This is a genomic window from Alistipes intestinihominis (genome assembly GCF_040095975.1).
Taxonomy (GTDB): domain Bacteria; phylum Bacteroidota; class Bacteroidia; order Bacteroidales; family Rikenellaceae; genus Alistipes; species Alistipes senegalensis.
Genome location: NZ_JBBMFL010000011.1, coordinates 1 through 114625, shown reverse-complemented (window position 1 = coordinate 114625; position 114625 = coordinate 1). Strand labels below are relative to the sequence as shown.

At 60.0% G+C, this 114625-nt stretch carries 102 protein-coding genes and 7 tRNA genes (1 of these 109 cut by a window edge); 64 read left to right on the top strand and 45 right to left on the bottom strand.

The annotated features are described in order from the left end of the window. Positions 1 to 548, bottom strand: partial view of a rubrerythrin family protein gene (locus tag WMO46_RS10350; RefSeq protein WP_129650699.1) — the 5' portion only. The gene continues 106 nt to the left of window position 1, outside the view; only the first 548 of its 654 coding nucleotides appear in the window; it begins with the start codon at positions 546 to 548; its stop codon lies off the left edge, out of view. Positions 549 to 723: 175 nt separating this feature from the next. Between WMO46_RS10350 and WMO46_RS10345 the strand changes: the two genes are divergently transcribed. Beyond that, positions 724 to 1179, top strand: a complete 456-nt coding sequence (locus WMO46_RS10345; protein WP_026076249.1) for a lipocalin-like domain-containing protein — start codon at positions 724 to 726, stop codon at positions 1177 to 1179. 71 nt (positions 1180 to 1250) lie between these two features. Here WMO46_RS10345 and WMO46_RS10340 read toward each other — a convergent pair whose 3' ends face one another. Then, on the bottom strand, positions 1251 to 2582 hold the full coding sequence (locus tag WMO46_RS10340) for a glucose-6-phosphate isomerase (RefSeq protein ID WP_129650697.1): 1332 nt from the start codon (positions 2580 to 2582) through the stop codon (positions 1251 to 1253). Between the two features lie 6 nt (positions 2583 to 2588). Further along, a complete protein-coding gene (locus tag WMO46_RS10335) occupies positions 2589 to 3596 on the bottom strand; it encodes an NAD(P)H-dependent glycerol-3-phosphate dehydrogenase (protein ID WP_129650696.1) in 1008 nt (335 codons plus the stop codon). Positions 3597 to 3781: 185 nt separating this feature from the next. Here WMO46_RS10335 and WMO46_RS10330 point away from each other — a divergent pair, with 185 nt between their 5' ends. From WMO46_RS10330 to WMO46_RS10300, 7 genes are all read left to right on the top strand, one after another. Continuing rightward, entirely contained in the window at positions 3782 to 4801 is a 1020-nt protein-coding gene (locus WMO46_RS10330; RefSeq protein ID WP_010266755.1) for a rod shape-determining protein, read from the top strand. A 201-nt stretch (positions 4802 to 5002) separates the two neighbouring features. Further along, entirely contained in the window at positions 5003 to 5854 is an 852-nt protein-coding gene (mreC, locus tag WMO46_RS10325) for a rod shape-determining protein MreC (protein WP_019149307.1), read from the top strand. A gap of 3 nt (positions 5855 to 5857) precedes the next feature. Next, complete coding sequence (locus tag WMO46_RS10320; protein WP_195497909.1) at positions 5858 to 6376, top strand: rod shape-determining protein MreD; 519 nt, start codon at positions 5858 to 5860, stop codon at positions 6374 to 6376. Further along, positions 6373 to 8199 carry a peptidoglycan D,D-transpeptidase FtsI family protein gene (locus tag WMO46_RS10315; protein WP_195497908.1) on the top strand — a complete coding sequence of 609 codons (1827 nt, stop codon included), beginning with the start codon at positions 6373 to 6375 and terminating at the stop codon, positions 8197 to 8199. The genes WMO46_RS10320 and WMO46_RS10315 overlap by 4 nt, the downstream gene beginning before the upstream one ends. Further along, entirely contained in the window at positions 8189 to 9631 is a 1443-nt protein-coding gene (rodA, locus tag WMO46_RS10310) for a rod shape-determining protein RodA (protein WP_278966526.1), read from the top strand. Before WMO46_RS10315 ends, rodA begins: the two co-directional genes overlap by 11 nt. A gap of 7 nt (positions 9632 to 9638) precedes the next feature. Beyond that, a complete protein-coding gene (locus tag WMO46_RS10305) occupies positions 9639 to 12215 on the top strand; it encodes a calcium-translocating P-type ATPase, PMCA-type (RefSeq protein ID WP_278966528.1) in 2577 nt (858 codons plus the stop codon). Positions 12216 to 12223: 8 nt separating this feature from the next. Then, a complete protein-coding gene (locus WMO46_RS10300; protein WP_349094301.1) occupies positions 12224 to 13423 on the top strand; it encodes a phosphatase PAP2 family protein in 1200 nt (399 codons plus the stop codon). 92 nt (positions 13424 to 13515) lie between these two features. Here WMO46_RS10300 and gdhA read toward each other — a convergent pair whose 3' ends face one another. Together gdhA and WMO46_RS10290 are read right to left on the bottom strand one after the other, a co-directional pair. Beyond that, on the bottom strand, positions 13516 to 14853 hold the full coding sequence (gene gdhA, locus WMO46_RS10295; RefSeq protein WP_278965952.1) for an NADP-specific glutamate dehydrogenase: 1338 nt from the start codon (positions 14851 to 14853) through the stop codon (positions 13516 to 13518). Between the two features lie 94 nt (positions 14854 to 14947). After that, the gene (locus WMO46_RS10290) at positions 14948 to 17932 is read right to left on the bottom strand and encodes a PEP/pyruvate-binding domain-containing protein (RefSeq protein WP_278965954.1); all 2985 of its coding nucleotides are present in this window, start codon (positions 17930 to 17932) and stop codon (positions 14948 to 14950) included. A gap of 89 nt (positions 17933 to 18021) precedes the next feature. On the opposite strand from WMO46_RS10290, the gene WMO46_RS10285 reads away from it, so the two are divergent. The 3 genes from WMO46_RS10285 to WMO46_RS10275 are packed head-to-tail and all read left to right on the top strand — an operon-like array spanning position 18022 to position 21349. Continuing rightward, on the top strand, positions 18022 to 19230 hold the full coding sequence (locus WMO46_RS10285; protein WP_302589193.1) for a hypothetical protein: 1209 nt from the start codon (positions 18022 to 18024) through the stop codon (positions 19228 to 19230). A gap of 20 nt (positions 19231 to 19250) precedes the next feature. Beyond that, on the top strand, positions 19251 to 20351 hold the full coding sequence (gene gcvT / locus WMO46_RS10280) for a glycine cleavage system aminomethyltransferase GcvT (protein WP_276715637.1): 1101 nt from the start codon (positions 19251 to 19253) through the stop codon (positions 20349 to 20351). Between the two features lie 29 nt (positions 20352 to 20380). Further along, the gene (locus WMO46_RS10275; RefSeq protein WP_129650688.1) at positions 20381 to 21349 is read left to right on the top strand and encodes a dihydroorotate dehydrogenase-like protein; all 969 of its coding nucleotides are present in this window, start codon (positions 20381 to 20383) and stop codon (positions 21347 to 21349) included. A 54-nt stretch (positions 21350 to 21403) separates the two neighbouring features. Here the strand turns inward: WMO46_RS10275 and WMO46_RS10270 are convergent, their stop codons facing one another. Further along, on the bottom strand, positions 21404 to 22039 hold the full coding sequence (locus WMO46_RS10270) for an HD domain-containing protein (protein ID WP_302589191.1): 636 nt from the start codon (positions 22037 to 22039) through the stop codon (positions 21404 to 21406). A gap of 361 nt (positions 22040 to 22400) precedes the next feature. Between WMO46_RS10270 and WMO46_RS10265 the strand changes: the two genes are divergently transcribed. From WMO46_RS10265 to WMO46_RS10255, 3 genes are read left to right on the top strand one after another with little or no spacing between them, the layout of a single operon-like run. Further along, a complete protein-coding gene (locus tag WMO46_RS10265) occupies positions 22401 to 23168 on the top strand; it encodes a threonine/serine exporter family protein (RefSeq protein ID WP_019149319.1) in 768 nt (255 codons plus the stop codon). Further along, a complete protein-coding gene (locus WMO46_RS10260) occupies positions 23165 to 23668 on the top strand; it encodes a threonine/serine exporter family protein (protein ID WP_019149320.1) in 504 nt (167 codons plus the stop codon). The genes WMO46_RS10265 and WMO46_RS10260 overlap by 4 nt, the downstream gene beginning before the upstream one ends. Further along, entirely contained in the window at positions 23665 to 24387 is a 723-nt protein-coding gene (locus WMO46_RS10255) for a DUF6064 family protein (protein WP_195497901.1), read from the top strand. The genes WMO46_RS10260 and WMO46_RS10255 overlap by 4 nt, the downstream gene beginning before the upstream one ends. Positions 24388 to 24448: 61 nt before the next feature. Here the strand turns inward: WMO46_RS10255 and rny are convergent, their stop codons facing one another. From rny to ftsY, 5 genes are all read right to left on the bottom strand, one after another. Beyond that, positions 24449 to 25996: a ribonuclease Y gene (gene rny, locus WMO46_RS10250; protein ID WP_026076250.1), complete on the bottom strand. Its 1548-nt coding sequence runs from the start codon at positions 25994 to 25996 to the stop codon at positions 24449 to 24451. Between the two features lie 308 nt (positions 25997 to 26304). After that, entirely contained in the window at positions 26305 to 26604 is a 300-nt protein-coding gene (locus WMO46_RS10245; RefSeq protein WP_019149323.1) for a cell division protein ZapA, read from the bottom strand. A 51-nt stretch (positions 26605 to 26655) separates the two neighbouring features. Further along, a complete protein-coding gene (locus WMO46_RS10240; protein WP_019149324.1) occupies positions 26656 to 26967 on the bottom strand; it encodes a hypothetical protein in 312 nt (103 codons plus the stop codon). Between the two features lie 239 nt (positions 26968 to 27206). Beyond that, positions 27207 to 28505 carry a 30S ribosomal protein S12 methylthiotransferase RimO gene (gene rimO, locus WMO46_RS10235; protein WP_019149325.1) on the bottom strand — a complete coding sequence of 433 codons (1299 nt, stop codon included), beginning with the start codon at positions 28503 to 28505 and terminating at the stop codon, positions 27207 to 27209. Next, positions 28492 to 29490 (bottom strand): signal recognition particle-docking protein FtsY, encoded by a 999-nt coding sequence (ftsY, locus tag WMO46_RS10230; RefSeq protein WP_019149326.1) that lies wholly within the window; start codon positions 29488 to 29490, stop codon positions 28492 to 28494. The genes rimO and ftsY overlap by 14 nt, the downstream gene beginning before the upstream one ends. Before the next feature lie 337 nt (positions 29491 to 29827). Here ftsY and WMO46_RS10225 point away from each other — a divergent pair, with 337 nt between their 5' ends. Then, complete coding sequence (locus WMO46_RS10225; protein WP_349094300.1) at positions 29828 to 30721, top strand: hypothetical protein; 894 nt, start codon at positions 29828 to 29830, stop codon at positions 30719 to 30721. A gap of 70 nt (positions 30722 to 30791) precedes the next feature. On the opposite strand, the gene WMO46_RS10220 is transcribed toward WMO46_RS10225, so the two are convergent. From WMO46_RS10220 to WMO46_RS10190, 7 genes are all read right to left on the bottom strand, one after another. Then, positions 30792 to 32027, bottom strand: coding sequence for a glycosyltransferase family 4 protein (locus WMO46_RS10220; RefSeq protein ID WP_019149329.1), 1236 nt, complete (start codon positions 32025 to 32027; stop codon positions 30792 to 30794). Positions 32028 to 32195: 168 nt separating this feature from the next. Continuing rightward, positions 32196 to 32354 carry a DUF4295 domain-containing protein gene (locus WMO46_RS10215; RefSeq protein ID WP_019149330.1) on the bottom strand — a complete coding sequence of 53 codons (159 nt, stop codon included), beginning with the start codon at positions 32352 to 32354 and terminating at the stop codon, positions 32196 to 32198. Between the two features lie 13 nt (positions 32355 to 32367). Next, complete coding sequence (gene rpmG / locus WMO46_RS10210) at positions 32368 to 32550, bottom strand: 50S ribosomal protein L33 (RefSeq protein ID WP_010266679.1); 183 nt, start codon at positions 32548 to 32550, stop codon at positions 32368 to 32370. Positions 32551 to 32566: 16 nt separating this feature from the next. Beyond that, complete coding sequence (gene rpmB, locus WMO46_RS10205; protein WP_019149332.1) at positions 32567 to 32800, bottom strand: 50S ribosomal protein L28; 234 nt, start codon at positions 32798 to 32800, stop codon at positions 32567 to 32569. Between the two features lie 124 nt (positions 32801 to 32924). Continuing rightward, positions 32925 to 34166: a competence/damage-inducible protein A gene (locus tag WMO46_RS10200; protein ID WP_129650678.1), complete on the bottom strand. Its 1242-nt coding sequence runs from the start codon at positions 34164 to 34166 to the stop codon at positions 32925 to 32927. 8 nt (positions 34167 to 34174) lie between these two features. Then, positions 34175 to 35356, bottom strand: a complete 1182-nt coding sequence (locus WMO46_RS10195; protein WP_349094299.1) for a quinone-dependent dihydroorotate dehydrogenase — start codon at positions 35354 to 35356, stop codon at positions 34175 to 34177. Positions 35357 to 35705: 349 nt separating this feature from the next. Beyond that, positions 35706 to 36701, bottom strand: a complete 996-nt coding sequence (locus WMO46_RS10190; protein ID WP_349094298.1) for a 4-phosphoerythronate dehydrogenase — start codon at positions 36699 to 36701, stop codon at positions 35706 to 35708. Positions 36702 to 36972: 271 nt separating this feature from the next. Between WMO46_RS10190 and WMO46_RS10185 the strand changes: the two genes are divergently transcribed. The 4 genes from WMO46_RS10185 (at position 36973) to WMO46_RS10170 (ending at position 41314) form a co-directional block, all read left to right on the top strand. Next, positions 36973 to 38025 carry an arginase family protein gene (locus tag WMO46_RS10185; RefSeq protein WP_278964896.1) on the top strand — a complete coding sequence of 351 codons (1053 nt, stop codon included), beginning with the start codon at positions 36973 to 36975 and terminating at the stop codon, positions 38023 to 38025. Between the two features lie 4 nt (positions 38026 to 38029). Further along, positions 38030 to 39412: a Na+/H+ antiporter NhaA gene (gene nhaA, locus WMO46_RS10180; protein ID WP_229091971.1), complete on the top strand. Its 1383-nt coding sequence runs from the start codon at positions 38030 to 38032 to the stop codon at positions 39410 to 39412. After that, entirely contained in the window at positions 39409 to 40110 is a 702-nt protein-coding gene (locus tag WMO46_RS10175; RefSeq protein WP_129650674.1) for an FKBP-type peptidyl-prolyl cis-trans isomerase, read from the top strand. Before nhaA ends, WMO46_RS10175 begins: the two co-directional genes overlap by 4 nt. Positions 40111 to 40201: 91 nt before the next feature. Then, positions 40202 to 41314, top strand: a complete 1113-nt coding sequence (locus tag WMO46_RS10170) for an FKBP-type peptidyl-prolyl cis-trans isomerase (protein WP_026076252.1) — start codon at positions 40202 to 40204, stop codon at positions 41312 to 41314. Positions 41315 to 41470: 156 nt separating this feature from the next. On the opposite strand, the gene WMO46_RS10165 is transcribed toward WMO46_RS10170, so the two are convergent. From WMO46_RS10165 to hisG, 13 genes are all read right to left on the bottom strand, one after another. Continuing rightward, a complete protein-coding gene (locus WMO46_RS10165) occupies positions 41471 to 41833 on the bottom strand; it encodes a DUF3127 domain-containing protein (protein ID WP_129650673.1) in 363 nt (120 codons plus the stop codon). Positions 41834 to 42289: 456 nt separating this feature from the next. Further along, positions 42290 to 42472, bottom strand: coding sequence for a Sec-independent protein translocase subunit TatA/TatB (locus WMO46_RS10160; protein WP_129650672.1), 183 nt, complete (start codon positions 42470 to 42472; stop codon positions 42290 to 42292). A gap of 109 nt (positions 42473 to 42581) precedes the next feature. Beyond that, complete coding sequence (locus WMO46_RS10155) at positions 42582 to 45959, bottom strand: 3-keto-disaccharide hydrolase (RefSeq protein ID WP_349094297.1); 3378 nt, start codon at positions 45957 to 45959, stop codon at positions 42582 to 42584. A gap of 26 nt (positions 45960 to 45985) precedes the next feature. Beyond that, positions 45986 to 47266 carry a Gfo/Idh/MocA family oxidoreductase gene (locus tag WMO46_RS10150; protein WP_278964900.1) on the bottom strand — a complete coding sequence of 427 codons (1281 nt, stop codon included), beginning with the start codon at positions 47264 to 47266 and terminating at the stop codon, positions 45986 to 45988. A 21-nt stretch (positions 47267 to 47287) separates the two neighbouring features. Then, complete coding sequence (locus WMO46_RS10145; RefSeq protein ID WP_196017945.1) at positions 47288 to 48592, bottom strand: 3-keto-disaccharide hydrolase; 1305 nt, start codon at positions 48590 to 48592, stop codon at positions 47288 to 47290. Positions 48593 to 48818: 226 nt separating this feature from the next. Further along, a complete protein-coding gene (gene hisIE / locus WMO46_RS10140) occupies positions 48819 to 49439 on the bottom strand; it encodes a bifunctional phosphoribosyl-AMP cyclohydrolase/phosphoribosyl-ATP diphosphatase HisIE (RefSeq protein WP_019149393.1) in 621 nt (206 codons plus the stop codon). Positions 49440 to 49446: 7 nt separating this feature from the next. Further along, entirely contained in the window at positions 49447 to 50199 is a 753-nt protein-coding gene (gene hisF, locus WMO46_RS10135) for an imidazole glycerol phosphate synthase subunit HisF (protein ID WP_129650668.1), read from the bottom strand. Then, on the bottom strand, positions 50181 to 50909 hold the full coding sequence (gene hisA, locus WMO46_RS10130; protein WP_129650667.1) for a 1-(5-phosphoribosyl)-5-[(5-phosphoribosylamino)methylideneamino]imidazole-4-carboxamide isomerase: 729 nt from the start codon (positions 50907 to 50909) through the stop codon (positions 50181 to 50183). Before hisA ends, hisF begins: the two co-directional genes overlap by 19 nt. A gap of 4 nt (positions 50910 to 50913) precedes the next feature. Continuing rightward, the gene (hisH, locus tag WMO46_RS10125; RefSeq protein ID WP_129650666.1) at positions 50914 to 51510 is read right to left on the bottom strand and encodes an imidazole glycerol phosphate synthase subunit HisH; all 597 of its coding nucleotides are present in this window, start codon (positions 51508 to 51510) and stop codon (positions 50914 to 50916) included. Beyond that, positions 51507 to 52634: a bifunctional histidinol-phosphatase/imidazoleglycerol-phosphate dehydratase HisB gene (gene hisB / locus WMO46_RS10120; RefSeq protein WP_019149397.1), complete on the bottom strand. Its 1128-nt coding sequence runs from the start codon at positions 52632 to 52634 to the stop codon at positions 51507 to 51509. The genes hisH and hisB overlap by 4 nt, the downstream gene beginning before the upstream one ends. Then, a complete protein-coding gene (gene hisC, locus WMO46_RS10115) occupies positions 52631 to 53665 on the bottom strand; it encodes a histidinol-phosphate transaminase (RefSeq protein WP_302589174.1) in 1035 nt (344 codons plus the stop codon). Before hisC ends, hisB begins: the two co-directional genes overlap by 4 nt. Beyond that, a complete protein-coding gene (gene hisD, locus WMO46_RS10110) occupies positions 53662 to 54957 on the bottom strand; it encodes a histidinol dehydrogenase (RefSeq protein ID WP_349094296.1) in 1296 nt (431 codons plus the stop codon). Before hisD ends, hisC begins: the two co-directional genes overlap by 4 nt. A gap of 15 nt (positions 54958 to 54972) precedes the next feature. Continuing rightward, positions 54973 to 55824, bottom strand: coding sequence for an ATP phosphoribosyltransferase (gene hisG, locus WMO46_RS10105; RefSeq protein WP_349094295.1), 852 nt, complete (start codon positions 55822 to 55824; stop codon positions 54973 to 54975). A gap of 351 nt (positions 55825 to 56175) precedes the next feature. On the opposite strand from hisG, the gene WMO46_RS10100 reads away from it, so the two are divergent. Together WMO46_RS10100 and WMO46_RS10095 are read left to right on the top strand one after the other, a co-directional pair. Continuing rightward, a complete protein-coding gene (locus tag WMO46_RS10100; RefSeq protein WP_349094294.1) occupies positions 56176 to 56733 on the top strand; it encodes a helix-turn-helix domain-containing protein in 558 nt (185 codons plus the stop codon). Positions 56734 to 56736: 3 nt separating this feature from the next. Continuing rightward, the gene (locus WMO46_RS10095; protein ID WP_129650662.1) at positions 56737 to 58392 is read left to right on the top strand and encodes an AMP-binding protein; all 1656 of its coding nucleotides are present in this window, start codon (positions 56737 to 56739) and stop codon (positions 58390 to 58392) included. 43 nt (positions 58393 to 58435) lie between these two features. Here WMO46_RS10095 and WMO46_RS10090 read toward each other — a convergent pair. After that, a tRNA-Ile gene (locus tag WMO46_RS10090) sits at positions 58436 to 58509 on the bottom strand. A 202-nt stretch (positions 58510 to 58711) separates the two neighbouring features. Between WMO46_RS10090 and WMO46_RS10085 the strand changes: the two genes are divergently transcribed. The 3 genes from WMO46_RS10085 (at position 58712) to WMO46_RS10075 (ending at position 61085) form a co-directional block, all read left to right on the top strand. Further along, positions 58712 to 58978: a type B 50S ribosomal protein L31 gene (locus WMO46_RS10085; protein ID WP_019149403.1), complete on the top strand. Its 267-nt coding sequence runs from the start codon at positions 58712 to 58714 to the stop codon at positions 58976 to 58978. Positions 58979 to 59170: 192 nt separating this feature from the next. Beyond that, on the top strand, positions 59171 to 60031 hold the full coding sequence (locus WMO46_RS10080) for a Cbp1 family collagen-binding glycoprotein adhesin (protein WP_278964525.1): 861 nt from the start codon (positions 59171 to 59173) through the stop codon (positions 60029 to 60031). Between the two features lie 139 nt (positions 60032 to 60170). Next, complete coding sequence (locus WMO46_RS10075; RefSeq protein ID WP_227901030.1) at positions 60171 to 61085, top strand: helix-turn-helix domain-containing protein; 915 nt, start codon at positions 60171 to 60173, stop codon at positions 61083 to 61085. 56 nt (positions 61086 to 61141) lie between these two features. Here the strand turns inward: WMO46_RS10075 and WMO46_RS10070 are convergent, their stop codons facing one another. Beyond that, positions 61142 to 61663 (bottom strand): GNAT family N-acetyltransferase, encoded by a 522-nt coding sequence (locus tag WMO46_RS10070; protein WP_129652197.1) that lies wholly within the window; start codon positions 61661 to 61663, stop codon positions 61142 to 61144. Between the two features lie 452 nt (positions 61664 to 62115). Here WMO46_RS10070 and WMO46_RS10065 point away from each other — a divergent pair, with 452 nt between their 5' ends. The 15 genes from WMO46_RS10065 (at position 62116) to rpoC (ending at position 76794) form a co-directional block, all read left to right on the top strand. Further along, positions 62116 to 62721 (top strand): hypothetical protein, encoded by a 606-nt coding sequence (locus WMO46_RS10065; RefSeq protein WP_278964523.1) that lies wholly within the window; start codon positions 62116 to 62118, stop codon positions 62719 to 62721. Continuing rightward, the gene (locus WMO46_RS10060) at positions 62705 to 63151 is read left to right on the top strand and encodes a hypothetical protein (RefSeq protein WP_278964522.1); all 447 of its coding nucleotides are present in this window, start codon (positions 62705 to 62707) and stop codon (positions 63149 to 63151) included. Before WMO46_RS10065 ends, WMO46_RS10060 begins: the two co-directional genes overlap by 17 nt. Positions 63152 to 63452: 301 nt before the next feature. Next, positions 63453 to 63526, top strand: a tRNA-Thr gene (locus WMO46_RS10055). A 271-nt stretch (positions 63527 to 63797) separates the two neighbouring features. Next, positions 63798 to 63880 (top strand) — tRNA-Tyr (locus tag WMO46_RS10050). A 94-nt stretch (positions 63881 to 63974) separates the two neighbouring features. After that, positions 63975 to 64047: transfer RNA gene (locus WMO46_RS10045), tRNA-Gly, on the top strand. Between the two features lie 134 nt (positions 64048 to 64181). Continuing rightward, on the top strand, positions 64182 to 65369 hold the full coding sequence (gene tuf / locus WMO46_RS10040) for an elongation factor Tu (RefSeq protein ID WP_019149407.1): 1188 nt from the start codon (positions 64182 to 64184) through the stop codon (positions 65367 to 65369). A gap of 41 nt (positions 65370 to 65410) precedes the next feature. Then, positions 65411 to 65484: transfer RNA gene (locus tag WMO46_RS10035), tRNA-Trp, on the top strand. 17 nt (positions 65485 to 65501) lie between these two features. Beyond that, positions 65502 to 65699, top strand: coding sequence for a preprotein translocase subunit SecE (gene secE / locus WMO46_RS10030; protein WP_026076267.1), 198 nt, complete (start codon positions 65502 to 65504; stop codon positions 65697 to 65699). 15 nt (positions 65700 to 65714) lie between these two features. Beyond that, complete coding sequence (nusG, locus tag WMO46_RS10025; RefSeq protein ID WP_010266552.1) at positions 65715 to 66275, top strand: transcription termination/antitermination protein NusG; 561 nt, start codon at positions 65715 to 65717, stop codon at positions 66273 to 66275. A gap of 16 nt (positions 66276 to 66291) precedes the next feature. Continuing rightward, positions 66292 to 66732, top strand: a complete 441-nt coding sequence (rplK, locus tag WMO46_RS10020) for a 50S ribosomal protein L11 (protein ID WP_026076268.1) — start codon at positions 66292 to 66294, stop codon at positions 66730 to 66732. Between the two features lie 11 nt (positions 66733 to 66743). Continuing rightward, positions 66744 to 67442: a 50S ribosomal protein L1 gene (rplA, locus tag WMO46_RS10015; protein ID WP_026076269.1), complete on the top strand. Its 699-nt coding sequence runs from the start codon at positions 66744 to 66746 to the stop codon at positions 67440 to 67442. Positions 67443 to 67459: 17 nt separating this feature from the next. Then, a complete protein-coding gene (gene rplJ, locus WMO46_RS10010) occupies positions 67460 to 67984 on the top strand; it encodes a 50S ribosomal protein L10 (RefSeq protein ID WP_019149410.1) in 525 nt (174 codons plus the stop codon). A 43-nt stretch (positions 67985 to 68027) separates the two neighbouring features. Further along, positions 68028 to 68405 (top strand): 50S ribosomal protein L7/L12, encoded by a 378-nt coding sequence (rplL, locus tag WMO46_RS10005; protein WP_019149411.1) that lies wholly within the window; start codon positions 68028 to 68030, stop codon positions 68403 to 68405. A gap of 232 nt (positions 68406 to 68637) precedes the next feature. Then, positions 68638 to 72498 carry a DNA-directed RNA polymerase subunit beta gene (gene rpoB / locus WMO46_RS10000; protein WP_083870882.1) on the top strand — a complete coding sequence of 1287 codons (3861 nt, stop codon included), beginning with the start codon at positions 68638 to 68640 and terminating at the stop codon, positions 72496 to 72498. 36 nt (positions 72499 to 72534) lie between these two features. Then, positions 72535 to 76794, top strand: a complete 4260-nt coding sequence (gene rpoC, locus WMO46_RS09995; RefSeq protein ID WP_019149413.1) for a DNA-directed RNA polymerase subunit beta' — start codon at positions 72535 to 72537, stop codon at positions 76792 to 76794. Positions 76795 to 76902: 108 nt separating this feature from the next. On the opposite strand, the gene WMO46_RS09990 is transcribed toward rpoC, so the two are convergent. Continuing rightward, a complete protein-coding gene (locus tag WMO46_RS09990; RefSeq protein ID WP_349094293.1) occupies positions 76903 to 77451 on the bottom strand; it encodes a porin family protein in 549 nt (182 codons plus the stop codon). Between the two features lie 87 nt (positions 77452 to 77538). On the opposite strand from WMO46_RS09990, the gene WMO46_RS09985 reads away from it, so the two are divergent. Then, positions 77539 to 78288: a helix-turn-helix transcriptional regulator gene (locus tag WMO46_RS09985; RefSeq protein WP_129650658.1), complete on the top strand. Its 750-nt coding sequence runs from the start codon at positions 77539 to 77541 to the stop codon at positions 78286 to 78288. A gap of 74 nt (positions 78289 to 78362) precedes the next feature. On the opposite strand, the gene WMO46_RS09980 is transcribed toward WMO46_RS09985, so the two are convergent. The 5 genes from WMO46_RS09980 to WMO46_RS09960 form a co-directional block, all read right to left on the bottom strand. Further along, on the bottom strand, positions 78363 to 79568 hold the full coding sequence (locus tag WMO46_RS09980; protein WP_129650657.1) for an L-serine ammonia-lyase, iron-sulfur-dependent, subunit alpha: 1206 nt from the start codon (positions 79566 to 79568) through the stop codon (positions 78363 to 78365). Between the two features lie 76 nt (positions 79569 to 79644). Further along, positions 79645 to 79716: transfer RNA gene (locus WMO46_RS09975), tRNA-Arg, on the bottom strand. 62 nt (positions 79717 to 79778) lie between these two features. After that, positions 79779 to 81260 carry an OmpP1/FadL family transporter gene (locus tag WMO46_RS09970; protein WP_349094292.1) on the bottom strand — a complete coding sequence of 494 codons (1482 nt, stop codon included), beginning with the start codon at positions 81258 to 81260 and terminating at the stop codon, positions 79779 to 79781. Positions 81261 to 81476: 216 nt separating this feature from the next. Beyond that, positions 81477 to 82673 (bottom strand): pyridoxal phosphate-dependent aminotransferase, encoded by a 1197-nt coding sequence (locus WMO46_RS09965; RefSeq protein ID WP_026076271.1) that lies wholly within the window; start codon positions 82671 to 82673, stop codon positions 81477 to 81479. 24 nt (positions 82674 to 82697) lie between these two features. Then, entirely contained in the window at positions 82698 to 82958 is a 261-nt protein-coding gene (locus tag WMO46_RS09960) for an HU family DNA-binding protein (protein ID WP_019149420.1), read from the bottom strand. 171 nt (positions 82959 to 83129) lie between these two features. On the opposite strand from WMO46_RS09960, the gene WMO46_RS09955 reads away from it, so the two are divergent. Next, positions 83130 to 83217 (top strand) — tRNA-Ser (locus WMO46_RS09955). A gap of 861 nt (positions 83218 to 84078) precedes the next feature. On the opposite strand, the gene WMO46_RS09950 is transcribed toward WMO46_RS09955, so the two are convergent. Beyond that, positions 84079 to 84774 (bottom strand): recombinase family protein, encoded by a 696-nt coding sequence (locus WMO46_RS09950; protein ID WP_349094291.1) that lies wholly within the window; start codon positions 84772 to 84774, stop codon positions 84079 to 84081. Between the two features lie 626 nt (positions 84775 to 85400). On the opposite strand from WMO46_RS09950, the gene WMO46_RS09945 reads away from it, so the two are divergent. The 16 genes from WMO46_RS09945 to WMO46_RS09870 all read left to right on the top strand — a co-directional run bounded on the left by WMO46_RS09945 (position 85401) and on the right by WMO46_RS09870 (position 102740). After that, positions 85401 to 86729, top strand: a complete 1329-nt coding sequence (locus WMO46_RS09945; protein ID WP_019149422.1) for a DUF3575 domain-containing protein — start codon at positions 85401 to 85403, stop codon at positions 86727 to 86729. Between the two features lie 27 nt (positions 86730 to 86756). Beyond that, positions 86757 to 87644, top strand: a complete 888-nt coding sequence (locus tag WMO46_RS09940; RefSeq protein ID WP_349094290.1) for a DUF5119 domain-containing protein — start codon at positions 86757 to 86759, stop codon at positions 87642 to 87644. 159 nt (positions 87645 to 87803) lie between these two features. After that, on the top strand, positions 87804 to 88703 hold the full coding sequence (locus WMO46_RS09935) for a fimbrillin family protein (RefSeq protein WP_227901031.1): 900 nt from the start codon (positions 87804 to 87806) through the stop codon (positions 88701 to 88703). Between the two features lie 73 nt (positions 88704 to 88776). Further along, positions 88777 to 89841 carry a fimbrillin family protein gene (locus tag WMO46_RS09930; RefSeq protein ID WP_349094289.1) on the top strand — a complete coding sequence of 355 codons (1065 nt, stop codon included), beginning with the start codon at positions 88777 to 88779 and terminating at the stop codon, positions 89839 to 89841. Between the two features lie 118 nt (positions 89842 to 89959). Next, complete coding sequence (locus WMO46_RS09925; RefSeq protein WP_302588412.1) at positions 89960 to 90988, top strand: fimbrillin family protein; 1029 nt, start codon at positions 89960 to 89962, stop codon at positions 90986 to 90988. Between the two features lie 82 nt (positions 90989 to 91070). Beyond that, on the top strand, positions 91071 to 92273 hold the full coding sequence (locus WMO46_RS09920) for a fimbrillin family protein (protein WP_349094288.1): 1203 nt from the start codon (positions 91071 to 91073) through the stop codon (positions 92271 to 92273). A gap of 93 nt (positions 92274 to 92366) precedes the next feature. Then, positions 92367 to 93512 carry a DUF4906 domain-containing protein gene (locus WMO46_RS09915; RefSeq protein WP_302588414.1) on the top strand — a complete coding sequence of 382 codons (1146 nt, stop codon included), beginning with the start codon at positions 92367 to 92369 and terminating at the stop codon, positions 93510 to 93512. A gap of 18 nt (positions 93513 to 93530) precedes the next feature. Further along, the gene (locus WMO46_RS09910; protein WP_349094287.1) at positions 93531 to 94574 is read left to right on the top strand and encodes a fimbrillin family protein; all 1044 of its coding nucleotides are present in this window, start codon (positions 93531 to 93533) and stop codon (positions 94572 to 94574) included. A 54-nt stretch (positions 94575 to 94628) separates the two neighbouring features. After that, positions 94629 to 96836, top strand: coding sequence for a hypothetical protein (locus tag WMO46_RS09905; protein WP_349094286.1), 2208 nt, complete (start codon positions 94629 to 94631; stop codon positions 96834 to 96836). Between the two features lie 212 nt (positions 96837 to 97048). Next, complete coding sequence (locus WMO46_RS09900) at positions 97049 to 97660, top strand: hypothetical protein (protein WP_302588417.1); 612 nt, start codon at positions 97049 to 97051, stop codon at positions 97658 to 97660. A 4-nt stretch (positions 97661 to 97664) separates the two neighbouring features. Further along, positions 97665 to 98495, top strand: coding sequence for a four helix bundle protein (locus WMO46_RS09895; protein ID WP_349094285.1), 831 nt, complete (start codon positions 97665 to 97667; stop codon positions 98493 to 98495). Positions 98496 to 98970: 475 nt separating this feature from the next. After that, positions 98971 to 100209: an RNA-directed DNA polymerase gene (locus WMO46_RS09890; protein ID WP_129650647.1), complete on the top strand. Its 1239-nt coding sequence runs from the start codon at positions 98971 to 98973 to the stop codon at positions 100207 to 100209. A gap of 29 nt (positions 100210 to 100238) precedes the next feature. Beyond that, positions 100239 to 100370: a hypothetical protein gene (locus WMO46_RS09885; RefSeq protein WP_019149433.1), complete on the top strand. Its 132-nt coding sequence runs from the start codon at positions 100239 to 100241 to the stop codon at positions 100368 to 100370. A gap of 21 nt (positions 100371 to 100391) precedes the next feature. Next, positions 100392 to 101012 (top strand): DUF975 family protein, encoded by a 621-nt coding sequence (locus WMO46_RS09880; protein ID WP_044118565.1) that lies wholly within the window; start codon positions 100392 to 100394, stop codon positions 101010 to 101012. Between the two features lie 99 nt (positions 101013 to 101111). Next, positions 101112 to 101567: a hypothetical protein gene (locus tag WMO46_RS09875; RefSeq protein ID WP_129650645.1), complete on the top strand. Its 456-nt coding sequence runs from the start codon at positions 101112 to 101114 to the stop codon at positions 101565 to 101567. 300 nt (positions 101568 to 101867) lie between these two features. Further along, entirely contained in the window at positions 101868 to 102740 is an 873-nt protein-coding gene (locus WMO46_RS09870) for an enoyl-ACP reductase FabI (RefSeq protein ID WP_129650644.1), read from the top strand. A 55-nt stretch (positions 102741 to 102795) separates the two neighbouring features. On the opposite strand, the gene WMO46_RS09865 is transcribed toward WMO46_RS09870, so the two are convergent. The 3 genes from WMO46_RS09865 to WMO46_RS09855 are packed head-to-tail and all read right to left on the bottom strand — an operon-like array spanning position 102796 to position 105741. Beyond that, entirely contained in the window at positions 102796 to 103938 is a 1143-nt protein-coding gene (locus WMO46_RS09865; protein ID WP_302588420.1) for a cytochrome d ubiquinol oxidase subunit II, read from the bottom strand. Between the two features lie 3 nt (positions 103939 to 103941). Next, on the bottom strand, positions 103942 to 105501 hold the full coding sequence (locus WMO46_RS09860; protein WP_195497461.1) for a cytochrome ubiquinol oxidase subunit I: 1560 nt from the start codon (positions 105499 to 105501) through the stop codon (positions 103942 to 103944). A 9-nt stretch (positions 105502 to 105510) separates the two neighbouring features. Continuing rightward, complete coding sequence (locus WMO46_RS09855; protein ID WP_302588421.1) at positions 105511 to 105741, bottom strand: DUF4492 domain-containing protein; 231 nt, start codon at positions 105739 to 105741, stop codon at positions 105511 to 105513. Positions 105742 to 105977: 236 nt separating this feature from the next. On the opposite strand from WMO46_RS09855, the gene WMO46_RS09850 reads away from it, so the two are divergent. Next, positions 105978 to 107417: a Na+/H+ antiporter NhaC family protein gene (locus tag WMO46_RS09850; RefSeq protein ID WP_129650641.1), complete on the top strand. Its 1440-nt coding sequence runs from the start codon at positions 105978 to 105980 to the stop codon at positions 107415 to 107417. Then, on the top strand, positions 107414 to 108064 hold the full coding sequence (locus tag WMO46_RS09845; protein WP_349094284.1) for an HAD family hydrolase: 651 nt from the start codon (positions 107414 to 107416) through the stop codon (positions 108062 to 108064). Before WMO46_RS09850 ends, WMO46_RS09845 begins: the two co-directional genes overlap by 4 nt. A 234-nt stretch (positions 108065 to 108298) precedes the next feature. Here the strand turns inward: WMO46_RS09845 and WMO46_RS09840 are convergent, their stop codons facing one another. Then, entirely contained in the window at positions 108299 to 109438 is a 1140-nt protein-coding gene (locus WMO46_RS09840) for a sigma-54-dependent transcriptional regulator (protein ID WP_026076276.1), read from the bottom strand. 255 nt (positions 109439 to 109693) lie between these two features. Here WMO46_RS09840 and WMO46_RS09835 point away from each other — a divergent pair, with 255 nt between their 5' ends. The 5 genes from WMO46_RS09835 (at position 109694) to WMO46_RS09815 (ending at position 113865) form a co-directional block, all read left to right on the top strand. Continuing rightward, the gene (locus tag WMO46_RS09835; RefSeq protein ID WP_026076277.1) at positions 109694 to 110392 is read left to right on the top strand and encodes a DUF4290 domain-containing protein; all 699 of its coding nucleotides are present in this window, start codon (positions 109694 to 109696) and stop codon (positions 110390 to 110392) included. 194 nt (positions 110393 to 110586) lie between these two features. Next, positions 110587 to 111729: a TlpA disulfide reductase family protein gene (locus tag WMO46_RS09830; RefSeq protein WP_349094283.1), complete on the top strand. Its 1143-nt coding sequence runs from the start codon at positions 110587 to 110589 to the stop codon at positions 111727 to 111729. Continuing rightward, positions 111729 to 112490, top strand: a complete 762-nt coding sequence (locus WMO46_RS09825; RefSeq protein ID WP_019149473.1) for a UDP-2,3-diacylglucosamine diphosphatase — start codon at positions 111729 to 111731, stop codon at positions 112488 to 112490. Before WMO46_RS09830 ends, WMO46_RS09825 begins: the two co-directional genes overlap by 1 nt. Then, on the top strand, positions 112487 to 113380 hold the full coding sequence (thyA, locus tag WMO46_RS09820) for a thymidylate synthase (RefSeq protein ID WP_349094282.1): 894 nt from the start codon (positions 112487 to 112489) through the stop codon (positions 113378 to 113380). Before WMO46_RS09825 ends, thyA begins: the two co-directional genes overlap by 4 nt. 5 nt (positions 113381 to 113385) lie before the next feature. After that, on the top strand, positions 113386 to 113865 hold the full coding sequence (locus WMO46_RS09815) for a dihydrofolate reductase (RefSeq protein ID WP_129650636.1): 480 nt from the start codon (positions 113386 to 113388) through the stop codon (positions 113863 to 113865). A 488-nt stretch (positions 113866 to 114353) separates the two neighbouring features. Here the strand turns inward: WMO46_RS09815 and WMO46_RS09810 are convergent. Continuing rightward, positions 114354 to 114625 (bottom strand): hypothetical protein (locus tag WMO46_RS09810; RefSeq protein ID WP_349094281.1); only part of this gene is annotated, 272 nt, incomplete at its 5' end.

The following is a 114625-nucleotide window of genomic DNA, read 5'->3' as shown; positions in this document are numbered from 1 at the left end:
CGGCAGCTGTCCGGCTCGTCGCTCCCGGCACTCCGGCAACGCTCCATCAGGACGGCGTTCCGCAGGTCCGCGGCGGATGCCCGGATCAGCATCCGCGCCGCATAGCGGTTGCCTTTCCGCAGGGCGCGGCCGATCTCCGTGCCGTGCCGTTCGCCGAGGTTCCGGCGTTCGTAACCGATGCTCCGTTCCAGATTGTCGTCGGTCGTGCCTCCGAAAAGCACGATCCGCACCGGAGGTGTGTAGCTGCCGCCCAGACGCAGGATGGCCTGTGCACAGTTATGCTCTTGCAACCGTTCGGAGAAGGCCATAGCCCGGAACAATCGTTCGGCATCGGGGCGGGATTCCCCGGCGGCGATCGCGGCGAAGTTGTCGTATTGCGCCGATTTGACGTGTTTGCGGCGGCAGCAGGCGTCGAGGTCCGCGAGCGTTTCGGCCCACGGCGGGGCTTGCGGCACCCGGGGCGTGCGCGCCGCCGCGCAGTACAGCCAGACGAGGATGCCCGCCGATGCCGCGAACAGCAGGAGTATCAGGACCAGACGCAGTTTCATCGTGTTGCAGGATCGGGGAATAGCCCGGACTGCGAGGTGCATTTTTTATGCCAACGGCGGGTGTTTTCATCCGCCGCCGGGGGATTTTTCACCCGTAGGTTTTGGATTTCGGATTTCAAACCCTATATTTGTGGACCGCCGCCGCGGCAAACCAGATGCGGCGCGGACGAAACGCATGAAACGAGGATTTAGAATCGGTATCGTTGCAGCGCTGGCCCTCCTGATGGCCGGCTGCGGCGGAAGCGATAAGAAGAAGGAGGAGGCGCCCCGTTACGACGGCTGGATGCTCACCCGCTGGAACGGCGGTACGGAGCTTTCCGGCAAGGTCTTTCTGCAACTCAACGAGGACATGACTTTCGCGCTTTACCAGTGCATCGACACGCCCGGTTACCGGAAACTGACCGGAACCTATGTCAAGGAGGGGCAAATTCTTTCGGGACACTATTCCGACGGTACGCCGTGGGAGAGCAGCTATGCGATCGAAAAGCAGACGGAGACCGAATTGCAATTGCGTTCGGAGACGGACGATGTCGTGTCGCTCTATACCGCCGTGGAGATTCCCGCCTATGCGAAGGACGGCGTTGTGGGCCGCAGCGCGCATGCTCCGGAAGCGGCGAAGCCGTTCCTCTGACGCGCCGCCGGGACAATGAAAAAGCGGATTCTCCATCGGAGAATCCGCTTTTTGCATGGCGCCGCAGCGTTTTACAGCCGGGCTTTGATAGCTTTCGAAGCCTCCTCGTAGCCGGGCTTGTCCAGCAGGGCGAACATGTTCTTCTTGTACGCCTCGACGCCGGGCTGGTCGAAGGGGTTCACGCCCAGAATGTAGCCGCTGATGCCGCAGGCTTTCTCGAAGAAGTAGAGCAGGCCGCCGATCGTCCGGGCCGAGATTTCGGGAATCTCGATGCGGATGTTCGGCACGCCGCCGTCGATGTGCGCCAGTTGCACGCCCAGTTCGGCCATGCGGTTGACCTCTGAAATGCGCTTTCCGGCCAGGAAGTTCAGTCCGTCGAGGTTTTCCTTGTCGGCTTCTATAACGACCTTGGCGGCGGGTTTGGCCACCGAGATGATCGTCTCGAAGAGCGTGCGTTCGCCCTCCTGAATGTACTGTCCCATCGAGTGCAGGTCGGCCGTCAGCGTGACGCTCGCCGGGAAGATGCCCTTGCCCTGCTTGCCTTCGCTCTCGCCGTAAAGCTGCTTCCACCACTCGTTGACATACTGCAACTTGGGTTCGTACGAACCCAGTATCTCGATCTTCTTGCCGCCCTCGTAGAGCAGGTTGCGCACGGCGGCGTAGACGGCCGAGGGATTCTCGTTGAAAGGCACGCCTTCGGCCGTGGCCTTCTCCATCTCCTGCGCGCCGTGGACGAGCGCCGCGATGTCCACGCCGGCGACGGCCAGCGGCAGCAGTCCCACGGGGGTCAGCACCGAGAAACGTCCGCCCACGTCGTCGGGAATGACGAACGTCGGATAGCCTTCCTGCGTGGCGAGCGTCTTCAACGCTCCGCGGGCCTTGTCGGTGATGGCCACGATGCGCTCGGCGGCCTCTTTCTTGCCGTAGCGTTTTTCGATCTCGGCCTTGATCAGGCGGAATGCGATGGCCGGTTCGGTCGTCGTGCCCGACTTGGAGATCACGATGGCGGCGATCGAGTGCTCTTTCACGGCGTCGAGCAGTTCGGCGGTGTAGTCCTCCGAGATGTTCTGCCCGGCGAAGAGTACGGTGGGATGCTTCTGCTCCTTGTGCAGGAGCTTGAACGGGTCGCTCATGGCTTCGAGCACGGCCTTGGCCCCGAGGTACGAACCGCCGATGCCGATGCAGATCACCACGTCGGCTTTGGCGCGCAGTTTCGCGGCTTCTTTTTCAATGGCGGCGATGTCGGCGTCCGAGATCGACGAGGGGAGCTTCACCCAGCCCAGAAAATCGTTTCCGGCGCCTTTGCCCGAGTGCAGCAGGGCGTTGGCGGCCTGAGCCTTGGCCTCGATGTCGGCCGTGATGGCGACACCCGCTTTGGCAATGTCTAATTTCAGCGTTTCCATATCTTGTCAGATTAATTTGGTTGTCAGTTCCTGCATGCTTCTGCGGGCCGAGGCGCCCTCGTAGAGCACCCGGTAGACCATCCCGGCGATGGGCATGTCGATCTTGTGGCGCAAGTTGACGTGGCGGATGCAGTCGGCGGCGAAGTAGCCTTCGGCGACCATCGTCATCTCGTTCAGGGCGCTCTTCACCGTGCAGCCGTGGCCGATCAGCAGCCCCAGCCGCCGGTTGCGGCTGTAAACCGAGTAGCAGGTCACCAGCAGGTCGCCCAGATAGGCCGAGACCTGCGTGTCGCGCTCGTCGGGGTAGCTCTCTTCGAGGAAGCGGGTCATCTCGCCCGCCGAGTTGGCGATCAGCACCGCCAGGAAGTTGTCGCCGTAGCCCAGTCCGACGGCCAGTCCGACGGCCAGGGCGTAGATGTTTTTCAGGATGGCGGCATATTCGATGCCGTAGAGGTCCGTGGAGTAGCTGAGGCGGATGTTTCCGCCGGCGAACTTTTCGCCGATGCGCCGTGCGTTTTCGGGATCGGTGCAGACTACCGTCAGGTAGGAGAGTTTCCCGCGCGACACCTCCTCGGCGTGCGAGGGCCCGGTGAAGAGCCCGATCTGCTTGTACGACAGCCCGTAATGGTCGTGGACGTACTCCACGACGGTCTGATAGTCGCCCGGAACGATGCCCTTGATGGCCGAAACGACGAATTTGTCGCCGAGCGGCACGGTCAGCGGGGCGAGGAAATCCTTGAGGTAGGCCGAGGGGGTGGCCAGTATCACGATGTCGGCGTCGCGCACGACGGCGTCGAGGTCGTCCGAAGGGGCTATGCAGTCGCGGTCGAATTCCAGATCGCTCAGGTAGCGGGGGTTGCGGCCTTCGGTGCGCAGCGATTCAAGTACCTCGGGGTTGCGGACGTACCATCCGACGCGCTGGCCGTTGGCGGCGAGCAGTCCGACGATGGCCGTCGCCCAGCTGCCGTAGCCGATGACCGCGCAGCGGGCGTCGGTTCCGATTTTGTATTCCATGCGGAGTCTCAGTTTTTCGGATACAAATGTAAATAAAAAAAATTAGAATAAAATACCGAAATTCTCGGTGCTTTTTGCTACCTTTGTCCAAATCTGCCGCCCTCCGGTGTGCGGAACGGGACGGAGTTGCTTATTTAGCTGACAGTTAGGTATTTTACGAAATAGAAGACTTTGGGTGTAGCGTTATGGGAATTTTTTCACTGACACAGGAGCTGGCCATCGACCTCGGTACGGCCAATACGCTGATAATTTATAACGGCAAGGTCGTCGTGGACGAACCGTCGATCGTCGCGCTGGACGTTCACACGGGAAAACTGGTCGCCATCGGCCAGCAGGCCCGGCAGATGCACGAAAAGACCAATCCGAACATCAAGACGATCCGTCCGCTGAAAGACGGCGTGATCGCCGACTTCAACGCCACGGAGCTGATGCTTCGCGGCATGATCAAGAAGGTCAAGACCTCGGGCAGCCTCTTCGCCCCGTCGCTGCGGATGGTGATCTGCATCCCTTCGGGTTCGACCAACGTCGAGATCCGCGCCGTGCGCGACTCGGCCGAGCACGCCGGGGGCCGCGAGGTCTACATGATCTACGAACCGATGGCCGCGGCGCTCGGCGCCGGGCTGGATGTCGAGGCGCCCGAAGGCAACATGGTCATCGACATCGGCGGCGGTACGTCGGAGATCGCCTGCATCTCGCTGGGCGGCATCGTCTGCTCGGAGTCGATCAACACGGCGGGCGACGTCTTCACCAACGACATCCAGAGCTACGTCCGCCAGCAGCACAACATCCGCATCGGCGAGCGCACGGCTGAGGCGATCAAGTGCTCGATCGGCGCCGCCGTCTCGGACCTGGAGCAGGAGCCCGAGGATTTCGTGGTGACGGGCCCCAACATGCTGACGGCCCTGCCGCAGACCGTGTCGCTGTCGTACAGCGAGATCGCCTATGCGCTGGAGAAGTCGCTCACGAAGATCGACGCGGCGCTGATGAAGGTGCTGGAGTCCATGCCGCCCGAGCTGTACGCCGACATCGTGAAGAACGGCATTTATCTGGCCGGCGGCGGCGCGCTGATCAAGGGGCTCGACCGGCGTCTGAACGAAAAGACCGGCATCCCGTTCCACATCGCCGAAGACCCGCTGCGGGCCATCGCGCGCGGAACGGGCATCGCGTTGAAGAATATCAACCGGTTCTCCTTCTTGATGAAATAGCTTTCGTTTTATGGGGCATATTTCACATCTTCTCATCGGCCGGGGACAATATGTCCGTATGCTCCTGCCCCGTCCGATTTCGGTCGATGCAAAATCTGCTCCCCTAAAGCCGAAACCTGCAATTGCCGGGTAGAAAGTTGATGGATTTTGAATAAAACGATTGCGGGCCTTGGTCCGCAATCTTAAATTAAGGAAGAAACTTTGCGCAAACTGTTCGAGTTCATCCGCAGCGTTTACGTCGTGGTGCTGTTCGTGGTGCTGGAGGCCGTGGCCGTCAGCTGCTACGCCCGTTCCTCTTACTACACCCAGGCGCGGCTGCTCTCACGCTCCAACCAGGTGGTCGGCGGCGTACACGGATTCTTCGCGGGCATCGGGCACTATTTCACGCTGGGGCGTGAAAACCGGATGCTGCTCGCGCGCGTCGCGCAGCTCGAAGAGCGGCTGGCCCAATACGAAGAGGCCGAGACCGCCGAGCGGCTGGACAGCTATATGCAGGATATCGGCGAGTCGAAATACCGCTTCGCCACCGCCTCGGTCGTGGCCAACACGGTCAACCGGGCCCGGAACCTCATCACGCTCAACCGCGGACACCGCGACGGGATCGTGGAGGAGATGGCCGTGCTGTCGCCCGACGGCGCGATGGCGGGTTACGTCGTCGCCTGCTCGGAGCGTTATTCGGTGGCGATGTCGGTGCTCAACACCTCGTTCCGCGCCAGTGGCAAACTCGCGGACTCCGAGTATTACGGTTCGATCTACTGGGACGGCCTCGACCCGGATGTCGTGGTCCTCGGCGAGCTGTCGAAATACGCCGACCCGCAGCCCGGGCAGGAGGTCGTGACGACGGGATTCTCGCAGTATTTCCCGGCCGACGTGCTGATCGGATGGGTCGAGAGCGCGTCGCTCAACGAGACCCGCACGGCCTATACGGCCCGGGTGCGGCTCGCGGCCGGAATGTCGCGTCTGGGCGATGTGGTGCTGGTCGGCAACCGCGATCTCTTCGAGATCCGCGACCTCCAGCAGAGCGAGCAAGTCGAACAATACACCCGATTCTGACAAATGTATCGCACACTTCCATATTTCGGACTTTTCGCGGCGGCGGTCCTGCTGCAAGTTTTCCTGTTCGACAACCTCTCGATCAGCGTTTACTTCAATCCGCTGGTCTATATCGTCTTCATCGCCCTGCTGCCGCTCGAGACGCTGCCCGTGGCGGTGCTCGGCGCCGGCCTCGCGCTGGGCGTCACGATGGATTGCGTCATGGGCGCCGCCGGGATCAATACCATCGCCACGCTGCTGATCGCCTTTCTGCGCCCGACGCTGATCGGGATGCTCTACGGCCGCGAGAACGCCCGCGAGGGAGGCGTTCCCTCCTCGGCACGCTTCGGCGAGCGGATTTTCGTCGGTTATCTCGTGGCGCTGACGCTCATTCACCACGCTGTGTTCTTTTCGCTGGAGGCCCTTTCGTGGATTCATCTGCCGCACACGCTGCTGCGCATCGCCGTCAGTTCGGCGGTGTCGGTGGGCTTCATCTGGATCATCGCCCGCATCTTCACGGCCAAACTTCCGCTGCGCGTATGAGAGATTCGGAGGGATTCGGACGGATGAGGACCTTGCAGGTCGTCGTGCTGTTGGTTTTCGCGCTGATCATCGGACGGCTGGCCTACATCCAGCTGATCGACTCGCGCTACGGCGACCTCGCCCGGGCCAACGTGCTGCGGCATGTGGTGCAATACCCGCCGCGGGGCGAGGTCTTCGACCGCAACGGCGAATACCTGGTCCAGAGCCGCGAGTGCTACGACCTGATGGTCATTTCCAGCGAGATCGACAAGCGGGGCTTCGACACGGCCCGCCTGTGCGAGGTGCTGAACCTCCCGCGGGTGAAGCTCGAACGGGAGCTGGCCAACGCGCGGATGCGGCCGCGGGCGCCGCGCCTCGTGATGAGCTACATCTCCAAGGAGGACAAACTGCGCTTCGACGAGTGTAATTTCCGGGGATTCTACGCCGTCTACCGCACCGTGCGGCAGTATCCCCGCGAGGTGGGCGGCAACTTGCTGGGGTATGTCAGCGAGGTGAACGCCGACTACCTGAAACGCCATCCGGACTACAAGATCGGCGATTACGTGGGAATGGGCGGCGTGGAGTCGGCCTACGAGCCGGAGCTTCGGGGCCGCAAGGGCGTCAAGATCCAGGAGATCGACACCCACGGGGCCATCAAGGGCTCCTACATGAACGGCCGCTACGACTCGCTGCCCGATCCGGGCCGCTACCTCGTGAGCACCATCGACGCGCGCCTGCAACTGTTGGGCGAGGAGCTGATGCGCGGCAAGGTGGGGGCCGCGGTGGCCATCGAGCCTTCGACGGGCGAAATTCTGATGATGGTCTCCTCGCCGACCTACGATCCCGACCAACTGGTGGGGCGCGACCGCGGCAACAACTATATGGAGATGCTCCGCAACAAGCGTCAGCCGCTGTTCAACCGGGCGGTGCGGGCGGCTTATCCGCCGGGATCGACCTTCAAGCTGGTGCAGGGGCTGATCGGTTTGCAGGAAGGGGTGCTGCGCCCTTCGGACCTCCACTCCTGCCACATGGGCTATCAGGCCGGGCGTCTGAAAATGGCCTGCCACTCCCACGCCTCGCCGCTGGACCTGCGCTTCGCGGTGGCCACCTCGTGCAACGCCTACTTCTGCTACGTCTTCCGCGACATCCTCGACAATCCCAGATACGAGAGCGTGAAGGAGGGGTACGACGTTTGGAAATCCTATGTCGAGAGCTTCGGGTTCGGCCGCAAGCTGGGTTCGGACTTCCTCGACGAGCGCAACGGCTACGTTCCCGACCGGGCTTTCTACGACCGCCAGTACCGGGGTTCGTGGAACTCGCTCACGGTGCTGTCGCTCTCGATCGGGCAGGACGCGCTGGGCTGCACACCGTTGCAGCTGGCCAACCTCGCGGCCATCGTCGCCAACCGCGGCTACTACTACATTCCGCACATCGTGAAGAAGATCGAGGGGCGCGATTCGCTCGACGCCCGGTTCTACGAACGCCACTATACGAAGGTCGATCCGAAGCACTTCGAACCGATCGTCGAGGGCATGTGGCGGGGCGTGAACGTCGGGGGCACCTCGACGCTCGCGCGGCTCGACGGATGGGATGTCTGCGGCAAGACCGGCACGGCCGAGAATCCGCGCGGCCGCGACCATTCGACTTTCCTGTCGTTCGCCCCGAAGGATAACCCGAAGATCGCCATCTCGGTCTACGTCGAGAACGGTGGCTTCGGTGCCTCCGCGGCCCTGCCGATCGCCAGCCTGCTGGAGGAGTATTACCTGACGGACACGATCCGCCGGCCGGCCATGCTCGAATATGTCAAGAACCTGAACATCTATTACCCGGCCTATGACAAGTAACCGGCATAGCGGCATCTTCTACGGAGTGGACCTCTGGACCGTCCTGCTGTACGTGCTGATCGTGCTGGCGGGGTGGCTCTCGATCACTTCGGCGTCGTTCGACGAAGGATCGGCCGAACTCTTCTCGTTTTCGCACTTCTATATGAAGCAGCTGCTGTGGATCGGCATGGCGTGGATCACGGCGCTCGTCGTGCTGCTGCTCGACGAACGCTTCTACCACATGTTCGCCTACCCGGCCTACCTGATGGGTATCGTGTTGCTGTTGGCCGCGCTGCTGTTCGGCCGCGAGGTCAACGGCGCCAAGGCGTGGTTCGAGTTCGGCTCGTTCCGCGTGCAGCCCGCGGAGTTCGTCAAGATCGCCACGGCCCTGGCCCTGGCCCGCGTGATGAGCGAATACTCTTTCTCGATCAACCGCGCCGGGGACCTGTTCCGCGTGGGCATGGTGATCTGCATCCCGCTGTTCATCATCATCCTGCAAAACGATACCGGCTCGGGTATCGTGCTGGGGTCGTTCCTCTTCGTGCTCTACCGCGAGGGGCTGAACAAGTGGCTCTGCATCCCGGTCCTGCTGATCGCCGCGCTGTTCATCTTCTCGTTCCTGCTTTCGCCGATGACCCTGCTCGTCACGCTGATTCTGGTCTGCACCTTCTCGGAGGCGATGATGAACGGAATGTGGCGTTCGCGGATCGTCTTTCTGGCGGCGCTGGCGCTGGCGGCGATCCTGCTCTGCCTGACGGCGGCGCTCGTCGCTCCGGGGAGGCTGGACATCTACCACTCGCTGCTGATCGTGACGCTTCTCTCGCTGGTCTTCGTGGCGGTCTACGCCTACCGGTCGAACCTGCGCAACATCTACATCACGCTGGGGCTGTTCATCGGCTCGATGATCTTCCTGCCCACCACCGACTACATCTTCAATTCGATCCTCAAACAGCACCAGCGGGACCGCATTCTGAGTTTCCTGGGCATCATCAGCGATCCGCTGGGCTCCGACTACAACGTCAACCAGGCCAAGATCGCCATCGGTTCGGGCAACTTCTGGGGCAAGGGCTTCCTGGAGGGCACCCAGATCAAATACGGATTCGTGCCCGAGCGGCACACCGACTTCATCTTCTGCACCGTGGGCGAGGAGTGGGGTTTTCTGGGCGCGGTCGTGCTGCTGTCGCTGCTGTGCATCCTCATCCTGCGCCTGATGCGCATGGGCGAGCGGCAGCAGGAGCCTTTCGGCCGCATCTATTGCTACTGCGTGGCGGCGATCCTGCTGTTCCACGTGCTGGTCAACGTGGGCATGACTATCGGACTGATGCCCGTCATGGGCATTCCGCTGCCCTTCATGAGCTACGGAGGTTCGTCGCTCATCGCCTTTACGATCCTGTTGTTCATCGCCGTGCGGCTCGACGCCTCGACGCGGCAGTTTTCCCTGACCAAATTTTGACAATGCCATGATATCCTTCGATCCCCGGGGACTCTCCCCGCAGGAAGTCGCCGAAAGCCGGCGCCGGCACGGCGACAACGTTATCACCCCGCCGAAAGATGATTCGGTGTGGCGGCTGCTGCTCGAAAAATTCCGCGATCCGATCATCCGCATCCTGCTGCTGGCGGCGGTGCTGTCGCTGGCCATCGGATTCATCCATAAGGATTTCACCGAATCCGTGGGCATCATCTGCGCCATCATCCTCGCCACGTGCGTCGGCTTTTGGTTCGAGTGGGACGCCCAGCGTCGCTTCCGGCGGCTGAACCAGGTCAACGACGATATCCCCGTCAAGGTGATGCGCGAGGGCACGATCCGCGAAATTCCGCGCCGCGATGTCGTTGCGGGCGACGTGGTCTACATCGAGGGCGGTGAGACGATCCCCGCCGACGGCGAACTGGTCGAGGCCGTGTCGCTGAAGATCAACGAATCGACCCTCACGGGCGAACCCGAGGTGGACAAGACCGTCAATGAGGCCGATTTCGATCCCGAGGCGACCTATCCGTCGAACGCCGTGCTGCGGGGCACGACCGTGGCGGACGGCTACGGCGTGATGGTCGTCACGGCCGTGGGCGACGCGACGGAGGCCGGGCGGGTGACGGAGCAGGCCACCGTGCAGAGCGAGGAACAGACGCCGCTCGACCGTCAGCTGACGCGCCTTTCGCGTCTGATCGGACGTTTGGGCATCCTGCTTTCGGCGCTGATCTTCTGCGTGATGCTCGCAAAGGCGATCTTCGTGGGCGGACTGCTCGACGGCGACTGGCTGACGATCTCCCAGCATGTGTTGCAGATCTTTATGGTCTCGGTGGCGATCATCGTCATGGCCGTTCCCGAGGGGCTTCCGATGTCGATCACGCTGTCGTTGGCGATGTCCATGCGGCGGATGCTGAAAACCAACAACCTCGTGCGCAAGATGCACGCCTGCGAGACGATGGGCGCCGTGACGGTCATCTGCACCGACAAGACCGGCACGCTCACCCAGAACCGCATGCACGTGCAGGAGCTGGTGCGCTACGACGCGCTTCCCGAGCGGGATTTCGCCGAGATCGTGGCGCTGAACACCACGGCGTTCCTCGATGCCGAGGGGCACATCATCGGCAACCCCACGGAAGGGGCCCTGCTCGAATGGCTGCGCAGCCGCGGTGCCGATTACGAGCCCCTGCGGGCCGGAGCGAAGATCGTCGATCGGCTGACCTTCTCGACCGAGCGCAAATACATGGCGACGATCGTCGAGAGCGGCGTTTCGGGCCGTCGCATCCTCTGTGTGAAGGGCGCGCCGGAGATCGTGCGCACGATGTGCCTTCCGGATGGCAAGGACGCGCAGGTCGCCGAACAGCTGCTCGGCTTCCAGAGCCGCGCCATGCGCACGCTGGCCGTGGCGTGGGCCGAGACTGCTTCGGACGACTGTCTGGAGGCTGTCGGGGCCGGCGGGCTGCATTTCGCGGCCGTCGCGGCCATCTCCGACCCGGTCCGCGAGGACGTTCCCGCGGCTGTCGGACGCTGCCTCGGGGCCGGCATCGGCATCAAGATCGTCACGGGCGACACGCCGGCCACGGCGCGTGAGATCGCCCGTCAGATCGGGCTGTGGAACGACGCCGAGGACGGCGACCGCAACCACATCACCGGTACGGATTTCGCCGCCCTGAGCGACGAGGAGTTGTTGGAGCGTGTGCAGGAGCTGAAGATCATGTCCCGCGCCCGGCCGCTCGACAAGCAGCGTCTCGTGCGGCTGTTGCAGCAGCGGGGCGAGGTGGTGGCCGTCACGGGCGACGGTACGAACGACGCCCCGGCGCTGAATTTCGCCAACGTGGGCCTCTCGATGGGCTCGGGAACCTCCGTGGCGAAGGACGCTTCGGACATCACGCTGCTCGACGACTCGTTCGCCTCGATCGCCACGGCCGTGATGTGGGGCCGCTCGCTCTACCGCAACATCCAGCGATTTGTGTTGTTCCAGCTGACGATCAACTTCGCGGCCATCGTCATCTGCTTCGTCGGCGCCGTGTTCGGCACCGAAATGCCGCTGACGGTGGTGCAGATCCTCTGGGTCAACATCATCATGGATACCTTCGCGGCGATGGCGATGGCTTCGCTGCCGCCCAGCGCCGAGGTGATGCGCGACAAGCCGCGCCCGAGGGACGAATTCATCATCACGCGTGCTATGGCCCGCACCATCTTCACCTGCGGAATGGTCATGGTCGCGGTCCTGTTGGGGATGCTCTTCTGGTGGACGGTCTCCGAGGGCGGGCTCTCCGTGGAGCAGCTGACGCTGTTCTTCTCGACCTTTGTCTTTCTGCAATTCTGGAACATGTTCAACGCCAAGGGCTTCGAGACGCGCCATTCGGTGTTCACCTGCCTGAAGGGGTGCCGCGAATTCTTCCTGATCCTCGCGGCCATCGGCATCGGACAGGTGCTGATCGTGGAGTTCGGCGGCGAGGTGTTCCGCACCGTGCCGCTCACGGGCCGCGAGTGGGCCTCCGTCATCGGTTTCACCTCGCTGCTGGCCGTCGGCGGCGAGGCGGTCCGCGCCATTCGCCGAAAAAGACAGTAAAGATAGTTATGTTCAAACGCTTCGCTGCTGTCTGCCTCTTCTCGTTCGCGGGTCTGGGAGCATGGGCGCAGTTGCCGGACAGTGTCGATCTGAGCGCGGGCGGGGAGTTCCGCCGGCGCATCGACCGCCACACTTCGACGAAAGCCTACCGCATGCTCTTCATCGGCACGCCGCTCATCGTGGGCGGTGTGGTCATGCAGGCTTATGATTCCGATTTCCGGCGGCTGCGCAACGGGTACAGCCGTTCGTTCCACCACGACTACGACGATTATCTCCAGTACGCTCCGGCCGGGGTGATGGTCGGCATGAAGGCTTTCGGCGTCAAGGGGCGCAGTTCGTGGGGCCGGATGCTGGTTTCCGACGCCTTTTCGGCGGGGCTGATGGCCATCGGCGTCAATTCGCTGAAATACTCCTGCCGGGTGATGCGTCCCGACGGCTCGTCGCGCAACTCCTTTCCCTCGGGACATACGGCCACGGCCTTCATGACCGCCACGATGCTCCACAAGGAGTACGGCCACCGCAGCCCGTGGTACAGCATCGGCGGCTATACCGTGGCTACGGTCACGGGCGTCACGCGCCAGCTGAACAACCGCCACTGGATGAGCGACATCATGGTCGGCGCCGGGATCGGCATCCTGGCCACGGAGCTGGGCTATTTCCTCGCCGACCTGATTTTCAAGGACAAAGGGCTGCTCGTCTCGGAAACCTATTCGGTCTACGACCGCTACCGCCGCCCGTCGTTTCTGGGCTTCGGCCTCGGACTGACGACCGTGCCGGGGACCTACGATCCGTATCCCGGCATGCGGGTGCAGCTGCTTGCGGGACCCTCCGTGCAGATTCAGGGAGCCTGGTTCGCTTCGCCCTACTGGGGCTTCGGCGGCCGCATGTCGTGCGCCAACCTGCGGGTGAAGGTCAACGGCGTTGCGCAGAACGACGATCTGGAGTGCGCCTCGGTCTATGCGGGGCCCTATTTCTCCTATCCTTTTTCGATGCGGTGGCTGGTCGGCGCGAAACTGCTTGCCGGCTGCGAGATTTACAAATCCTGCGATACGGACATCCGACGCTTGGAGGGGCGCAGCGGCTTTTCGTTCGGAACGGGCCTCTCCACGACTTATCTCGCCTCTCAGAATCTCGGGGTGCGCTTCTCGGCCGACTACGACGTTCCCCCCCCCTTACGGGTGCTTCTCGGCAGCGAATCCACCGCCTGACCTTCGGCATCGGCATCAGCGCAGCCTTCTGAAACGAAGCGCGGACCCCGCCGGGGCCCCCGCTTTTCGTCGTCGCCGGAGCGTGCCGGAACTTACAGGATGCCCTGCTCGACCATCGACTTGGCGACCTTCATGAATCCGGCGATGTTGGCGCCCTTCATGTAGTTGAGGTAGCCGTCCTTCTCCGTGCCGTACTCCACGCAGGCGTGGTGGATCGACGACATGATCTGGTGCAGCTTGGCATCGACCTCTTCGGCCGTCCAGTTGAGTTTCTGCGAATTCTGCGACATTTCGAGACCCGACGTGGCCACGCCGCCGGCGTTCACGGCCTTGCCCGGTCCGTAGGGGATCTTCGCCGCGATGAAGGCGTCGATGGCTTCCGGACGGCAGCCCATGTTCGAAACCTCGGCCACGATCTTCACGCCGTTGGCCAGCAGTTTTTTGGCGTCCTCGCCGTCCAGCTCGTTCTGCGTGGCGCACGGCATGGCGATGTCCACCTTGACCTCCCACGGTTTCTTGCCGGCGAAGAACTTCGATCCCGGGAACTTCTTGGCGTAAGGCTCCACCACGTCGTTGTTCGACGCGCGCAGTTCCAGCATATAGGCGATCTTCTCGGCGTCGAGACCGTCGGGATCGTAGATATAGCCGTCGGGACCCGAAATGGTCACCACCTTGGCTCCCAGTTCCGTCGCTTTCGTCGCGGCGCCCCAGGCCACGTTGCCGAAGCCCGAGATGGCGATGGTCTGGCCCTTGATCTCCATGCCGGCCTTTTCGAGCATCTGGCGCAGGAAATAGACGGCTCCGAAGCCCGTCGCCTCGGGACGGATCAGCGATCCGCCGTAGGTCATGCCCTTGCCCGTCAGCACGCCGGTGTTCTCCCGGGCCAGCTTGCGGTACATGCCGTAGAGGAATCCGATTTCACGGCCGCCGACACCGATGTCGCCTGCCGGAACGTCCGTCTCGGGACCGATGTGGCGCCACAGTTCGGTCATGAAAGCCTGGCAGAAACGCATCACCTCGCGGTCCGACTTGCCCTTGGGGTTGAAGTCCGAACCGCCCTTCGCACCGCCCATCGGCAGCGTGGTGAGGGCGTTCTTGAAGATCTGCTCGAAGCCGAGGAACTTCAGGATCGAGAGGTTCACCGAGGGGTGGAACCGCAGGCCGCCTTTGTAGGGGCCGATGGCGTTGTTGAACTGCACGCGGTAACCGGTGTTGACCTGCACTTCGCCCTTGTCGTCCACCCAGACCACCTTGAAGGTGAAGATGCGGTCGGGTTCCACGATGCGTTCCGCGATGCGGTTGGCTTCGAATTCCGGATGCTGGTTGTAACTCTCCTCGACGGTCATGAGGACCTCGCGCACGGCTTGCAGGTATTCGCTTTCGCCGGGATGCCTGCGCTCGAGTTCGGTCATTAATTTGTTGACGTTCATATGCTGAAAATTTTAGTTGGTTGGTTCTATCTATCACAAATATAAAAATATTTCTTATAGATTGTAACCTTTTCCGGAAAATTTCGGGTAAATATTAATCTTCGGCCGTCGCTTCGCGGATCATGCCCTTGTTCGAACGCCCGTCGGCGCAGACCCACAGCGGCTTTTCGAAACGCACCTGCCGCAGGTAGGTTCCCTCGAAGAGCGCCTGCCGGGCGTCGAGCTCCTCTTCGCGGAAGATGCCGTCGCCGCGGAAGGGATTGATCGTCAGGTATCCCACGCCCAGCGAGGTGACGTTCTGGAAGAAGTGCGTGCCCTGCGAGGGCTCGACATCGAATTTCTCGATGCCGCACTCGACGATCACCTTCGCCTCGGAGATGTGGTTCCACTTGACCGGCACGCCGAGGAACGGGTCCGAGGAGCCCCAGCGTCCGGGACCCACGAGGATATACGAGCGTCCCTCGTCGCGCATGCGGTTGTTGAACGTCAGCAGTTCGTCGGCGATCTTCTCGGTTGCGAGCGAGTCGAAAGCCTCGGACTTGACGTAGATGATGTCGGCGATGTCCGCCATCATGCCGATGCCGAGAGCCTGTTCGCCGTAGATCAGCGCCCGGGAGGTCTCTTCCGTCTCCCAGTCGATGGCGCGGTTGTCCTGGTTGTCGATGATCGGGCGGATTTGCAGCAGGTTGAAGATCTGCTGCTGTCCCGGGGCAACGTCCATGTTGACGGCGAATTCCACCTCCACGGGGCAGCGCATCTCCTCGGCGCCCATGCGGAGGATGTCCGAGACGATTTTCGCCAGCGGGAAGGTGTTGTATTTGAGTATGTTGTTGAAGGTGATGACCTTGCGCCCGGAGTCGAAGGGGCTGTCGGAGATGCGTTCGTTCTCGCGGTCCCAGACCGAGCAGACGTATTTCGAATTGCGGAACCGGCCGATCTCCGTGAGGCTCAGGCGGTGCAGGTTCACCGCGTCGTCGATCGACGTGCGGAACTCCTCGGGGCGCAGGCTCAGGGCCAGCACCTCGTTCTGCGTGTCGCGCAGCGCCAGTTCGGGGGTCGAGGTCTGGAGCACCTTTTGCGGATAGCTGGGCGAGAAGCGCAGCGTGCGTCCTCCGTCCACGACCAGCTTGCCGAGCCCCATCGCCACGTTGCAGACGCCGTCCGCGGGCTGTTCGTCGCCGATGGGGTAGTAGTTGATCGACCGCGCCACGCCCGAGCAGGTGGGGAAGAAGAGCCCCTCCTGCTCCGTGCCGCACACCTCCTGGATGATGACGGCCATCTTCTCCTCCGAGATGAGGTTCTGCGAGGTCTGGATGTAGGCCCTCGACGCCGCGAAATAGACCGATGCATAGACGCTCTTGACGGCTTTGAGCAGCAGGCGGAGCATCTGGTCCTCGTTATCGACGTAGGGGATCATGTAGGTCGAGTAGATGCCGGCGAAAGGCTGGTAGTGGGAGTCTTCGAGCTTCGACGACGAGCGGATGGCCAGCGGCGTGCGGACCGTGCGGATGTAGCTCTTCAGGGCGTCGCGCAGCCGGGACGGGAGTGCCGAGCTGACGAACTCCGAAAGGATCTCCTCGTCGGAGAAATCCTGCGAGATGATGTATTTCAGTCCGTTGTGGCGGATGAAGTCGTCGAAGTACTCCGTGGCGATCACCACCGACCGCGGGATCATGATGCGCACGTTCTCGTACTTGTCGTACTGGCGGTGCTTCATAAGCATCGAGTTCATGAAAGCCAGTCCGCGGGCCTTGCCGCCCAGCGAACCTTCGCCGATGCGGGCGAAGGCCACGGCGTCGGAGTAGGTCTCGGCGTCGAAACGCGCCACGACGCCCTGCCCCAGCAGGGTGCGGTAGTCGCGGATCAGGTTCACCAGCGCGTTGCGGTGATCCTCGACCGACGCGAAGTGGCTCTTGTTGTACTGGCGGATCGACGCCGCGAGCGGGAACAGGCCCCGCGAGTAGAGCCATTTCGAGAGGTGGTTTTGCGAAGTGTGGTATTCGAACGCCTTGTCGGGGATCGTGGCGATCATCTGCTGCATCTGCGTGAGGTCCTTGGCGCGGCCGATTTCGGCGCCCGTGTCGGGGTCCTTGAAAACGAAGTCCCCGAAGGCGAACTCCTTGGCGATGTATTCGCTCAGCTGCGAAAGGAGCGTCTTGGAGTTCTTGGCGATGAACCCTGCGCCCAACTCCGCGGCCTGCTTGCCGAAGGCCACCTGCGACGACTGCAACAGCACGGGCATCAGCGGGTTGTCCTGCTTGATGCGGCGGCAGAGGTCGATTCCGGCGTCGAGCTTCTCGCTCTCGGGCGGGTCGTTGCGGCGGAGGACGAACCCCACGTCGGAGATCACGCCCAGCAGGTTCTTTTTGTAGCGTTCGTACAGCTCCACGGCTTCCTCGTAGCAGCGGGCCAGCAGGATTTTGGGACGCGCGCGCTTGCGAAGCACCTGCTGCTGTTCGTTGAAGGCGTCTTTCAGAAACTCGGTGTTTTGCAGCAGAAGCAGTTTATAGAGTTCGGGCAGATAGGTCGAATAGAAGCGGATGGAGTCCTCGACCAGCAGGATGGCCTGCACGCCGCCCTCGAGGATGTCCTCGTCGGCGTTCATCTTGTCCTCGACGAGCTTGATGATACCGATGATGAGGTCCGTGTTGCCGTGCCACGAGAAGATGTAGTCCAGTCCCGAACGGTCCTGCTCCTCGATGCGGCGGTAGATGTCCTTCGAAAAGGAGGTCAGCAGCGCGACGGGGGTGTTGGGGTGGCGCTCCTTGACGATCCGGGCGAACGCGAACACGTCGGGTTCGCCGACGTTGTACATCGTGAGGATGAAATCGAACGTATCGTCCCCGGCCAGCGCCTCCAGCGCCTCGGCCGTCGAACTGACGCGCGTCAGCGACGGCGGGTTCGACATGTTGAGGTCGATGTACTCCTGGTTGATCTGCGATTCGATGTGCCCGTCCTCTTCGAGGATGTAGCCGTCGTAGCTGCAACACACGAGCAGGATTTTGTGGATGCGGTATTTCATGAACCGGTAGGGGACCTTGCTCCCGTCGGGCATATATTGTTCCAGGCTTTTGTTCATTCGGAATGCTAAATTTGATCTACCAACAAAAATAAGGAAAAATTTGTTACCTTTGAAATCGGAAACGCTGAAATTAGAGAGACAGAGCGATGAACAAGGATAAGTATACCTTACAGGAGGTCACGACGCCCGCCGCGGAGCGCGAGTGGCTCGACCTTCCCAAAAAGATCTATAAGGGAAACCGCAACTGGGTTTGCCCGCTGGATGTCGATGTCCGCGAGGTCTTCGACCCGGCGAAGAACGAACTTTTCGCCGACGGCGAGGCCGTCCGCTGGGTGGTCCGTGACCGGCAGGGCGCGGTCGTGGGGCGCATCGCGGCGTTCTACAACCGCGAGAAGGCCGCCCTCGAAGAGCAGCCCACGGGCGGCTGCGGGTTTTTCGAGGCGATCGACGACCAGCAGGTCGCCGACATGATGTTCGACGCCGCGCGCATGTGGCTCGCCAGCCGCGGCATGGAGGCCATGGACGGACCGATCAACTTCGGACAGCGGCGTGACTGGTGGGGGCTGCTGGTCGAGGGCTACGAATTCCAGCCCCTTTACAAGAACCCCTACAACCCGCCCTATTACAAGGAGCTGTTCGAGAACTACGGTTTCCGGAACTATTTCAACCAACACAGCTTCATCTGGCGGGTGAACGATTCGGAGGCCAACAAGCAGATTTTCGCCCGTGCCGAGCGGCTCTACACCGTGCCGGGCTACCGGGTCGAGAATATCGACATGAAGAATCTGGAAGATGCCGCCGAGAGCTTCCGTCTCATCTACAACAAGGCGTGGGCCCTCTTCTCGGGCGTGAAGCCGATGACGCAGGAAGAGGCGCTGGAGATGGTCCGCGAGATGAAGCCGATCATCGACTCCAACATCATTTTCTTCGCCTATTTCAACGACGAGCCCATCGGGTTCTTCATCACCGTTCCCGACCTGAACCGCCTGATCGGCAAGTTCAACGGCAAGTTCGGCCTTCGGCAGAAACTGCGCCTGATGTGGGACCTCAAGGTGCGCAAGTCGTGCGACCGCATCTTCGGCGTCATCTTTGGCATCACCCCGGAGTTCCACGGCAAGGGCGTCGAGTCGGCCATCATGGTCAAGTACTGGCAGTTCCTCGAACGGACGAAGAATCCCTACAAGTCGATGGAGCTGGCGTGGATCGGCGACTTCAACCCCGTGATGAACCGCATGATCGAGACCTACGTCTGCGCCACGCGCCACAAGGTGCACACCACCTACCGCTACCTGTTCGACCGCACGAAGGAGTTCCACCGCTGTCCGCGCCTGGGCGTGAAGCGTCGTTATGAATGAAATAATCGTATGATTGCAATATGAAATCCACCGTATTTACCAAGTATCACATCGCCGCGGGCGCCAAGATGGCCGAATTCGCGGGATACAACATGCCCATCGAATTCACGGGCATCAATGACGAACACATGACCGTCCGCAACGGCGCCGGCGTCTTCGACGTGAGCCACATGGGCGAAATCTGGGTCAAGGGCCCCAAGGCGCTCGGCCTGTTGCAGCGCATCACGACCAACGACGTTGCGAAACTTTACGACGGCAAGGTGCAGTACTCCTGCATGCCCAACGGCCGCGGGGGCATCGTCGATGACATCCTCGTCTACCGCGTCGATGCCGAGACCTACATGCTCTGCGTCAACGCCGCCAACATCGACAAGGACTGGGCGCACATCTGCGCCGAGGGCAAGGCTTTCGGCATGGAGGCCGGTCACGGCAAGGAGCTCTACAACGCTTCGGACGAGATCTGCCAGCTGGCCGTGCAGGGACCCCTGGCCATGAAGATCGTGCAGAAGATGTGCGCGGAGCCGGTCGAGGAGATGGAGTACTACACCTTCAAGAAGATGCCTGTCGCCGGATGCGACGCCATCCTTTCGATCACGGGCTACACCGGTTCGGGCGGCTGCGAGATCTACGTCGCCAACGAGGACGGGGACAAACTCTGGAAGGCGCTCTGGGAGGCCGGCGAGGAGTTCGGGCTGAAGAACATCGGTCTCGGCGCCCGGGATACGCTGCGTCTGGAGAAGGGCTTCTGCCTCTACGGCAACGACATCGACGACACCACCTCGCCGATCGAGGCCGGATTGGGCTGGATCACCAAGTTCGCCGACGGCAAGGAGTTCATCGACCGCGCCGTGATGGAGAAGCAGAAGGCCGAGGGCGTGACCCGCAAGCTCGTGGGACTGAAGATGATCGAGCGCGGCATTCCGCGCCACGGCTATCCGATCGCTTCGCCCGAGGGCGCCGGGATCGGACACGTCACCTCCGGCACGATGTCGCCCTGCCTGAAAGTCGGCGTGGCGCTGGGTTACGTCGAGGCCGCCTATGCCAAGCCGGGCACGGAGATCGCCGTGGTCATCCGCGAGAAACCCGTGAAGGCCGAGGTGGTGAAGATTCCGTTCGTTTAATGTTTAACAGACAGATACCTTAATTCCCTATGAAAGCGAAATATCTCGGGCTGGAACTCGCAAGCCCCGTCGTGGTCAGCAGTTCCCCCTATACGGCAAACATGCACAATGTCGAGCAGTGCGTCCGCAACGGCGCCGGCGCCGTGGTGCTGAAATCCATCTTCGAGGAGCAGATTTACCGTCAGGCCGCCTCGCTGGACAAGATGGAGGGTTACGGCGACGCGGGCGAGTATCTCGAACGCTATCTGGGCGACGCCTACAAGGCCGAACTGCTGCAACTCGTCACCGATGCCGCCAAGACGGGCATTCCCGTCATCGGAAGCATCAACTGCGTGGGTACGGGCGACGCGTGGATCGAGTACGCTTCGTCCATGCAGGCGGCCGGGGCTTCGGCGCTGGAGCTGAACATCTTCCTTTTGCCGACCGACCGGCAGGCTTCGGCGCAGCAGATCGAACAGCACTATGCCGACATCGTGCGCAAGGTCGCCGCTGCGGTGACGATCCCCGTGTCGGTGAAGCTCCCGATGCGCCTGACGAACGTGCTGTCGCTCGGCGACGCTCTGCTGGGCCGCGGCGCCCGGGGTCTGGTGCTCTACAACCGCTTCTTCGAGCCCGACATCGACATCGAGAAGATGTGCTTCGTGAACGGCGATCCGTTCAGCGAGCCGACCGAGCTGCGCAACGTGCTCCGCAGCACGGCGTTGTGCGCCCATGCGCTGCCGCAGCTGGACATCGCCGTTTCGACGGGTGTGCACGACGGTGCCGCCGCCGTCAAGGCCCTGTTGTGCGGCGCCGCTGCGGTGCAGGTCTGCACGGCCATCCACCGTCACGGCTACGAGGTGATCGGCACGATCAACCGCTTCATCGACGAATGGGCCGCCCGCCAGGGCTTCGATTCGCTCGGGGAGTTCTGCGGCCGTATGGACTACGGCTCCTCGGAGGGCGAGTTCTACCAGCGGGTGCAGTACATGAAGTATTTCCCCCACGGCGAGGAGTAACCGCCTTCGGAAACGAAAAGCCCCGGACGCTTCGAAAAGCTCCGGGGTTTTCCGTTATTCGGCGGCCGTTTCCGCGTCGAATGTTTCGTCGAAGAGCCTCCGCAGCCGCTGCGGGTCGCGGATGATTGCCCGGAGCTCTTCGAGCCGCCGGGAATTGTCCGATTCGGCGATCCAGAGCCGCAGGTAGCCGCCCTCGGCATATTTCTTTTGCAGGTGGGCCAGACAGCGTGCGTAATGCCCCTCGCGGTCCAGCGCGGGGTAGTTCGCCAGTCCGTACTGCACCGTGCGGCGGACGATCGTCGCGGGGTCGATCACCCGGTCGGCTTCGGCCACGATGCGGCCGTAGATCGTGCGGGGCGGATGGTCCGACGATGCACGGTGGTCCTCCACGGCTTCGCGCATTATCCCGATCTGCTCTTCGGTGAACCGGCGGCGGAGTTCCGCATCCTCCGCGAGAATGCGTCCGGCGTCGATGTGGTGGCGTTCGCGTCCGTTCGCCAGCCCTGTGTCGTGGTAGGCGGCGACGGTGTAGACCATATCTGTGTCTACGTCGTAGCGGGCGGCCAGCGCGAGGCTCTGCGCAATGACCGTGCGCACGTGGTCCGTGCCGTGGGCGCGGTCGAAATGTTCGTAACGGGGGATGATCTCGGCCTCGATGTAGGCCACGAGCGATGGATCGGGTCGTTTCATACGGCGAAGATACATAAAAATTTGTTACCTTGAGTGTAGAGGGTTTTGCCGAATCCCGCGCAATTCGGTTTTGGACCCGTCCGGCCTTTTATGTATCTTTGTCTTCGCCTTAGATACTCTCGCTCGGCAAAATGCAAGTAAACTTGCTTTTGCTCTCGCTTATCTGTACTTTGGCTTCGGCGCCGTAACGGCGCTTTTAGGGTGTCGGGACCTTTTGCCGGGCCGCCCGCAATCCGGCTTTGGAACCATTCGTTCTTATTCCATCGCAGAATCTTTCAGATACTCTCGCTCGGCAAAATGCAAGTAAACTTGCTTTTGCCCTCGCTTATCCGTATCTTTGTCCCCGGTTAAAGTTCGGGTTATGAAAACAGCGGCGGAACTCAAGGAGATAGCGCAGTTCATCGCCGAGTATGCCACCCGGCTGATGGGGTCGGGCGTCCACACATCCCGTGTGGTGCGCAACTCCAAACGGCTGGGCGAGGCGCTCGGAGTGCGGGTGATCGTTTCGGCGTTCCAGCGGGTCGTGACCTTTTCGGTCTGCGACGACGAAAGCGGCGAGATATACAGCGAGGTGGCCGACATCCCGCCCTTGCCGATCAGCTTCGAACTGAACGCCGAGCTGAGCGCCCTGAGCTGGGAGGCTTTCGACCGCCGCCTGCCGCTTGCGGAGATCCGGGCCCGCTATGCCGACATCATCGCCCGGCCGCGCCTCGATCCCATCTTCACGCTTATCCTCGTGGGCTTTGCCAACGCCTCGTTCTGCCGGCTGTTCGGCGGCGACTGGTTCGCCGTGAGCATCGTCTTCACGGCCACGCTGCTGGGATTCTTCCTCCGCCAGCGGATGCAGGCCCGGGGATTCAACCACTATGTCATTTTCATCGCCTCGTCGTTCGCGGCCTCGATGTACGCCTCGGTGGCGCTGATGTTCGACACCACCTCCGAGGTGGCCCTCGCCACGAGCGTTCTCTTCCTCATTCCCGGCGTGCCGCTCATCAACGGCGTGATCGACATCGTCGAGGGGCACGTGCTGAACGGCATCGCCCGCCTTGCGTCGGCCCTGATGCTGATAATCTGCATCGCCATCGGGCTGTCGTGCACGCTGATGATCGTTAAAAACGGATTGCTATGATGCTGCCCGAAATTCTCTCCGACGGATTCTTCGCCGCCGTTGCGGCCATCGGCTTCGGGGCCATTTCCGATCCCCCGATGCGGGCCTTTCCGGTCATCGCGCTGCTGGCCGCCGTGGGCCATGCCCTGCGCTTCGTGCTGATGCAGGGCGGGGTGGACATCGCCACGGCGTCGCTCTGCGCGTCGGTCGTGATCGGCGTGGGCAGCCTCCTGCTGGGCGGCCGCATCCGCTGTCCGATGACCGTGCTGTTCATTCCGGCGCTGCTCCCGATGATCCCGGGCATGTATGCCTACAAGACGGTCTTCGCAACGATCATGTTCATGCAGCACCTGGGCGATGCGGCGGCCAGCGCCCAGTATTTGCAGGAGATCCTGCGCAATGGCTTCGTGACTTTCTGTGTGATCTTCATGCTGGCGGCAGGTGCCGCGGCTCCGATTTTCCTGTTTAACAAGCGCGCCCATTCGCTGACGCGCGACAAAAAACACATCTCCGAACAATGAATGTTTTCTGGCAGACGATCGCCGGCTATAATGCCGCTACATGGCCCTTGCAGGCATTGCTGGTCGTCGCGGGCATCGTGCTCACGGCGTTGCTGTACCGCCGGCCTTCGCCGCGCGTGAAGGTGGCGATGAAAGTTTATCTCGCCCTGCTCAACGGCTGGATCGCCGTGGCCTATTACCTCTGGGCCTGCGCCGAGCGTCCTTACAGCGGGGTGATGGCGCTGTTCTGGGGCGTGATGGCCGCCGTGTGGATTTACGATATTGCGGTGAATTACACCACGTTCGAGCGGACCCGCAAGCACGACCGCATTGCGTTCGTCTTCTACCTCATGCCGTTCGTCTACCCGCTCTTCTCGCTGCTGCGGGGATTGGAGTTCCCGATGGTCACCTCGCCCGTCATGCCCTGCTCGGTGGCGGTCTTCACCATCGGGCTGCTGCTCGCTTTCTCGAAACGGGTGAATCTGTTCGTGATTCTTTTCCTCTGCCATTGGGCGTTGGTGGGCTTTTCGAAGATCTATTTCTTCGGCATCCCCGAGGATTTGCTGTTGGCCAGCGCGTCGGTTCCGGCTCTGTACCTCTTTTTCAAGGAGTATATCGACCTCAATTTCCACCGCGACACCAAGCCCGACCTTCGGGTGATGAATTTCCTGCTGGCGGCCATGTGCACCGCCCTCGGGGTCTTCTTCTCCGTGACTATCTGGCAGCAGTTTATCGGTTAGAGGGCTGAAAAAATCCCTCTCGGGTTGTCCGGAGGGATTTTTTGTCGTAGTGCGTTGTCTCCTACTTGGCGTAGGCTACGGCGCGCGTTTCGCGGATGACGGTGATCTTCACCTGACCCGGATACGTCATTTCGTCCTGGATCTTCTTGGCGATGTCGTGCGACAGTCCCTCCGACTCCTGGTCCGAGAGCTTGTCGGCTCCGACGATCACACGCAGCTCGCGTCCGGCCTGAATGGCGTAGGTCTTCACCACGCCGGGATACGACAGGGCGATGTCCTCCATCTCTTTCAGACGCTTGATGTAGCTCTCGACCACCTCGCGGCGTGCGCCGGGGCGTGCGCCCGAAATGGCGTCGCAGACCTGGATGATCGGGGCGATGAGCGAAGTCATCTCCACCTCGTCGTGGTGGGCGCCGATGGCGTTGCAGACCTCGGGTTTCTCCTTGAACTTCTCGGCGAGCTTCATGCCGATGATTGCGTGCGGCAGTTCCGGTTCGTCGTCGGGCACCTTGCCGATGTCGTGCAGCAGACCTGCGCGGCGGGCGATCTTGGGATTGAGGCCCAGTTCGGCGGCCATGATGCCTGCGAGGTTGGCCGTCTCCCGGGCGTGCTGCAACAGGTTCTGACCGTAGGACGAGCGGTATTTCATCTTGCCGATCATGCGGATCAGCTCGGGGTGCAGTCCGTGGATGCCCAGGTCGATCGTCGTGCGCTTGCCCACCTCGACGATCTCCTCCTCGATCTGTTTCTGGACTTTGGCCACCACCTCCTCGATACGGGCGGGGTGGATGCGGCCGTCGGTGACGAGCTGGTGCAGGGCCAGACGCGCGATCTCGCGGCGCACGGGATCGAATCCCGAAAGGATGATCGCCTCGGGGGTGTCATCGACGATGATCTCGATGCCCGTCGCGGCCTCCAGGGCGCGGATGTTGCGGCCCTCGCGGCCGATGATGCGGCCCTTGACCTCGTCGCTCTCGATGTTGAAGACCGTCACGGCGTTTTCGATGGCCGTCTCGGTCGCCACGCGCTGGATCGACGCCACGATGATGCGCTTGGCCTCTTTCGTGGCCGTCATCTTCGCCTCTTCGATCGTCTCGTTGATGTAGGCGGCGGCTTCGGTCTTGGCCTCGGCCTTCATGTTCTCGATCAGGATGTTCTTGGCATCCTCCGAGCTCATGCCCGAGATCTGTTCCAGACGCACGTTCTGTTCGCGCTGCATCTGGTCCATCTCCTCCTTCTTGTGTTCGAGGATTTGCAGCTGGTTCTGCATCTGCTCCTTCAGCCGGTCGTTGTCGCGGAGCTTGTTCTCCAGTTCGCGCTGCTGGTTCTGGAGGTTCTGCTCGATCTGCTTGGCGCGCTGTTCGCTCTGGGCGATCTTCTGGTTGCGTTCGTTGACCTGGCGGTCGTATTCGCTCTTGAGTTGTATGAACTTCTCTTTTGCCTGGAGGATGCGCTCCTTCTTGATCATCTCTCCTTCGGCCTCGGCCTCCTTCACGGCGGCTTCGCGGCGCTTGCGGATCGACGTTTTGACCACGAGGTTGGTGACAACCGCGTAGACCGCAACGGCGACCACGGCAGAGATGCAGGCAGTCAAAATGATGGTATACATTGACTTTTACGTGTTTTTGGTTGTTATTATTAGGGTTTCTTGTGTAGTCATAAAAAAACCGCATAGGATTCCTTAGTCTCGTTTGACGAATCTGCCGATCAGTCATGTGTGGGGGCTCCGACAATCGCAATCTTCCAACGGTACGCCGTAACGTACTCCCCCGAAGGGTAGTAAGGCCTGATTTTGAAGCGCCCTGAGTTGCCCCAATTTAATAAATGTTCAGTTTCGCAAAGCTTTAAGGAATCTATGCGGGTAGATTCTTGTATGTAAAAGAACGTTTTTCGCCGATGCGTACCGCCTTCGGGGGGTCACCCTTTCAGGTCGTTGAGATACGTATCTATTTCCGTGCCGATTTTTTCCAGCTGCCGGAGATCTTCGCTGTCCACCTCGCGGCTCTGGCGCATTCCGACGTTCGCAATGGCGAACTGCAACGCGGTTATCGACAGGTAGTCCTGGTCGTTCCAGTCCTTGATGTTCCGTTGTTTTATTTGTGCGAGGTAGTTGTTCACCTCCCGTTCGGCCAGCCGGTACACCTCTTCTTTTTCGCGTTCGATATTGAGCTGATAGCTTTTTCCCGCTATTTTGAGGGTTATCGACTGTTTTGCCATTTTTTCTCTCCTTTCGTTTCGTTCTCTGTCTCCTCCTCTTCCGGGGCTGCCTTATCGGGCCTCCGGCGCTGCCGGTTGCTGCCCCAGCAGCGCGATGCACTTGTCCACCTCCCGCATAAGACGGTTGACGCGCGCCCGCGCTTTTTCCCGGTTCCGGCTCTCTCCCGCAAGACCTTCGGTCAGCTGCATGCGCGCCAGCTCGCCGTCCAGCTCCCGGACACGCTCTTCCAGCGTACGTTTCTCCGCGCGGAGCGTCTCCCGCTGTGCCGTCAGTTCCGCACAAAGTTCCGACAGCCGTCTGTGGTCGTCGATGAGCTGCTTTACGCGGGCTTCGAGATTCGTTATCACGCTTTTGTCGGCCATGTCTTCGGATCGAGTTCCGGTTTACTTTATCGAAGGTAGGAAAAAAGCGGACGATTCCAAAACGGGACTGTGTACGATCCGCAAAACTCTCCGACCTGCTAAAAGTGTCGTTACGACATCAAAGGTAGGAAAAAAACCGGACGATTCCAAAACGGAATGCATGCGGTCCGGCAAAATTTTCCGGCCTGAAGTGTCGTTACGACACCAAAGGTAGGAAAAAAACGGGGAAAAGCCAAAAATTATTTTGTGCGTACTTCGCCGTAGAGATCGTAATCGGCTGCCGACGTGACCTCCGCTTCGTAGAAGTGTCCGCGCAGGAGCCGTCTCCCGCCGACGGGTATCAGAATCTCCTGATCCACCTCCGGGGAGTCGTATTGCGTGCGTCCGACGTAGAAATCGCCCTGGCGCGAGTCGATTATGACCCGTTCGGTGCGTCCCACGCGGCGGCGGTTGTTTTCGAGCGAAATCTCGTTTTGCAGGGCCATGATGCGCTCCACGCGCTCCTGTTTCACGGCCTCCGGCACGTCGTCGCGGAGCTGCTCGGCCGAATAGGTCCCCTCCTCCTCGGAGTAGGCGAAGACCCCGAGCCGCTCGAAACGCACCTCGCGCACGAACTCCAGAAGCTCTTCGAAATCGGCTTCCGTCTCGCCCGGATAACCTACGAGCAGCGTCGTGCGCAGCGCGAGGTCCGGAATGGCCGTGCGCAGACGGCGGATCAGCTCCATCGCCTCGGCCTTGGTGTGACGGCGGTGCATGGCCGCGAGCTGGGCGTCGGAGATGTGCTGGAACGGAATGTCGAGGTATTTGCAGATTTTGGGTTCCGCGGCCATCACTTCGATCACCTCGTCGGGGAAAGCGGCGGGGTAGGCGTAGTGGAGGCGTATCCACGCGATGCCGTCGATGCGGCACAGGCGGCGCAGCAGCTCGGCCAGCATCCGCCGTCCGTAGAGGTCGATGCCGTAATAGGTCGTGTCCTGCGCGATGACCATCAGTTCCCGGACTCCCTGTGCGGCGAGTTTGCGGGCCTCCTCCTCCAGCTCCTCCATCGGGACGGAGACGTGGCCGCCGCGGATGAGCGGAATGGCGCAGTAGCCGCATTTCCAGTTGCAGCCCTCCGAGATTTTCAGGTAGGCGTAGTGCTTCGGGGTGGTCAGGCGGCGTTCGGTGGCCAGCGCGGGGTCTTCCGAGGCCCCCAGGGCGCGGACGATGCCGTCCCACGTGCGGGCGCCGAAGTATTCGTCCACCTCGGGAATCTCGGCCCGCAGTTCGTCGGCGTAGCGTTCCGAGAGGCATCCCACGACGAACAGCCGTTCGATCTTCCCGGCCTGCTTGGCCGCCGCCGCGCGCAGAATCATGTCGATCGACTCCTGCTTGGCGTCGCCGATGAATCCGCAGGTGTTGATCACCACCACTTTGGCATCGGTGCGGTCGCTGTCGAAGAGGACTTCGTACCCGGCGGCCGCGAGCCGCGCCATCAGGTGCTCCGAATCGACGGTGTTCTTTGAACAGCCGAGCGTGATGACGTTAATTTTTTTCATCTCCGAACAGCGCGTTGACGAACTCCCGGCGGTCGAAGATGCGCAGCTGGTCGATGCCTTCGCCGATGCCGATGTAGCGGACCGGAATGTGGAACTGGTCGCTGATGCCGATCACCACGCCGCCCTTGGCCGTGCCGTCCAGCTTGGTGATGGTGAGCGAGGTGACCTGCGTGGCCTGCGTGAACTGCTTCGCCTGCTCAAAGGCGTTCTGGCCCGTCGAGCCGTCGAGCACGAGCATCACTTCGTGCGGAGCTCCGGGGATGACCTTCGCCATGACGTTGCGGATTTTCGTCAGCTCGTTCATCAGGTTGACCTTGTTGTGCAGACGCCCGGCGGTGTCGATCAGCACCACGTCGGCGCCGTTGGACTTGGCCGAGGTGAGCGTGTCGAAAGCCACCGACGCGGGGTCGGAGCCCATCTGCTGACGGATCATCGTCGCCCCGGCGCGGTCGGCCCACACTTGCAGCTGGTCGATGGCCGCGGCGCGGAACGTGTCCGCCGCGCCGATCCAAACCTTGCGGCCCGCCTTGGTGAGCTGCGCGGCGAGTTTGCCGATGGTGGTGGTCTTGCCGGCGCCGTTGACGCCCACGACCATCACCACGTAGGGCTGGCCCTCGGCGGCGTCGAGCCCGAAGTGCTCCGACGAGCCGTGCGCATCCTCCATCAGGGCGGTGATCTCCTCGCGCAGGATCGACTGCAACTCCGAGGCGTTCATGTACTTGTCCCGGGCGACGCGCTCCTCGATGCGGCGGATGATCTTCACGGTGGTCTCCACGCCCACGTCCGACGAAATGAGCACCTCCTCGAGGTCGTCCAGCACGTCGGCATCGACCGTCGAGCGGCCCGCCACGGCGCGCGCCAGTTTCGAGAAGAGTCCCGTCTTGGTCTTTTCCAGCCCGGCGCTGAGCTCCTGCTGCTGTTTGCGCGCCTGCTCCTCGGAGGGCGGCGTATCCTGTTTCTTTTTGAAAATATCGAAAAATGCCATGTCCTTGCGGTTAATTTCTGCAAAGATATGAATAAGCGAGGGCAATGTCAAATTTTTATTTGAACATTGCCGAGCGGGAGTATTTAAGGCGCAGCCGAAGATATGAAAAAGTCGGAAAGTTTCGCAGATCGCTGCGGTCCGGCAGAATTTTCCGCTTGTCTGAAAGTGCCGTTACGGCACCGACACCAAAGGTAAACAAGAATGTTTGAAAAAAAACGTTATATTTGCGGAGGATGAACCTCCGCTTGGATAGGCGGCGCCTCGGCATGGTCAAATAAATTTGCCTCTGCTCTCGGCTTGCACTATCATTGTCCAACATATGTTATATATTATAATGATGAAAAGAACCATTTTGTTGCTGTTCGCGGCGTTGTGCGGCGCTTTGACCGCCGCCGCGCAGGACCTGATCGTGAAGACCGACGCCACGAAGATCGAAGCCAAGGTGATCGAAATCACCCCCGAGGCGGTGCGCTACAAACGTTTTTCGAATCCCGACGGTCCGACCTACGTGCTGCCCGTCAAGGAGATACACTATATTCAGTACGCCAACGGCGAAAAGGAGTATTACACTAAGACCATCCCTGCGACGCCGCTGACCCCGGCCACTCCGGCGCAATCCGCTTCGGCCGAAACCCCGGCTGCCGGACCTGCGACGCAGACGCCTGCCGGACGTTACGTGCTCAAACAGTACGAGATCGGCGAGCTGTATGACCAGAACGGCATCCGGGGCGTCATCTGCCAGCTTTCGGACGACGGCATGCACGGGCTGGTGATGTCGCTCGACGAGATCTACCTCCATTGGAGCGAGTTCCGCAAACCCGACCTGCGTGTGGTCGGCGCCGACAGCCGGACCGACGGGGCGGAGAACATGGAGAAAGTGGCGCAGTACATCGCCGCCAACAACCTCACGTGGGATGATTTCCCGGCTTTCAAGTGGTGTCGGGACAAGGGCGAGGGGTGGTACCTGCCTGCCATCGACGAGATGCTGACCGTCGGCCACAACTACAACGGCGGAACGCGTGTGCAGAACAACCGCCAGGCGCGCAACAAGTTCAACGACGCGCTCAAGGATGCCGGCGGCAAGCGCATGGACCGGCTGGTCTACTATTTCTCCTCGACCGAGATGGACGAGAAGAGCGCCTATACGACCCACATGGGCATCGAACCTCCCTACGTGATCGAGATTCCGAAATACAACAAGTTCCTCGTGCGCGCCGTGCATAAGTTCTGACGCCGGGGGCCGGACGGAAAATCGGTGCACTCCTTTCGGGGTGCACCGATTCGTATTTCTGCGGGTCGCGTCAGAGGCTTTCGATCAGCGTCCGCAGCTTGGGGATGATTACGCTCCAGTCGTAATGTTCGCGCACGTACGCAGGGCCTTTTTCGCTCATCGTGCGGCGCAGTTCGGGATCGGAGATCAGGCGGTGGAGTTTGTTGCGGAAATCCCGGCTGCTGTCGTACCAGAACGCCGCTCCGCTCGACTTGCAGTGGTCTTTCATCACGCGGCTCCGGCCGTTGACCAGCAGCGGCACGCGGTTCTGCATGGCTTCGAGCATCAGCAGCGAGAGGCTCTCCATGCGCGACGGATTGACCATCACCGTGGCGTGACGGATGATGGCGCTCTTTTCTTCGTCGGAAACGTATCCCGTGAAGATGATGTCGGGAGAGTCGGAACGCTCGATGTCGAGTTCCGTGCCGCCCACCATCACCAGTTTGATTTCGCCGCCGTGTTCCTTCTTGTAGCGCAGGAAGTCGGGGATCACCCGGGTCGTCTTCGACGGCGTGATGCGCCCGAGATAGAGCACATATTGGTCGGGCAGTCCGTATTTGGCCTTGACCCCCCCCCAATCCGCTTCCGGAGCCTCTTCGATGCCGCACCCTACCAGGCTGTTCGGGGCCAGCGAGGCACCGAACGCCCGGCGGCAGAGCTGCCGCTCGGCCGCGGTGTTGAAGGCGATGTGCCTTACGCGGGTGAACATCGGGGCGTTGATGCTGTAATAGAGCGGTTTGTCGGGGTGAACCAGGGGAATGAGGATCGTCTTTTCGGGGGCGATCGTCGAGCCCAGCACCGGCTGGCTGAAATAGAAATTCATGAAAAGGAAAGCCGCATATTCATCCTTGTGCCGTTCGATGAACTCCAACATCTGAGGCGTATGGTCCTCCTGCGACTCGTAGTAGCGTTTTTCGGCTTCGAGGCTCATGGTCCATTCGGGATGCAGCGAGGAGATCACGCCCAGCAGCCCCATTTTGGCCAGTTGCAGGCGGATGCGGCGGGCCGTCTTGCACTTCTTGCGGTAGAGTCCGTGGTGCTCTCCGTCGATGGGTGCGGGTTTGAACCGGCGGACCGTGACGCCGTTGACGGTGCTGACCCCTTCGGGGTAGTCGCTGGCGGGGTCCCGGAAGATTCGGGTCGTTGTGGTAAGCACTTCCACGTCGTAATAGGGTCGCAATCGTTCAGCCAGCATGCGGCAGTGGACTTCTGCGCCGCCGTTGACTTCGACTCCGTAGCGAATGATGATGAATGCTATTTTCTTCATGAAACACGTCGTAATCTCCCGGACGGAACCGACCGGATCGGGCCGTCTGGAAATTTTTCGGATAAAAGTAGCAAAAATATTTCAATCACGGTGTTTTCGGCCCCTGAAAACACAAAGGGCATCCCGAAAGATGCCCTTTGTATTTAAGAGTCGAGCTCTTAAAATACGCTATTTCTTCTCCTCGAAGAACTCTTTGATCTGGTCGTTGGGGACGATGCCTTCCTTGAACATGTAGGCTCCGGTCTTCTCCGACTTGACCATCTTGATGCACTTGGTGAACTGCTTACCCGTGCCGGTTTTCAGTGTTGCGACTACTTTCTTTGCCATAAAGCTCTCTTAACTATTTGATTTCACGGTGAACGGTGACGCGCTTGAGGAACGGATTGTACTTTTTGCGCTCCAGACGGTCGGGGGTGTTTTTCTTGTTCTTGGTGGTGATGTAACGGGACATTCCCGCAACGCCGCTCTCTCTTTGTTCGGTGCACTCGAGGATGACCTGAACTCTGTTGCCTTTCTTTGCCATTGGTTACTCGTTGTTTTTAGTACACGCTTTTGGGTGCGGCAGCTTCGCGCAGGGCGACTGCAAGACCCTTCTTGTTGATTGTTTTCATACCGGCGGCCGTTACCTTCAGGGTAATCCAGCGGCCCTCCTGCTCCGACCAGAAACGCTTGGTTTTCAGATTGGGACTGAATTTGCGCTTGGTCTTGTGGTGCGAGTGCGAAACGTTGTTGCCCACGATCGCTACCTTGCCTGTGATTTCGCAAACTTTCATTATTCGATAGATTTTTGGTTAAAACCCGATTAGGGGAGTGCAAATATACAACCTTTTCGTCAAATACCAATAATCCCCGGCTTTTTTTATTCGGTGCGGGGCGTGAGGATTTCGTCCGGAGCCTCTATTTTCCGTTGAGGCAGTCGCGCAGCAGGCCGACGGCAAAGGCGCTGGCGCGGTCGATGATCTGCCCGCGGTCGGTTCCGCATTGTTTGAGCAGGGCGACCGTGCGCTCGGGCGAGCTGACGGCGATCCAGACCGTGCCGACGGGTTTTTCGGCCGAGCCGCCCGTGGGCCCGGCGATGCCGGTGGTGGCGACGGCGTAGTCGGCGTCTGCCGCGCGGCGGGCTCCTTCGGCCATCTGACGGGCCACCTGTTCGCTCACGGCGCCGTAGCGTTCGATGTCCGCGGGATTCACGCCCAGCAGTTTCACTTTGGATTCGTTGCTGTACGACACCACGCCGCAGCGGAAATAGGCCGATGCGCCGGGTATGGCCGTGAAGCGCGCCGCGATGGCGCCTCCCGTGCAGCTTTCGGCCGTGGCGAGGGTCAGTCCGCGTTCGGTGAGGATCTTGTGCACCAGCTCCTGCATCGTGGCGGTCTCGAATCCGATGATGTTGTGGGGGATGAGCTTGCGCAGGGCTTCGAACTGACGTTCGATCTCGCGGGCGACGCTCTCGCCTTCGACCTCGTAGGCCGACAGGCGCAGCCGCACGGCTCCCGGATTGGGCAGATAGGCCAGTTTCAGGTAGGGCGGCAGGGCGTTCTCCCACGCCTCGATCCGCTTGGCCAGCATCGACTCGGGAAGCCCGGCGGTGATCATCGTGCGGTGGACGATCTGGCGCAGCGCGAAACGGGCTTTCAGCCGCGGCATCACCTCGTCCTCCATCAGGTGCTCCATCTCGAACGGTACGCCCGGGAGCGACACCGCGACGTGTCCGTCGCGTTCGAACCACATGCCCGGGGCCGTGCCGTGGGCGTTGAACAGCACCGTGCAGCACGCGGGGACCATCGCCTGCGAGCGGTTCAGTTCGTTGAACTCGATGCCCCGTTCGGCGAGCATCTTTTCTACGTGGCCGGCGACCCGCTGATCGTAGCGCATCTCGCTGCGGAACATCTCCGCGAGGGTCTTCTTGGTGATGTCGTCCTTCGTGGGGCCGAGTCCGCCGGTGATGACGGTGATCTCCGAAGCGGACATGGCGCGTCCGACGGCTTCGACGATCTGCGTGCGGTCGTCGCCGATCGAGAGCTTCTCGCGGACCACGATGCCCGCGGCGTTGAGGTGTTTGGCGATGGAGACCGAATTGGTGTCCACGATCTGGCCGATGAGGATTTCGTCGCCGATGGTGATGATGGTTGCCTTCATGGGTGGAGTTATTTTTGCCCGGAGCCGGGATGACGCTCCTCCTCCGGCTTGCCGTCGGATGTCTCCCCGGCGGTTTCGGCGGGCTCCGGACCGGATATTTCGGGATTTTCCCCGTTTTTCATCGACTCCTCGGCGGCGCGCATGGCGGCCAGCTCTTCGGCCTCGTCGATCAGCGCGCGGCATACGTTCCGGACCAGTCCGGGACCTTCGTAGATATATCCCGTGTAGAGCTGCACGAGGTCGGCCCCGGCGTTGAGCATCGCCCGCACGTCGTCGGCCGACATCAGTCCGCCCACGCCGATGATGGGGTAGGTGCCGCCCGAGCGGGTGTGGATGCGGCGCACGATCTCCACGGCGCGGCGGGTGAGGGGCGCTCCGCTGAGGCGGCCGCTGCCGATCTTTTCGAGCGTCGTGCGGCTGGTCCGCAGCCCCTCGCGGCCGTGCGAGCCGTTGGTGGCCACGATGCCGTCGAGCGGCGTCTCCATCAGTACGTCGGTGATCCGGTCGATCACCTCGTCCGTCATGTCGGGCGAGATTTTGAGCATGACCGGCCGGTACTGGTTCTGCCCGCGGCGGAAGTCGAACAGCGGGTTGAGTATCTGAAGAATGTGTTCGCGCGTGTGCGTCGCCCCTTCGCGGCAGGAGTTGTCGCAGCTGATGTTCACGGTGAAGTAGTCCGCATACTGGTAAAGGTTGCGGAAGAGTTTCAGGTAGTCGGCCGGGGCGTTCTCGGCCGGGGTCGAGGTGTTCTTGCCGATGTTGCACCCCACGATCACCCCGCCGTGCGGATGCCGCAGGTGGCGGATGGCGGTTTCGAGGCCGCGGTTCGAAAGTCCGATGCGGTTGATGATGGCGTTGTCCTTCGGGAGCCGGAAGACCCTCGGGCGGGGATTTCCCGCCTGGGGGCGGGGCGTGACGGTGCCCACCTCGACGAATCCGAATCCCAGGGCGGCCAGTTCGCGGTAGGCTTCGCCGTTGCGGTCGAATCCCGCGGCGATTCCCACCGGATTGGCGAACCGCATGCCGAAGACCTCGCGTTCGAGCGCCGGATGTTCCACGGCGTAGCATTTGCGCAGGAGCCAGCGGCCCCCGGGGATCAGCCCGAAGATGCGCAGCATCAGCAGGACGATGTGGTGGGCCCGCTCGATGTTGAGCGAGAAGAGCAGGGGTTTTATGATCCTTCGGTACATGACGCGGCAAAGGTACTAAAAAGTCGGATGGGTGCAAAACCGAAATGTGTGCGGTTCGGCAGAACCTTCCGACGGGATAAACGGGTCGTTACGACCCCAAAGGTAGTAAAAATTGACTAACGATGTACGACTTCGGCCGTTATGTGGCGGAGCGCGGAACCGGACCGGAATCCCTGTGACTTCCCGTCGCCCCTGAAACCCGCCTCTTAGGCGGAGCGCAGAACCGGACTGGAATCCCGATGGTTTTCCTCCGCCCTTGAAACCCGCCTCTTAGGCGGGGCGCGGAACTGGATCGGATTTCCGGTGGCTTTCCTCCGCTCTTAAAACCCGCCTCTTAGGCGGGCGGGGGTCAGAAGTATTCGCGGCGGTAGGCGTAGCGGTCGCGCAGGGATTCGAAGTCGCCGGGGTGTTCTTTGAGCCGGCGGCTTTCGGCTCCGATGTCGTAGACGCCGCCGATGGTGTCGCAAAGTTCCTGCCACGCGATCGGCCGGGGAACGGACGGCGCCGCTTCGGGCGGATACCACCCTTCGAGCGGCAGTCCGAAACAGTGCGCCAGCGCCGCTACGGACATCGCTGTGGCGTTGGCCTTGCCCTGCTCCGAATAACCCGCGATGTGGGGCGTTGCGAGCAGGGCTTTTCCCAGCAGTTCCGGATTGAGGTCCGGTTCGTGCTCCCAAACGTCGAGGGCCCATTCGAGACCGCTCCGGAGCAGGGCTGCGCCGTCAACCACCTCCCCGCGCGAGGAGTTCATCACGACGGCGCCGGGTTTCATGCGCCGGAACAGCTCCTCGCCGGCCATGCGGCGCGTCGTGTCGTCGAGCGGGGTGTGGAACGTGAGGATGTCGGCCTGGCGGGCCACCTCCTCCAGCGGCAGGAATCCGCACCGTTCCCGCTCCTCGCGCGGCGGGTCGCAGCAGAGAACGCGGAATCCCCACGCTTCGGCATAAGTTTTGACAAGCGACCCGACGTGTCCCACGCCCACGACGCCCAGCGTCCGCTCTGCGGGCTGCCAGCCTTGTGTGCGGGAGAGGTGGACGAGCGCGGCGGCGACCCATTGCAGGACGCCCCGGGCGTTGCATCCGGCGGCTGTCGTGACCGTGATTCCGTGCGCTGCGCACCACGCCGTGTCGATGTGGTCGAATCCGATGGTCGCCGTGGCGACGAGGCGCACCCGCGAACCGGCGAGCAGCGCCGCGTCGCACCGCGTGCGGGTACGGGTCAGGAGCGCGTCGGCGTCGCGGACATCGGCGGCCGAAATGGCCTTTCCGGGGAGATAACGCACCTCGGCGAAAGGTTCCAGAACCCCTTTCAGGAAGGGAATGGCGCTGTCGGCTATGATTTTCATGGTATGGACGTTTTTTTCTTTCGTTCCTTTACGGGAAACAAATATAGACAAAAATTGAATTTTTCGCACCTCCGGTGTCGCCGCGACGCTTTTTTGTCCGCCGGAAGGTTTTGCCGGGGCGCTCAGTCCGATTTTGAATCCATTCGATTTTTTTCTATCTTTGGTGTCGTAACGACACTTTTAGGGGTTGGATGGTTTTGCAAAGCCGTATGCGATTCGGGTTTGGAATCACCGGGTTTTTTGCTACCTTTGTAGATTCTTAAATTTCATTATGGAACAGAAACCCTTCGATCCGGATGGCGTCGGCGTGGACAACGGAACCTATTTCGGGCTTCCGTTCGAGCCCGAAACGGCGGAACTGGTGCTGATTTCGGCGCCGTGGGACGTGACGGTCTCCTACGGAGCCGGAACGGCCTATGCTCCCGACGCCGTCATCGAAGCCTCGACGCAGCTGGATTTTTACGACCCGCTGGCCCCCGGGGCCTGGCGCCGCGGCATCGCCACGGCCGACGTGGATTATTCGCTGCTGGAGTCTTCGCAGCGCCTGCGTGTCGATGCCTCGCGGGTGATCGACCATCTCGAAGGGGGCGGGTGCCTCGAAGACGACTATGTCGTGCGCAAGGTCCGCCGCGTGAACGAGGGCTGTGCGGCCATGAACGCCAACATCGGGGCGCAGGCCGTGCGCTGGCTCGACGCGGGCAAGATCGTGGGGCTCGTGGGCGGCGACCATTCGACGCCCTACGGGCTGATCCGCGCTCTGGGGGCCCGTCACGAGGCGTTCGGCATCCTGCATATCGACGCCCACTGCGACCTGCGCGACGCTTACGAGGGTTTTGAATTTTCCCATGCGTCGATCATGTTCAACGTCCTGCGCGACGTGCCGCAGGTCAGCCGGATCGCTCAGGTCGCCGTGCGCGATTTCAGCGAGGCGGAGGCTGCGATGGCCGCTTCGTCGGAGCGTATCGCCACGTTCGACGACCTCTCGCTGGCCGCTGGGGAGTTCCGCGGCGAGACGTGGGACGCTCAGTGCCGCCGCATCGTCGGGACGCTGCCCGCCGAGGTCTACGTGAGCTTCGACATCGACGGACTCTCTTTCGACAACTGCCCCCATACGGGTACGCCCGTCTGCGGGGGGCTCTCTTTCAACCGGGCCGTCTACCTGATCGACACGCTGGTCCGCTCGGGCCGCCGCATCATCGGATTCGATGTGGTGGAGGTGTGCCCCGCGGCCGACGACCGGATCGACGCCATCACCGGGGCCCGTATCCTGTGGAAACTCTGCGGGCAGGCGCTCAAATCGAACGAAAAATCAAACAACGAATAAGCAAATGCGACTGTTTTCGATGTATCGCTGGGTGCGCCAGCGACATATGATGGGGCTTCGCGGCCGTAATTTTCTGGAGGCTCCGTGGGCCGGCGGCGTAGTGCTGCTCGCGTGCGTGATCCTCGCCATGCTGCTGGCCAACCTGCCCGGCACCAAGGTTTACTATCATCATCTGCTCGAAACCGACCTCTCGCTGATGGTCCGCTCTCCGGACGGACTGATCGACTGGATCTTCCCCCGGGGCATGACCGTCGAGAAGTTCATCAACGACGGGCTGATGGTGATCTTCTTCTTCGCCGTGGGGCTCGAAATCAAGCGCGAGATCGTCTGCGGACAGCTTTCGTCCGTGCGGCGGGCGATTCTTCCGGTGCTGGCCGCCGCGGGGGGCATGCTGGCTCCGGCCATCGTCTTCACGCTCTTCAACCACGGTACGGCCGCCGCCAACGGCTGGGGAATCCCCACGGCCACGGACATCGCCTTCGCCATCGGCATCCTCTCGATGCTGGGTGACCGCGTTCCCGTGTCGCTCAAAATCTTCCTCACGGCGCTGGCCGTCGCCGACGACCTGGGGGCCATTCTGGTCATCGCGCTCTTCTACGGCGGGACGGTTCAGATCGGCTGCCTGCTGGTGGCGCTGGCCATCATGCTCGGGGTCTACTTCATGAAGCAGATGGGCGAGAAGCGGATGTTCTCTTACCTGGTGCCGGCCTTCGTGGTGTGGGGACTGTTCTACTATTCGGGGGTGCACTCGACCATCTCGGGAGTGGCGATGGCCCTGCTGATCCCGATGGAACCCCGTTACAGCAAGGAGTACTTCGCCCATAAGATGCGCTGGCTCAAAGGGCTGATGCTTTCGGCCGCCACCCACGAGGATTTCCCCAACGAGGAGCAGCGCTTCTACCTGCGGCGCATGCACGACCTGTCGGCCAACTCCGTGGGCATGAGCTACCGGCTGGAACACGCCCTGGCGCCTTACGTGACCTTCCTCGTCATGCCCATTTTCGCGCTGGCCAACGCCGGCGTCGAGATCACCTCGTTCGAATACCTCAATATCTTCCACCATTCGCCCGAAATCGGTTCGATCGGCATGGGCGTCTTCTTCGGTCTGCTCGTCGGCAAGCCGCTGGGCATATTCCTCGCTTCGTGGGGCGCCGTGAAGTCCGGCCTCGCAGAGCTGCCCGAGGGGGCGACGTGGCGCATGCTGCTGGCCGTGGGCTGTCTGGGCGGCATCGGGTTCACGATGTCGCTGTTCGTCGATTCGCTGGCCTTCACCGATGCCGATCTGATCGACCGCGGCAAGATCGCCATCCTGATGGGCTCGCTCGCGGCGGCGATCGTGGGATGCCTGCTGATTCTGGCTTTTTCGAAAAAAAGTACGAGACAATGAAAAAAATCCTGCTGATCCTCCCCGCCGCCGCTTTGCTGGCCGGGGCCTGCTCGAAGAAGTCGGGCGGGGGCGTGAAACTCAGAAACGACACCGATTCGGTGGCCTATGTCATCGGCATGAACGTCGGCATGAACCTGCTGCGGATGGATTCGACGATTAACGTGAACGCCGTCTGCGAGGGCATCCGCGACGCCGTAAACCGGTCGGCGAAACTTTCGGCGGCCGATGCCGAGACGTTCTACCTGCGCTATGTGAACTATGCGCTGCCCGAGAAGGCCCGGGCCTACGAGGAGCAGTTCCTTGCCGATATAGCCAAGTCGAACCGCTCCTATGCCCGCACCTCGTCGGGCGTGACCTATACGGTGACGGCAGTCGGCGATCAGGAGCAGGTCCCCGTGTCGGACCGCGACAGCGTGGCCCTGCGGTGGGTGATCCGCACGGCCGACGGCAGCCGCATCGCCTCCTCCTATGAGAAGGGCGACACGGTGCGCTCGCTGCTGCGCGACCTGCGGAAGGGCGTGCAGGAGAGCGTGAAGCTGATCGGCAAGGGCGGGAAGATCAACGCCTGGATGCCTTCGTCGGCGGCCTACGGCGCCGAGGGCGACAAGGAGCTGGGCGTGGCCCCCAATGCGACGCTTTACTATGAAATCGAGCTCGTCGATGTCGATAAATACGCGAATCGGTCGCGGCGAAGATAATTTACGCCGATAAAGATGAGCGTTATACAATATTTTTATATCTTTGCGCGTACGAATAAAAGCAAACTCAAAACATAGTTAAAAAACAACAATGAAAAAAATCTTTTTTGCTGCGGCACTCGCGGGTGCTGCGATGCTCGCCTCTTGCGGAGGAAACAAGAGCGGCGTGCAGATGGGCAGCCTTTCGGATTTCGACTCGCTGTCGTATTCGCTCGGTGCCAACATCGGTTACGGCATGAGCTATGAAATGAAGGATATCCCGTTCGATTTCAAACTCGTGGACAAGGGTATCAAGGAAGGCGCCATGGGCAAGGCTTCGCAGGAGCACGACAAGTCGCTGGACATGCTGCGCGAGTATTTCATGTCGAAGCGCGGCGAGCGTGCGCAGGCTATCGCTGAGAAGCGTGCCGCTGCCGACAGTGTCCGTCTGGCCGGCGGCGATTCGACCAAGGTCGAGTATCCCGCAGCCGATCCCGAGATGTTCGAGAGCGAAGAGGAGCGCGCTGAGATTTCCTACGCATTCGGTAACGATATCGGTTACAACGTAGCTCAGAGCGGCATGCCCATCCAGCTGGTTTGGATCAGCGAGGCCATGCAGAACGTCCGCGACAACAACGCCAAAATGACGGAGGACGAGGTGAACCAGTACTTGCAGTACTACTTCATGGTGAAGCGTCCGGCCGAGAACGCCGAGGCTTCGAAGGCATGGCTGGAGAAGATGGAGAAGAAATCGGGCGTGAAGAAGACCGAGTCGGGCCTGCTCTATAAGGTTACCGCTGCCGGCGACGCCGCTGCGATGCCGAAGGACCCGCGCGACGTGGTGAAGGTTCACTACACGGGCCGCACCCGCGATGGCAAGGTGTTCGACACCTCGAAGTTCGCCAACCGCTCGAAGGAGCAGCAGGAGATGATCAAGAAACAGCGTCCCGACGATTTCGACAAGGACGAGCCCGTCGAGTTCCCGCTCAACCGTGTGATTCCCGGCTGGACCGAGGGTCTGCAACTGGTGGGCAAGGGCGGCAAGATCACGCTCTGGATTCCCGCCGACCTGGCTTACGGTGCGCGCGGCGCAGGCCGTGACATCGGTCCCAACGAGGCTTTGGAGTTCGAGGTCGAGTTGATTGACGTGACTCCTTACGAGGAGCCCGCTCCGGCGGATTCGACTGCAACGGCCGAGAAGCCCGAGGTCGCTCCCGCAGAGTAACCGGAAAGGCCGAATACGAAAAATCCCGGAACCGCAAGGTCCGGGATTTTTCTATGGATATAAAAGAGGCTTCTTAAGTCTTAGTCTTGGTAGCGCAGAACTGGATATGATCGTTATGAGCTTCCACCGCGCCTAAAAGAGGCTTCTAAGCCTCCCTTAGAAGGGGAGGTCGTCAACCTGTGCGGGTGAGGATGCGTAGGACGGCTCCTCGACGATGGGCGGCATGTCGGGCATCGGAGCGCTTGCCGTCTCCTGCTTGGGTTGCAGACGCCATGCGCGGATGTCGGTGTACCAGCGGCCGTTGTACTCCCGCGACTCGATGTTGACCGAGACGTTGTAGGCCGCCCCCTCTTTCAGCCGGGCTACGTCTTCGGGCTTGTTGAAGAACGTCACGCAGATCTTGCGGGTGAACGAACCCTCGTTCATCTCGAAAACCACGTCCTGACGCTGCCATTCGCCGCGCGCCGACGTTCCTTTCGTCACGGGCATTATTTTGTAAACGGTTCCTTCGAATTCCATACTGTATAAATGATATAGTTGTTTGTTTTCCGCAAAGGTAGTGATTTTTTCGGGATTTCGAGAGCCTACGAAGCGCTTTTGTTTTGCAAACTGTGCGGTTATCGTACCTCCGGCGAGACAGTCTTTCCGAAGAGTCGGCTGCGCTCGGCCTCGAAACAGATGCGGTGACTTTCGACCGAATCGGCGATGGCCGTGCGGAACCGGTGCTCCCGTCGGTTGAGCGTTTCGACGAAATCCTCGATCAGCCGGAGGTCGGCTCCGGTGTGGAAGGGCTTTCCGAGAAGTCCCGAAAAGTCGTATGCCTGCTCTTCGCCGCCTCGGAATTTGCGGACGCGGAGCGTTCGTCGTCGTCGATCTCGCCGTACGACATTCGGATGTGGGTTTCGCGCTGGTCGCCCAGCGTGAAGGCGTCTATCGAGAGGGAGATCGTGATGTCGTTTTCGCAGCAGCCGGATTTTATTTGTCCTGCTTTTTCGCGGATTGTTTCCCGTTGTTCTCGTCGTCGGCGTTTCTGAACTCTTTGATGCCGCGGCCCATTCCGCGCATCAGTTCGGGAATTTTCTTTCCTCCGAACAGCAGGAGCACGATCAGCAGGATGATGACGATCTCCATGTAGCCGATAAAGCAGGGTATGATCATATTTTAGTCTTTTGGTTCCTCGAAATATAGCGTAATTTATGGATTCCTGCCGCCGGGCCGGGAAAACCCGCCGGTTGGCGGCGGGTTTTCTTTCGGTCGGGCGGTCGTGCTACTTCGTCTTGACGGGGGCGGGCAGATCCCTGACCTTGCTGCATGGCAGTTCCTTGATTCGTATGTTGCGGAACTTGATGCCGGGGCCGTGTCCGAGCAGTCCGATGTGTCCCGAGGCGTTGAACAACCCCGGGTGGTTGCGGTGATCGACCGTGTAGGGGTTCTTCTTGCCGCCGTCGGGCGCCACGTTGTGCCCCTGGCAGGCTTCGCGGATGTCGCCGTCGAGGATCACCTCGCCGTTGACCGTCACCGTGATCCGGTCGCCCACGGCGCGGATCTCCTCGACGTTCCAGGTGCCCAGCGGCGGGAATTTCACCCGTTTGGCCGGGATGATGCCGTAGACCGATCCGTGCTGCTGGTATTCGCGCAGATTCTTGTAGATCGGGGCGTCGTGGTCAAGAATTTGGATCTCCATGCCGTGATAGGCGGCGTCCACGCCCATCGGGGTGCGGATGCCGATGCCGTTGTTGACCCCTTCCTGCACAAACTGGAACTCGAAGCGCAGGATGAAGTCGGCGTACTCCTTCTTGGTGTAAAGGTTTCCGCTGCCGCCGTACTGCGCCGTGACGTAGATCGTGCCGTCGAGGGGAACGTAGTTGGTGGTGTTTCCGGTCCATTTGTGCATCGAGGTTCCGTCGAAGAGCACTTCGAAGCCTTCTGCGGCCTCCTCGGGCGAGAGCTCGAAACGCGGCGTCGGGGGCAGCTCGCGGACGTACATTTCGCGGAAGCTGACGGGAGCCGTGCCTCCGACGAGCAGGATTTGACCCTCGGTGTAGGCGGGGATTTCACGGTTGCAGGTGTTTTCGAGAATGACGTTGTTGCATGTCGTGATGCCGTTCAGCACCACCGTCACGCGGTCGTTCACCACCCGGACCTCCATCGTGTTCCACTCTCCGGGGCGGTTGGCGGCCGCGGGAGCCGTGTTTTCGTGGAGCATGTTGCCCGTCAGCGCTCCGGCGTTCCGGCCTCCGAGGGCGATTTGCGGGATCGAGCGGATGCCGAGACTCGCCTCGCCGTCGGTTTTCCATTCGACGATCAGACTGAAATTTTCGTACTCCTTCGCCGACCCGAGCGTCGGGGCTCCCGTCGCTCCCGTGAGCACGCCGTCTGCGGCGTTCCATGTTCCGGCTGCCGCTGCGTCGGCTTCCTGCTGCGCCTTGGTCAGCGCTTTGGGTTTCATCGCCCGGCGGGCGTCGGGATCGCCGGCCACGGCTTTCCACGCTTCCGGGGCGAGTGATGCCGGAACGAACCCTTCGGCGGGAAGTTTCGCCAGCAGACCTTTGATCTCATCGACGGCGTAACCCGCATCGGCGTCGGATTTGGCCAGTTCGGCGTAGACCTCCTGCGCCTTTTTCAGAGCCGAGGCGACGATCTCTCCGCCCATGTCGGGGTTCTTCGCCGCCGCGGTCTTCACCGCCAGCGCCGCCGTTTCGGCCGTCGCGGGGTTATCCAGATATTTCATGGCGAGCACCAGCACCGGGAATTCCGGGGTTTTGGCGAGCGCCTTGAGCAGCTTGTTCTGCACCTTGGCCGAGGGGTTCAGTTCGAGGGCACGGCGGTAGAGCTGGTATTTGCGGACGCTCGTGTCGGCGGATGCCGTCACGAACTCCGTGTATCGGGCCAGCGCCGCGTCGGTCCACGCGGGATTCCGGCGGGCGAGGTCGTACAATACATCCACCATTGCGGGATTTTCGACCGTCAGCAGGGCCGCGAAGGCGGCTTCGCGGTCGTCGGCGGCCAGCAGGGCGTCGATCGCCTCTTTGCTGGCGGCCTGCGCCAGCAGGGGGTAATAGCGGGCTTTCGTGGGAGCGGAGGCGATCCGGGCCATCGTCTTTTCGTATTGGGCGGCGGGCGTCTCCCGGGCCAGCGCATTTTTCAAGCCGGCTTGCAGGGCTTTCACGTCGGCCTCCTGCGCCTTGTCCAGCAGGTCGCACAGACGTTCGAAATCTTTCGGTGAGGCGACGCCTGCCAATGCGTCGTATGCGGCGGCCCGCACGGCGGCATCGGGGGATTCCAGCAGGGCGAAGACCTTGTCTGCGGCGGTCGTTATGCGGCGCATCGCCACGAGTTTCAGGGCGTTGGCCTGCGTCCGCGGCGTGCCGTCGAGGGCGGCTGCGAAAGCGGCGTTGGGCTTGCCGTTGAAGGCTGCGAGAGCGGCCGACGCCTCCCGGGCGTGCGGTCCGTCGAGCTCGGCGACGAGGGCGTCGAGGGCTTCTTGCCCGCCGATCCGGCCGGCGGCACGGATGGCCGCGCGGGCGAGTTCCGGATCGGACGACGCGATGGCGGCGATGACCGTCCCGGCCTGCGAGGCGGCGTGGCGGCTGCCGAACCAGCTGATAACGTCGGTTTTCGCCGCGTCGTTTTTCAGCGACGGCAGTTTTCGGGCGATCGCGGTGTAGAGGTCGTCGTCGGCGAACTCCGCGGCGCAGTCGAGCGCAGCGCAGCGGTAGTTCCGGTCGGGGTCTTTCAGGGCGCCAAGCACCTCTTGCGTCCGTTTTTTGGCATCCGCACGCAGGGCGATTTCCAATCCTGCGATCCGTATGTTCTGCGGCATGCCGGCTTTCCGCAGAGCTTTGGCCGCAGCGAGAGCCTTGGCGCTCCCCTCGGCGGCGAGGCGTGCGAGCAGACTTACGTAGGCGCCTGCGGCATCGCTTTCCGTGAACGTGTATCCGGCGGCCTTGGCTGCCGCGGCGAGGGTTGCGAGCGATGCTTCGCCGCCGCATCTCGCCAGCGCGTTGTAAACGGCCTCCTTCGTCGCGTCGTCGGCCGCGGGGTCTGCGGCCCATTTCAGCAGCGCGGGTTCGGCGGCCGCAAGGCGTTTTTCCGCGGCGGCATAGGCCAGCAGGGCTTGCGGGGCCGGGCTTTGCTCGATCAGAGCGAGTATCGCTCCGTCGGTTCCGGGCGTGGAGATCAGTCCGCGCACGGCGTAGTCCGCGAGGTATTTGTCAGCGGCGTATTTCACGAATACGGGGGCTTCGGCGGCCGTCGCGCAGAGTTGCAGTTGCGAGAGCAGGAATGCCTGATTGGGCTTGTCTGTACAGGCTTCCACGGCCGCGACGAGTCCTGCGCGGACCTCGCGGGCGAGTTCCTCGCGGCCTGCGGCGGTCGCGTAGCTCACCACGCCGTTGATGGCGTACTCCACGGCGGCGTTCTTGCCCTCGGCGGCGGGGACGAGCATTCCGGCCATCATCCGGATTCCTTCGGCTCCGGTCGCGGCCAGCTCCTGCATGACGGCGTCGAACGCCTTGGGGTTCTGCGCCGGAAGCTGGTTCAGTCCGTCCGCCACGATTGTCGCGGCGGTGCGCTGGCGTGCATCCTGCGCCCCGGCGGCGAACGGCACGAGGGTCAGCAGGAGTATTGCAAGTATCTTTTTCATCGTTATCTCAGGTTTGCAGGGTTGGGTCAGATTTTCCACGGCGTGCGCATCGGCTGGTCGATCAGCCGGTTGGCGGCATCGTCGCCGACGAACAGCTGCTTGTCGGGATCGAAATGCAGCGTGCGGTTGAGCCTCAGTGCGCAGGCCCCGAGGTTCACGAGCGTCGAACTGCGGTGTCCCTTGATCTCGTCGAGGGCGAAGCGCTCGCGGGTGCGGACGCACCGGAGGAAATCGGTGTTCTGCGGCTCGGGGTCGGGCATCTCGGAGATCTTCTCCATGACGTTCGGGATCGTGCACTCGAATCCCTGGTAGACCTTGCCCAGCGGCCCTTCGATGTAGGGCACCTTGCCTTTGCTCTCGAAGCCTTCGCCCTCGAGGACGATCTGGCAGCCGTCCGCATAGGTGTAGACGATCCGGTGCCAGATGCCCACGGCGTCGGGATGCTGCTGCGGAGCATCGACCTCGACCTTCACGGGCGAGGTGTCGTCCTTGCCCAGCAGGTACTGCACGGGGTCCATGTAATGCTGTCCCATGTCCGTCAGGCCGCCGCCGTCGTAGTCCCAGTAGCCGCGGAACGTGGCGTGCACGCGGTGTTTGTTGTAGGGCTTCCAGGGCGCCGGTCCGAGCCACATGTCGTAATCCAGTTCCGCCGGAACGGGCTGCGGCGTGAGGTTCTCCTTTCCCACCCAGAAGAATTTCCAGGCGAAACCCGTGGCTCCGGAGATGGTCACCTTGAGGGGCCATCCCAGCAGGCCGCTGTCTACGAGCTTTTTCAGCGGTTCGACCGTCGTTCCCAGCCCGTAGAAGGTGTCCTTGAAGCGGAACCAGGTGTTCAGCCGGAAGATGCGGCCGTTCCGTTTGACGGCCTCCACCACGCGCTTGCCCTCGCCGATGGTGCGCGTCATCGGCTTCTCGCACCAGATGTCCTTGCCCGCCTTGGCCGCTTCGACGGCCATCAGCCCGTGCCAGTGGGGCGGGGTGGCGATGTGCACGATGTCTACGTTGGGGTCGGTGATCAGGTCGCGGTAGTCGTGATAGGCTTCGAGCTTTTGGCCGAACTTCTTGCGGCCCAGCGCCACGGCGCTGTCGAGGTGGTTCCGGTCAACGTCGCAGACCGCCACCAGCCGGCAGGCGTCGTTCGACGTGAAGTGGTAGCTGCTCTTGCCGATGCCGCCCACGCCGATGATGCCTTTGGTGAGCTGGTCGTTCGGGGCGACGAATTTCGGGCCTCCGAGCACGCTGCGCGGCACGACGGTCAGCAGCGTCATGCTGCCCAGCGTTTTGAGGAAATCTCTGCGGGAACTCATTTTCTTCAGGTTGTTTTGGATTTATAAGGTCGTGAGCCGGAGGTTGCGCCAGAGGACTTTGATGCCTCCGCCGTCGTGGATTTGCAGGGCGATGCGTCCCTGTGCGGCGCCGATCTTCGCATCGGTGATGTCGGCCATCGCCTCGCCGTTGAGCCACGTTTGCACGCGGTCGCCTTGTACCCGCAGGCGCAGCGTGTTCCACTCGCCCTCCTTGAGCGCCGACTCCTTCTCGTCGGGAATCTGCACCAGCCATCCGCGGCCGTAGGATTCGTAGATGCCCGCCGTGTCGTGCCCCTTGGGAGCCACCTCGCACTGCCAGCCGTGGACCTTCACGGGCGGCTCGACGAACGAACGGAAGAAGACGCCCGAATTGCCGTTCGCCAGCTGTTTGAACTCCACCGTGAGGTCGAAATCGTCGTAATACTCCCGCGTGGCGAGGTAGCCGTACTGCTTGTCGGGGCCGCTCTCGCAGACGAGGTTGCCCTCTTTGTCCACGTACCATTTCTCGGTGCCGTAAGCCTCCCAGCCCGTGAGGTCCCTGCCGTTGAAAAGTTCGACCTCCCGGCCGGCCTTGCGCGGCAGCTCCTTGATCTTCAGATTGCGGAACGAGGCGGGGTAGCCGTGGTCTTGCAGACAGATGACGCCTCGCTGTGCCAGGCCGTATTCGGGAGCCGTCTCCCATTTGCCGCTGTTCTTGCGTGCGAACCAGTCGTCGGTCCAGGCGTCGAATTCGAGGATTTTACGACCGTTGAGCCAATGCTCGACATGGCCGTTGTCGCAGACGATGCGCGACGTGTTCCACTCGCCCTGCGGATTGACGACGAGCGAATCGGGGTTCGGGAGGTGCATGGCGTAGTCCACGCCCAGCCGTTGCCACGGTTCGAGTTTCGTCGGGGCGTTCTGCGCCTCCCAGCCGTCGTTGTCGATCAGCTGATATTCGGGTCCGGTGACGTAGGGAACCGCGAAATAGGGGTTTTCGACCACATGGTAGAGCATGCCGCTGTTGCCGCCCGGGGAGAGTTTCCAGTCCCAGTCGAGAATGAAGTTTTCATACTGTTTTTTGGTGACGATGTATCCCGAAAGGTCGCTGCCGTCGCCCGCGGCCTGAATGCAGCCGTCCACGACATGCCACGGCTGCGTGAGCGAATCGCCGTTGAAGTCTTTCCATTGGTCGAGCGTCTTGCCGTCGAAGAGCAGTTGCCAGCCGTCGGCGATTTCGGCTTCGGTGAGGGTGTTGTGACGGGGCCCGCACGAGCAGAGGCAGGCCGCGATGATCCCTGATCCGGCCAGCGTGCGGAGCAGATTTCGGAATGAGTTTCGTTTCATAAGGTGTAGGTTTAGGCAGTTTTTGGGGTTATTGTCAATCTTAACCGGGTAAGTTAAACTTTCACTTTTTTCGGGGTCTGTTTCACAAATGTAACTTTTTTTGTGGGGTTTGCAGCCTGAAATGACGAAAAAATATCGGATCGGGTCGAAAAAAGCGCCGCAGCGTGCTTTTTCAGCACGCTGCGGCGTTGCGCTCTGCGGTCCGGATTTCCGGACCGGTCGGGGATCAGGAGTGGCGGCGTGCCAGCTCCTTTTCGAGATCGGCGATCGAACAACCCGTGGCTTCGAGCAACACGAGCAGGTGGTAGATGAGGTCCGAAGCTTCGTAGATCATCGCCTCGCGGTTTTGGGCCACGGCCTCGATGACGGTTTCCACGGCCTCTTCGCCGACCTTCTGCGCGATCTTGTTCACGCCCCGGTTGAAGAGCTTCGAGGTGTAGGAACCTTCGGGCATCTCGGCGTGGCGCCCCTGGATGACGCTTTGCAGGTAGCGGATGAAGCCCTCGGTCTCGGGAACGGCCTCCCCGAAGCAGGTTTTCGAACCCGTGTGGCAGGTCGGGCCGTGGGGGATGACGCGCACGAGCAGCGTGTCGTTGTCGCAGTCGGCGGCGACGGATACGATGTCGAGCCAATTGCCGCTGGTCTCGCCCTTGGTCCAGAGGCACTGGCGCGAGCGGCTGTAAAAGGTGACGCGCCCTTCGGCGAGGCTCTTGTTGTAAGCCTCTTCGTTCATGTAGCCCAGCATGAGCACTTGCAGGGTCCGGGCGTCTTGGATGACGGCGGGGACGAGCCCGCCGGGGAGTTTCGCGGCGTCGAGCGCCGAGAACGGTTTTGCTTCGATTTTCATAGCGGTTTTATAATCTGACGTTTATGTTGCGTTCGTTCAAAGCCCGTTTCAGCACGGGGATCGGAATTTCGTTGTAGTGGAAGATACTGGCGGCCAATGCCGCGTCGGCGCGGCCGAGGGTCAGCACGTCGGCGATGTGGTCCACCGTGCCGGCGCCGCCCGAGGCGATGATCGGGACGGGCAGTTCGGCCAGCCGCGCGAAGGTGTCGCACGGATAGCCGTTCTTCGTGCCGTCGTGGTCCATCGAGGTGAAGAGGATCTCGCCCGCACCGCGGTCGGCGGCCTCGCGGGCCCATGCGAAGAGTTCGCGGTCGGTGGGGCGTTTGCCGCCGTGGGTCGTTACGACCCAGCGGCCCTCGACCGTCCGGGCGTCGATCGCCGCCACGACGAACTGCGAACCGTATTTGGCCGCGATGGCGTCGATCAGCGCGGGATCGGCCACGGCGGCGCTGTTGAGCGTGACCTTGTCGGCCCCGGCGTCGAGGAGCCGCCCGGCATCATCGACCGACGAGATGCCGCCCCCGACGGTGAAGGGGATGTCGATGCGCGCGGCGATGCGCGAAACCAGCTCGGTGAAGGTCCGACGGCCCTCCTCCGAGGCGCTGATGTCGAGGTAGACCAGTTCGTCGGCCCCCTCGGCGGCGTATTTCGCGCCGAGTTCCACGGGGTCGCCGACCTGTTTGAGCCCCACGAAGTTGATCCCCTTGACGGTCTGGCCGTCGCGGATGTCGAGGCAGGGGATTATGCGTTTCGCAAGCATCGTTCGAGTTCTTTGAGGGTGATGCGCCCTTCGTAGAGGGCTTTGCCGACGATGACGCTCCGCAGGCCCTGCCGGTCGAGCTCCCCGATGTCGTCCATGCCCGAGATACCGCCGCTGACGGTGATCTCCACGGCCGGGAAGCGGCTTTGCAACTCGGCGTAGAAGGCCGCCGAGGGGCCGCACAGCATGCCGTCGCGCGAAATGTCGGTGCAGATGACCTGCGCAAGCCCCTGCGGAAGGAAGCGCCCGATCAGTTCGGGAGCCGTGAGCGCCGAACTTTCCAGCCAGCCCTGGATGGCCACCGCGCCGTCGCGGATGTCGGCCCCGAGGATCAGTCGTTCGGGCCCGAACTCCGTGAGCCATTCGGCGAAGCGTTCGGGTTCGCGGACGGCGAGGCTGCCGCAGATGGCGCGGCCGGCTCCGGCGTCGAAGACGCTGCGCAGCGCCTCGCGGCTCTTGATGCCGCCGCCGTACTGCACTTCGAGCCCCGTCCGCGTCGCCACGCGCTCCAGCACCGCGAGGTTGCGGGGTTCGGAGGCTTTGGCGCCGTCGAGATCGACCATGTGCAGGCGGCGGATGCCCGCCTCCTCGAAGCGCAGGGCCGCTTCGAGCGGGTCGCGGTAGTAGGTTTTCCGGCTGGCGTAGTCGCCCTGCGTCAGGCGCACGCACTGGCCGTCGATGATGTCCGTTGCCGGTATGATTTCGATCATGGTGTCAGAGGTTTAGGAAATTCTGTAAGATCAGCGCGCCCGCCCGCCCGCTCTTTTCGGGGTGGAACTGCGTGCCGAAGAAGTTGCCGCGGCCGAGCGCCGCGCTGAACGGAACTCCGTAGCGGGTCGTGGCGACGGTCGCCGCGCACGGTTCCGCCGCGAAGGAGTGGACGTAATACACATAGGTGTCTTCGGCCATGCCGTCGAACAGCGGGGTGCGGAGCTCCGAGATCGTGTCCCAGCCCACGTGGGGGACTTTGAGCCGCTCGCCCGCGGCGGTGAGCGTCGGAAGCCGCCGGACCCGCGTCGGGAAGATGCCCATGCAGCGGGCGTCGCCCTCCTCGCTCGACAGGCACATCAGCTGCATGCCGATGCAGATGCCCAGCACGGGTTGCGTGAGCGTGGGGATCACGGTGTCGAGACCCCGTTCGCGGAGTTTCGCCATCGCGGACGAAGCCTCCCCGACCCCCGGCAGGATCACCCGGTCGGCGCGGCGCAGCAGCGCGGGGTCGGCCGTGAGGATGAATTCGGCCCCGGCGCGGTGCAGGGCGTCGGCAACCGACCGCAGGTTGCCCGTATCGTAATCGACTACCGCTATCATAGGACTCCTTTGCTGCTGGGAATGTCGTATCCGAAGCCCTGCCGGCCGACGGCCATGCGCAGGGCGCGGGCGAAGGCTTTGAAGATGGCTTCGGCCTTGTGGTGGTCGTTGTCGCCGCGGGCCGAGATCTGGAGGTTGCACCGTGCGGCGCACGCGAGCGAGTGGAAGAAGTGGCGGAACATCTCCGTCGGAACGTCGCCGACCCGCTCGCGGCGGAATTCGGCGTCCCATTCGAAGTCGATGCGGCCCCCGAAGTCGAGGAGCACCAGCGCCCGGCAGTCGTCCATCGGCAGGGCGAAGCCGTAGCGGGCGATTCCGGCCTTCGTGCCCAGCGCGCGGTCGATGGCCTCGCCCAGAGTGATGGCCACATCCTCCATCGTGTGGTGTTCGTCGATGTCGAGGTCGCCCCGGGCATCCACGGCCAGCGATACGCCGCCGTGGTGGGCGATCTGCGCGAGCATGTGGTCGAGGAAGCGCAGGCCCGTGGAGATCTCGCCGTTGAAGTCGCCGCGGCCGTCGAGGTCGAGGCGGACGGTGATCTGCGTTTCGCGGGTCTCGCGCCGGACCTCCACCCGGCGTTCGCCGCGGCGGATGAACTCGGCGATCTCGGCCCACGAGTCGGTGACCAGCGCGCAGGCGTCGGCGGCCCCGGCTTCGTCGAGCATCCGGAGCCCCTCGGCGGCGGGCGCCAGCAGGATGCCCCGGGCCCCGAGGTTGCGGGCCAGCAGGATGTCGGTCACACGGTCGCCGATGACGTAACTCGCCGCGAGGTCGTATTCGCCGCCCGTGTAGCGGCCGAACATCCCGGTTCCGGGCTTGCGCGTGGGGGCGTTGTCGTGCGGGAAGGTGCGGTCGATCAGCTGGTCGTCGAACGCGACGCCCTCGCCCCGTAGCGTCGAGAGCATCTTTTCGTGCGCCGGCCAGAAGGTCTCCTCGGGAAAGGACGCGGTGCCCAGTCCGTCCTGGTTGGTGGCCAGCACGAGGTCGAACCCGAGGCCCGTGAGGGCTTTCAGCGCGGAGATGGCTCCGGGCACGAAGGCGAGTTTTTCGAGGCTGTCGATCTGTTCGTCCGCGGGTTCGGCGATGACGGTGCCGTCGCGGTCGATGAAGAGGGCTTTTTTCATAGGGTGAAATTTTTGACGGTTTCCAGCATCCGGACATTCTCCTCGGGCGTCCCGACGGTGATGCGCAGGCACCCTTCGCACCCCGGGATGCGCGAGCGGTTGCGGACGATGACTCCCGCGGCGATCAGTGCGTCGTAAAGGCGGTCGGGATCGGGGGTGCGGACCAGCACGAAATTGGCCTCCGAGGGGTAGACCCGCTCGATGGCGGGGCATGCCGCGAGGGCCCGGGCGATGGCGTCGCGCTCGGCGCGGAGCTGCGCCACCTGCCCTGCGATGTCGAATGAGAGCCGTTCGGCGACGGCGGCCTGCGCCAGGCAGTTGATGTTGTAGGGATATTTCACGCGGGCGAAGAGCTCTGCGACGGGGGCCGACGCGAAGGCCAGCCCGAGGCGCAGCCCCGCCATGCCCCACGCTTTGGAGAGGGTTTGCAGGACGATGAGGTTCTCGAACTCGTCGAGCCGCGCGAGGAATCCCGGACCGGAGGCGAAGTCGATGTAGGCTTCGTCGAGCACGACCATGCCGTCGAAACGGCGGATGAGCCGTTCGATGTCGGCCGCCGGGAAGGCGTTGCCCGTGGGGTTGTTCGGCGAACAGAGCCACAGCAGTTTGGTGCGTTCGTCGGCCGCGGCCAGCAGCGCTTCGACCGGGAGCGAGAACTCTTCGCCGAGGGGCACCTCGCGCATCTCGATGTCGTTGATGTCGGCGGCGACGCGGTACATGCCGTAGGTCGGGGCGATCGAAACGGCGTTGTCTGTGCCCGGGCGGCAGAAGATGCGGTAGGCGAGGTCGATGGCCTCGTCGCTGCCGTTGCCGATGAAGACCTGCTCTTCGCGCACGCCTTTCAGCGCGGCGATGCGCCGTTTCAGCTCCTTCTGGTGCGGGTCGGGGTAGCGGTTGACGCCGTTTTCGTAGGGGTTTTCGTTGGCGTCGAGCCACGTCGTGATCTCCCCGCCGGCGTATTCGTCGCGGGCCGTGGAGTAGGGTTTCAGCGCCCGGATGTTGGGGCGCACGAGTTGTTCGAGGGTCTTCATGGGCGCTCTTTTTTCAGACGGACGCGGACTGCGGCGGCGTGCGCCCCGAGCCCTTCGGCCTCGGCCATGGCGACGATCGCCGGGGAGAGGGCCGAAAGCCCGTCGCGGGTGAGTTCCTGATAGGTGATCTTGCGCAGGAACGAATCGGTGTTCACGCCGCTGTAAGCCCGCGCCCAGCCGCCCGTGGGCAGCGTGTGGTTGGTGCCCGAGGCGTAGTCGCCGGCGCTCTCGGGCGACCACGGCCCGATGAAGACGCTGCCGGCGGCGGTGATCTGCGCCGCGGCCTCCCAGGCGTCGCGCATCGAGACGATCAGGTGCTCGGGAGCGTAGGCGTTGGCGAAGGCGATCATCTTCTCGCGGCTGTCGAGCACCACGATGCGGCTCTGGCGGAGCGCTTCGCGGATGGTGTCGCCGCGCTGAAGCTGTTGCAACTGCTCTTCGACGGCGCGCCGGGTGTCGCGGGCGAAACGTTCCGAGGCGCAGACCAACACCGCCTGGCTGTCGCCTCCGTGTTCGGCCTGCGAGAGGAGGTCGGCGGCGGCGAAGTCGGGCGACGCTTCGTCGTCGGCCAGCACGAGCACCTCCGAGGGGCCCGCCGGGAGATCGACGGCCACGTCGTTGGCGCCGACCAACTGTTTGGCTTTGGTGACGTAGCGGTTGCCGGGACCGAAAATCTTGTCCACGCGCGGGATGCTTTCGGTACCGTAGGCCAGGGCCGCCACGGCCTGCGCGCCGCCCACGGCGTAGACGCGGTCCACGCCGCAGAGGTCGGCGGCATAGAGGATTTCGGGGGCTATGGTGCCGTCGGGACGCGCGGGGGTGCAGAGCACGACCTCCGGGCATCCGGCGACGCGGGCCGGAACGGCCAGCATCAGCACCGTGGAGAATAGCGGGGCCTTGCCGCCGGGGATGTAGAGCCCCACGCGGCGGATGGGCAGCGCGCGCTGGACGCACCGCACGCCCGGCATCGGTTCGACGCTGACCTCGGGGGGCAGCTGGGCGCGGTGGAAGGCTTCGATATTGGCCTTGGCGGTGTCGAGGGCCTCCTTCAGCGCTTCGGGAATGAGCGCTGCGGCCGCGCGGCGGACATCGGCGGGGACTTCGAACGTTTCGCAGTCGCGCCCCTCGATGCGGCGGGTGATGTCGCGCAGGGCCCGGTCGCCGCCGGTGCGCACCTCGTCGAGAATCGAGGCCACCTGACGGGTGATCTCCTCCTCCCGGCGCGTGCAGCGTTCGGTGAGGGCCGCCCACTCGGAGCGTTCGGGGTTGGGGTAGATGTTGAGGATTTCCATATCGGGTTCGGATTTTCAGCGGATCATGTTTTCGAGGGCCAGGATCAGGATGCCTTCGGCTCCGATCTCTTTGAGACGTTCGATGCGCTCCCAGAGCTGCTCCTGGGCGATCACGGCGTGGATCGAGCACCATCCCTCCTGCGCCAGCGGCAGCACCGTCGGGCTGCGCATGCCGGGGAGAATGCGGATGGCGTCGTCGAGCCGCTCCTTCGGGAGGTTCATCAGCACGTATTTCATTCCGCGGCTGTCGAGGATCGAGTTGAAACGGAACGTCAGCTGCTTCATCTCGCGGCGTTTGTCGCTGTCGAGTCCGGGGCAGGCGATGAGCACCGCCTCGGAGAAGAAGACCTTTTCGACCTCCGTGAGCCCGTTCGAGATGAGCGTGCCGCCCGAGGAAACGATGTCGAAGATGGCGTCGGCCATGCCCACGGCCGGGGCGATCTCCACGGAACCCTCGATGGTGTGGATTTCGGCCTGGATGCCGCGCTCGACGAAGTAGCGGGCGAGGATGTTGGGGTAGGAGGTGGCGACGCGCTTGCCGCAGAAGAAGTCGGGACCTTCGTAGGTTGTCGTCTTGGGCACGGCCAGCGAGATGCGGCAGCCCCCGAACCCGAGGTCCATGACCTGTTCGACGGTGAAGCCCTTCTCGGCGACCTCGTTCAGCCCCACGATGCCCACATCGGCGACGCCCATGGCCACGGCCTGCGGGATGTCGTCGTCGCGCAGGTAGAGGACTTCCAGCGGGAATCCCTCGGCGCGGGAGATGAGTTTGCGTTTGCTCTCGGCAACGCGGATGCCTGCTTCGGAAAGCAGTTCGATGCTCTGTTCGTTCAGTCGGCCCTTGGCCTGGATGGCTATTCTCAGCATATTCGGTGTGTGTTGATTGTTTTCGTTTCGGACACCCACCTGCGGCCCGGCATATGAAAAAGCCCACCCGCAGGGGGTGAGCTTCATATAATTGCGTTGTTTCACATATACATGATCGACCTACCCCTCGGTAAAGCGGTGATGGTGATGATGGATATGGTTGAAAGTCGTCATTGTCGTTCTCTTCGGATGCAAATATAGCGATTCCATTCGGAAAAACCAAAATTCGGACCGTTTTTTTGACAGGCAGCCGCCGTACCTAAATATATATTGAAAATTTTCAGTATATTTACCGCGGACTTGCCGCTGTGGTTAGGGCGGCTCGGATTTACCCAAACAAACGATACGACCATGTGTGACGATCCTATTCAATTGATCGCAACCCGTCTGCGCGGGCTGCGCGAAGTGCTCGAACTGTCGGAGCAGGAGGTGGCCGAAAGCTGCCATCTGACCCTCGAACAATACCGGGCCATGGAGAGCGGGCGGACCGACTTTTCGGTCAACGTGCTGCAAACCATATCCCGCCATTACGGGATCAGCCTCGACGCGCTGATGTTCGGCGAGGAGCCCCGGATGAACTCCTATTTCATCACCCGCGCCGGAAAGGGCGTGGCGGTGGAGCGCCGCGAGGCGTACCGCTACGAGGCGCTGGCCTCGGGATTCCGCGGCCGGAAGATCGACCCCTTCATCGTGACGGTGGAGCCGGCTCCGGCCGACGCCCCGATGCACCTGAACTCCCACGACGGGCAGGAGATGAACTACGTGCTGGAGGGGCGCCTGCTGATCAGCCTGAACGGCCGGGAGTTCGAGCTCGAACCGGGCGACAGCCTCTATTTCGACTCGGCGCAGCCCCACGGAATGAAAGCCCTCGACGGAAAAACGGTCCGTTTCCTGGCCATAATCATGTAAACTATGGTAGAACGATTTTTAACGCAGACCTCCTTTGCGTCGCAGGAGGATTTCCGCAGGAACCTGCATATCCGCGTTCCCGAAAATTTCAATTTCGCCTACGACGTTGTTGACGCCTATGCCGCGGAGCAGCCCGACAAAAAGGCCCTGCTGTGGACCAACGACCAGGGCGAGGAGATTCAGTTCACCTTCGCCGACCTCAAACGCGAGAGCGACCGCACGGCCTCGTGGTTCCGGAGCCTCGGCATCGGCAAGGGCGACGCGGTGATGCTGATTCTCAAACGCCGCTACGAATTCTGGTTCTCGATCCTCGCGCTGCACAAGCTGGGGGCGGTGGTGATTCCCGCGACCCACCTGCTGACCAAGAAGGACATCGTTTACCGCTGCAACATGGCCCGGATCAAGGCGATCGTGGCGGCGGGCGAGACGGTCATCACCGACCATATCGCGGCGGCCATGCCCGAAAGCCCCACTGCGGAGGTGCTGATAAGCGTGGGCCCCGAGGTTCCCGCGGGCTTTCTCGACTTTCACGAGGGCATTGCCGGGGCTGAACCCTTCGTGCGTCCGGAGCGGGCGAACGCCAACGACGACATCATGATGATGTATTTCACGTCGGGAACGACGGGCGAGCCGAAGATGGTGGCCCACGATTTCACCTATCCGCTGGGTCACATCACCACGGGCCTGCTGTGGCACAACCTCCACGAAGGGAGCCTGCATCTGACGATCGCCGACACGGGGTGGGCCAAGGCCGCGTGGGGCAAACTCTACGGGCAATGGCTGGCCGGGGCCAATATCTTCGTCTACGACCACGAGAAGTTCACGCCCGCGGAGATTCTGCACAAGATCGAACAGTACCGCATCACGTCGCTGTGCGCGCCTCCGACGATCTACCGCTTCCTCATCCGCGAGGACCTCACGAAATACGACCTCTCGTCGCTGGAGTACTGCACGACGGCCGGCGAGGCGCTGAACGGCGCCGTGTACGACACGTTCCAGCGTCTGACGGGCATCCGTCTGATGGAGGGCTTCGGCCAGACCGAAACCACGCTGACGCTGGCGACCTTTCCGTGGATGGAACCCAAGCCCGGGAGCATGGGCATGCCCAATCCCCAGTACAGGATCGACCTCGTGACCTCCGACGGCCGTTCGGCCGAGGACGGCGAGCAGGGGCAGATCGTGATCCGCACCGACGGAGGCAAGCCGCTGGGGCTTTTCAAGGAGTATTATCTCAACGAGGAGCTGACGCACGAGGCGTGGCACGACGGGATCTACTACACGGGCGACATGGCGTGGCGCGACGAGGACGGATATTACTGGTTCGTGGGACGCGCCGACGACGTGATCAAGAGTTCGGGTTACCGCATCGGGCCTTTCGAGGTCGAAAGTGCGCTGATGACCCATCCTGCGGTGGTGGAGTGCGCCATCACGGGCGTTCCCGACGAGATTCGCGGGCAGGTGGTCAAGGCGACGATCATCCTTGCGGAGAAATACCGCGCGCAGGCCGGGGAGGCGCTCGTCAAGGAGTTGCAGGACCACGTGAAGCGCATCACGGCACCTTATAAATATCCGCGCGTGATCGAGTTCGTGGAGTCGCTGCCCAAGACCATCAGCGGCAAGATACGCCGCACGGAGATCCGCTCGGCGGACGGGAAATAACGGAAAAAGGGGCTGTCTGATATTTCAGACAGCCCCTTTTCAGTGGGCCCAGAGGGGCATGATCCCACGACCTTCGGATTATGAGTCCGCTGCTCTGACCGACTGAGCTATGGGCCCGGTCCTGCGCCTGCGGAGGCGCTTGCGTGGCGCAAAGATAAAAAAAAATCAGCAAATCCCAGTGCTGTCGGAAAAAAACTCTTTACCGTGAACCTTGTTTTTGGGGCTTCCGGAAAAATAATTTTTAATTTTTAATTTTTAATTCTCAATTTTTTTCTACCTTTGCCGCGACAAAATCATTCATTAAAACAAAAACAGCGAAATGAAAAAGGGTATTCATCCGGAAAATTATCGTTTGGTGGCGTTCAAGGACATGTCCAACGACCACGTGTTTTTGTGTCGGTCCGCCGTTTCGACAAAAGAGACCATCGAAGTGAACGGCGAAACCTATCCCGTGTATAAGATGGAAATTTCCAACACGTCGCACCCGTTCTACACCGGTAAGATGAAGTTGGTTGACACCGCAGGTCGCGTCGATAAGTTTATGAGCCGCTACGCAAAACGCTACGATAAGAAGAACGCAAAGTAATCGCGCTGTGCGTTTCGATCCCGAAACGGGCCGTAACCGGAGGTTGCGGCCCGTTGTTTTTTACACGACGGCGCGGCTTCGGGATTTTTTTGCGTCCGGCGGCGAAATAGTTGAACGACATACTGTTTTTATATCTATATTTGCGGTGCAGGCAAACAGGATTTCAATCTGATCGTAATTATGAAAAACTGCATGAAACAGATCGTATTCGCCGCGGCGCTGGGCGTCGCAGCAGCCCTTGCGTCGTGCGTCGGACGGCAGGTCGTCGTCGAGGCCGAGAGCCAGCGCGATTCGCTGGCGACGGTCGTCAGCGCCAAGGATTCGCTCATCAACGCCGTGTTCGCGGACATCAACGCCATTTCGGAGAACCTCGCGCTGATCAAGTCGCGCGAGAATCTCATCACCGTGGCCGGCGAGGCTGAGGGAGGACGCCGCCCCGTGGAGGAGATCAACAACGACATCGCGGCCATCGACCGTCTGTTGCGGGAGAATAAAGACAAAATCGCTTCGTTGCAGCGTTCGGCAGCCTTGCTGCGCAAGTCCAACCTGCGTATCGAGAGCCTGGAAAAGATGATCGCCGACATGAACGCGCAGCTCGGGGAAAAGTCGGCCGAGGTGGACCGGCTGCGTGAAAGGCTGGCGCAAATGGGCGTCGAAGTCGAGAGCCTGTCTCAGGAAGTGGCCGTCCGCAGCGCCGAAGTCGAGAACCTCAGCGGCGAGAAGATCGAGTTGCAGAACCAGCTCAACACGGTCTATTACATCGTGGGGCCCGAGAAGGAGTTGCGCGACGCACAGATCATCAACAAGCAGGGATTCATCGGCCGGACGCTGACGGTGGGCAGGACTGGCAATCTGGACAGTTTCACGGCGGCCGATTCGCGCCTGCTGTCGGAGATTCCCGTCGGACAGAAAAGGGCTTCGGTCGTCACGTCGCATCCCGAGGATTCGTATCAGCTGGTGACAGCCGGCGACAAGGTCGTCGAGAAATTGGTCATTACCGATCCCGTGCGCTTCTGGGAAACGTCTAAAGTGCTTATAATAAGCTATAAGTAAGAACCCCGAAGCCTGTTTGCAACATCCTGTAAAGTCCCTGCCGACGACGGCGGGGACTTTTTTTGCCTTTCGCCGCGACTCGGAGATTGGCTTTCCGATTTTTTTTGTATTTTTGTTCCGAATCTCACATTGGTACTTTATGGATTATCAACCCCAACCGCAGTTCGTAGAGTCGTCGTTGAAAGAGAATTGCACTGCGGATTGTAGTAGTTGTCCCACATTTCCTGCACCGTTTCGCCGCATCGGCGACTCGACCTATTGCAGGTTTTCGCAGCTGACCTTTGCGGCGGGAAAAGGTGTCGTCTTCCCGGCGGACCGTATGGTGCGTATCCTTTTCATCCTGTCGGGATCGCTCAAACTCGAACACGGTACCGATACGGTCCGGCTGGTTACCTCGAAACAATGCGTGTGCCTGGCCCGCAACGAACGTTTTCTGGCTACGGCGCAGGATGACGATACCCATGTGGTCGTGCTGTCGCTCATCCACCGGATCGAGTTCTGCGAGCAGGATATTTTCGACAAGGTGATGCCCTACGATTCGGTCATCCCGACCGAGATCGTCCCGACGCTTTCGATGCATTCCTCCATCGAACATCTTCTGGGCTCCATCTTTACGATCCAGCAGATGTCTAACTGCGTCCGGTTCCACCGGATGAAGGCCACGGAACTCTTCATGATGATCAAGGTGCTCTATACGCCGACCGAGCACGCCTATTTCTTCCAGTCGATGATTCAGCCGCAGGACAATTTCCGCGTCTTCGTCTGCAACAACTACGACAAGGCGCAGGGCGTGGCCGAGCTGGCTTCGCTGGCGGGCATGAGCCTTTCGGTCTTCAAGCGCCGCTTCGCTGAGCATTTCAACGACAGCGTCTACCATTGGATGATGCGTCAGAAAGCCCTCAAAGTCTTCTCCGACATCCGTGACGGCGAGGACAGCACCAAGGCGCTGATGAGCAAATACGGATTCCGCCACTACACGCAGTTCAGCCGTTTCTGCAAGAATTACTTGCAGGCGACGCCCGCCCAGCTGATCGCTTCGATCAAAAAGAAATAGAACCCGGCTGTGCCGGATTGGAGGAGGCTTCCCGGGGAGGGTGGCCTCCTGTGTTTTTACCGCTCCGACACGTAGACGTTCAGGTCGATCCACTCTCCGTCGGAGAGCTCCTCGCCCCGCGGTTCCACATGGCTGAGCCGGAACCCGAGCCGCCGGGGAATGGCGTTGCTCGGCAGGTTGCCCGCGCCGCAGCGGATCTCGACACGCCGCATGCCCATCTGCGCGAAGGCCGTTTCGCAGAGCGTCCGCACGGCCGCCGTCATGATTCCTTTGCCCTGCTGCTCCTCGCGGAGCCAGTAGCCGATCTCGACGCTGCGTTTGCCGGCGTCGGCCGATTTGAAGCCGATCAGTCCGGCAAAGGCCCCGCCGTCGCGGATCGTGTAGACCGGATTGGCCGTGTCGGCGAGCATTCCGGCCACCACGGCTTCGCTCTGTTCGACGCAGTGGGTTTCGGCGACGAACGGCAGCCAGCGGCCGAGGTACGGGCGTTGGGTGTCGATCGAGCGGAATATATCCGCGGCATCCTCCGCGCGGAGCCTCCTGAGTGCGTAGGGGCCGAAAAGGGGAATCGTATCCATGCTGTAATTCATATGAGCGGATTTTGTCGTTGGAGATCAAAGATATAAAAAAATGGCGGTATAAAAATCCTGCCGGGAAAAATGGACCGATCGTCTTGCAGCGGCTGAATCGTTGAGAATCAGGCAGAGTGCAAATGCCATTCAGGACGTTGCCTAATCGGCACGGAAAGACATATCTCGGTTTTTTCGTTCAGTTCAAGCACTTTGCGACTGGCGGTACGAGGCTTTATGACGGAAATGTGATAACTTTGTGGGTATAAGGACAGAAAATTTGAATTTATGAAAAGATGGCAGAAAATAGCCGGCATGATTCTGTTTGCGCTTATTGCGATATATGAGTTTTTGACGTGGGCGAATGCTTATATCCACCTGAAATATGTAGTAGAACCAACCGAAAATGACTTTCTGGTAGACGAAAGCTATATGTGTGTCAATACGTTATCTTTGGGCATGTGGCTGAATTTGGGGATAGCCGTATTCTTGTTTATATGCCTTTGGCGGAAAGGGGGTGGACGATGAAAAGCAGAGCTATTTGCATGGGGATAATAATTTTGGTGGCGATTGTCGTGTTTTGCGTTACTCCATATTCTTATTGGAATGCGGATAAAATGCTTTCCGGCGCTTTATACTGTAATTTGGCAGTTGTAATGATTAGTATATTAATCCTTTATTTGTTCAATAGAAATGATGTGAAAGCCGTCGCCAAAACTATCTTTATTTCCCTTTCTACTTATCTTCAAATACTTGTCGGATTCTTTTTGTATCAATATGGCCTCATTTATTGTCTGCTTTTATTGGTCATGCAGATCTTATTAGGGTTGGCGATAATGAAATCTGCGCTGAATTATAAAAGTATAGTGGTCATATCTTCTAATCTTTTAGCATCAACGATATGGGCGCATAGAATTTATGGATTTATGTATTATTCCAATATCAGTAGCGATCTGGAAACTATTGGAGTGTCCAGTTTAATTACTGCTATTGGTGCTGTTATGGCCTCTGTGATTTCGATATTCTGTATTTCCAGCTATAAACAAAGCGATGAAACTGACCGATGAACGATTTTGGATATGGGAGATTGCGCTGACGTTATCTCTTTCGGCGTTGCCATTGATGCTGTATGGCGATAACATCGGTATAGTGACGCTGATAATTGTTTCGTATGCAATCGCCGGTGCTATCGGGCTGATGTTTTCATCAAAAACAAGGTGCGTCTTGACTTGGTTCTTGATGTTTGTAATATCTGTTGGAGCATATATTATTGACATTATTTTGATTGCTGCTTTCAGTCTGATCGAGATGGAGCCATACCCGTTTATCATGGGGCAGATCTGTTTTTTGCCGATATATCTTTTTGTAAACGGATTGGTGTGTATCGTTGGTGGGATTATCATGAGACTTACAAAAAAACGGAACAGAAGGCAGGCGATGGAGAATGAATGGAAAGTGGAAATTGGCAAGGACAAGGATTTGGCGGATAAAGTATGAAAAAACAGGCGGAATTTCTAATATAAAATAGGTGCGACGGGCCCGGGAATGGGCTGTCCGGGAGGAATGCGGGCGCCGCCCGGACCGGCGGATGACATAGTTGGACGAGAAAGACGATATTTTTTGCGGAAGCTGTTGCGTTATCCAAAACTTTTCCTATCTTTGCACCCGATTTCGCCCGTGAACCAACGGCGTCGGGGCGCGGTTCTTTGAGATGAGTTAAAAAGTGGAAAATTTATCACGAATAATTTGCGCGGTAAATTTTTTATGCCTACTTTTGCAATCCAAAACGGTGAATACTGCCGATGTAGCTCAGTTGGCCAGAGCAGCTGATTTGTAATCAGCTGGTCGTGGGTTCGAATCCCTCCATCGGCTCGGAAAGCCGACGCGAGGAGGAGCTAAAAAGACCCTGCCGAAGGCAGCAGTCGAAAAAGAGTTTGACGGTCAAACTTGTTTGAAACGACAAACTGTTTTGAGGCTGGGAGTTCCGAAGGAACGAGGGCTTTTTACGACGACGAGCGGCGGCAGGACGAAAGCCTCCCCGAAAGGGAAAGACGAGCGGCGCGAAACGCAAGTGGAGCGGAGCGAAGTCAATCCCGGGTAAAAAGGAAAAAGGCCGTGCCAATTCCTCACGGGAGAAAAGCAAGGGAAGTTACCAGAGTGGCCAAATGGGGCAGACTGTAAATCTGCTGGCGTACGCCTTCGGTGGTTCGAATCCATCACTTCCCACTAAAAAAACAGAGTGCCGGTTGGAGTTGCTGGGTCCCGGATGCCGTCGGAAGACGGCGCGAGGGAAAGGATGACTCTGATACGGTATGTTTTTGCGGAAGTAGCTCAGTTGATAGAGCATCAGCCTTCCAAGCTGAGGGTCGCGAGTTTGAGCCTCGTCTTCCGCTCTACATGCGCAGCAGCGTGTGATGCGAACGCCTCCGTCGGATGGACGGGGAGTTTGCGTCGCCCGCTTGTTCTGCGAAATGAATTTTATTAAAACTTGGGACAATTTTTAACAATACTTTAATACTTAAATACTATGGCAAAAGAAAAATTCGACCGGTCGAAACCGCACGTAAACATCGGTACCATCGGTCACGTAGACCACGGTAAGACCACTCTTACCGCAGCTATCACGACTGTTCTGGCTAAGAACGGCCTCTCGGAGCTCCGTTCGTTCGACTCGATCGACAACGCCCCCGAGGAGAAAGAGCGTGGTATCACGATCAACACCTCGCACGTTGAGTACCAGACTGCTACCCGCCACTACGCTCACGTAGACTGCCCGGGACACGCCGACTATGTGAAGAACATGGTAACGGGTGCCGCTCAGATGGACGGTGCCATCCTGGTAGTTGCCGCTACGGACGGCCCGATGCCCCAGACCAACGAGCACGTGCTGCTCGCCCGTCAGGTGAACGTGCCGCGCATCGTTGTTTTCCTGAACAAGTGCGACATGGTGGACGACCCCGAAATGCTCGACCTGGTCGAGATGGAGGTTCGCGACCTGCTTTCGAAATACGACTATGACGGTGACAACGCTCCCGTTATCCGCGGTTCCGCACTCGGCGGCCTGAACGGCGAGCCGAAGTGGGAGGAGAAGATCATGGAGCTGATGAACGCCGTAGACGAGTACATTCCCATTCCGCAGCGTGAGAACGAGAAGCCGTTCCTGATGCCTGTCGAGGACGTGTTCTCGATCACCGGCCGCGGTACCGTCGTAACGGGCCGTATCGAAACCGGTGTCATCCACGTCGGCGATCCCGTCGAGATCGTAGGTCTCGAGGAGAAGACCCTGACTTCGACCTGTACGGGTGTCGAGATGTTCCGCAAGCTGCTCGACGAGGGCGAGGCCGGCGACAACGTAGGTCTGCTCCTCCGCGGTATCGACAAGAAGGAGGTAAAGCGTGGTATGGTAGTCGCCAAACCCGGCTCGATCACCCCGCACACCGAGTTCGAGGCTGAGGTCTACATCCTGAAGAAAGAGGAGGGTGGCCGTCACACGCCGTTCCACAACAACTATCGTCCCCAGTTCTATCTGCGTACGATGGACGTAACGGGTGAGGTTCACCTGCCCGCAGGCGTGGATATGGTCATGCCGGGCGACCACGTGACCATCACCGTGAAGCTGATCTACCCCGTTGCTCTCAACGAAGGTCTGCGTTTCGCAATCCGCGAGGGTGGCCGTACGGTAGGTGCAGGTCAGATCCTGAAGGTTCTCAAATAATTGACCCGATAGAGAAGCGGTCCCGTGCCGCTTCTCATTTTAGGAGCATAGTTCAAGGGTAGAATAGCGGTCTCCAAAACCGTTGATGGGAGTTCGAATCTCTCTGCTCCTGCCAAAATAAAGGAAGAAGATATGTTGAATTACATCAAAGAATCCTATAACGAGCTTGTAAACAAGGTGACGTGGCCTACGTTCCCGCAACTTCAAAGCTCGACGGTGGTCGTGATGGTGGCTTCGGCCATCTTCGCCATTGTCGTACTGGCGATGGACCTGACGTTCGAGAACATGATGGCCGCCATCTACAAGACCCTGGGTAATCTTGGCCGTTAATTTCTGCTGAATCCAATGAGCGAGATTAAGAAACAGTGGTATGTAGTCCGTGCCATCGGCGGCAAGGAGGCGAAAGTGAAGGAGTATATCGAAGCAGAAATCCGTCACAACCACCTCGAAGACTACATCTCCCAGGTGCTGATCCCTACGGAAAAAGTCTATACCATCCGCAACGGTAAGAAAGTTTCGAAAGAGAAGGTTTCTTATCCGGGCTATGTGTTGGTGGAGGCCGCTTTCGTGGGCCAGATTCCGATTATAATTCGCAATACTCCCAATGTGCTGGGTTTCTTAGGCGACACCAAAGAGGACAGCCGCAAGATGAACGCCACGCCCCTGCGTCCGCAGGAGGTCGCGCGCATCCTGGGCCGTGTCGATGAGATGAACGCCATGGAGGAGGAAAACGAAATACCATTCTTTGTCGGCGAGACCGTAAAGGTTACGGACGGTCCTTTCTCGAGCTTCCAAGGTACTATCGAGGCAGTCGACAACGAGCGCAAGAAACTCACGGTATCGGTGAAGATATTCGGGCGCAAAACTCCTATGGAGTTGGGTTTCACTCAAGTAGAAAAAGAATAATTAACCAAGGAAAACTATGGCAAAAGAGGTTGCTGCATTTATTAAATTGCAGATCAAAGGTGGTGCCGCCAATCCTTCGCCCCCGGTTGGTCCCGCATTGGGTTCTAAGGGAGTCAATATCATGGACTTCTGCAAGCAGTTCAATGCACGTACGCAGGACAAGGCGGGAAAGGTTCTTCCGGTCATCATCACGGTTTACAGCGACAAATCGTTCGATTTCGTTGTAAAACAGCCGCCCGTAGCCGTCCAGCTCAAAGAAGCAGCGAAAGTGCAGAAAGGTTCCGCACAGCCCAACCGCGACAAGGTGGGACAGGTGACGTGGGATCAGATCCGCGAGATCGCTCAGGGCAAGATGCCTGACATGAACTGCTTTACGTTGGAGGCCGCGATGCGCATGGTTGCCGGTACTGCCCGCAGTATGGGTATCAATGTCGTCGGAGAATTTCCTAATATGTAATTGCGAAGAAGATGAGTAAGTTGACAAAAAATCAAAAGATCGCCTACGCTAAGGTGGAAGCCGGTAAGGCTTACAAGCTCTCGGAGGCTGCCGCTCTTCTGAAGGAAATTACGTTCACGAAATTCGACGCTTCGGTGGATATCGACGTGCGTTTGGGCGTAGACCCGCGCAAGGCGAACCAGATGGTCCGCGGCGTGGTGACGCTGCCCCACGGAACCGGCAAGACGGTGCGTGTGCTGGTGCTCTGTACTCCCGAGAAGGAGGCCGAGGCACAGGCCGCAGGCGCCGACTATGTAGGTCTGGACGAGTATGTTGACAAGATCAAGGCCGGCTGGACCGACGTTGACGTGATCATCTGTACTCCCAATGTGATGGGCAAGGTGGGTGCGCTGGGCCGTATTCTGGGTCCCCGCGGCCTGATGCCGAACCCCAAGACCGGTACGGTGACGATGGAAGTCGGCAAAGCCGTAGGCGAGGTGAAGGCCGGTAAGATCGACTTCAAGGTCGATAAGTTCGGTATCATCCACACGACGGTGGGCAAGGTGTCGTTCTCGGCGGATCAGATCGTGGAAAACGCGAAAGAGGTGCTGAATATGATCATCAAGCTCAAACCGGCTGCTGCCAAAGGTTCTTATGTGAAGAGTATCTATCTCTCGACCACCATGAGCCCCGGCGTGCAGATTGATTCCAAATCAGTAGAAACCAAATAAGAAGGAGGAAAGAAGAGATGACTAAGGAAGAAAAACTGGTTGTAATCAACAACCTCGCCGAGCAGCTCCAGGCTTATCCTCACTTCTATATCGCCGACATCGAGTCGCTCAACGCCGAGCAGACCGCTGCCCTGCGCCGCAAGTGCTTCGAGAGCGATGTGAAACTGGTGGTGGCCAAGAACACCCTTCTGGGCAAAGCCCTCGAGAAGGTGGAGAAAGCCGATGCTGATCTGGTAAAAGTATTGGAGGGTCCTACCTCGATCATGTTCGCCCATGTTGCGAAAGCTCCCGCTGTGCTTATCAAGGAGTTCCGCAAGAATTCGGACAAACCCGTCCTGAAAGCGGCTTTCGCCGAGGGATGCGTTTACGTGGGCGACAACCAGCTGGACGCTCTGTGTAACATCAAGTCGAAGGAGGAGCTCATCGGCGATATCGTCGCTCTGCTGCAATCCCCGGCGAAGAATGTTATCTCTGCATTGCAGGCTAATGCAGGCCAAAAGATTGCGGGCATCGTGAAGACGCTCGAATCGAGAAACAATTAATTTCACAAACAAGAATCAAAAACAAATTAATAAGCTTACAACTATGGCAGACGTAAAGAAACTTGCTGAAGAACTGGTTAACCTGAAGGTTACCGAGGTAAACGAACTCGCTCAGATCCTCAAGGAGGAGTATGGCATCGAGCCGGCTGCTGCCGCTGTTGCCGTTGCAGCTCCCGCTGCCGGCGCAGGCGAGGCCGCTGCTGCCGAGAAATCGACGTTCGACGTGATCCTGAAAGCCGCCGGCCAGGCCAAGCTCCAGGTTATCAAGGTCGTGAAGGACATCGCCGGTCTTTCGCTGGGTGACGCTAAAGCGCTCGTTGACGGTGCTCCCAAGGCCGTTAAGGAGGGTGTTTCCAAGGAAGAGGCTGAGCAGATCAAGGGCCAGCTCGAGGAGGCAGGTGCTGAAGTTGAGCTCAAGTAGCATTGCTGCTTAGGTCTCAGCAGACAATCAGGTATAGGGCTAACCGGAGGTGTTAGCTCTATGCCTTTTCTTGGTCTAAAGACTGGAAGTGCCGATCAGGAGCTGTGTCCGGTTTTTGGAAGAAAATGCTCCCGGGGCGAAGGACGCCTGAATACGGGGGCATTGGCGGGATAGAAGGCCCGCAATTTTGGGGAGCGTAACCCATTACACTTCAACTAATTTGGATTTTACGATGTCCGCAGCAAAAACACAACAGAGAATTAGCTTTTCGACAGTCAAGAACCGGGTTCCCTATCCGGATCTGCTGGAGGTACAGCTTAAATCATTCCGGGACTTTTTCCAGATGGACACTACGGCTGAAAACCGTAAGAACGAGGGCCTGTACAAGGTCTTTCAGGAAAATTTCCCCATCACGGACACCCGGAACAACTTCGTTCTGGAGTTCATCGACTACTATATCGACCCGCCCCGCTACTCGATCGAGGAGTGTTTGGAGCGCGGTTTGACGTACAGCGTCCCGCTGAAAGCAAAGCTGAAACTTTACTGCACGGACGACGAACACGAGGATTTCGGCGTGGTCGTCCAGGACGTTTACTTCGGTACGATTCCCTATATGACCGAACGCGGTACGTTCGTCATCAACGGTGCGGAGCGCGTCATCGTATCCCAGCTGCACCGTTCGCCGGGCGTGTTCTTCGGACAGAGCATGCACACCAACGGCACCAAGCTCTACTCGGCGCGAATCATTCCGTTCAAGGGTTCGTGGATCGAGTTCGCAACGGACATCAACAACGTGATGTACGCCTACATCGACCGTAAGAAGAAGTTGCCCGTCACCACGCTGTTGCGTGCCATCGGTTACGAGGCGGACCAGCAGATTCTCGAAATTTTCGATCTGGCGGACGAGGTGAAGGTCAACAAGGCCAACCTCAAAAAGGCCGTGGGCCGCAAACTGGCCGCGAGGGTGCTTTCGACGTGGGTCGAGGACTTCGTGGACGAGGATACGGGCGAGGTGGTCTCCATCGAGCGAAACAACGTCATCGTGGACCGCGAAACGGTCCTCGAAGAGAGCCATATCGACGAAATTATCGAGAGCGGTGCCAAGACGATCCTCCTGCACAAGGAGAATCTTTCGGGCATCGACTTCTCGATCATATACAACACCCTGCAAAAGGACCCCTGCAACTCCGAAAAGGAGGCTGTAGTCTACATTTACAGACAGTTGCGCGCTTCGGAGCCGCCCGATGAGGCTACGGCGCGCGACGTTATCGAGAAACTTTTCTTCTCGGACAAACGCTACGACCTGGGCGACGTGGGCCGCTACCGCATCAACAAGAAGCTGGACCTGGACATCGACCCGGCTATCCGTACGCTGACGCGCGAGGACATCATCGCCATCATCAAATACCTGATCCAGCTGATCAATTCGAAGGCCGATGTCGATGATATCGACCACCTGTCGAACCGCCGTGTCCGCACGGTGGGCGAGCAGCTGTCGAATCAGTTCTCGGTCGGTTTCGTGCGCATGGCGCGTACGATCCGCGAGCGCATGAACGTGCGCGACAACGAAGTGTTTACGCCGGTGGACCTGATCAACGCCAAGACCCTCTCGTCGGTGATCAACTCCTTCTTCGGCACTTCGCAGCTCTCGCAGTTCATGGACCAGATCAACCCGCTGGCCGAGATCACGCACAAGCGCCGTCTGTCGGCCCTCGGTCCCGGCGGTCTGTCGCGCGACCGTGCCGGTTTCGAGGTGCGCGACGTGCACTATACGCACTACGGACGCCTCTGCCCGATCGAGTCGCCGGAAGGCCCGAACATCGGTCTGATTTCGTCGCTGTGCGTCTATGCGAAGATCTCCCCGATGGGATTCATCGAGACGCCGTACCGCCGTGTCGAGAACGGCAAGGTCGATATGGACAATTCGCATATCCGCTACTACTCGGCCGAAGAGGAGGAGGACTTGGTGGCCGCACAGGCCAACACCCCGATCGACGAGGAGGGCAATTTCCTGGAGCCCGACCGCATCAAGGCGCGTGAGGGCGCCGATTTCCCCGTGGTTACGGCCAGCGAAGTGGACCTGATGGACGTGGCTCCGAACCAGATCGCCTCGATCGCCGCGAGCCTCATCCCGTTCCTCGAGCACGACGACGCCAACCGTGCGCTGATGGGTTCGAACATGATGCGCCAGGCCGTGCCCCTGGTGACTTCGGAGGCCCCGATCGTCGGCACGGGTATCGAGAAGGACATGATCACCGACAGTCGCATCCAGATCGTCGCCGAGGGCGACGGCGAGGTGACTTTCGCCGATGCGACGAAGATTCAGATCAAATACGAGCGCACGGAGGACGAGATTCTCGCGTCGTTCGCTCCCGAAATCACGACTTACGAGCTGCCGCGCTACCGCCGGACGAACCAGAACACTTCGGTGACGCTGAAACCCGCGGTGCTGACCGGCGACAAGGTCGTGAAGGGTCAGATTCTGACCGAGGGTTATTCGACGCAGCACGGCGAACTGGCCCTGGGTCGCAACCTGAAAGTGGCGTTCATGCCCTGGAAGGGTTACAACTTCGAGGATGCCATCGTGATTTCGGAGCGTATCCAGCGCGAGGACATCTTCACCTCGGTGCATGTCGATGAATATATCATGGAGGTCCGCGACACCAAACGCGGTGTCGAGGAGCTCACGTCGGATATTCCCAACGTTTCGGAGGACGCCACGAAGGACCTCGACGCCAACGGTATCGTCCGCATCGGCGCCAACATCCACCCGGGCGACATCCTGATCGGTAAGATCACCCCGAAGGGCGAGAGCGATCCTTCGCCCGAGGAGAAGTTGCTCCGCGCGATCTTCGGCGACAAGGCCGGCGATGTGAAGGACGCTTCGCTGAAAGCCCAGCCGTCGCTGCACGGCGTGGTGATCGACACCAAACTTTACAGCCGCGCCAACAAGGAGGGCAAGAAGGGCAAGAGCGCCGAGAAAGCGCAGCTCGACAAGCTCGACGAGAAGTTCGCAGCCGAGATCGCGGATCTCACGAAGCTCCTGGTTTCGAAACTGTGGACCCTGCTTCAGGGCAAGACCACGACGGGCGTCACCGACTATTTCGGCGTGGAGCTCTACCCCGCGGGCACGAAGTTCTCGCAGAAGATGCTGGAGGAGATCGCCCGCAAATCGACGGACGAAAAGACCGGCGTGGTGATGGGTTATCTCAACCTCGGCTCGTGCAACTGGACGGGCGACGCGCACACCGATGCGCTGATCGAGGCCACCGTCAACAACTACACCATCGAGTGGAAGAAGGCCGACGCCGCCATCAAGCGTGAGAAGTACAACATCACCAACGGCGACGAACTCCCGCAGACGGGCGTCATCCAGATGGCCAAAGTCTACATCGCCAAGAAGCGTAAGCTGAAAGTGGGCGACAAGATGGCCGGACGCCACGGCAACAAGGGCATCGTGGCCCGTATCGTGCGCGACGAGGACATGCCGTTCCTCGAAGACGGAACCATCGTCGATATCTGCCTGAACCCGCTGGGCGTGCCTTCTCGAATGAACCTCGGACAGATTTACGAGACCGTGCTCGGATGGGCCGGCCGCGAGCTGGGGTTGAAATTCGCAACGCCGATCTTCGACGGCGCTTCGCTCGACCAGATCAACGAATACACGGCGCAGGCGGGCATTCCGCACAGCGGCCGCACCTACCTCTACGACGGCGGTACGGGCGAGATGTTCGACCAGCCGGCCACGGTGGGCGTGATCTACATGCTCAAGCTGGGCCACATGATCGACGACAAGATGCACGCGCGTTCGATCGGTCCCTACTCGCTCATCACCCAGCAGCCGCTTGGCGGTAAGGCGCAGTTCGGCGGTCAGCGTTTCGGTGAGATGGAGGTCTGGGCGCTCGAAGGCTTCGGCGCCGCCAATATCTTGCAGGAGATCCTGACGATCAAGTCCGACGACGTGATGGGCCGTGCCAAGGCGTACGAGGCCATCGTCAAGGGCGAGAACCTGCCCAAACCGGGCATCCCCGAGGCAATGAACGTGCTGCTGCACGAGTTGCGCGGTCTGGCCCTGTCGGTGAAGCTCGAGTAAGGTGTATTTAAGAGGAAAAGAAAAACGAGAACGAATATGTCAATTACCAAAGACAATAAACCGAATAATGGTTACAGCCGGATTTCGATCGGCCTGGCCTCCCCTGAGGAGATTCTGGCCCAGTCGAGCGGCGAGGTGCTGAAGCCCGAAACCATTAACTACCGTACCTACAAGCCCGAGCGCGACGGTCTGTTCTGCGAGCGCATCTTCGGTCCGGTGAAGGATTACGAGTGCCATTGCGGTAAGTACAAGCGCATCCGTTACAAGGGCATCGTCTGCGACCGCTGCGGCGTGGAGGTGACCGAGAAGAAGGTGCGCCGCGAGCGCATGGGACACATCTCGCTGGTGGTTCCGGTGGTGCATATCTGGTATTTCCGTTCGCTGCCTTCGAAGATCGGCTACCTGCTGGGCATTCCGTCGAAGAAGCTCGAAGCGATCATCTACTACGAGCGTTACGTCGTGATCAACGCCGGCGCCGCTTCCGAGCAGGGCATCGAGCGTCTGGCCACGCTTTCGGAGAAGGAGTATCTCGACGTGCTGGCCGCGCTGCCGAAGGGCAATCAGTCGCTGGACGATTCGGACCCCAACAAGTTCGTCGCCATGATGGGCGCCGAGGCGATCTATACGCTGCTGAAGCAGGTGGACCTCGATTCGATGTCCTACTCGCTGCGTCACAAGGCTTCGACCGAGACTTCGCAGCAGCGTAAGTCCGAGGCGCTGAAGTGTCTGAACGTCATCGAGTCGTTCCGCGCTTCGGAGGGCAAGAACAAGCCCGAGTGGATGGTGCTGAACGTGATTCCGGTGATTCCGCCCGAGCTGCGCCCGCTGGTGCCGCTGGACGGCGGACGTTTCGCCACGTCGGACCTGAACGACCTCTACCGCCGCGTCATCATCCGCAACAACCGTCTGAAACGCCTGATCGAAATCAAGGCTCCGGAAGTGATTCTGCGCAACGAGAAGCGCATGTTGCAGGAGGCCGTCGATTCGCTGTTCGACAACTCGCGCAAGTCGAATGCCGTGAAGAACGAGTCGAACCGCCCCTTGAAGTCGCTTTCCGACTCGCTCAAGGGCAAGCAGGGCCGTTTCCGTCAGAACCTGCTGGGTAAACGTGTCGATTATTCGGCCCGTTCGGTGATCGTCGTCGGCCCCGAGCTGAAGATGCACGAGATGGGTATTCCGAAGGACATGGCCGCCGAGCTCTACAAGCCGTTCGTGATCCGCAAGCTCATCGAGCGCGGCATCGTGAAGACGGTGAAGTCCGCGAAGAAGATCATCGACCGCAAGGACCCCGTGATCTGGGGCATTTTGGAGAATGTCATCAAGGGACACCCCGTGCTGATGAACCGCGCCCCGACGCTGCACCGACTGGGTATTCAGGCGTTCCAGCCCAAACTGATCGAGGGCAAGGCCATGCAGCTGCACCCGCTGGCATGTACGGCATTCAACGCCGACTTCGACGGCGACCAGATGGCCGTGCACCTGCCGCTGGGCAATGCCGCCATTCTGGAGGCCCAGTTGCTGATGCTGGGTTCGCACAACGTCCTGAACCCTGCGAACGGTGCGCCTATCACGGTGCCTTCGCAGGACATGGTCCTCGGTCTTTACTACATCACCAAGCCCCGCAAGGGCGTGAAGGGCGAAGGCCGGGTGTTCTACGGCGCCGAGGAGGCGATCATCGCCTACAACGAGGGCCGTGCCGACCTGCACGCCATCGTGAAGTGCATGGTCGATGACCTGGACGAGCAGGGCAACGAAGTGCGCGTGCTGAAGGAGACGACCATCGGCCGCATCCTCTTCAACCAGGTGGTTCCCAAGGAGGTCGGCTATATCAACGAGATTCTGACGAAGCGTTCGCTGCGCGATATCATCGCCGTCGTGATGAAGAAGGCCGGTGCCGACAAGGTGGCCGCATTCCTCGACGACATCAAGAACATGGGTTATCAGATGGCCTTCCAGGGCGGTCTGTCGTTCAACCTCGATGCCGTGATCATCCCTCAGGAGAAGGAGAAGCTCGTGCAGGAGGGCTACGAACGTTCGGACGCCATCATGGAGGACTATAACATGGGTCTGATCACCAACAACGAGCGTTACAACCAGATCATCGACGTTTGGACGAACATCAACACCAAGCTGACGAAGGCCGTGATCGAAACGCTGATCAAGGACAACGACGGTTTCAATCCGGTGTACATGATGCTTGACTCCGGAGCCCGTGGTTCGAAGGAGCAGATCCGTCAGCTGAGCGGTATGCGCGGTCTGATGGCCAAGCCGCAGAAATCGGGTGTCGAGGGCGGTCAGCAGGTCATCGAGAACCCGATCCTCTCGAACTTCAAGGAGGGACTTTCGGTGCTCGAGTACTTCATCTCGACCCACGGTGCCCGTAAGGGTCTCGCCGACACCGCCTTGAAGACGGCCGACGCCGGTTATCTGACGCGTCGTCTGGTGGACGTGGCGCAGGATGTCATCATCAACGAGGAGGATTGCGGCACGCTGCGCGGCCTGACGGCTACGGCCATCAAGCGCAACGACGACGTGGTGCAGACCCTCTACGACCGTATCCTGGGCCGTGTGGCTCTGAACGACGTAATCCATCCGCTGACGGGCGAGGTGATCTGCAAGGCCGGTGAGGAGATCACCGAGTCGATCGCCGAGGCTATCGAGAAGTCGCCGTTGGAGTCGGTGGAGATCCGTTCGGTGCTGACCTGCGAGTCGCGCCGCGGCGTCTGCGCGAAGTGCTACGGCCGCAACCTGGCCACGGCCCGCATGGTTCAGAAGGGCGAGGTCGTCGGCGTCATCGCCGCGCAGTCCATCGGCGAGCCGGGTACGCAGCTGACCCTGCGTACGTTCCACGTCGGCGGTGTGGCCGGCGGCACGGCTGTCGAGACCAACGTCGTTTCGAAATACGAAGGCCGTCTGGAGATCGACGAGCTGCGCACCGTCAAGGGCAAGAACGCGGCCGGCGAATCCATCGACATCGTGATCTCGCGTCAGTCGGAGTTCCGCATCGTCGATCCCAAGACCGAGATCGTACTCTATACGCACAACCTGCCCTACGGCTCGACGCTCTTCATGGAGGACGGCGCCGAGGTCAAGAAGGGCGACCTGATCTGCGAGTGGGACCCGTACAACGCCGTCATCATTTCGGAGTACGAGGGCCGCGCCGTCTACGACAGCGTCATCGAGGGTGTCACCTACCGCGACGAGCGCGACGAGCAGACGGGTCTGTCGGAGAAGGTCGTGATCGAGTCGAAAGACAAGACCAAGAACCCCGTCATCAAGATCGTCGATAAGGAGGGCCTCGAAGTCAAGCAGTACAACCTGCCCGTGGGCGCCCACGTCGTCGTGAAGGACAACGCCAAGATCAAGGCCGGCGATATTCTCATCAAGATTCCGCGTGCCGTCGGCAAGTCGGGCGGCGACATCACTGGCGGTCTGCCGCGTGTTACGGAGCTCTTCGAGGCCCGCAACCCGTCGAATCCCGCCATCGTTTCGGAGATCGACGGCGAGGTTTCGTTCGGCAAGATCAAGCGCGGTAACCGTGAGATCGTCATCACCTCGAAGCAGGGCGACGTGAAACGCTATTTGGTGCCCCTGTCGCGTCAGATCATCGTGCAGGAGAACGACTACGTGAAGGCCGGCAGCCCGCTGTCGGACGGCGCGATCACTCCGAGCGACATCCTCAATATCCTCGGTCCGACGAAGGTGCAGGAGTACATCGTCAACGAGGTGCAGGAGGTGTACCGCATGCAGGGTGTGAAGATCAACGACAAGCACTTCGAGGTCATCGTCCGCCAGATGATGAACAAGGTGAAGATCGAGGACCCGGGAGACACCCGTTTCTTCGAGGATCAGATCATCGACAAGTGGGAGTTCATGGATGTGAACGACGAACTGTACGACAAGGTGGTCGTGACCGACGCCGGCGATTCGACGTTGTTGCAGCCCGGACAGATCGTGTCGCTGCGCAAGCTGCGCGACGAGAATTCGAGCCTCAAACGCCGCGACCAGCGTCCGGTTCAGGTGCGCGACATCGTGCCTGCGACCTCGACCCAGGTGTTGCAGGGTATCACGCGCGCCGCATTGCAGACTTCGAGCTTCATCTCGGCGGCTTCCTTCCAGGAGACCACCAAGGTGCTGAACGAGGCGGCCATCCAGGCCAAGGTCGATCCGTTGGAGAACCTGAAGGAGAACGTGATCTGCGGTCACCTGATTCCCGGCGGTACGGGTCTCCGTGATTACGACGACCTCGTGGTCGGTTCGAAAGCCGATTTCGAGTCGCTCCAGCAGGCTCAGTAGTCCGAAAGGGCGGCCGGGCGGGTTATGCCGGTCGGTCCGTTCTGCGGTATATCGAAAAACGCCTCTCCCGAACCGGGAGAGGCGTTTTTTTGTTTGCCGGGGCAGGATTCAGAACCGATAGCCCAGCGTCACGGCGTAGGTCGTGTTGTGGCCGGAGCCGGGTTTCGTCAGCCGCGTCAGTCCGTATTGAATTTCGGGGCCGATGACGAAATGCCCGATGATGAAATCCGCGCCGAAACCGGCCCCGATCTCCCAGCGGCGAACGTCGAAACCGGCGTCTTCGGGCACGGACGCATGGAGCAGGCAGGAAACGTAGGGACCTCCGTGCAGGGCCAGCCGCGAGCGTTGCGAGAGGCGGAACGAGACGAGGGCTTCGACCGGAAGGTCGAGACAGGAGAGCCGCGTGGCTTTGTCCGCGTCGTAGTTGAAGACGTTGTTCGAGGTCGTGGCGCCCTTCATCGAGAAGAAGAGCCCCGAGCGGAGCCCCCAGCGTTCCGTGAAGAGGTACTCGACGCCGGCTCCGGCGCGGATGCCCATCTTGAGGTGCTGGTCGCCGATGGCGGAGGCCGTCGCTCCTGCGCGGAGGTCTGCGTGGAATTGAGCCGAGGCGCCGAGGGTTGCGAAAAGCAGGCCGGCGGTGATGAGTAATTTTTTCATGGTTGTGAATTTTGTGATTGAATGTGTTATTTTTGCACTGCAAAGTAAGGTCATACGTCCGTTTTGGGCAATACTGATTAATCAGTAATGGAAACACTGCAACGTGAATTCGAGGAGCTGTTGGACTCCCAGCGGTTCGATCCCCGGGAGCTGGACTACTCGGTGTTGGAACGTCATATTCCCCAGTTGACGCTGTTGTCGCAGGTTGCGAACAGCGGCATCTCGGTCTTCGATATGTATACCCGCCGCCACGTCTTCGCGTCGTACAACTTTTCGGAGCTGTTCGGTTACGATCTGGAGGGCATCGCCGCCGAGGATTCGGACTATTTTATGCGCCGCATCCACCCCGACGACTGGACGGAACTGCACCGCAACGGCATCGCCTGTCTGAGGTATGTATTGGAACACAAAGAGTTGGCTTTCGATGCGAAGCTGATCAATGAATACCGGGTGGATGTCGGCGGGCGTTACGTGCGGGTCATCGAGCAGTTTCAGGTGTTGGAGTTGGACCGCTCGGGGAATGTCTGGCTTTCGCTGAGCATGCTGGACGTTTCGCCCAATCAGGGGATGGAGGACGGCGTGCGCAGTCAGCTGTTCCATTATCGGACGGGCGAGGTCTGCCCGTTCCCGGTGACCGAAAATCCGCATTTGTCCGGCCGCGAGCGGGAAATTCTGCGTCTGATAGGCCGGGGAAAACTGTCGAAGGAGATTGCCGATCAACTGGCTATCAGCGTGCATACGGTCAACACGCACCGCCAGCGCATTCTTGAGAAGCTGAATGTGGACAATTCGATGGAGGCGGTGCGCTATGCTTCGGCCCGGGGGTTGCTCGGCTGAATGCCGACCGGAGAAACGGAAGGCCGGGCCCGCAAAGGGTCCGGTCTTTTTTGCCGCGGAAAGGGGCCGTCGGATTATTTGTTCCGGTCGTAGCGTTTGGCCAGTCCGCCTTCGGAGGTCTCGCGGTAGAGGCTCGGAAGATTGTGCCCCGTTTCGTTCATCACCTCCACGACCTTGTCGTAGGAGACCAGATGGTGTCCGTCGGAGAGCGTGGCGTAGATGTTGGCGTCGAGGGCGCGGGCTGCGGCGATGGCGTTGCGTTCGATGCAGGGGACCTGCACCAGCCCGCAGACGGGGTCGCACGTGAGGCCCAGGTGGTGTTCGAGCCCCATCTCGGCGGCGTATTCGATCTGCGAAGGGGTGCCGCCGAAGAGCTGGCAGGCCGCTGCGGCGGCCATAGCGCACGCCACGCCGACCTCGCCCTGACAGCCGACCTCGGCGCCCGAGATCGAGGAGTTGGTTTTGGCGACGTTGCCGAACAGTCCGGCCGTGGCCAGCGCCCGCAGGATGCGGATGCGCAGGAAATCGCGTGAGGTGGCCAGGTGGTAGAGCACCGCCGGCACCACGCCGCTCGATCCGCACGTCGGGGCCGTCACCACGGTGCCGCCCGAAGCGTTCTCTTCGGAGGTCGCCAGCGCATAGGCGTAGATTTTGGCGCGGGAGTTCAGCGAATCGGTGTAGCTTTTCGACTTGACCCAGTAGGTCGAGGCTTTGCGGGCGACTTTCAGGCCGCCGGGCAGTACGCCGTCGTTGTTCAGTCCCCGCTGGATGGTTTCGCACATCACGGTCCATATCCGGTCGAGGTAGTCCCAGATTTCGGGACCTTCGCAGTCGTTCACATACTCCCAGTAGGTCTTGCCTTCGCGGGCGCACCACTGCTGGATCTCCGAAATGGTGGACATCGGGTAGACGCTTGCGGGCACCTCCAGCCGCGAGGTCTCGTTGGCGAGCGCACCGCCGCCGATGCTGTATATCGTCCACGAATCGGCGATCCGGCCCTCTTTGAGCCCCTCGAACAGCATGCCGTTGGGGTGGAAGGGGAGCACGATTTCGGGTTTCCAGACGATTTCGGTCGGGGCGACGGGTTCGAGCACCGAGAGGATCGCTACGTCCGTAAGGTGGCCTTTGCCCGTGGCCGCCAGCGATCCGTAGAGCGTCACGCGGTAGGCATCGACATTGCGGCACCGTTCCGCGAAGCGTTCCGCAGCCCGTTTGGGCCCCATCGTGTGGCTGCTCGAAGGGCCGTTGCCGATCTTATAGAGTTCTTTGAGCGATTCCATAATCGTGATTTTACGGGAGCAAAGATAGGTAAAATTCCACAAGAAAAGGAGGAATAGCAATTCCTCCTTTTCTTTGTAGCCCCACCGCGACTCGAACGCGAATTTAGGGTTTAGGAAACCCTCGTTCTATCCCTTGAACTATGGAGCCGTTGAAACGATGCGGTGCGTCCGTCGCCGAACGCACCGCAAAGATAGCAATTTTTTCGGTTTTTAGAAACTGAACCCTACGCCGATCGAGAATACGTTGGCGTGGAGCGTGTAGTTGCCCGAAAATACCTCTTCGAGGTTGCCGTCGGTATAGCCGTAGAGGGGATAGGAGCCCGTGCGTTCGGGGTCTGCCGACGAAACGTAGCAGTAGGCCAGGTCGATCGACATGAACTTGGTGGGGCGCAGGCTCAGACCGGCCGTATAGGAGACCTTGGTCATCGACGGAGTTTCGGGGTTGAGGTAGTCGCTGCTCACCGGGCTTTCGTCCACATACATACCCATTCGGGCCGTGATGAAATCGGTCGCGCGGTACTGCGCACCGAAACGGAAAGCCAGCGTATTCGAGTAGTTCTTCACCGAATAGATGGGTTTGATGCCCAGTTCCTTTTCGTTGAATGCCACGTTCAGGGCTTTGTAGGCCGACCATCCGGTCCATTGCAGATCGACGGCCAGTTCCCATTTCACGGCCGGGCGGAACGATACGGCCCACGTCACGGTCGTCGGAAGCGGCAGTTCGGCGTTGAAAGTTCCCTTGTCGAGTCCCGGGATCAGCTCCGTGTCGGGTTTGAGCTCCCCGAGTTTGGCGATGAGCGCCGCGGCCTGCGGGTCGATGTTCATCGTCGCGTGGCCTTTGGCCACTTTCATGTTCAGACGCGACCGCCAGGTCATGCCGACCGACCATTCGTCGGTGATGTCCCACAGGAAACCGGCGTTCACGCCTACGGCCACATCGGAATCGCCCTGGAGTTTGGCCGACACCAGCGACCGGTTCATGGTGCTGTTGAGATAGCCTTTGGCGCCTTCGAGCGTCTGGAGGGTCGCAGTCGCCTGGGCGAGTGCGTCGCCGGTGAGCATTCCGCTGTTGATTGCCCCCTGGAGTTGGGTGATGTTCGGGTCGATCGTGCCGGAGATAAGTCCGCGGCGCATCGTGGGGGAGAGCAGCGACCGCGACAGGTCGAAATTGCCCCACGAAACCGTCAGACCCGCACCGACCGAAAGACGGTCGCAGATCTTGTACGAAACGGTGGGCTGGAAAGTGAAGGCCGTGAGGTTGATCTCCTGCACGAGGTGCGCTCCCGACCAGTTGTCGCCCCAGTTCATCGAGGAGCCGTAGGGGGTGTAGAAACCCAGTCCGACGGCCAGCCGCTCGGTGGGTTTGTAGTTGAAATAGACGTGGATCGGGGTCGAGAGCTTATTGTCGGATTTCTCGGCCGCGCCGCTCTGGTAACCGTTTTCCAGTGTCGGCAGCGAACGATAGCTGACATTGGAGAGAATGCCCGTCATGCCGGCTGAAATATCGAATTTCGAGGTCTGGAAAGCCGTGGCTGCGGGGTTGAAGAAGATCGACTCCGAGTTGAGTTTCATGGCCGTGCCCACGTGGCCCATACCGGTTTGCTTGGCCGACATGTTGTTGACCTGATAACCCTCGGCGTATGCGCCGGAGGCGATGGCTGCGGCGGCCAGAACGAGGAAAAGTTTTTTCATAACGAATTGGTTTGGTTTATACTCGGCGTGTCTTGCGACGCGCAAAATCGGGGGCAAAAGTAGGAAAACTATCCTCACGTCCCAAACTTTTTGGTCGAAAATTCCCGAAAATTGTACTGAAAGGTATAAGATTGGATGAATCGGCGGGTTCGTACATAGCATAAGGGGCAGCGCCCCGCAGGACGCTGCCCCTCGTTTCGGAATTGCCGGCGGCCGCTATCGGCGGCTGTTGTAGGCTTCGAGCGCTTTGCTCAGGATGACGAGAGCCCGTTCGAGGTCCTCTTTTTTCAGGACGTAGGCGATGCGGACCTCGTTGCGGCCGCATTCGGGATCGGAGTAGAAACCCGACGCCGGGGCCAGCATGACGGTTTCGCCTTCGTATTCGAACTCCGAGAGGCACCAAGCGCAGAATTTGTCGCTGTCGTCCACCGGGAGCCGCGCCACGGTGTAGAACGCTCCCATCGGGATCGGCGAATAGACGCCGGGGATGCGGTTCAGTCCGTCGATCAGGCATTTGCGACGTTCGATGTACTCCTCGTAAACCTCCGTGCTGTACGACCGCGGGGCTTCGATCGAGGCTTCGGCGACGATCTGTCCGAGCAGCGGCGGCGAAAGGCGCGCCTGGCAGAATTTCATCACGGCGTTGCGGAGTTTTCGGTTCTTGGTGATCAGCGCGCCGATGCGGATGCCGCATTCGGAATAACGCTTCGACACCGAGTCGATCAGCACGACGTTCTGTTCGATGCCTTCGAGGTGGCAGGCCGAAATGTAGGGCGAACCGGTGTAGATGAATTCGCGGTAAACCTCGTCGGAGAAGAGGAACAGGTCGTATTTCTGAACCATGTCGCGGATGCGGTCCATCTCGCGGCGCGTATAGAGGTAGCCCGTGGGGTTGTTGGGGTTGCAGATCAGGATGCCGCGCGTGCGTTCGTTGATCAGCTTCTCGAACTCCTCGATGGGCGGCAGCGCGAATCCGTTCTCGATCGACGAGACGACGGGCCGGATCACGGCGCCCGCCGAGATGGCGAAAGCCATGTAGTTGGCGTAGGCCGGTTCGGGAACGATGATCTCGTCGCCGGGGTTGAGGCACGACATGAAGGCGAACAGCACGGCTTCAGAACCGCCCGTGGTGACGATGATCTCCTCGGGGGTGAGTTTGATCTGATACTGCGCGTAGTAGGAGACGAGCTTCTCGCGCAGCGAACGGTAGCCGTCGCTGGGGCTGTATTCCAGCACCTTGCGGTCGATGTGCTTCAGGGCGTCGAGCCCCACTTGCGGCGTGGGCAGGTCGGGCTGTCCGATGTTCAGATGGTAGATCTTGATGCCCCGGGCGCGTGCTGCGTCGGCCAGCGGGACGAGTTTGCGTATCGGGGAGGCCGGCATCTGCTCGGCGCGAAGGGAAATTTCAGGCATGTATACAGGGTTTTGCGGGCCGGATCATTCGATCTCGACCGAGGGACGGAACTTGATGACCTTGCGGGGCGGAATCTTCACGGCGGCGCCCGTGCGCGGGTTGCGGCCTACGCGTTCGGGACGCTGTTGTACGTTGAACGTGCCCAGTCCGGTCAGCGTCAGCCGCTCGCCTTCGCGCAGGGACTGCACCGTCACACGGATCATGGCGTCGATGGCTTTGCGGGCCTCGACCTTCGGGATGTTCGCGTCGAGAGCGATGGCTTCGACAAACTGCGCTTTGTTCATGGCTTCGTTGCGTGAGAGAATGATCTCCGGGTCCTAACTTGCTGACAAAGATATGCAAATTTCGGAAAAGAAGAAAATTATCTCCGGAATTTGAGTTCCGGGTTTGCGGGGTTGGAATAAAAACGGGGTGGAGATTTGGCAGAATGGAAAATCGGTGCTACTTTTGTCTCCGGAAAGTTGGCGGAGTGGTCGATCGCGGCGGTCTTGAAAACCGTTGAACCGCAAGGTTCCGGGGGTTCGAATCCCTCACTTTCCGCCAGGACGGGAGACGGGTTGCAAATCGAGTTTGCAACCCGTCTTGTTTTCAGCCCCAAATTATGCGTTCGCCGCTTCGAGTCCTGTCAGGCGGTGCGGCTGTTGAAAACGTCTCCAAGAACACGGGTGCACCCTGGGTGATTCCGGGGTGCATGGGCGGCTGAATGAAGCTGTTTCGTATGCACGAACCGTCGTACGGAGGTCGTTTCCGCTGTTTTGGGGCCGATGGGTGAGGAGATTGCCGGACCCGTTTCAGATACCCTGCGGCACGATTTATTGCTAAAATTAAATATTTTATTGTAAAATATTTTGCAGAAAAGAATATAATTCCTATATTTGGGCAGTGATAGATACGCAGTCAGTGCTGTTTTATCTAAACTGAATGATCGCAATATTAGGAAAAATAGCCAATGCAGGCACTTGTAGCGGGTTTCGGCCGAGTGGTTTGTACGATATGCGGTCGTTGGGTTCCCGTAATTCCGAACCAGTGCTTTTTGACAATATTTTATTTAATAAATAAGTATCGGAACATGAATGGACATCGAAATTCTCTTTCAGCGCACACCGCCGGCCGGGGTGTTGTCAGCCGCAATGTCTGTGGGTTGTCCGACTGCTTATTTCACATCCTGCAAACTAAGCTATGAAGAATTCAAATAAGTTGTGACGCACTTTTTTGCAGGAGGAAGGGGCAGTCGTCGGCCCCTTCCGTTTTTTTGCGCTGTTTCTATTATATTATATGGTATCGGTGAAAAGATTCGGTTGGACATGGGCTGCATGCCCGAAATGTTCTTCTCCGAACCTTGGCATGATCCGTGCCTTTCCTGCCTGCCCCTCTTCTGAATGACGGGCGGTTATGGGGGCGCGTTCAGAGTTCGACCGTTTCCGTATGGTCGGTGATCGTCTTTTCTTTCGGCTCCGCAACGTTCCCATTGACTCTCCAGCGTTTTCTTTGACCTCGCATGATGGAATAGATGTATTGTTTCCGGAATCGGTCGAACGTATTCCTGGCCACTCCGTATTGGCGGCAGATGGCCGCTACGCTGTGCCCGCGGTTCATCATGCTCACTATTTCGCGGCGGTCGTCGATGAGCTGTTGCAGTTTGGTGTAGCTGCCTTTGCGGCGTCCGAGTACGATTCCTTGTTCGCGTCTCAGCGCCAGCGCCTCCTGTGTACGCATGGATATCAGGTTTCGTTCGATTTCCGCCACCAGCCCGAATGCGAAACAGAGCACCTTGCTGTTTATCGTGTCGTCGAAGGCGTAGTGATCTTTCGTGCTGTACAGGCAGACCTCCTTTTTGAGAAGTTCTCCCACGATCGCCATGATGTCTGTCAGGGTGCGGCTCAGACGGGAGAGTTCCGTTACGATCATCGTGTCTCCGCGTTTCATGCGGCGCAGGAGTGTCCCGAGTTTGCGTTCCCGGCCTTTCTTTTTGCCGCTCACGATTTCCGTCACCCAGCGATCCACGTGCAGGTTACGGCTGTCTGCGAATTTCGGGATTTCGTTTTGTTGATTTGCCAGCGTCTGTTTTTCGGTGCTGACTCGTAAATATGCTACTATCATTGTTTGAAGGGTTAATGGATGTACTGCAACTAATGCCTCCTCAAACAAAAAACGGACATTCTCTGCCCGTTCGATAGAAGATAAATCGTTCGATTTCTCGAAGCAAATATATTACAAAAATTTTTTTTGCAGAAATTTTTTCGGGAAAAAATTGAATATCAACAAATTACCCCCCCCCAACGGATTCGCAATATATTGATAATCAACCGGATAACCGGATAGGCGAAAAATCGGAGGTTAATTGCATACTAACGAAGAGGTATGTTGCTGATAAATAATATATTGATCGGTTCTTTCATCTCCTTCCGCGGGCTCGGAGGCCATTGGGGAGAGGGTTTTCCCTGCATTTTCAACGACTAATAATCAACCCTTCTATGCGTACTTTCAATTGTGTTAGCTGGTTTTTTCGGCTTTTACCGGTCTTTATGGGCGTTGTATCCGTCTTGCAGGTTCATTCCGCATTCGGAATGTCCGGCAGCCCGGAGCAGCGGGATTCATTGTTCTCGGTTTCGGATTCCACCTACCGGCAAGTCATCAGAGAGGGGGCTCGCAGCATGAGTTGTTATCTGACTTATCCGCAAAGCCGGACTCAGGTTCTTCCGGATTTCGAAAATAATGCGTCCGAATTGCGCAAACTCGACGAGTTCATCCGGCAGATTTATCGTGACAGTCTCATTTTCGTCAATTCGGTCCGCTTGTGCGGATATTGTTCGATAGAGGGTTCCTATGCTATCAACGAGCGTCTGGCCCGCAGCCGTGCGGAGGGATTCAGGGATTACCTCAATGACAAATACGCTCTTTCGTCGCATTTCCCGGTCGAGGTGAAGTGGGTGGCGGAAGACTGGGCCAAGTTGCGGGAGCTCGTCGAAGGTTCGCAGATGGCTCATCGTGAGGATGTTCTCTTTTTGATCGACCATGTGGGCGTATTCGAGGGCCGTGAGAAAAAACTGATGGATTTACGGGGCGGAGAACCTTATAAATATATGTTGAAGACGCTGTTCCCCGCGTCCCGGCGTGTCGAGATCACCGTGCAGTACGACCTGCACCGGATTATGGAGGAGAAATTGCAGCGCCGGTTGGACGATGCGGAGTTCGCCGCCGCTTTGGAGCAGGAGCGTGCTGCAGCCGAGGCCGAGGAGCGGCGTTTGGCTGCTCTTGCGGAGCAGGAAGAGGCCGCCCGGGTGGAGGCCGAACGCCATGTTGCCGAGATGGCTCGCTTGGAGGCCGAGCGTCAGGCCGCACAGGCTGCCCGGATAGAGGCTGAGCGCAAGGCGGCGGAGATGGCCCGTCTGCAAGCGGAGCGCGAAGCCGCCGAGGCTGCACGCCGGAAAGCCGAAGAGTTGCAGCGCCAGCGCGAAGCCGCCGCCGCTGCCCGCCGGCAGCGGAAGGAAAACCGCCGCTTGTATCCCATCGTGGGCTTGAAGACCGATCTGGTCGCATGGGCCGGAGTCTGCCCGGATTTCAAGAGAACGACTTTCATGCCCAATATCGCAGGCGAGGTTTATTTCGCAAAGCGTTGGTCTGTCGGGGTTTCCGCATTGTACGCCGATTGGGCTTACGACAGCGGCAAACAGTTCTGGGGCCTTTCGGCTTACAGCGTCGAACCCCGGTTGTGGTTCCGGGGGGACGGATTGTTCCGGGGTTTCTTTGTCGGAGTTTACGGCGAAGCGGGCGATTTCAACAACCAGCGTGACCGCCGCGACGACATTACCACTCTGACCAATTACACCGGTACTTATTGGAGCGCGGGCGTGTCGGTCGGTTACCTGCTGCCGTTGTCCCGGCATTGGAGTTTCGAATTGAGCGTGCGCGGCGGCTACCGCAGTGCCGATTACAACATCTACGACCGGGAACTGCCTTATTTCTATTACAACAGCTCGGATAAGAAAAACGAATTCGCATTGACCGGATTGAGGTTCGATGTGGTTTATCGGTTCGGAGGCAACAAGCATTGATTGATTGCGGATCAATATCAGTCGGTTATGAAAACGATTGCTCATATATGTTTATCCGTCGGGCTGTTGATGGCCTGGGGGTGCACCGAAGAGAGTTTGGACTATCGTAAACAAGAAGGTTACGTGCAGATCGCTTTGTCGTGGGACGAGGGTTTTTCGCCTGCCGGCAGCCGGTTTTATTTCTATCCCGAGAACGGCGGGGAGATGCTCTCTTTCGATTGCCCGTCGGAGGGATTCGGCGGCGTTCTGCCTGTCGGCCGTTATCGTGTCATTGTCGTCAATAGCGACTGCGTCAATGTTGCCGTGCGCAACGAGCGGAGTTACGATACGGCGGAAATCTATGTATTGCCGGACGAGGATGGCGAGCATGTCTGCCAGCCCGAAAGGTTGGCTTACGCCACGCGTTTGGTCGAGTCGGAAACTCTGGAAGTTCCTTACCGCGACACCGTTCGGGTCGCCGCTGCGCCTTGTTCGTGCATCAAACACGTCCGGTTCATGTTGGAAATCGGGGATTTCGTTCCGCTGAGTTCCTGCCGCGGTTCATTTTCGGGCGTTTCGCTTTCGCGTCATTGCCTTTCGGGACTTTGTTCCTCCGCCGCCGCGAGCGTGCGTTTTACCGCCGATCCCGTTGCGGGGAGCTCCTCTTTCACCGCCGATATTTACGTGCTCGACTTGGTTCCGCCTCGTACGGATGCTCCGTCGCATCTGTTATCGTTGGAGTTGGTGGGCGAAGACGAAAGTAGTACGGTTTATCCGGTCACGGCCGACTTGACGGACGCCGTCCGGAGTATCGCTTCCGAAGGCGGCGTGTTCCCGAATGAAATCTCCCTGCGTGTGGTCTTGTCGTTGATCGACGGCCAGCTTCGGGCTTCGGTCCTTCCGTGGGACGAGGGTTCGGGCGGAGGAGTCATATAGCCGTACCTGCAATTTTAGTTTATCGGGTAAAATAACATTCCGATCATGAAAAAACATATTCTTGAATATTCGCATTTGATCTGTAGTCTGTTTTTGTGCCTGCTTGCTTGTGTGTGCAATGGATGTACTGAGGAGCCATTGCAGGAAGACGGCCGTGCCGTGATACGTCTCGGTGCGAAGAGTCCCACCCGTGCCGTCAATTCATTGGAGGATCTCTCCGCTGCGGGAAACAATGTCGGGATCTACGGCATTCAGATTTCCGACGCTTCGTCCGGCATTCCATCGGACGGGAGCCAGTGGGGCGGTGTTCTGAGAATGGATAATGTCCGCACGACTTCCATCGACGCTCTTACGGGAAATATTTCGTGGGCCGGCAATTATTATTACCCTGCCGAGGAGGAGAGTTCGGTCGAGTTCTGCGCCTACCATCCTTACGCTCCGGTCGGAACCTCTTCCGAGGGCCGTTTCTTCGTGGAGGCTCCGGCATCCGGACACGCCCCCGTGTTGCATTTCTCTTTGAGCGGACGGGAGGATGTCATGTTTGCGACGCCCGTAACCGGCAGCCGCAATAGCAGGCCGCAGGGATTGGAGTTCCGGCATGTGCTCACGCAGTTGCGGTTCCAGGTGATCGACAGTTACGCTTCGTTGAACGAGGTGTCTCTTCGGGGCATTTCGCTTCTGGGGGTCAATAGCGACTCTTCCATGAACATCGAAACCGGAGCTTTGGGCGCTTGGAGCTCTCCCGGCGAGTTGGCCGTGCCCGGCATCACGGAGGTGCTCATTACGGGGTCGCCGACACAGCCTCAGAGCGTCGGTCAGGAGGTCATGTTGGAGCCCGGACAGCCGGAATTCCATGTTCGGGTCGAGACCTCGAAGGCGACCTACGATGACGTGCTTATCCGGCCTACATCCTCGATAGGCGGTGTGAAAGAGGAATCTTTCGCTGCTGGGCGCTCCTATCTCATTACGCTGTCGTTTCAGCAGCAGACCGGCATTGTCTTGAGCGCCACGGTCGTTCCGTGGGTGATGGCCGGTTACGGTTCTGCAATCGTTCAATAATGACAATCTCATAGGGTTACGATACCTTTTTTATATTAATTAATTTATTTACCAATTTTTTAATTTATTTGCTATGAAAAAGCTTTATGTTCCTGTGCTTGCTTTGCTGACGCTGGCAAGTTGCTCCAAGAGCGAGTTAGCTAACCGTCCCGTTGTCGAGAACGACATGGTCGAAATCATGGCTACCTCGAAAGCCCTTACTATTGAGACGCGTGCGCCTTTTGAAGGCCAGATCGCTGACGGAAACAACCTCACAGCCGTAGTTCTCGGTTCCACAACTTCCGGGGATTATACTGAAACTATTCCTCGGTATTGCGACGGAGAGATGACGTTCGCCGACAATACGACTGCCGCAAGTTTCGCTACTCCGCAATATTATCCGGTGAGCGATGCTCCGATCTTCCTCTGTGCTCTTTATCCGACGGCTCTTGCTGACTGGAAAGATATCGCTACGACGGCAAAATACACGTTCGACGGTAAGACGGATGTTATGGCTGCTGCGGAAGTAAGTGGTAAGAAAAGTACGGCTATGGCTGGTACCGTTCCTTCTTTCACGTTCAATCACCTGCTTACCAAGCTGATTGTCAAAGTCAAGGCTGATGGCGATGCCGCTGTCGGCGTATGGGGTGACATCACCGGTATCTCGCTCGTTAAAGCCAACAACGGTGACGTTTTCGATACTGCTGAGGTTACGTTGGCAACCGGTGCGGCTGCAACCGGTACGGCTGCAACCGGTACGGCATTTTCGAATGCTGCGGCAAACGGAATGGCATTTTATCGTATCGACGCTGCTGCATATACCGACAACGCAGTTGATGATGCAGATAACAAGATTGCACTGACTACTACGGCTGAGGAGGCTGCTTATTCGCTCGTGGCTCCGATCATTGCCGAGAATGGTGTTAAGCACTTCGCATTGAAAGTCGATACGAAACTCGGTGAGACCGTTACGACGAAAGAGGTTTCTTTCGACCTGTATAAGGCTAAGGTTGGCGAGGAAGATCCCGCTGTTTTCTCTGGCGATACGCAGGGCAAGGCTTTTGAAATCACCCTGACGTTCAAGGCTACGGAAATCGTGGCTACGGCTACCGTTACGGATTGGGTGAAGGGCGGTAACACCGAGGTGCCGATCCAGTAATCAGGTCCCCTTTTTCGGGTTGCCGGCCGAGGTTTTCCCGAATATCGAATTTCAAACGGGGAGATGCGCCGTTTTACGGTTGGCACTTCTCCCCGTTTTTATAAATCCAAGCCCGATTATGAAGAAATTATCGTTTTTTTCGGCAGCTCTGCTTTTGGCGGCCGTCTTTTCGGCAGGATGTTCGAAAGACCGCAAACCGTCCGTGAAACCCACGCCCGACAAGGATGCGCCGGTGGAGATTCTGTTGAGCGGCGGTGTCGTTCCTGCAACATCCGCGGAGGTGCGTACGGCCCAACTGCCGCCGCTCACCCGTGCCGTGATCAATGCGGAACACGGGGCGTTGGAGGTCAGTTTCGCCCGTCTCGATCAACTCGACGACGGTCAATATCCTGCCTATGCGACTCTTTCCGCCGCATTGCCGGCGACGCTGGCCGCCAATACGGGCGAGGTATCTTCCGAGGCCGCAATTTCGTTCGCAACCTCTCAATATTACCTGAGCCGCGAAACCAATAACAATACGAAATTGGTGGGGTGGTATCCGCGGGCGGTGCCGGCTGCGGGTGTCGTGACGCTGAACATCGACGGCGGAACGGACATTATGCTGACTCAGGAGCTCGAAGGCTGCAAGGTCGCCGAATCCCGGTTCGGCACGACCGGCAAGGTTTTCACGTTCGCACACCAGCTTACGCAATTCAGGTTCAAAGCCTATGCGGCCGATGCCGCAGCCCCGGCGGTTTGGGGGAAGATAACCGACATCGCCCTGAAAGACCGACTGCCGGATTGCAAAATCACGCTGCCCGGTACGGTCGGGTTCGAGGGCGCTGCCGCAGACCTGTCTCTGTCGAAGAGCCGGCTTGCCGATGATGCCGATATTGCCTATCCTCTGGCGTTCACCGAAGGTTCGGATACTGCTGCGGAGTGCGGTTATGCTATGGTCGCCCCTGTGGAAGCCGGTGCGTCCCTGTCGCTGGCAGTCGTCACGGAGCAGGGCGGAACCTGCGAAGTCGCGCTGCCGGTTCCCGACGCCGGATTCGAGAAAGGCAAGGCTTACGATGTGGTGTTGAAATTCACGACTACCGCTGTCGAGCCTGTGGCCACGATCGGAGCGTGGGTGGATGCTTCGGACCGGGTGGAAATCACCCTCTGAGAAAGCGATGCTTTTTTCGAGGTCGTATCTTCCCGCAAGTCGGAATCGCAGGATGTTTCCGATTCTGAAAAGCAGGTATATTATGAGAAAAATATTGTTTTTAACAGGAATTTTGTTCGTGGCCGGCATCGCCGGGGCATGCCATGATTCCGAGTCTGCCTCCGGCCGGCCTGACGGAATCGAGGTCGGCTTCGCGTTGCGCGGTGTCGGGATCTCGGCCTCGGTGCAGCCGCAGGTCCGTCCTGACAGCCGGGCTGCCGCGGAGTCGTTGTCCGCAGGGTCCACCGTGCGTGTGGCCGCCTACAAACGCCGGGCATCCGGTGCGACTGCGGATATTGCGCAGGATACTTACGTGAGCGAGGCTGCTTACGAGGTGCAGGAAGACGGTTCTCTGAAACCGTGCGCGGTGGATTCCGAGGGCAAGGTTACGAGTTCCGCGGGCGACGCTATGCGGTTGTCGGCCGGGGCGTACGATTTTTACGCGCTTACGCCGGCTTTGCCGTTTGCGGCCGACCATCGTTCGGTCAGCGTCGAACACGGTACGGATTACGCCTGTTCGCTTACCGCTGCATGCCAGGTGGCTCCGCAGTCGGGGGCTTCGTCGCAGACTGTCGCGTTGAGCATGTTGGAGCGTAAGTGCAGCCGGTTGTATTTCACCATCTCCCGGAAGGCCGAGAACGTCACGAAAGCCGTTATCAAGAAGGTGGAGCTTTCCGAAATCACCCTTTCGCCTGTTTCGGCTGTCGTGTGCGAGGCGTTGCCGACCGATGTCGGCGGCGGCACTTACGATTTCCCCGCGTCCACCTTCACTCAGGGCGACCAGCCCTACGAGTACACGGTCGCGGACGAGGTGTTGCCCAAGGCCGACGCTCCCTTCGGGTTGGCCATGCAGGTTGTCTTCAACAGCGCTACCGAGGCCACCGATCTGGATGCTCAGGTTTCCGCTATGGCATTTGCTCCCGGTCTTCGTTACACGTTCGATGTCTCCTTGCAGGGGGGCTTCGTTTTGCTGACGTTGCAGATCACGCCGTGGAATACGGATGCCGTCTGGGACACTTCCCTGGGGGATCAGCCTCATTTCAGCGTCGTCGTCGGCTCCTGGGAGATCTCTGGTTGGACGACCGACGTGGGCGGTTATTTCACGCCGCAGATAAAGCCCGACAGTTGGACCGAAAATAAGGATTGGTCAGCCGATCTGGGGGCTTATTTCTCCGCGTTGGCCGGTTCCGATGCGTGGACCGATGTCGATATGGGCGGTATCGTTTTCGAAAACGCGAGCGAGTAGCCGCACCCGCACTATCGTTCCGGGCGGGGTCCGACGGATTTTCGGCGGGCCGTCCGGAATACCTAAGAATGAATTGCAAATGTATAAGTTGTTATGAAAATTTTCAGAAAGACATTGTGTATCTTATCCGTCGTCGCCGCGGCCTTGTGTTCATGCGAGCGAAGTGCGGATACGATTCCCGTATCCGGAGAGCAGGGCGGAGATGCTTCCGGGCGAACGGCCCGGATGACTTTCGGTCTGAGCGCTGCGGATATGCGGACATCGGCTTTGGGGGCCGCCGAGGGCCGGAGCACCGTTGACGAGGATGCTTTGAAGAACCTGTGGGTTTTGCAGTTCGACGGCGCGACGGATGCTTCGAAGCTGTTGTTCTGCGAGTATTACGATGCGAGCATGATCGGGGTCAATGACACGACGGATGATGACTCGAAGAAGAGTTATTCGCTCAGCGTCGCTTTGTACGAGACCTCCGGCGACACGAAGATCTATTTCGTCGCCAACGTCGGTCCGGATCGCTTCCAGAAGTTCTCTGCCGGGGACGGGGTGCCCGATTCGGACGTTACGCTCAAGTCGTTCGAAGCTTCGACGCTCGCTTTCGCCAGCGAGGCCGCCGTATCTGCCGATGGCGTTTTGCCGATGATCGGTTCGTACGAGGGATCTTCCGTCATCGCTTCGGGAACGGTTCAGATGAAGCGTTTGGTGGCTAAAATCGACTTCACCTTCGACATTCAGATTACGGCTGCCGGGGAGAAATTCACTCCTTCGCGCGTGAGCTTGCGGAGCGCCGCTTCGTGCACTCGGTTCCTGGAGCACACTCTTCCCACCGGGACCACCGGTTTGTACCCCGACGCCGCTTCGTCCGACAATTTCATCAATTACCCCGCTGTTTCCGTCTCCGGTCCCGTTTCCAAGGAGACCCCTTTCACGTACACGTGGTACGTTCCCGAGAACCTGCGGGGCGTCGTCTCCAGTATCAAAAGCCCCTCCGAAAAGGGTCCTGAAAACGCTCCTGCGGGCAGTACTTTCATCGAGATCGGCGGCGACTACCAGCGCGGTTCTGCGTTGACCGACGTCACTTATACGATCTACCTCGGGGAGAATGCGTCCACCGATTTCAACGTGGTTCGCAATTACCATTATACGGTTTCTTCGACGATCAAGGGATTGAATTCCCGGGATCTTCGCGTCGTCGTTGACCGGGGCGTCGATGCCGGACAGTACGTCGATGGAATTTGGGAATAGTTTAATTCGATGAAACGTATGAAAAACAACGTATTGGCAATGGCTCTCATCGCTTTGACGGCGATGGGATGCAGCAAGGAGGATTCCGTCCCCGCGGGCGGTTCTCCGATGACTTTCACGGGCGTCGCTCCCGCGGCATCCGTTCCGGCATCCGCCGCGTCGTCCCGGTCTTATTTCCCCGGCACCTCGGGCCTGATGTATTGGAGCGATTACGACAACATCGGCGCTTACGCTTTCGACTCTTCCAAAGCCTTGAAGGCCCACGACATCTGCACGCTCCAGTCCGGCGCCGGATCGGGCCTCGCCGTCTTCCACCCCAGGAACATCCTCTATTCCGAGAGTTGGAGCGGTTCGGGCGATTACACGTTCTACGCTTATTATCCCGTTTGGACCGCCGCTGCCGCCACTTACAGCGACGGGGGCGTGTTGTTGAACATCCCTTCGGCTCAGAACGGCGAGTTCGGACGTTATCAGGTCTGCTTCTCGCAGGCCGTCACCGTAAGTTCCGAGCAGATCGGGTTGAACAAGTCCGTCCGCTTCGACTTCAAGCCTGCTTCGTCGTTGATGCGGGTGCAGTTGTTCCTTGACGAGGCTTCTTCCGCTGACGAGGTCTATATCTCTCAGGCTTCCGTCTCCGTTTCCGGTTGCGCTTTGTTCGGCGATTGCAAATTGAGCTTCGCCGACGGTTCTCTGGCCGCTTCCGCGCCCGCTTCGGGCACCAGCACCGTCACCGTCCGGCTCACCACACCTGTACGCATCACGAAGAAGGCCGACGGACAGAATCCGAATCCTTATATCGACTTCGTCATTCTGCCCACCTCGAATATGTCGGGCACCGTGAAGTTCTCGGTCACCACTCAGGCCGGTCTGACTTTGACCACTCCCGATAAAGGCGTTCCCGCGAGCGGTTTCGCCGGCGGTACCCGTTACTTCATCGAGCGGCCGATCTCGGTCGTCCTCGACGACGATTCCCCCGACGCTTCGTATATCGACGGCGGGTTGGCTTGGGAGGCTACCGTCGATAACGACGGCGCATATTCCGACGGCGGCGTCGCGTGGTAGACTGCCGCGGCATCATTTGACACTATCGAATAATCACTTATAGGTTGTTTCAATATGAAAAAGATCTTTTTTTACGCTGCTATGACGGCTTTCGCCGTATCCGTGGCAGGTTGCAGCAAGGATGCCGAGGTTAGCGACATCCCGGCTGTCGGCGGCAAGTACACGCTTGCCAGTGTATCGGGTTCTTTGGATGCTGAGATCGGAACCCGTACGGGATTGGGCACCAATTCCGTGGTGAATTGGTCCAACAAGGACCGCATCCTCGTGGTCAACACGAGCAACGGCGATAAGGTTCAGTACGAGCTCGTTTCGGGTCAGGGCACTTCCGTCGGCAAGTTCGAGCCTCTGAGCGGCAAGGGTATCGCTTACACCAATGTCAGCGACCTCAGGGCCGTTTACCCGGCCGTCGCTGCCGAGGTCGCCGCCAACGGTCAGATTTCGTTCAATCTCAACAAGAATTACACGCAGGACCACCGTTCGACGTACGGCATCGGGTCGTGGAACGAGAAAGATTCGCCTTATTCGTTCACTTACAACGACATCAAGGTTTCGTACAACACGCCCGCCGTCGCTTCTGAGTCCACTTCCGAGGTGAACTTCAAGTTCAAGCAGTTGGGTACTTGGTGCACCTTCGCGTTCGATTTGAGCCAGTCGGATTTCAAAGACGAGACTATGGAGTCGATGACCATCACCACCACCTCCGGTTCCGCTAAGATCGGCGGCACGGCTACGGTCGATCTCTCCGACCCCGTCGCTCCGAAACTGGGCGCAGGTTCCGAGAACAAGATCGACTGGACGTTCAACACCTCCAGCGCATTGGGTTCTCCGTTCTCCCGGTCGGTCATGTTGTTCCCCGCCGTCGCTGCCGGCGAGGAGATGAAGATCGTCTGCACGACCGATCTCCACATCCTCACGTTCTACGCCAAGCCCACTCAGGACCTTTCCGCCGGCAAGGTGCTGCGCTTCCCGATCAACGAGAAGTTCACGGCCGACGGCACGGATTTCCGTTACACCGTCGAGGACAAGCCGGGCATCCCGACATTCTACTATTACGGCCCGCACAACTGTTATCTGATCTCTGGTACGGATCAGGTGGACATCGTCGTCACGCCTTACAAGTCCAACCCGCGTTTCCGCAAGACCGGCACGCTCGCTCCTGAGGCACCCCAGCCGACCAAAGCCAAGCTGTTGTGGAAAGAATCCACGTTGACGGGCATTAACGTCGCAGAAACCATTTCTTCGAATAAGGTCGCCGTCACGGGCATCGCTGGCACCGGAAACGCCGTCGTCGCCATTACGGACGCTTCCGACAATATCCTGTGGTCGTATCACATCTGGGTTCCCGAGATCGACCCCACGGACGGACTGTTGACCTACGCCATTCCGTCTTCCAGCATCGGGTCGGGTTCGACTTACGAGGTCATGCCGATCGCGCTGGGCGCCATGAACAAGGCCACCGTCGCTGTGGACGGCACGGCTACCACCGAATCGAATGCCAAGTCGTTCGGTCTTTACTACCAGTGGGGCCGCAAAGACCCGCTGGGACGGCCGAGCACGATCACCGCTTCGGGCGACTCCTATGTCGCAACGTCTTTCGTCGGTCTGTCCGGCATTACCAAGTGGAACCAGCCGGAGAACATGTGCGATCTCTCCACGAACAGCGCGATTACGCCTAATACGATTGATGTGGATATGATCGGTTACGCTACGCGGAACCCGACGCAGTTCATCTACGATACCAAAGATGCGCATAATTACGATTGGGTCATCAAGAAGAACGACCACTTGTGGGGCAACGGCTCGGGTTATCTCTACCCGCGTAAGTCTCAGACGGATAAGATCTACAAGTCGATCTACGACCCGTGCCCCGACGGTTACCGCGTCGCTCCCAAGGATTTGTGGAACCGCTTCACGGTCGATGGCGGCAACTACGGCAGCCAGGACACTGACGACAAGCGTAATGCGACTTTCAACGCCGCTAACCGCAATTCGTTGGGCACTCAGCGCGGTTACTTCTTCTATTACACGGCGACGCCGTTCCAGACGGGCGAGACCGACTTCTATCCCGCTTCGGGCTTTCGCAACCGCCCGTCCGGTGCGCTGGCGAGTGTCGGCTCCGGCGGTTACAGTTGGTCGTCATCGCCGACACAGAGTTCGGCGAGCGCAGGCTACTTGAATTTCTACGCCACGTACGTGAGCCCGCAGAGTAATTACAGCCGCGCTTACGGCTTCCCCGTGCGCTGTGTCCGAGAATTGGATTAAGGGAGCGCCAGCGACCGCATCCGGTCATTCACCGTCGGGCATTGAAAGCCCGACGGTTGGAATACCGGCGTAAGCCGGTCGAAAATTTTTCAGGTTTCCGATGCCTGTTCCGGGGTCCGGAATGAAGGAGGCAAATCGTGGGGCGGACTCGTCCCGGGGCCGGGCGGGCTCGGAAACCTTTCTTTTTTTTCAGTACGGAAACGATTCAACCGATGACGAGTCAGGATTTCATTCGCACCGAGGCGGCCAACACCGACCGGATCATTCTCTACCGCGAGGGGCTTTTCTGGAAAGCCTACGAGCGTTCGGCGTTCGCCGTGTGTTCGCAGGTGAGGGCCTTCAAGACCACGAAGAAGGCTTTGAAGACGCTCGGCGGGGGGCATTTGGTCTCCATCGGGTTTCCCGCGGCGAGCGAGAACGCCGTGTGCGGGGCTTTGGAGTGCATTTCGCGCGAGCAGGACCGGGTGGTCTTCGCCGCTCCGCGGGCTGTCGATGCCGCGGAGTTCGAGGTTTGGAAGGCCGCGCAGCCGCTCAAGGAGGCCGTGCGCCGGACGAAAACCGCTGTCGCCGCTGTCGATGCCGATGTCGCTGCCGCAGATGTTGTCGCAACCGATTCTGCGCCCGGACATCTTCCCGAAGAACGGATGCGTTCGCCGTCGGAGGCCGAATCCCGGCCGGGGATGCGTTACGCCGAGGCCGATTTCTCGCTGACGGCGGCCTGCCGGGTCGCCGGAGCGCTGAAGGAATTCAATCTGGCCGAGAAAACGCCCCTGGAGTGCATGATGTTTCTCTCCGAACTTAAAAAAATGATTCATTCGATCTGACGATATGGCTGCGGAATACGACCACCTGCCCGTCTACAAGGCCGCCTACGACCTGTTGCAGCACGTCTACCGCGACAAGTGCATTGCCAGCGTCCCCCGCGACGTGAAGTACACGCTCGTCGAGAGGCTCAAACAGGACATTCTGGAGGTTCTCGTGCTGATCTACAAGGCCCACTACAACATGTTGGGCGACAAGGCCCTGCAATTGCAGCAGGCGCGCGAGCTGATACCGGGCGTCAAGGCCCGCATGCGGATCATGTACGACTTGCGGTATATCAATCTGGAGTTGTTCCGGACATTGGCCGTCGAGGTGGAGTCGGTTTCCAAACAGTTGGGCGCCTGGCACACCAAGACTTTGCGGCGCAGGATCGTCGCTCCTCCGGCTCCGGCCCGGACTGCGGCTGCGGCTGCGGCTCCCGTTGCGGCTCAGACTGCGGCTCAGACGACGGTTGCGGCTCAGACTGCGGTTGCGGCTCAGACTGCGGCTTCCGTTGCAGCTTCTGCACCCACGGACCCGTTTGCGGCTCCTGCTGCGGCTCCTGCTGTGGCTCCCGTTGCGGCTTCCGTGCCCGCGGACCCGTTTGCGGCCCCGGCCCCCGCGCCCCGCTCGGCCCCCGCGCCCCGCTCGGCCCCCGCGCCCCGCTCGGCCCGCACGGACCCGTTTGCGGCCCCTGCCCCTGCGGCAACCCGCCCGGCCCCCGCGCCCCGCTCGGCCCGCACGGACCTTTTTGCAGCCCCGGCCCCCGCTGCGGCGGCCCCTTTTCCGGCCCCGGACCCCTTGGCGTCCCCGGCCCCCGAGGCCCCCTGGGCGGCCCCGGGCGAAGACAACGAATGATGTGTAAACACGATGCCAAACTCTCTCAGAGCAGACAGGATCGGAGTTCCGTCGAGGTCAAGCGCCTCCGGAAGAGTATCTTGTGAATTCAGTGACCCACCGGCGACGGAAAACAGGCGCGGCGAGCCGACGACGGCTGCGCGGCGTTGTCGTCCGGTATTGAAAATCCAATCCGCCGCAGGGTTTGGCACCTTCCGCCGGGAAAAGACATCCCCTGCGCCGTTTAGCAAGCGGTCACTTGAGCCCGCTTCGGGCTATCGCAACCGCACGTCCGGTGCGCTGACGAATGTCGGCTCCAACGGTTACAGTTGGTCGTCATCGCCGACACAGAGTTCGACGAACGCAGGCAACTTGAATTTCAACGCCACGAACGTGAACCCGCAGAATAATAACAGCCGCGCTTACGGCTTCCCCGTGCGCTGTGTCCGAGGATTCGCAGTTTCTGCCTGAGAGAGAGAAAGAGAGCATCGAGAGAATGGAAAAGGAGAGAGACGAACTGCTGGGCGACTTGTTCCGTGCCTATTTCGACACGCGCAAGCACAAGCGGAACACGAAAAGCCAACTGAGTTTCGAATTCGATTTCGAACACAACCTGATAGAACTCTGCGACAGCATAGCGGACAGGACCTACAAACCGGAACCGGCGTTTTGTTTCATCACGGAGGAGCCCGTCAAACGCGAGATTTTCGCCTCGCCGTTCGCACACAGGGTGGTGTGCCGACTGCTGTACAACTACATTGCCCCGATGTTCGAGGCGCGCATGATTCACGACAGCTATTCGTGCCGCGTGGGCAAGGGGGTGTTCGTGGGGATTCGGCGTTTCGAACACCACCTGAGAAGCTGCACGAGGAACTACTCCCAGGCGGCCTATGTGCTCAAACTCGACCTGAGAGGCTATTTCATGAGCATAGACCGGTGGGTGCTCCACGGAGTGCTGATGCGGGAACTCGACGCGAACTGGCGCAAGGTGTCGGGAAACGGCAGAAGGTGGTGCGACAGGCTCGACAGAGGGCTGATCGACTATCTGATACGGGTGATTCTTTTCCGCAACCCGGTGAGCGACTGCATCGTGCTGGGACAACAATCGGACTGGGACGGACTCCCGCCCTCGAAGAGCCTGTTCCACGCCCCGGAGAATGTGGGGCTGCCGATAGGCGACATAACCTCGCAACTGTTCAGCAACATTCTGCTGGATCAGATGGACCGCTTCGTGAAACGCAACCTGAGGTGCAGGCACTACGGACGCTATGTCGATGATTTCTATGTCGTGCATGCCAGCAGACGCTATCTGAAGAGTCTGACGGCATGTCTGCAATGGTTTCTGCAATCGGAACTCCACCTGACGCTGCATCCCGACAAGATCGTGCTGCAACCCTATCACTACGGAGTGGCGTTTCTCGGGGCCTATGTGAAACCCTACCGCCGCTATGCCACGAAGTCGTCGGTCGAACGCTTCCGCAGGAAGATCAGAGTGCTCGAAGCGGAATGCCGGAGAGGGGAACTGACCTATGTCAGGCTCCTGGAAATCAGATCCGTGCTGAATTCGTACTGCGGGCATTTCTGCCATTTCAAGGCTTACGGAATGCTCCGGACGCAATTCGGAAAGTCGCCCCTGAGGAAATTCTTCGACTTTACGGACGGATACGGAAAATCCGTGCTGAAAAAGAAATTCATCCCCGAGGGGATACCATTCGACGGAACGCAGGACGACTGAATGCGATAAACGAAAGACTGACCCAAATTATGATTCAATCGAAGAAAGCGCTTGTCAAAGAACCCGACGAACAGAAGGAAACGGCGGCATACGGAGGCTGTTTCTTTGCCCTGGTGGGGGCGATAGCGGCCCTGCTGGCGATTTTCTGTGCCCGGCTGTGACGAGGAGAATACCGATATGCTATGGATAGTGATCTGAGACCCAGCTCGATACGGGCATCGGCCCGGATGAGTCTCGCCGGAAGGTGGAACACCGGAGCGGCCGCAATGCTGATATTTCTGCTGCTGCTGGCAGGCTGCGTCAGGCTGCATGCGCTCTCGCAGGGCCTCGGATACGGTGTCGCTGCGCTCGGAATGCCGGTGCTGCTCGCGGGATGTCAATGGCTCTTCCTGAATGTGAGTTCGGGGCGCGTCGTCCGTGTGGGCGACATGTTCGCCCCGTTCGGATTGCCGCGCGATTATTTCCGGGTCCTGATGGCCTGGGTCCTGATCCTGCTCATCGTTGCGCTGGGGGCGCTCCTGTTTTTCATCCCCGGGCTGATCGCGGCGCTGGGATACTCGATGACCTTCTTCATCCTCCGGGACAACGGGGATATGTCGGTCGCGGAAGCTATGGAGGAGAGCTGGACCATGATGTGCGGGCACAAGTGGGCCTGTTTCCGGCTCTGGATGAGTTTCATCGGATGGACGATTCTGGCCGTGATCTCCGTGGCGGGCATTCTGTGGCTCGTGCCCTATTTCTGCACGGCGATGGCCGAGTTTTACAACCGGGTGCGGGGGTATAGGGCGTGCTGTCTCGGATGAAAGGGCGGCCGGTTTGTGCCGCGGCGGACGACGGTTCGCCGGCGGAGCGGCTGTCCGGAATCATAAACATATAAAATAGAAATCTTTGCGATGAGAGAGATGACCATTCGTTTTCTGCTGGCCTTGCTGCTGTTGGCCGGCGGATTCACCTTAGGCGCCGGGAGGTTCTCCGAGAAACTTCCGGGCCGCATCATCGAGGCGAAGCAGCTGCCCGATCCGGTTCGTCGGTTCGTGTTGCAGCATTTCCCCAGCCTGAACAGGTTCAGTTACCGTTGGGACAAGCGGTTCTATTACGCGGTCAACGAGAACGGCGGTTACCTGCTGCTTTCGGCGGACGGGATGTTGGGCGGCTTCCGCTACCATGTGCGTCAGATTCCCCGGGAGTTCGTGGATCTGCTTCCCGGGACCTCGATGACCTATCTCCGGGAGCGCTATCCGAACCATTTTCTCTGCGCTTTCCTGCCGCAGGACAAGGGGTATCGGGCCGAGCTTTTCGGAGTGGACGACCGCATCGTGTATTTCGATTCGGAGGGCCGTTTTGTGAAAGAGGAGTGATCGTTTGCGCTCCTCTGTCGTCCCGGAGCGCAACCCCCTGTCGCGGGAGTGGGAAAGTGTGCGTGTTTGCCCCCCCCCTTGCCGAGAGTGTATTTTCGAGCTTTTTCGATTTCCGGTCATGCGACAGATAGACGCCTGGCGAGCCCTTTGAAAGTATCGTGCAGATCGCTTGAGGGATGCGTCGTGACGGTGATGGTCTGTTTGTCGGCGGCAGGGCCTTTGCAGGGTGCAGGGAGGACGGGCGGTCGTCCGAATGAAAAAAAATTGTTATATTTGCCCGAATTTTTAATCTGAATTACGATGGCATACAATTTACTGAAAGGAAAGAAGGGACTTATTTTCGGAGCTCTGAACGAGCAATCCATTGCCTGGAAGGTGGCGGAGCGCGCCGTGGAGGAGGGGGCCGAGATCGTCCTCACCAATACTGCCGTATCTATCCGCATGGGAACCATCTCGAAGCTGGCCGAGAAGTGCAACACGATCGTCGTTCCGGCCGACGCCACGAGCGTCGCGGACCTCGAAAACCTCATCGACAAGACGATGAAGCATTTCGGCGGCAAGTTCGACTTCATGCTCCACTCGATTGGCATGTCGCCCAACGTCCGCAAGGGCCGCACCTACGACGATCTGGATTACGATTTCCTCTCCAAGACGCTCGACATTTCGGCCATTTCGTTCCACAAGGTCATTCAGGTGGCCCGCAAGAAGGACGCCATCAACGACTGGGGTTCGATCGTGGCGCTTTCGTACATCGCGGCCCAGCGCACGCTCTACGGCTACAACGACATGGCCGACGCCAAGGCGCTGCTGGAGTCCATCGCCCGCAGTTTCGGCTACATCTACGGCCGTGAGAAGCACGTGCGGGTCAACACCGTGTCGCAGTCGCCGACGCCGACCACCGCGGGAAGCGGCGTGCTGGGGCTGGGCGACCTGATGTCGTTCGCCGACAGCATGGCTCCGCTGGGCAACGCCTCGGCCGAGGACTGCGCCGATTACGTGCTGACGCTCTTCTCGGACCTCACGCGCAAGGTGACGATGCAGAACCTCTACCACGACGGCGGATTCTCGTCGATGGGCATGAGCCGCCGCGCGATGAAGACCTACGAGAACGGAATGCGTTTCGACGACGTGCATCAGAATCAGTATCCGTTCGGCAAACCGGAGGAGAAATAGTTCCGGAATCGCCCGGAAAAAGAGGAGCGGAGGCCGAAGCCTCCGCTCTTTCGTTTCAGTATTGGTGGTCGTCGCCACGGATCTCCTCGCGGGTGATCGGGCGGCGGTTCATGGCCCGCCAGGCGTACCAGATGTAGGCCGCCACGAACGGCACGAAGAGCGACACCCACGCCATCGTCCTGAGCGTGAAGAGGCTCGACGAGGAGTTCGTGATCGTCAGCGACGACTGCATGTCCGTCAGCGAGGGGTAGTAGGCCGTGCCGTTCCACCCGGCCAGCAGGAGCAGCGACAGCACCGTGAGGACCGTGCCGGCGCCTCCGAACCACACCGCACGGCGGCTGTCGCACCATCCGAGCCGGATGCTCCACAGCACCGAAACCACGCCGAGGAGCAGTACGACCGTGACGTAAGGCATTTCGAGCAGGTTGCGGAGGTATTTGTAAGGCTCGACCGAGATCGTGCCCGCGGCATCGGTGGCCCGTCCGTCGGCGAGGAGGAGGGCCAGGAGCCACGCCACGAAGCAGACGACGAACAGCACCCCGAACAGCCGCATGCGGCTCTGCGCGCGGCGGAGGATCGTCTCGTCGTCGATGTTGTTCATGAAATACTGGCACGCGAGGGTCATGGCCAGCAGGGCGACCGCCGCACCCAGCAGGACGTTGCGCCACTCGGCGACGGCTTCGAGTCCGTGCCACGGCGTTGCCCATTGCGAGATGACCGCCGCGCCGCCCTGATTGGCGAGGTTGAGGCGATCGACCGTGAATTCCGCCCCCGTGAAGAAGGTCCCCACGGCGGTGCCGATCAGCAGCGGCCCCAGAACGCCGTTAATCAGCAGAAAGGCGTTGAAAGTCCGCTCGCCGAAGACGTTGGCGGGTTTGCGGCGGTATTCGTAGGCCACGGCTTGCAGCACGAAGCAGAAGAGAATGGCCATCCAGACGTAGAACGCCCCGCCGAACGACGTGGAGTAAAAGAGCGGGAACGAGGCGAAGAACGCGCCGCCGAACGTGACGAGCGTCGTGAAGGTGAATTCCCACTTGCGGCCCAGCGAGTTGACGAGCATGTTGCGCTCCTCCTCCGTGCGGCCTATGTCGTACAGCAGCGCCTGTCCACCCTGCACGAACATCAGGAAGACCAGCAGGGCCCCCAAAAGCGAAATGATGAACCACCAGTAGTGCTGAAGAAAAGTCAAGGTATCCATGATTTAGTCGTTTTTAGGTCCTATTTTGATCTGCCGGAACATGATGCTCAGTTCGGCGACGAGCAGCGCGGTGAAGAGCGCCAGGAAGAGGAAAAAGGTCACGGAGACCGATCCGCTGGGGATCTTCGAGGCCGCGACGCCCACGGGCATCAGGTCCTGAATGGCCCACGGCTGGCGTCCGACCTCGGCCACGATCCATCCGGCCTGCGAGGCGAGGTAGGCCAGCGGGACGGTCCACACGGCCACCCACAGCAGCCAGCGTTTGTCGGCGAGGCGGTCTTTGCGGTTGAGCCACCAGACGACGCCCAGCAGCAGGATGAAGAAGCAGCCCGCGCCGACCATCACGCGGAACGAGTAGAACAGCAGCGGCACGTTGGGCACGATTTGCTCGGGACGGTCGAGATACCCGTAGCCGAAGTAGGCGAAGTGGTCGCGCAGGAACGCTTCGCCCTCGGGGGTCGAACGGTCGAATTTGCTCTGGATGACCTGAATGGCCGCCGTGTCGCCCGCCTCGCGCGCGGCACGGTAGCGGCCCAGTTCGTCCACGGCCGTGCGTCCGCGCTCGATCTTCTCGGCGGCGGACATGATGCCGCGCTCCTCGTTGCCGTAGACCAGGTCGTAGATGCCCGGCACGAAGGCGTCGGCGTCGCGGAAGCTCATCAGCGAGAGCATTTTCGGGATGCCGATCTGGAACCGGAAGGTTTCGCCGTTGACCGGGCCGTTGGGCCGCAGTATGCCCACGGCGGTGAGCGGCGCACCCTCCTGCCCTTCGTAGAGGGCCTCCATCGCGGCCAGCTTCATGGGCTGCACGCGGGCTACGATGGCTCCCGAACGGTCGCCCGTGAAGGCCGTGATCAGGGCGAAGACGAATCCGAAAGCCGAGGCGATGGCGATGCTCTTGCGGGCCATCTGCTGTTCGCGCCGGCGCAGCAGGTACCATGCCGAGACGCCCACGACGAACAGCGCCGCGAGCACGAACGACGAGGTGACGGTGTGGAAGAACTTGTTGACGGCCACGGGCGACAGCGCCACGGCCGAGAACGAGGTCATCTCGTTGCGCACGGTTTCGAGGTTGAAATCGCATCCCACGGGGTGCTGCATCCATGCGTTGGCCACAAGAATCCACCAGGCCGAGAGGTTGGCCCCGATGGCCGTGAGCCACGTGGCCGCGAGGTGGAAGCCGCTCGAAACCTTGCGCCAGCCGAAGAACATCACGGCGATGAAGGTCGATTCGAGGAAGAAGGCGAAGATGCCTTCGATGGCCAGCGGGGCGCCGAAGATGTCGCCCACGAAGTGCGAATAGTTGGACCAGTTGGTGCCGAACTCGAATTCGAGGATCAGCCCCGTGGCGACGCCGATGGCGAAATTGATGCCGAAGAGGCGCATCCAGAATTTGGTGGTCCGGAGCCAGAATTCGTCCTTCGTGCGGACGTAGAGGGTTTCCATGACGGCGATCAGGAATCCCAGTCCGAGCGTCAGCGGGACGAACAGCCAGTGGTAGATGGCCGTCATGGCGAATTGCGCACGCGACCAATCGACGGTTGATAGGTAGTCGGATAGCATAACGGGGTGTTATTGGGTTGAGGATTCCGCTCCCGGGATCGGGGGCGCAAGGTTTTCCAACAGGCAGTCGGCCTTCTCCGCGGGGCTCTTGCCGGCGAGCGGGTCGGGGAAGAAGAAGACCTTCAGCACGGCGAACATGATGAAGAGTTTCACGAGGATGACGGCCCACAGGGTGCGTCCCACGGTCATTTCGTGGAATCCTTCGACATAGAAACGGATCACTTTGCGGAGTGCGTTCATTTTGTTTGCGCCGTTGCGATTTATCAAAGTTAAACAGAAAAACGGAAATATGAAAACCGAATATGGAAAAATACTTTCATAGCACGGGTTCTTTGCATTTTTGTGACCGAAAGGAGTAACCCCGCCTTTTCGGCGGGCGTCATTCCGGGCGAACGACATGCGGAGAGTTTTTGGTACTTTTTGGCCGCAAAAAGTACAAAGAATTTCGTACTTTTGTCCCCCGTAAAAGTCAACCGATGAAGCGAAATACCGAAAAACTGCCGTCGCCGTGGGTGTCGGCCATCCCGCTGGCGGTGCTGACGCTGTTGTTATATGTGGTGATCCGCGCCTTCGGGGGCGGTGCCATCGACGGCGGCAGCCAGATCGCCCTGCTGTCGGCCACGTCGGTCTGCGTGATGCTCTCCATCGGCATCTACCGCTGCCGCTGGGCCGTGCTCGAAGAGGCCATCATCGACAACATCCGCGCTTCGGCCTCGGCCATCGTCATTCTGCTGCTCATCGGCGCCATCGCCGGAACGTGGATGGTCTCGGGCGTGGTCCCGACGATGATTTACTACGGGTTGCAGATCCTCCACCCGTCGTTCTTCCTCGTCTCCTCGTGCGTGATCTGCGCCGTGGTGTCGCTGATGACCGGCAGTTCGTGGACCACCATCGCCACCATCGGCGTCGCGCTGATGGGCATCGGGCAGGCGATGGGATTTCCCGAAGGGTGGATCGCCGGGGCCATCATCTCGGGGGCCTATTTCGGCGACAAGCTCTCGCTGCTCTCCGACACTACGGTGCTGGCCTCCTCGACCGTCGGCGTCCCGGTCTTCACCCACATCCGCTACATGCTCTACACCACCGTGCCGTCGATGCTCGTCGCCCTCGGGGTCTTCACCGTCGCGGGGCTCTCGCTCGAACACGGCGCCTCGACCCACGCCGAAATGTACGCCGCGACGCTGGCCGCGACGTTCCGCATCACGCCGTGGCTCCTCGTGGTGCCGCTGGCCACGGGAATACTTATCGCCCGGAGACTTCCGGCCATCGTGACGCTCTTCTGTGCCGCGGTCTTCGCCTGCGCGGCGATGCTCCTGGCCCAGCCCGAAACGGTGGCCCGGGTGGCGGGCGTCGCGGAGCTGGATTTCATGTCGGGATTCAAAGGGGTGCTGATGACCTGCTTCGGCCCCACGGCCATCCCCACGGGAACGCCCCAGCTCGACGAACTGGTCGCCACGCGGGGTATGGCCGGCATGCTCAACACCGTGTGGCTGATCATCTGCGCCATGTGCTTCGGCGGGGTGATGACCGGCAGCGGCATGCTGCGGTCGCTGACGGCGATCTTCCTGCGGTGGGTGCGCAGGACCTTTTCGGCCGTGGCCTCGACCGTCGGCGCGGGCATCTTCTTCAACCTCTGCACCGCCGACCAGTATATTTCGATTATCCTTTCGGGACGCCTTTTCAAGGATCTGTATGCCGACCGGGGGTTGGAAGAACGGCTGCTGAGCCGCTCGGTGGAGGATTCCGCCACGGTCTGCTCGGTGCTGATCCCGTGGAACTCGTGCGGCATGACGCAGGCCACGGTGCTCGGCGTCTCGACCTTCGTCTACATGCCTTACTGCATCTTCAATATCGTCTCGCCGCTGATGTCGCTGTTCGTGGCGGCTGTCGGCTGGAAAATAAAACGGAAACCATGAAAACCGAACTCGTCATCTTCGACCTCGACGGCACGCTGCTCGATACCATCGGCGACCTGGCCGTGGCCTGCAACGCCGTGCTGGTCCTGCGGGGGCTTCCCCAGCACTCCTACGAGGAGTACTGTCATTTCGTCGGCAACGGCATCATGCGGCTCGTCGAACGGGCCCTGCCCGAGCCGCTGCGGACGCCCGGGAACGTGGCGCTCGTGCGTGCCGATTTCGTGAAATACTACACCGAACATATCGACACCTACACCCGGCCTTACGAGGGGATTCCCGACCTCGTCGCCGAGCTCGTACGCCGGGGCGTGCGGCTGGCCGTGGCGTCGAACAAGTTCCAGGCCGGGACCGAGAAGCTCGTGCGGCTGTTCTTCCCCGGGGTGGAGTTCGCGGCGGTCTTCGGCCAGCGTCCCGACGTGCCTCTGAAACCCTCGCCGGCGGTCGTGGAGGCGATTTTGGCGCTGACGGGCGTGGCGAGGGAGCATGTGCTCTACGTCGGCGATTCGGGCGTGGACATCGAGACCGCGGCTGCCGCGGGCGTTCGTTCGGCGGGCGTGACGTGGGGATTCCGCGACCGGGAGGAGCTCCTCGCCGCCGGGGCCCGGCAGCTGGTTGACAAACCGGAAGAACTGCTGGCGCTGTTGTAGTTTTGCCCGCTTATTTAGGGGGTGACGGCCTGCCATTTGGTTTCTGGCCCGGGGGGCGCTTCCGCCGTCCGTCATTGCGAGGCTTCGCAGATGCCGCGGCAATCCGGTCGAAGCCCGGAACCTTACAACGTATTCACCGGATTCCCGCGCTCACCTCGTTCATGCGGAATGACGAAGCCCGCCGGCATCTTACGCCGGCGGGCTTCGCAATGACAAGCACCTGTCGTTTCGCCCCTAACAATACTCTTTCACGTCGCGGGCCGTGATGCGGTCTTCGGAGAGGATGATGAGCCGCTCGACGACGTTGCGCAGTTCGCGGATGTTGCCCGTCCACGGCATCTGCCGCAGCACCGCCAGGGCATCGGGGTCGATGGCTTTGGGCCGTGTGCCGTATTCGGCCGAGATGGTGCGGATGAAATGGTCCACCAGCGTCGGGATGTCCTCGGCGTGCTCCCGGAGCGCCGGGACCCGCACGACGATCACGCCGATGCGGTGGTAGAGGTCTTCGCGGAAATTGCCCTTTCTGATCTCTTCGCGCAGATCCTTGTTCGTGGCGGCGATCACCCGCACGTCCACCTCGATGTCCTTGTCGCTGCCCACGCGGCTGATACGGCTCTCTTGCAGCGCCCGCAGCACCTTGGCCTGCGCCGCCAGCGACATGTCGCCGATCTCGTCCATGAAGAGCGTGCCGCCGTCGGCCTGCTCGAACTTGCCCTTGCGCTGTTTGATGGCCGAGGTGAATGCACCCCGTTCGTGGCCGAAAAGTTCGCTTTCGATCAGTTCCGAGGGGATGGCCGCGCAGTTGACCTCGACGAACGGCGCCGCGGAGCGCGCGCTCTTGGCGTGGAGCCAGCGGGCCACCAGCTCCTTGCCCGTGCCGTTCTCGCCGGTGATGAGCACCCGGGCCTCGCACGGGGCCACCTTGTCGATCAGCTGGCGGACGTGCTCGATCTCGGGTGAGATGCCGATGATGTTTTCCGCCTGCGCGGGATGCGCGCGGCGGCTGCGGCGCACGACGGGAGCCGCGGCGGCGGCCGGGGGTGCGGTCGCGGGATTTGCGATGGTGCGGTGGATGGATTGCAGCAGCCGGTTCATGTCGATCGGCTTGGTCAGGAAGTCCTGCGCTCCGCTGCGCACGGCCTTCACCGCCGAGTCGATCGAGGCGTCGGTCGAAAGGGCTATGAACGGAATGCCGGCATCGGGGACCTTGCATCCGGTGTCCGAAATGATCAGGTCGAACGGAACCTTCCCGCATATATCCGTGGCTGCCGCCTCGTCCTCAACGGCTTCCGCCGAAAATCCTTCATATTCCAACCGCTCGCGCAAAATGTTTCGCACGCTTTTTGATTGATCCAAAATTAAAACCTTTGCCATAGCTTGTTTTTCCTGAAATTTTACCTACTTTTGCGAAGTCGATCTTCGGCTTGGACAGGCGGTATCCCGGACGTTCGGTTTGCGCTGCCTCTGTCCCAAAGTTAGGGCTTTCTGCGGTGTAAAACCAATCCCGGGGGGTCTCGCCCGACGGAGCGGAAGGTCTTGAAAAACATCTTGAACAGGTCTATTGCGAAGGCCCTGCCGGAGGGTCCGGCGGACGAATCGGAGCAACGGGAAAGACCGTAAATACAATTTATGAGAAAGAACTATAATTACACGCGACGCAAGTTGTACCTGCCCGAATACGGGCGTCACATCCAGGAGATGATCGACTCGCTGCTGGCGATCGAGGACCGCCGCGAACGCAACCGTCAGGCCCGCGCCGTGATCGCCGTCATGGGCAATCTGAACCCCCTGCTGCGCGATACGGCAGACTTCACCCACAAACTGTGGGACCACCTCTTCATCATGTCTGATTTTCAGTTGGATGTGGATTCTCCCTATCCGCAGCCGTCGCGTCAGGAACTGACCGTCGCGCCCCATCGCATGCCCTATTCGCAGGGGCGGATCGCCTACAAGCATTACGGCAAATATGTCGAGCGGATGATCCGCGGTCTGGCTGACGAGCGCAACCCCCAGACGGTGGCCCGGACGGTGGATAATCTGGCCCGTTACATGCGTACCAAAAGCTACGAATACAACCAGGAGCATCCGAACAACGAAGTGATCGTAAAAGACATCAAACGCATGTCCGGAGGGACGATCCAAATCGATGAAGTTGCCTTAAATAATCTCCGAAGCGACTATAAACAGCCCTTTTCAGCACGTCCCCAGAAGGGCGCCCAGCAGCACCGTCCGCCTCATCAGCAGCGGCAGCAGCAGAAAAACCGCGGCCAGCAGCAACACCGGAATTTTACGAAGAACAACGGTGCCCACCGAAATTCGCCGAAGTAGGGGCGGGGCCGCACCGGCCCTTTTAGGGGCCGGGATGTTTTGCAAAGCCGCACGGTTTGGAACCACCGGGTTTTGCTATCTTTGGTGTCGTAACGACCCTTTTAGGAGTTGGGACGTTTTACAAAGCCGCACGGTTTGGAACCATCGGGTTTTTTGCTATCTTTGTGTATTAATAACAGCGAAAACGATCGTAAATGAACAAGCAAACGCTTTTCGTGACGCTCTCGGCGGCCGTTCTGGTGTGTGGCTGCCAGTCGTCGAAAGTGAAGATTTCGGGCCGCTTCGTCGGCAGCGATGCGAAAAATGTCTATCTGGAAGATGCCTCGCCCCTGACGCAGGCGGTCATCGACTCGGCCGTGCTCGCCGGCGACGGCAGCTACCGTTTCGAACTCAAAGGCGTGCCCAAGACGCCCTCCCTGTATAACATCATCTACAACGGCGAGCGGATTCCGCTGCTCATCGCCGGGGGCGACCGTGTGACGGTCGGTTCGGTGGGCAGCGTCGTGCGCAACTACACGGTCGAAGGCTCCGCCGAATCGGAGCTGCTGCGCCAGTTCTATCAGGATTTCGTCACGGGGGCCCAGCGGCTGGACAACATCGCCGCACAGTTCGCCAAGCCCGGCCTCACGGAGGAGGAGCGCAAGTCGCTGGTCGAGGTGTACACGGCCGAGTACTACCGCATCCGCCGCGAGCAGCTGCGGTTCATCATCGAGAACAAGTCTTCGCTGGCGGCGGTCTACGCCCTCTACCAGCGTCTTCCGGGGGACCGCTATCTGTTCAACGGCGACAGCGACGTGGTCTATTTCCGCACCGTGGCCGAAGCCCTCGAAAAGAGCTATCCCGATTCGCCCTACCTCCAGTCGCTGACGGCCGAGATCGCCCGCATGGATGCGCGCATCAGCCTGACGTCGCAGATCTCCGAAGCGGGGTATCCTGACCTCGAAATGACGGACATCTACGGCAAGAAGATCCGCCTTTCGTCGCTCACGGGCAAGGTCGTGCTGCTGGATTTCTGGTCCGCGGAGCTGGGATCGAGCAATGCGCTGAACGCCGATCTGAAAGAACTCTATAAGAAATACGAAGACGCTCCCGTGGGCTTCGAGGTCTACCAGGTGGCGATCGACACGTCGAAGCCGCTGTGGATCAACGCCGTGCAGGAACAGCAGCTGCCGTGGATCTCGGTGAGTGACCTGCGCGGGCGCGGCTCCTCGGCGCTGGGACTCTACAACGTGCAGAAACTGCCCGCCAACTTCCTGATCGACAAGGAGGGTTCGATCGTCGCCCGGGACATCTACGGCAAGAGCCTCGAAGAGAAACTGGACGAACTGACGAAGTAATGTATTATTTCGCATCCGACATACATCTGGGGGCGGGTGACGAGCATTCCGCACGGGCGGTCGAACGACGCTTCGTGGCGTGGCTCGACAAGGTCTCCGGCGATGCGGAAGCGATATTTCTGGTCGGCGACATTTTCGATTTCTGGTTCGAATACCGCCGTGTGGTGCCCAAGGGCTTCGTGCGCACGCTGGGGAAACTGGCCGAGCTGACGGACCGGGGCGTGCGGGTGGTCTTCTTCACGGGCAACCACGACATGTGGGTCGGCGACTACCTCACGCGTGAGTGCGGGATGGAGGTCTGCACCTCTCCGCAGGTGATGACCCTCGCGGGCAAAAAAGTCTTCATCGCCCACGGCGACAACATGAATATCGACGGACAGCCGATGCTGAAACTCCTGAACCGGATATTCCGGTCGCGGACGCTGAAATGGCTCTTTTCATGGGGCGTGCATCCCGACCTGGCGATGAAGTTCGGCCATTGGTGGAGCGGCAAATCGCGCAAGCGGCACAACGCCGCCGACGAGGAGGCCGTGCGGACCGGCCGCGGGGGCGGTTTCGACGCTTCGCTCACCGAGCCGCTGATCGACTATGCCCGCCAATACGCCGCGACCCACGACATCGACCATTTCGTTTTCGGACACATGCACTTCCCGCGCGACTACCGCGAAGGGCGTCTGCACGTGGTGAATCTCGGCTGCTGGGAGAAGAATCCCGCCTGTGCCGTGCTGGACGCGGCGGGCGAAATGACCCTTGAATCATGAAACAATACCTCGATTTGCTGCGCCGGATCAAGGCGGAAGGCGTCGTGCGGGGCGACCGCACGGGGACCGGGACCAAAGGGGTCTTCGGCCATCAGATGCGTTTCGACCTGGCGGAGGGTTTCCCCCTGCTGACGACCAAGAAGGTCTTTCTGAAAGGGGTGATCCACGAACTGCTGTGGTTCCTGCGCGGGGACACCAATATCAAATACCTCGTCGAAAACGGGGTCCATATCTGGGACAACGACGCCTACCGCTACTATAACGAATTGTGCGTGCGTCACGGCGTGCTGCCCGTCGATCGGGAGACTTTCCTCGCGGCGGCGGGCGTGGAGTCGCCGATCGAGGGTTACCGCTTCGGCGATCTGAACCACGTTTACGGCTATCAGTGGCGTTCGTGGCCCCGGCCCGACGGGGGCGCCGTCGATCAGATCGCGCAGGCGGTCGAACTGATCCGCACGAACCCCGAGTCGCGGCGCATCCTCGTCTCGGCGTGGAACGTCGCGGAGGTCGAAGCGATGGCCCTGCCGCCGTGCCACGTGCTGTTCCAGTTCTACGTGGCCGAAGGGCGGCTTTCGTGCCAGTTGTACCAGCGCAGCGCCGACACGTTTCTGGGGGTGCCGTTCAACATCGCCTCCTACGCTCTGCTGACGCAGATGATGGCGCAGGTGTGCGGGCTCGAACCCGGCGAGTTCGTTCATACGCTGGGCGACGCGCACCTCTACCTGAACCACCTGGGGCAGGCGGATGAACAGCTTGCGCGCGAACCGCGTCCGCTGCCGCGCCTGCGGCTGAACCCCGCCGTGAAGTCGGTTTTCGATTTCCGCTACGAAGATTTCACGCTCGAAGGCTACGATCCGTGGCCGGCGATCAAAGCCCCGATGTCATTCTGAACCCTATGATCTCAATTATCGTTGCCGTTGCCGAGAACGGCGTTATCGGCGACAAGAATGCCCTGCTGTGGCATATTTCCGAAGACCTGAAACATTTCAAGGCCGTCACGACGGGCCATCCCGTCGTCATGGGCCGCAAGACCTTCGAGTCGCTCGGGCGGCCGCTGCCCAACCGCACCAATGTCGTCATCACGCGCCAGAATATCGAGATTCCCGGCTGCACGGTCGTGCATTCGCTGGAGGAGGCCGTGCGGTTGTTTCCGGAGGACGAGGAGGTGTTCGTGATCGGCGGGGCGCAGATCTACGCCGAGGCCCTGCCGTTGGCCGACCGCTTCTACCTCACGCGCGTGCGGCACTCCTACGAGGGCGACACGCGCTTTCCGGCGTGGGACGAGAGCGAGTGGCGGGCGGTGTCGTCCGAATCGTTCCCCTGCGGGAAGGATTACCCTTGGCCTTTCGTCTTCGAGCTTTACGAACGGCGTTGAACGGCGCGGGCGTAAGGGCAGTTTACCAGACTAAGGCTCGCAAGGCCGACCGTCGGGGCTGTACCTGCGTTCCGTGCTTTTTTATGTTCAGGCCGGAACGGGATGCAGGAAAATCATTCGGCGCAAAAAATGTCCGCAAATTGTTGTGGATTTGGATTTTTTATATTATCTTTGAAACAAGCGATTCGTCGGAAGACGGATTCGTGAACTTTGCCGATAGGAAAAATCTGGAAAATTTTTAATAGCCCGGCAAAGCACAAGTTTGTCCCACGAACGTCGGTCCATGTCCGGCGTAAGATTGGGTGTGATTCCTACGTTACGGACGTGGGCCTTATTTGTGCTTAATGGGCTATGGGTTTTCCAGAACCTTTCCTTCATTAGCGGGGTCTGCGTTCCGTAACTTTCATTTTCCGGCGGGTCGCATAACTTAAAATTGAAAAAGTTATGTTACCTTTGCGGATGAAAGCGGCGCCATAGCCGTAACATATTCATAAGGTTAGGACAACCTTTATGCCGTTCACAAACTTCCGACTATTACATCCGTAATAGGTTTTCAAATGGTGTAAAATTTGTCTGAAACCTGTGTTTTGCCCCTGCATTTCGGTGCAGGTGGCATGCACGGGCGTAAGGGCAGCTACCATTTGAAGGCTCGGAAGGCCGGTGAGCGGAGTTGTACCTGCGTTCCGTGCTTTTTTTGTGCCCGTACGGAACGCAGAACCGGACATCGGGCGAATTGGGTGCGGGAGTTTGAATTCTTCAT

Coding starts and splice junctions, on each gene's coding strand:
- WMO46_RS10195 (WP_349094299.1), bottom strand. CDS start 35,356: ATGTACCGAAGGATCATAAAACCCCTGCTCTTCTCGCTCAACATCGAG.
- WMO46_RS10080 (WP_278964525.1), top strand. CDS start 59,171: ATGAAACAGATCGTATTCGCCGCGGCGCTGGGCGTCGCAGCAGCCCTT.
- hisA (WP_129650667.1), bottom strand. CDS start 50,909: ATGATCGAAATCATACCGGCAACGGACATCATCGACGGCCAGTGCGTG.
- WMO46_RS10315 (WP_195497908.1), top strand. CDS start 6,373: ATGAGAGATTCGGAGGGATTCGGACGGATGAGGACCTTGCAGGTCGTC.
- WMO46_RS10300 (WP_349094301.1), top strand. CDS start 12,224: ATGTTCAAACGCTTCGCTGCTGTCTGCCTCTTCTCGTTCGCGGGTCTG.
- rplL (WP_019149411.1), top strand. CDS start 68,028: ATGGCAGACGTAAAGAAACTTGCTGAAGAACTGGTTAACCTGAAGGTT.
- WMO46_RS10305 (WP_278966528.1), top strand. CDS start 9,639: ATGATATCCTTCGATCCCCGGGGACTCTCCCCGCAGGAAGTCGCCGAA.
- rodA (WP_278966526.1), top strand. CDS start 8,189: ATGACAAGTAACCGGCATAGCGGCATCTTCTACGGAGTGGACCTCTGG.
- WMO46_RS09970 (WP_349094292.1), bottom strand. CDS start 81,260: ATGAAAAAACTTTTCCTCGTTCTGGCCGCCGCAGCCATCGCCTCCGGC.
- gcvT (WP_276715637.1), top strand. CDS start 19,251: ATGAAATCCACCGTATTTACCAAGTATCACATCGCCGCGGGCGCCAAG.
- rimO (WP_019149325.1), bottom strand. CDS start 28,505: ATGAAAAAAATTAACGTCATCACGCTCGGCTGTTCAAAGAACACCGTC.
- WMO46_RS10340 (WP_129650697.1), bottom strand. CDS start 2,582: ATGGAAACGCTGAAATTAGACATTGCCAAAGCGGGTGTCGCCATCACG.
- WMO46_RS09830 (WP_349094283.1), top strand. CDS start 110,587: ATGAACAAGCAAACGCTTTTCGTGACGCTCTCGGCGGCCGTTCTGGTG.
- WMO46_RS09860 (WP_195497461.1), bottom strand. CDS start 105,501: ATGCTATCCGACTACCTATCAACCGTCGATTGGTCGCGTGCGCAATTC.
- WMO46_RS10270 (WP_302589191.1), bottom strand. CDS start 22,039: ATGAAACGACCCGATCCATCGCTCGTGGCCTACATCGAGGCCGAGATC.
- WMO46_RS09850 (WP_129650641.1), top strand. CDS start 105,978: ATGAAGCGAAATACCGAAAAACTGCCGTCGCCGTGGGTGTCGGCCATC.
- WMO46_RS10225 (WP_349094300.1), top strand. CDS start 29,828: ATGAAAAGAACCATTTTGTTGCTGTTCGCGGCGTTGTGCGGCGCTTTG.
- WMO46_RS10165 (WP_129650673.1), bottom strand. CDS start 41,833: ATGGAATTCGAAGGAACCGTTTACAAAATAATGCCCGTGACGAAAGGA.
- WMO46_RS09885 (WP_019149433.1), top strand. CDS start 100,239: ATGATTCAATCGAAGAAAGCGCTTGTCAAAGAACCCGACGAACAGAAG.
- nusG (WP_010266552.1), top strand. CDS start 65,715: ATGAGCGAGATTAAGAAACAGTGGTATGTAGTCCGTGCCATCGGCGGC.
- rplJ (WP_019149410.1), top strand. CDS start 67,460: ATGACTAAGGAAGAAAAACTGGTTGTAATCAACAACCTCGCCGAGCAG.
- WMO46_RS10170 (WP_026076252.1), top strand. CDS start 40,202: ATGAAAAAAATCTTTTTTGCTGCGGCACTCGCGGGTGCTGCGATGCTC.
- WMO46_RS09825 (WP_019149473.1), top strand. CDS start 111,729: ATGTATTATTTCGCATCCGACATACATCTGGGGGCGGGTGACGAGCAT.
- WMO46_RS09875 (WP_129650645.1), top strand. CDS start 101,112: ATGACCATTCGTTTTCTGCTGGCCTTGCTGCTGTTGGCCGGCGGATTC.
- WMO46_RS10240 (WP_019149324.1), bottom strand. CDS start 26,967: ATGGCCGACAAAAGCGTGATAACGAATCTCGAAGCCCGCGTAAAGCAG.
- rplK (WP_026076268.1), top strand. CDS start 66,292: ATGGCAAAAGAGGTTGCTGCATTTATTAAATTGCAGATCAAAGGTGGT.
- hisB (WP_019149397.1), bottom strand. CDS start 52,634: ATGAAAAAAGCCCTCTTCATCGACCGCGACGGCACCGTCATCGCCGAA.
- WMO46_RS10285 (WP_302589193.1), top strand. CDS start 18,022: ATGAACAAGGATAAGTATACCTTACAGGAGGTCACGACGCCCGCCGCG.
- WMO46_RS10265 (WP_019149319.1), top strand. CDS start 22,401: ATGAAAACAGCGGCGGAACTCAAGGAGATAGCGCAGTTCATCGCCGAG.
- WMO46_RS09870 (WP_129650644.1), top strand. CDS start 101,868: ATGGCATACAATTTACTGAAAGGAAAGAAGGGACTTATTTTCGGAGCT.
- ftsY (WP_019149326.1), bottom strand. CDS start 29,490: ATGGCATTTTTCGATATTTTCAAAAAGAAACAGGATACGCCGCCCTCC.
- WMO46_RS10070 (WP_129652197.1), bottom strand. CDS start 61,663: ATGGATACGATTCCCCTTTTCGGCCCCTACGCACTCAGGAGGCTCCGC.
- WMO46_RS10190 (WP_349094298.1), bottom strand. CDS start 36,701: ATGAAAATCATAGCCGACAGCGCCATTCCCTTCCTGAAAGGGGTTCTG.
- WMO46_RS09925 (WP_302588412.1), top strand. CDS start 89,960: ATGAAGAAATTATCGTTTTTTTCGGCAGCTCTGCTTTTGGCGGCCGTC.
- WMO46_RS09940 (WP_349094290.1), top strand. CDS start 86,757: ATGAAAACGATTGCTCATATATGTTTATCCGTCGGGCTGTTGATGGCC.
- WMO46_RS09880 (WP_044118565.1), top strand. CDS start 100,392: ATGGATAGTGATCTGAGACCCAGCTCGATACGGGCATCGGCCCGGATG.
- WMO46_RS10275 (WP_129650688.1), top strand. CDS start 20,381: ATGAAAGCGAAATATCTCGGGCTGGAACTCGCAAGCCCCGTCGTGGTC.
- WMO46_RS10150 (WP_278964900.1), bottom strand. CDS start 47,266: ATGAGTTCCCGCAGAGATTTCCTCAAAACGCTGGGCAGCATGACGCTG.
- WMO46_RS09865 (WP_302588420.1), bottom strand. CDS start 103,938: ATGGATACCTTGACTTTTCTTCAGCACTACTGGTGGTTCATCATTTCG.
- rpmG (WP_010266679.1), bottom strand. CDS start 32,550: ATGGCAAAGAAAGGCAACAGAGTTCAGGTCATCCTCGAGTGCACCGAA.
- WMO46_RS10260 (WP_019149320.1), top strand. CDS start 23,165: ATGATGCTGCCCGAAATTCTCTCCGACGGATTCTTCGCCGCCGTTGCG.
- WMO46_RS10155 (WP_349094297.1), bottom strand. CDS start 45,959: ATGAAAAAGATACTTGCAATACTCCTGCTGACCCTCGTGCCGTTCGCC.
- rpoC (WP_019149413.1), top strand. CDS start 72,535: ATGTCAATTACCAAAGACAATAAACCGAATAATGGTTACAGCCGGATT.
- WMO46_RS09985 (WP_129650658.1), top strand. CDS start 77,539: ATGGAAACACTGCAACGTGAATTCGAGGAGCTGTTGGACTCCCAGCGG.
- WMO46_RS10095 (WP_129650662.1), top strand. CDS start 56,737: ATGGTAGAACGATTTTTAACGCAGACCTCCTTTGCGTCGCAGGAGGAT.
- WMO46_RS10175 (WP_129650674.1), top strand. CDS start 39,409: ATGAAAAAAATCCTGCTGATCCTCCCCGCCGCCGCTTTGCTGGCCGGG.
- WMO46_RS09915 (WP_302588414.1), top strand. CDS start 92,367: ATGAAAATTTTCAGAAAGACATTGTGTATCTTATCCGTCGTCGCCGCG.
- WMO46_RS09960 (WP_019149420.1), bottom strand. CDS start 82,958: ATGAACAAAGCGCAGTTTGTCGAAGCCATCGCTCTCGACGCGAACATC.
- WMO46_RS10255 (WP_195497901.1), top strand. CDS start 23,665: ATGAATGTTTTCTGGCAGACGATCGCCGGCTATAATGCCGCTACATGG.
- WMO46_RS09965 (WP_026076271.1), bottom strand. CDS start 82,673: ATGCCTGAAATTTCCCTTCGCGCCGAGCAGATGCCGGCCTCCCCGATA.
- rpoB (WP_083870882.1), top strand. CDS start 68,638: ATGTCCGCAGCAAAAACACAACAGAGAATTAGCTTTTCGACAGTCAAG.
- WMO46_RS09890 (WP_129650647.1), top strand. CDS start 98,971: ATGGAAAAGGAGAGAGACGAACTGCTGGGCGACTTGTTCCGTGCCTAT.
- hisD (WP_349094296.1), bottom strand. CDS start 54,957: ATGGAAATCCTCAACATCTACCCCAACCCCGAACGCTCCGAGTGGGCG.
- hisF (WP_129650668.1), bottom strand. CDS start 50,199: ATGCTTGCGAAACGCATAATCCCCTGCCTCGACATCCGCGACGGCCAG.
- WMO46_RS09895 (WP_349094285.1), top strand. CDS start 97,665: ATGGCTGCGGAATACGACCACCTGCCCGTCTACAAGGCCGCCTACGAC.
- gdhA (WP_278965952.1), bottom strand. CDS start 14,853: ATGAACGTCAACAAATTAATGACCGAACTCGAGCGCAGGCATCCCGGC.
- WMO46_RS10215 (WP_019149330.1), bottom strand. CDS start 32,354: ATGGCAAAGAAAGTAGTCGCAACACTGAAAACCGGCACGGGTAAGCAG.
- hisH (WP_129650666.1), bottom strand. CDS start 51,510: ATGATAGCGGTAGTCGATTACGATACGGGCAACCTGCGGTCGGTTGCC.
- tuf (WP_019149407.1), top strand. CDS start 64,182: ATGGCAAAAGAAAAATTCGACCGGTCGAAACCGCACGTAAACATCGGT.
- WMO46_RS10330 (WP_010266755.1), top strand. CDS start 3,782: ATGGGAATTTTTTCACTGACACAGGAGCTGGCCATCGACCTCGGTACG.
- WMO46_RS10245 (WP_019149323.1), bottom strand. CDS start 26,604: ATGGCAAAACAGTCGATAACCCTCAAAATAGCGGGAAAAAGCTATCAG.
- WMO46_RS09900 (WP_302588417.1), top strand. CDS start 97,049: ATGACGAGTCAGGATTTCATTCGCACCGAGGCGGCCAACACCGACCGG.
- WMO46_RS09950 (WP_349094291.1), bottom strand. CDS start 84,774: ATGATAGTAGCATATTTACGAGTCAGCACCGAAAAACAGACGCTGGCA.
- rpmB (WP_019149332.1), bottom strand. CDS start 32,800: ATGAAAGTTTGCGAAATCACAGGCAAGGTAGCGATCGTGGGCAACAAC.
- WMO46_RS09990 (WP_349094293.1), bottom strand. CDS start 77,451: ATGAAAAAATTACTCATCACCGCCGGCCTGCTTTTCGCAACCCTCGGC.
- WMO46_RS10220 (WP_019149329.1), bottom strand. CDS start 32,027: ATGAAGAAAATAGCATTCATCATCATTCGCTACGGAGTCGAAGTCAAC.
- WMO46_RS10160 (WP_129650672.1), bottom strand. CDS start 42,472: ATGATCATACCCTGCTTTATCGGCTACATGGAGATCGTCATCATCCTG.
- WMO46_RS10145 (WP_196017945.1), bottom strand. CDS start 48,592: ATGAAACGAAACTCATTCCGAAATCTGCTCCGCACGCTGGCCGGATCA.
- hisIE (WP_019149393.1), bottom strand. CDS start 49,439: ATGAAAATCGAAGCAAAACCGTTCTCGGCGCTCGACGCCGCGAAACTC.
- WMO46_RS09930 (WP_349094289.1), top strand. CDS start 88,777: ATGAAAAAGCTTTATGTTCCTGTGCTTGCTTTGCTGACGCTGGCAAGT.
- WMO46_RS09855 (WP_302588421.1), bottom strand. CDS start 105,741: ATGAACGCACTCCGCAAAGTGATCCGTTTCTATGTCGAAGGATTCCAC.
- WMO46_RS09815 (WP_129650636.1), top strand. CDS start 113,386: ATGATCTCAATTATCGTTGCCGTTGCCGAGAACGGCGTTATCGGCGAC.
- WMO46_RS10085 (WP_019149403.1), top strand. CDS start 58,712: ATGAAAAAGGGTATTCATCCGGAAAATTATCGTTTGGTGGCGTTCAAG.
- secE (WP_026076267.1), top strand. CDS start 65,502: ATGTTGAATTACATCAAAGAATCCTATAACGAGCTTGTAAACAAGGTG.
- WMO46_RS09840 (WP_026076276.1), bottom strand. CDS start 109,438: ATGGCAAAGGTTTTAATTTTGGATCAATCAAAAAGCGTGCGAAACATT.
- WMO46_RS09845 (WP_349094284.1), top strand. CDS start 107,414: ATGAAAACCGAACTCGTCATCTTCGACCTCGACGGCACGCTGCTCGAT.
- thyA (WP_349094282.1), top strand. CDS start 112,487: ATGAAACAATACCTCGATTTGCTGCGCCGGATCAAGGCGGAAGGCGTC.
- hisC (WP_302589174.1), bottom strand. CDS start 53,665: ATGAAGACCCTCGAACAACTCGTGCGCCCCAACATCCGGGCGCTGAAA.
- WMO46_RS09920 (WP_349094288.1), top strand. CDS start 91,071: ATGAGAAAAATATTGTTTTTAACAGGAATTTTGTTCGTGGCCGGCATC.
- rplA (WP_026076269.1), top strand. CDS start 66,744: ATGAGTAAGTTGACAAAAAATCAAAAGATCGCCTACGCTAAGGTGGAA.
- WMO46_RS09980 (WP_129650657.1), bottom strand. CDS start 79,568: ATGGAATCGCTCAAAGAACTCTATAAGATCGGCAACGGCCCTTCGAGC.
- WMO46_RS10200 (WP_129650678.1), bottom strand. CDS start 34,166: ATGAAGGCAACCATCATCACCATCGGCGACGAAATCCTCATCGGCCAG.
- WMO46_RS09910 (WP_349094287.1), top strand. CDS start 93,531: ATGAAAAACAACGTATTGGCAATGGCTCTCATCGCTTTGACGGCGATG.
- hisG (WP_349094295.1), bottom strand. CDS start 55,824: ATGCTGAGAATAGCCATCCAGGCCAAGGGCCGACTGAACGAACAGAGC.
- nhaA (WP_229091971.1), top strand. CDS start 38,030: ATGCGACTGTTTTCGATGTATCGCTGGGTGCGCCAGCGACATATGATG.
- WMO46_RS10290 (WP_278965954.1), bottom strand. CDS start 17,932: ATGAACAAAAGCCTGGAACAATATATGCCCGACGGGAGCAAGGTCCCC.
- WMO46_RS09905 (WP_349094286.1), top strand. CDS start 94,629: ATGAAAAAGATCTTTTTTTACGCTGCTATGACGGCTTTCGCCGTATCC.
- WMO46_RS10060 (WP_278964522.1), top strand. CDS start 62,705: ATGAAACTGACCGATGAACGATTTTGGATATGGGAGATTGCGCTGACG.
- WMO46_RS10335 (WP_129650696.1), bottom strand. CDS start 3,596: ATGGAATACAAAATCGGAACCGACGCCCGCTGCGCGGTCATCGGCTAC.
- WMO46_RS09835 (WP_026076277.1), top strand. CDS start 109,694: ATGAGAAAGAACTATAATTACACGCGACGCAAGTTGTACCTGCCCGAA.
- rny (WP_026076250.1), bottom strand. CDS start 25,996: ATGTATACCATCATTTTGACTGCCTGCATCTCTGCCGTGGTCGCCGTT.
- WMO46_RS10100 (WP_349094294.1), top strand. CDS start 56,176: ATGTGTGACGATCCTATTCAATTGATCGCAACCCGTCTGCGCGGGCTG.
- WMO46_RS10075 (WP_227901030.1), top strand. CDS start 60,171: ATGGATTATCAACCCCAACCGCAGTTCGTAGAGTCGTCGTTGAAAGAG.
- WMO46_RS10185 (WP_278964896.1), top strand. CDS start 36,973: ATGGAACAGAAACCCTTCGATCCGGATGGCGTCGGCGTGGACAACGGA.
- WMO46_RS10345 (WP_026076249.1), top strand. CDS start 724: ATGAAACGAGGATTTAGAATCGGTATCGTTGCAGCGCTGGCCCTCCTG.
- WMO46_RS10320 (WP_195497909.1), top strand. CDS start 5,858: ATGTATCGCACACTTCCATATTTCGGACTTTTCGCGGCGGCGGTCCTG.